Annotated in this window: 105 protein-coding genes, 3 tRNA genes and 2 pseudogenes (2 of these 110 cut by a window edge); 54 read left to right on the plus strand and 56 right to left on the minus strand. The window is 65.3% G+C overall.

What is annotated here, in order from left to right; genetic code table 11:
• Positions 1 to 1,013: the 3' portion of a phosphate acyltransferase gene (locus ACP97_RS04510; protein WP_049996651.1), read on the plus strand. It extends 58 nt beyond the left edge of the window; the window shows 1,013 of its 1,071 coding nt (coding positions 59-1,071); the start codon falls outside the window, past its left edge; it ends in the stop codon at positions 1,011 to 1,013.
• Between the two features lie 314 nt (positions 1,014 to 1,327).
• On the opposite strand, the gene ACP97_RS04515 is transcribed toward ACP97_RS04510, so the two are convergent.
• Positions 1,328 to 2,254, minus strand: coding sequence for a sulfide-dependent adenosine diphosphate thiazole synthase (locus ACP97_RS04515; protein ID WP_049996652.1), 927 nt, complete (start codon positions 2,252 to 2,254; stop codon positions 1,328 to 1,330).
• A 253-nt stretch (positions 2,255 to 2,507) separates the two neighbouring features.
• Between ACP97_RS04515 and ACP97_RS04520 the strand changes: the two genes are divergently transcribed.
• The 4 genes from ACP97_RS04520 to ACP97_RS04535 all read left to right on the plus strand — a co-directional run bounded on the left by ACP97_RS04520 (position 2,508) and on the right by ACP97_RS04535 (position 7,278).
• Positions 2,508 to 4,037, plus strand: a complete 1,530-nt coding sequence (locus tag ACP97_RS04520) for an amidase (RefSeq protein WP_049996653.1) — start codon at positions 2,508 to 2,510, stop codon at positions 4,035 to 4,037.
• A 280-nt stretch (positions 4,038 to 4,317) separates the two neighbouring features.
• On the plus strand, positions 4,318 to 5,358 hold the full coding sequence (locus ACP97_RS04525; protein ID WP_049996967.1) for an NAD(P)-dependent alcohol dehydrogenase: 1,041 nt from the start codon (positions 4,318 to 4,320) through the stop codon (positions 5,356 to 5,358).
• 314 nt (positions 5,359 to 5,672) lie between these two features.
• Positions 5,673 to 6,836 (plus strand): MFS transporter, encoded by a 1,164-nt coding sequence (locus ACP97_RS04530; protein ID WP_049996654.1) that lies wholly within the window; start codon positions 5,673 to 5,675, stop codon positions 6,834 to 6,836.
• A gap of 91 nt (positions 6,837 to 6,927) precedes the next feature.
• On the plus strand, positions 6,928 to 7,278 hold the full coding sequence (locus ACP97_RS04535) for a hypothetical protein (protein ID WP_049996655.1): 351 nt from the start codon (positions 6,928 to 6,930) through the stop codon (positions 7,276 to 7,278).
• Between the two features lie 48 nt (positions 7,279 to 7,326).
• Here ACP97_RS04535 and ACP97_RS04540 read toward each other — a convergent pair whose 3' ends face one another.
• Positions 7,327 to 7,740 carry a universal stress protein gene (locus ACP97_RS04540; RefSeq protein ID WP_049996656.1) on the minus strand — a complete coding sequence of 138 codons (414 nt, stop codon included), beginning with the start codon at positions 7,738 to 7,740 and terminating at the stop codon, positions 7,327 to 7,329.
• Positions 7,741 to 8,190: 450 nt separating this feature from the next.
• Between ACP97_RS04540 and ACP97_RS04545 the strand changes: the two genes are divergently transcribed.
• Positions 8,191 to 9,516 carry an aminotransferase family protein gene (locus ACP97_RS04545; protein WP_049996657.1) on the plus strand — a complete coding sequence of 442 codons (1,326 nt, stop codon included), beginning with the start codon at positions 8,191 to 8,193 and terminating at the stop codon, positions 9,514 to 9,516.
• Positions 9,517 to 9,519: 3 nt separating this feature from the next.
• On the opposite strand, the gene ACP97_RS04550 is transcribed toward ACP97_RS04545, so the two are convergent.
• Positions 9,520 to 10,011 (minus strand): Lrp/AsnC family transcriptional regulator, encoded by a 492-nt coding sequence (locus tag ACP97_RS04550; protein ID WP_049996658.1) that lies wholly within the window; start codon positions 10,009 to 10,011, stop codon positions 9,520 to 9,522.
• A 130-nt stretch (positions 10,012 to 10,141) separates the two neighbouring features.
• Positions 10,142 to 11,149, minus strand: coding sequence for an ornithine cyclodeaminase family protein (locus tag ACP97_RS04555; RefSeq protein ID WP_049996659.1), 1,008 nt, complete (start codon positions 11,147 to 11,149; stop codon positions 10,142 to 10,144).
• 326 nt (positions 11,150 to 11,475) lie between these two features.
• Here ACP97_RS04555 and ACP97_RS04560 point away from each other — a divergent pair, with 326 nt between their 5' ends.
• The 3 genes from ACP97_RS04560 (at position 11,476) to ACP97_RS04570 (ending at position 14,719) form a co-directional block, all read left to right on the plus strand.
• A complete protein-coding gene (locus ACP97_RS04560) occupies positions 11,476 to 12,885 on the plus strand; it encodes an APC family permease (RefSeq protein ID WP_049996660.1) in 1,410 nt (469 codons plus the stop codon).
• Between the two features lie 73 nt (positions 12,886 to 12,958).
• Complete coding sequence (locus ACP97_RS04565; RefSeq protein ID WP_049996661.1) at positions 12,959 to 13,873, plus strand: acetamidase/formamidase family protein; 915 nt, start codon at positions 12,959 to 12,961, stop codon at positions 13,871 to 13,873.
• Between the two features lie 33 nt (positions 13,874 to 13,906).
• A complete protein-coding gene (locus tag ACP97_RS04570) occupies positions 13,907 to 14,719 on the plus strand; it encodes a hypothetical protein (RefSeq protein WP_237561095.1) in 813 nt (270 codons plus the stop codon).
• 56 nt (positions 14,720 to 14,775) lie between these two features.
• Here ACP97_RS04570 and hutH read toward each other — a convergent pair whose 3' ends face one another.
• The 4 genes from hutH to hutU are packed head-to-tail and all read right to left on the minus strand — an operon-like array spanning position 14,776 to position 20,235.
• Positions 14,776 to 16,356 carry a histidine ammonia-lyase gene (gene hutH, locus ACP97_RS04575; RefSeq protein ID WP_049996662.1) on the minus strand — a complete coding sequence of 527 codons (1,581 nt, stop codon included), beginning with the start codon at positions 16,354 to 16,356 and terminating at the stop codon, positions 14,776 to 14,778.
• On the minus strand, positions 16,353 to 17,585 hold the full coding sequence (gene hutI, locus ACP97_RS04580; protein ID WP_049996663.1) for an imidazolonepropionase: 1,233 nt from the start codon (positions 17,583 to 17,585) through the stop codon (positions 16,353 to 16,355). Before hutI ends, hutH begins: the two co-directional genes overlap by 4 nt.
• Entirely contained in the window at positions 17,582 to 18,502 is a 921-nt protein-coding gene (hutG, locus tag ACP97_RS04585) for a formimidoylglutamase (RefSeq protein ID WP_049996664.1), read from the minus strand. Before hutG ends, hutI begins: the two co-directional genes overlap by 4 nt.
• Positions 18,499 to 20,235 (minus strand): urocanate hydratase, encoded by a 1,737-nt coding sequence (gene hutU / locus ACP97_RS04590; protein ID WP_049996665.1) that lies wholly within the window; start codon positions 20,233 to 20,235, stop codon positions 18,499 to 18,501. Before hutU ends, hutG begins: the two co-directional genes overlap by 4 nt.
• Positions 20,236 to 20,627: 392 nt before the next feature.
• Here hutU and arcD point away from each other — a divergent pair, with 392 nt between their 5' ends.
• Positions 20,628 to 22,100: an arginine/ornithine antiporter ArcD gene (arcD, locus tag ACP97_RS04595; protein WP_049996666.1), complete on the plus strand. Its 1,473-nt coding sequence runs from the start codon at positions 20,628 to 20,630 to the stop codon at positions 22,098 to 22,100.
• 85 nt (positions 22,101 to 22,185) lie between these two features.
• Here arcD and ACP97_RS04600 read toward each other — a convergent pair whose 3' ends face one another.
• Positions 22,186 to 22,890, minus strand: coding sequence for an SDR family oxidoreductase (locus ACP97_RS04600; RefSeq protein WP_049996667.1), 705 nt, complete (start codon positions 22,888 to 22,890; stop codon positions 22,186 to 22,188).
• Between the two features lie 162 nt (positions 22,891 to 23,052).
• On the opposite strand from ACP97_RS04600, the gene ACP97_RS04605 reads away from it, so the two are divergent.
• Entirely contained in the window at positions 23,053 to 23,706 is a 654-nt protein-coding gene (locus ACP97_RS04605; protein ID WP_049996668.1) for a helix-turn-helix domain-containing protein, read from the plus strand.
• On the opposite strand, the gene ACP97_RS04610 is transcribed toward ACP97_RS04605, so the two are convergent.
• Positions 23,703 to 25,133 (minus strand): YjiH family protein, encoded by a 1,431-nt coding sequence (locus ACP97_RS04610; RefSeq protein WP_049996669.1) that lies wholly within the window; start codon positions 25,131 to 25,133, stop codon positions 23,703 to 23,705. The genes ACP97_RS04605 and ACP97_RS04610 overlap by 4 nt on opposite strands.
• Positions 25,134 to 25,336: 203 nt before the next feature.
• Here ACP97_RS04610 and ACP97_RS04615 point away from each other — a divergent pair, with 203 nt between their 5' ends.
• From ACP97_RS04615 to ACP97_RS04625, 3 genes are all read left to right on the plus strand, one after another.
• Positions 25,337 to 25,942 carry a metal-dependent hydrolase gene (locus ACP97_RS04615; RefSeq protein WP_202593560.1) on the plus strand — a complete coding sequence of 202 codons (606 nt, stop codon included), beginning with the start codon at positions 25,337 to 25,339 and terminating at the stop codon, positions 25,940 to 25,942.
• Positions 25,943 to 26,009: 67 nt separating this feature from the next.
• Positions 26,010 to 26,879, plus strand: a complete 870-nt coding sequence (locus ACP97_RS04620) for a universal stress protein (RefSeq protein WP_049996670.1) — start codon at positions 26,010 to 26,012, stop codon at positions 26,877 to 26,879.
• Between the two features lie 267 nt (positions 26,880 to 27,146).
• Entirely contained in the window at positions 27,147 to 28,115 is a 969-nt protein-coding gene (locus tag ACP97_RS04625; RefSeq protein WP_049996671.1) for a DMT family transporter, read from the plus strand.
• Between the two features lie 35 nt (positions 28,116 to 28,150).
• On the opposite strand, the gene ACP97_RS04630 is transcribed toward ACP97_RS04625, so the two are convergent.
• The 3 genes from ACP97_RS04630 to ACP97_RS04640 form a co-directional block, all read right to left on the minus strand.
• Complete coding sequence (locus tag ACP97_RS04630; protein WP_049996970.1) at positions 28,151 to 29,611, minus strand: MDR family MFS transporter; 1,461 nt, start codon at positions 29,609 to 29,611, stop codon at positions 28,151 to 28,153.
• 155 nt (positions 29,612 to 29,766) lie between these two features.
• Positions 29,767 to 30,501, minus strand: coding sequence for a methyltransferase (locus ACP97_RS04635; protein WP_049996672.1), 735 nt, complete (start codon positions 30,499 to 30,501; stop codon positions 29,767 to 29,769).
• On the minus strand, positions 30,498 to 30,902 hold the full coding sequence (locus ACP97_RS04640; protein ID WP_049996673.1) for a nascent polypeptide-associated complex protein: 405 nt from the start codon (positions 30,900 to 30,902) through the stop codon (positions 30,498 to 30,500). Before ACP97_RS04640 ends, ACP97_RS04635 begins: the two co-directional genes overlap by 4 nt.
• A gap of 98 nt (positions 30,903 to 31,000) precedes the next feature.
• Here ACP97_RS04640 and ACP97_RS04645 point away from each other — a divergent pair, with 98 nt between their 5' ends.
• Complete coding sequence (locus ACP97_RS04645; protein WP_049996674.1) at positions 31,001 to 31,300, plus strand: transcriptional regulator; 300 nt, start codon at positions 31,001 to 31,003, stop codon at positions 31,298 to 31,300.
• Here ACP97_RS04645 and ACP97_RS04650 read toward each other — a convergent pair.
• The 5 genes from ACP97_RS04650 to ACP97_RS04670 are packed head-to-tail and all read right to left on the minus strand — an operon-like array spanning position 31,284 to position 35,050.
• On the minus strand, positions 31,284 to 32,081 hold the full coding sequence (locus tag ACP97_RS04650; RefSeq protein ID WP_049996675.1) for a helix-turn-helix transcriptional regulator: 798 nt from the start codon (positions 32,079 to 32,081) through the stop codon (positions 31,284 to 31,286). The genes ACP97_RS04645 and ACP97_RS04650 overlap by 17 nt on opposite strands.
• Before the next feature lie 48 nt (positions 32,082 to 32,129).
• Positions 32,130 to 33,017, minus strand: a complete 888-nt coding sequence (locus tag ACP97_RS04655) for an SDR family oxidoreductase (protein WP_049996676.1) — start codon at positions 33,015 to 33,017, stop codon at positions 32,130 to 32,132.
• Complete coding sequence (locus tag ACP97_RS20325) at positions 33,014 to 33,889, minus strand: DUF5791 family protein (RefSeq protein ID WP_202593561.1); 876 nt, start codon at positions 33,887 to 33,889, stop codon at positions 33,014 to 33,016. The genes ACP97_RS04655 and ACP97_RS20325 overlap by 4 nt, the downstream gene beginning before the upstream one ends.
• Positions 33,890 to 33,931: 42 nt before the next feature.
• Complete coding sequence (locus ACP97_RS04665) at positions 33,932 to 34,276, minus strand: helix-turn-helix transcriptional regulator (RefSeq protein WP_049996677.1); 345 nt, start codon at positions 34,274 to 34,276, stop codon at positions 33,932 to 33,934.
• A gap of 24 nt (positions 34,277 to 34,300) precedes the next feature.
• The gene (locus ACP97_RS04670; RefSeq protein ID WP_049996678.1) at positions 34,301 to 35,050 is read right to left on the minus strand and encodes an NRDE family protein; all 750 of its coding nucleotides are present in this window, start codon (positions 35,048 to 35,050) and stop codon (positions 34,301 to 34,303) included.
• Positions 35,051 to 35,371: 321 nt separating this feature from the next.
• On the opposite strand from ACP97_RS04670, the gene ACP97_RS04675 reads away from it, so the two are divergent.
• Positions 35,372 to 36,346 (plus strand): NAD-dependent epimerase/dehydratase family protein, encoded by a 975-nt coding sequence (locus ACP97_RS04675; RefSeq protein ID WP_049996679.1) that lies wholly within the window; start codon positions 35,372 to 35,374, stop codon positions 36,344 to 36,346.
• Between the two features lie 45 nt (positions 36,347 to 36,391).
• The gene (locus ACP97_RS04680; RefSeq protein ID WP_049996680.1) at positions 36,392 to 37,459 is read left to right on the plus strand and encodes an NAD(P)-dependent glycerol-1-phosphate dehydrogenase; all 1,068 of its coding nucleotides are present in this window, start codon (positions 36,392 to 36,394) and stop codon (positions 37,457 to 37,459) included.
• A gap of 19 nt (positions 37,460 to 37,478) precedes the next feature.
• Here the strand turns inward: ACP97_RS04680 and ACP97_RS04685 are convergent, their stop codons facing one another.
• Complete coding sequence (locus ACP97_RS04685) at positions 37,479 to 39,434, minus strand: AMP-dependent synthetase/ligase (RefSeq protein ID WP_049996681.1); 1,956 nt, start codon at positions 39,432 to 39,434, stop codon at positions 37,479 to 37,481.
• Positions 39,435 to 39,831: 397 nt separating this feature from the next.
• Between ACP97_RS04685 and ACP97_RS04690 the strand changes: the two genes are divergently transcribed.
• Positions 39,832 to 40,419 (plus strand): 2Fe-2S iron-sulfur cluster-binding protein, encoded by a 588-nt coding sequence (locus ACP97_RS04690; protein ID WP_049996682.1) that lies wholly within the window; start codon positions 39,832 to 39,834, stop codon positions 40,417 to 40,419.
• A gap of 43 nt (positions 40,420 to 40,462) precedes the next feature.
• Positions 40,463 to 40,535 (plus strand) — tRNA-Arg (locus ACP97_RS04695).
• Between the two features lie 234 nt (positions 40,536 to 40,769).
• Here ACP97_RS04695 and ACP97_RS04700 read toward each other — a convergent pair.
• On the minus strand, positions 40,770 to 41,969 hold the full coding sequence (locus tag ACP97_RS04700) for a hypothetical protein (protein WP_049996683.1): 1,200 nt from the start codon (positions 41,967 to 41,969) through the stop codon (positions 40,770 to 40,772).
• A gap of 182 nt (positions 41,970 to 42,151) precedes the next feature.
• Here ACP97_RS04700 and ACP97_RS04705 point away from each other — a divergent pair, with 182 nt between their 5' ends.
• The 3 genes from ACP97_RS04705 to ACP97_RS04715 all read left to right on the plus strand — a co-directional run bounded on the left by ACP97_RS04705 (position 42,152) and on the right by ACP97_RS04715 (position 45,139).
• Positions 42,152 to 43,315 carry an enolase C-terminal domain-like protein gene (locus ACP97_RS04705; protein WP_049996684.1) on the plus strand — a complete coding sequence of 388 codons (1,164 nt, stop codon included), beginning with the start codon at positions 42,152 to 42,154 and terminating at the stop codon, positions 43,313 to 43,315.
• A 129-nt stretch (positions 43,316 to 43,444) separates the two neighbouring features.
• A complete protein-coding gene (locus ACP97_RS04710; RefSeq protein ID WP_049996685.1) occupies positions 43,445 to 44,305 on the plus strand; it encodes an MBL fold metallo-hydrolase in 861 nt (286 codons plus the stop codon).
• A 42-nt stretch (positions 44,306 to 44,347) separates the two neighbouring features.
• Positions 44,348 to 45,139, plus strand: coding sequence for an SDR family NAD(P)-dependent oxidoreductase (locus ACP97_RS04715; protein ID WP_049996686.1), 792 nt, complete (start codon positions 44,348 to 44,350; stop codon positions 45,137 to 45,139).
• Positions 45,140 to 45,248: 109 nt separating this feature from the next.
• On the opposite strand, the gene ACP97_RS04720 is transcribed toward ACP97_RS04715, so the two are convergent.
• The 3 genes from ACP97_RS04720 to ACP97_RS04730 all read right to left on the minus strand — a co-directional run bounded on the left by ACP97_RS04720 (position 45,249) and on the right by ACP97_RS04730 (position 47,812).
• Positions 45,249 to 45,443, minus strand: coding sequence for a cold-shock protein (locus ACP97_RS04720; protein WP_004052044.1), 195 nt, complete (start codon positions 45,441 to 45,443; stop codon positions 45,249 to 45,251).
• A 275-nt stretch (positions 45,444 to 45,718) separates the two neighbouring features.
• A tRNA-Glu gene (locus ACP97_RS04725) sits at positions 45,719 to 45,793 on the minus strand.
• A 51-nt stretch (positions 45,794 to 45,844) separates the two neighbouring features.
• Positions 45,845 to 47,812: a 3-hydroxyacyl-CoA dehydrogenase/enoyl-CoA hydratase family protein gene (locus ACP97_RS04730; protein WP_049996687.1), complete on the minus strand. Its 1,968-nt coding sequence runs from the start codon at positions 47,810 to 47,812 to the stop codon at positions 45,845 to 45,847.
• A 166-nt stretch (positions 47,813 to 47,978) separates the two neighbouring features.
• Between ACP97_RS04730 and ACP97_RS04735 the strand changes: the two are divergent.
• A pseudogene (locus tag ACP97_RS04735) lies at positions 47,979 to 49,134 on the plus strand (acyl-CoA dehydrogenase family protein).
• A gap of 302 nt (positions 49,135 to 49,436) precedes the next feature.
• Here the strand turns inward: ACP97_RS04735 and ACP97_RS04740 are convergent.
• From ACP97_RS04740 to ACP97_RS04750, 4 genes are all read right to left on the minus strand, one after another.
• Positions 49,437 to 50,759 carry an aminotransferase class III-fold pyridoxal phosphate-dependent enzyme gene (locus ACP97_RS04740; protein WP_049996688.1) on the minus strand — a complete coding sequence of 441 codons (1,323 nt, stop codon included), beginning with the start codon at positions 50,757 to 50,759 and terminating at the stop codon, positions 49,437 to 49,439.
• Between the two features lie 55 nt (positions 50,760 to 50,814).
• Positions 50,815 to 51,090 (minus strand): PadR family transcriptional regulator, encoded by a 276-nt coding sequence (locus ACP97_RS04745; protein ID WP_049996689.1) that lies wholly within the window; start codon positions 51,088 to 51,090, stop codon positions 50,815 to 50,817.
• A gap of 320 nt (positions 51,091 to 51,410) precedes the next feature.
• Positions 51,411 to 51,557, minus strand: coding sequence for a hypothetical protein (locus tag ACP97_RS20330; RefSeq protein ID WP_202593562.1), 147 nt, complete (start codon positions 51,555 to 51,557; stop codon positions 51,411 to 51,413).
• A 44-nt stretch (positions 51,558 to 51,601) separates the two neighbouring features.
• Positions 51,602 to 52,522 (minus strand): DUF1028 domain-containing protein, encoded by a 921-nt coding sequence (locus ACP97_RS04750; protein WP_049996690.1) that lies wholly within the window; start codon positions 52,520 to 52,522, stop codon positions 51,602 to 51,604.
• Positions 52,523 to 52,799: 277 nt separating this feature from the next.
• On the opposite strand from ACP97_RS04750, the gene ACP97_RS04755 reads away from it, so the two are divergent.
• On the plus strand, positions 52,800 to 54,197 hold the full coding sequence (locus ACP97_RS04755) for a hypothetical protein (RefSeq protein WP_049996691.1): 1,398 nt from the start codon (positions 52,800 to 52,802) through the stop codon (positions 54,195 to 54,197).
• Here ACP97_RS04755 and ACP97_RS04760 read toward each other — a convergent pair.
• Positions 54,185 to 54,697 (minus strand): DUF7528 family protein, encoded by a 513-nt coding sequence (locus ACP97_RS04760; RefSeq protein WP_237561096.1) that lies wholly within the window; start codon positions 54,695 to 54,697, stop codon positions 54,185 to 54,187. The two genes, ACP97_RS04755 and ACP97_RS04760, sit on opposite strands and share 13 nt — an antisense overlap.
• Positions 54,698 to 54,788: 91 nt before the next feature.
• Here ACP97_RS04760 and ACP97_RS04765 point away from each other — a divergent pair, with 91 nt between their 5' ends.
• Positions 54,789 to 55,496 (plus strand): DUF7117 family protein, encoded by a 708-nt coding sequence (locus ACP97_RS04765; RefSeq protein WP_049996692.1) that lies wholly within the window; start codon positions 54,789 to 54,791, stop codon positions 55,494 to 55,496.
• Between the two features lie 76 nt (positions 55,497 to 55,572).
• Complete coding sequence (locus tag ACP97_RS04770; RefSeq protein WP_049996693.1) at positions 55,573 to 56,529, plus strand: TIGR03557 family F420-dependent LLM class oxidoreductase; 957 nt, start codon at positions 55,573 to 55,575, stop codon at positions 56,527 to 56,529.
• Positions 56,530 to 56,553: 24 nt separating this feature from the next.
• Here the strand turns inward: ACP97_RS04770 and ACP97_RS04775 are convergent, their stop codons facing one another.
• Positions 56,554 to 57,063: an NUDIX hydrolase gene (locus ACP97_RS04775; RefSeq protein ID WP_237561097.1), complete on the minus strand. Its 510-nt coding sequence runs from the start codon at positions 57,061 to 57,063 to the stop codon at positions 56,554 to 56,556.
• The gene (locus tag ACP97_RS04780) at positions 57,060 to 57,953 is read right to left on the minus strand and encodes a bifunctional methylenetetrahydrofolate dehydrogenase/methenyltetrahydrofolate cyclohydrolase (protein WP_049996695.1); all 894 of its coding nucleotides are present in this window, start codon (positions 57,951 to 57,953) and stop codon (positions 57,060 to 57,062) included. Before ACP97_RS04780 ends, ACP97_RS04775 begins: the two co-directional genes overlap by 4 nt.
• Positions 57,954 to 58,081: 128 nt before the next feature.
• Here ACP97_RS04780 and ACP97_RS04785 point away from each other — a divergent pair, with 128 nt between their 5' ends.
• Positions 58,082 to 58,855, plus strand: coding sequence for an SDR family NAD(P)-dependent oxidoreductase (locus ACP97_RS04785; protein WP_394297697.1), 774 nt, complete (start codon positions 58,082 to 58,084; stop codon positions 58,853 to 58,855).
• A 2-nt stretch (positions 58,856 to 58,857) separates the two neighbouring features.
• Here ACP97_RS04785 and ACP97_RS04790 read toward each other — a convergent pair whose 3' ends face one another.
• The 3 genes from ACP97_RS04790 to glyA form a co-directional block, all read right to left on the minus strand.
• Positions 58,858 to 60,438, minus strand: a complete 1,581-nt coding sequence (locus ACP97_RS04790) for a TrkH family potassium uptake protein (protein ID WP_049996696.1) — start codon at positions 60,436 to 60,438, stop codon at positions 58,858 to 58,860.
• On the minus strand, positions 60,439 to 61,146 hold the full coding sequence (locus tag ACP97_RS04795) for a potassium channel family protein (protein ID WP_049996697.1): 708 nt from the start codon (positions 61,144 to 61,146) through the stop codon (positions 60,439 to 60,441).
• A 71-nt stretch (positions 61,147 to 61,217) separates the two neighbouring features.
• Positions 61,218 to 62,462, minus strand: coding sequence for a serine hydroxymethyltransferase (glyA, locus tag ACP97_RS04800; RefSeq protein ID WP_049996698.1), 1,245 nt, complete (start codon positions 62,460 to 62,462; stop codon positions 61,218 to 61,220).
• Between the two features lie 111 nt (positions 62,463 to 62,573).
• Between glyA and ACP97_RS04805 the strand changes: the two genes are divergently transcribed.
• Entirely contained in the window at positions 62,574 to 64,271 is a 1,698-nt protein-coding gene (locus tag ACP97_RS04805) for a YcaO-like family protein (protein ID WP_049996699.1), read from the plus strand.
• A gap of 341 nt (positions 64,272 to 64,612) precedes the next feature.
• Here ACP97_RS04805 and ACP97_RS04810 read toward each other — a convergent pair whose 3' ends face one another.
• Positions 64,613 to 65,755: a DUF63 family protein gene (locus ACP97_RS04810; protein WP_049996700.1), complete on the minus strand. Its 1,143-nt coding sequence runs from the start codon at positions 65,753 to 65,755 to the stop codon at positions 64,613 to 64,615.
• A gap of 62 nt (positions 65,756 to 65,817) precedes the next feature.
• On the opposite strand from ACP97_RS04810, the gene ACP97_RS04815 reads away from it, so the two are divergent.
• Complete coding sequence (locus ACP97_RS04815; RefSeq protein ID WP_237561098.1) at positions 65,818 to 66,132, plus strand: hypothetical protein; 315 nt, start codon at positions 65,818 to 65,820, stop codon at positions 66,130 to 66,132.
• Between the two features lie 79 nt (positions 66,133 to 66,211).
• Here the strand turns inward: ACP97_RS04815 and ACP97_RS04820 are convergent.
• Positions 66,212 to 66,295: transfer RNA gene (locus tag ACP97_RS04820), tRNA-Leu, on the minus strand.
• Between the two features lie 85 nt (positions 66,296 to 66,380).
• On the opposite strand from ACP97_RS04820, the gene ACP97_RS04825 reads away from it, so the two are divergent.
• On the plus strand, positions 66,381 to 66,860 hold the full coding sequence (locus tag ACP97_RS04825; RefSeq protein ID WP_049996702.1) for a DUF309 domain-containing protein: 480 nt from the start codon (positions 66,381 to 66,383) through the stop codon (positions 66,858 to 66,860).
• A 56-nt stretch (positions 66,861 to 66,916) separates the two neighbouring features.
• On the plus strand, positions 66,917 to 67,747 hold the full coding sequence (locus ACP97_RS04830) for a M14 family metallopeptidase (RefSeq protein ID WP_049996703.1): 831 nt from the start codon (positions 66,917 to 66,919) through the stop codon (positions 67,745 to 67,747).
• Positions 67,748 to 67,756: 9 nt separating this feature from the next.
• Here the strand turns inward: ACP97_RS04830 and ACP97_RS04835 are convergent, their stop codons facing one another.
• Positions 67,757 to 68,206 carry a UPF0179 family protein gene (locus ACP97_RS04835; protein WP_049996704.1) on the minus strand — a complete coding sequence of 150 codons (450 nt, stop codon included), beginning with the start codon at positions 68,204 to 68,206 and terminating at the stop codon, positions 67,757 to 67,759.
• Between the two features lie 38 nt (positions 68,207 to 68,244).
• Entirely contained in the window at positions 68,245 to 68,631 is a 387-nt protein-coding gene (locus tag ACP97_RS04840) for a DUF5820 family protein (protein WP_049996705.1), read from the minus strand.
• A 256-nt stretch (positions 68,632 to 68,887) separates the two neighbouring features.
• Here ACP97_RS04840 and ACP97_RS04845 point away from each other — a divergent pair, with 256 nt between their 5' ends.
• The 5 genes from ACP97_RS04845 (at position 68,888) to ACP97_RS04865 (ending at position 77,272) form a co-directional block, all read left to right on the plus strand.
• Positions 68,888 to 70,960, plus strand: coding sequence for a PrkA family serine protein kinase (locus ACP97_RS04845; protein WP_049996706.1), 2,073 nt, complete (start codon positions 68,888 to 68,890; stop codon positions 70,958 to 70,960).
• Complete coding sequence (locus ACP97_RS04850) at positions 70,957 to 73,251, plus strand: PrkA family serine protein kinase (protein ID WP_049996707.1); 2,295 nt, start codon at positions 70,957 to 70,959, stop codon at positions 73,249 to 73,251. Before ACP97_RS04845 ends, ACP97_RS04850 begins: the two co-directional genes overlap by 4 nt.
• Positions 73,242 to 74,552, plus strand: a complete 1,311-nt coding sequence (locus ACP97_RS04855) for a YeaH/YhbH family protein (protein ID WP_049996708.1) — start codon at positions 73,242 to 73,244, stop codon at positions 74,550 to 74,552. The genes ACP97_RS04850 and ACP97_RS04855 overlap by 10 nt, the downstream gene beginning before the upstream one ends.
• Positions 74,545 to 76,536, plus strand: coding sequence for a SpoVR family protein (locus tag ACP97_RS04860; protein ID WP_049996709.1), 1,992 nt, complete (start codon positions 74,545 to 74,547; stop codon positions 76,534 to 76,536). Before ACP97_RS04855 ends, ACP97_RS04860 begins: the two co-directional genes overlap by 8 nt.
• Positions 76,537 to 76,624: 88 nt before the next feature.
• Positions 76,625 to 77,272 carry a helix-turn-helix domain-containing protein gene (locus tag ACP97_RS04865; RefSeq protein ID WP_049996710.1) on the plus strand — a complete coding sequence of 216 codons (648 nt, stop codon included), beginning with the start codon at positions 76,625 to 76,627 and terminating at the stop codon, positions 77,270 to 77,272.
• Positions 77,273 to 77,304: 32 nt separating this feature from the next.
• On the opposite strand, the gene ACP97_RS04870 is transcribed toward ACP97_RS04865, so the two are convergent.
• Entirely contained in the window at positions 77,305 to 78,903 is a 1,599-nt protein-coding gene (locus ACP97_RS04870; protein WP_049996711.1) for a long-chain-fatty-acid--CoA ligase, read from the minus strand.
• 414 nt (positions 78,904 to 79,317) lie between these two features.
• A complete protein-coding gene (locus ACP97_RS04875; RefSeq protein ID WP_049996712.1) occupies positions 79,318 to 81,939 on the minus strand; it encodes a valine--tRNA ligase in 2,622 nt (873 codons plus the stop codon).
• A gap of 198 nt (positions 81,940 to 82,137) precedes the next feature.
• On the opposite strand from ACP97_RS04875, the gene ACP97_RS04880 reads away from it, so the two are divergent.
• Together ACP97_RS04880 and gnd are read left to right on the plus strand one after the other, a co-directional pair.
• Positions 82,138 to 82,422, plus strand: coding sequence for a hypothetical protein (locus ACP97_RS04880; RefSeq protein ID WP_049996713.1), 285 nt, complete (start codon positions 82,138 to 82,140; stop codon positions 82,420 to 82,422).
• Between the two features lie 42 nt (positions 82,423 to 82,464).
• Entirely contained in the window at positions 82,465 to 83,361 is an 897-nt protein-coding gene (gene gnd / locus ACP97_RS04885) for a phosphogluconate dehydrogenase (NAD(+)-dependent, decarboxylating) (RefSeq protein WP_049996714.1), read from the plus strand.
• 166 nt (positions 83,362 to 83,527) lie between these two features.
• On the opposite strand, the gene ACP97_RS04890 is transcribed toward gnd, so the two are convergent.
• Positions 83,528 to 84,895, minus strand: a complete 1,368-nt coding sequence (locus ACP97_RS04890) for an NAD(P)/FAD-dependent oxidoreductase (RefSeq protein WP_049996715.1) — start codon at positions 84,893 to 84,895, stop codon at positions 83,528 to 83,530.
• A gap of 84 nt (positions 84,896 to 84,979) precedes the next feature.
• Here ACP97_RS04890 and ACP97_RS04895 point away from each other — a divergent pair, with 84 nt between their 5' ends.
• From ACP97_RS04895 to ACP97_RS04910, 4 genes are read left to right on the plus strand one after another with little or no spacing between them, the layout of a single operon-like run.
• Positions 84,980 to 85,294 carry an MTH1187 family thiamine-binding protein gene (locus tag ACP97_RS04895; RefSeq protein ID WP_049996716.1) on the plus strand — a complete coding sequence of 105 codons (315 nt, stop codon included), beginning with the start codon at positions 84,980 to 84,982 and terminating at the stop codon, positions 85,292 to 85,294.
• Positions 85,295 to 85,334: 40 nt separating this feature from the next.
• Entirely contained in the window at positions 85,335 to 86,267 is a 933-nt protein-coding gene (mch, locus tag ACP97_RS04900; protein ID WP_049996717.1) for a methenyltetrahydromethanopterin cyclohydrolase, read from the plus strand.
• Positions 86,264 to 86,743, plus strand: a complete 480-nt coding sequence (locus ACP97_RS04905) for a hypothetical protein (protein WP_049996718.1) — start codon at positions 86,264 to 86,266, stop codon at positions 86,741 to 86,743. Before mch ends, ACP97_RS04905 begins: the two co-directional genes overlap by 4 nt.
• A 30-nt stretch (positions 86,744 to 86,773) precedes the next feature.
• Positions 86,774 to 87,448, plus strand: coding sequence for an HAD family hydrolase (locus ACP97_RS04910; protein WP_049996719.1), 675 nt, complete (start codon positions 86,774 to 86,776; stop codon positions 87,446 to 87,448).
• Positions 87,449 to 87,641: 193 nt separating this feature from the next.
• On the opposite strand, the gene ACP97_RS04915 is transcribed toward ACP97_RS04910, so the two are convergent.
• The 3 genes from ACP97_RS04915 to ACP97_RS04925 form a co-directional block, all read right to left on the minus strand.
• A complete protein-coding gene (locus ACP97_RS04915; protein WP_049996720.1) occupies positions 87,642 to 88,982 on the minus strand; it encodes a TIGR00341 family protein in 1,341 nt (446 codons plus the stop codon).
• 226 nt (positions 88,983 to 89,208) lie between these two features.
• A complete protein-coding gene (locus ACP97_RS04920; protein WP_049996721.1) occupies positions 89,209 to 90,807 on the minus strand; it encodes a GTPBP1 family GTP-binding protein in 1,599 nt (532 codons plus the stop codon).
• 106 nt (positions 90,808 to 90,913) lie between these two features.
• On the minus strand, positions 90,914 to 91,402 hold the full coding sequence (locus ACP97_RS04925) for a J domain-containing protein (RefSeq protein WP_049996722.1): 489 nt from the start codon (positions 91,400 to 91,402) through the stop codon (positions 90,914 to 90,916).
• A gap of 72 nt (positions 91,403 to 91,474) precedes the next feature.
• Here ACP97_RS04925 and ACP97_RS04930 point away from each other — a divergent pair, with 72 nt between their 5' ends.
• Complete coding sequence (locus tag ACP97_RS04930) at positions 91,475 to 91,675, plus strand: hypothetical protein (protein WP_049996723.1); 201 nt, start codon at positions 91,475 to 91,477, stop codon at positions 91,673 to 91,675.
• A 1-nt stretch (position 91,676) separates the two neighbouring features.
• Here ACP97_RS04930 and pyrF read toward each other — a convergent pair whose 3' ends face one another.
• A complete protein-coding gene (gene pyrF, locus ACP97_RS04935) occupies positions 91,677 to 92,465 on the minus strand; it encodes an orotidine-5'-phosphate decarboxylase (RefSeq protein WP_049996724.1) in 789 nt (262 codons plus the stop codon).
• 80 nt (positions 92,466 to 92,545) lie between these two features.
• Between pyrF and ACP97_RS04940 the strand changes: the two genes are divergently transcribed.
• Positions 92,546 to 93,190, plus strand: coding sequence for an HAD family hydrolase (locus ACP97_RS04940; RefSeq protein ID WP_049996974.1), 645 nt, complete (start codon positions 92,546 to 92,548; stop codon positions 93,188 to 93,190).
• 5 nt (positions 93,191 to 93,195) lie between these two features.
• Here ACP97_RS04940 and ACP97_RS04945 read toward each other — a convergent pair whose 3' ends face one another.
• Positions 93,196 to 93,642, minus strand: coding sequence for a DUF2240 family protein (locus ACP97_RS04945; protein WP_049996725.1), 447 nt, complete (start codon positions 93,640 to 93,642; stop codon positions 93,196 to 93,198).
• A gap of 82 nt (positions 93,643 to 93,724) precedes the next feature.
• On the opposite strand from ACP97_RS04945, the gene ACP97_RS04950 reads away from it, so the two are divergent.
• Positions 93,725 to 94,096, plus strand: coding sequence for a 30S ribosomal protein S8e (locus tag ACP97_RS04950; RefSeq protein ID WP_049996726.1), 372 nt, complete (start codon positions 93,725 to 93,727; stop codon positions 94,094 to 94,096).
• A gap of 38 nt (positions 94,097 to 94,134) precedes the next feature.
• On the opposite strand, the gene ACP97_RS04955 is transcribed toward ACP97_RS04950, so the two are convergent.
• Complete coding sequence (locus ACP97_RS04955) at positions 94,135 to 95,196, minus strand: zinc-dependent alcohol dehydrogenase family protein (protein ID WP_049996727.1); 1,062 nt, start codon at positions 95,194 to 95,196, stop codon at positions 94,135 to 94,137.
• A gap of 143 nt (positions 95,197 to 95,339) precedes the next feature.
• On the opposite strand from ACP97_RS04955, the gene ACP97_RS04960 reads away from it, so the two are divergent.
• From ACP97_RS04960 to ACP97_RS04970, 3 genes are read left to right on the plus strand one after another with little or no spacing between them, the layout of a single operon-like run.
• A complete protein-coding gene (locus tag ACP97_RS04960) occupies positions 95,340 to 96,476 on the plus strand; it encodes an acyl-CoA dehydrogenase family protein (protein WP_049996728.1) in 1,137 nt (378 codons plus the stop codon).
• Positions 96,473 to 97,312, plus strand: coding sequence for an alpha/beta fold hydrolase (locus ACP97_RS04965; protein WP_049996729.1), 840 nt, complete (start codon positions 96,473 to 96,475; stop codon positions 97,310 to 97,312). Before ACP97_RS04960 ends, ACP97_RS04965 begins: the two co-directional genes overlap by 4 nt.
• Positions 97,313 to 97,315: 3 nt before the next feature.
• Entirely contained in the window at positions 97,316 to 97,840 is a 525-nt protein-coding gene (locus tag ACP97_RS04970; RefSeq protein WP_049996730.1) for an AsnC family transcriptional regulator, read from the plus strand.
• Here ACP97_RS04970 and ACP97_RS04975 read toward each other — a convergent pair whose 3' ends face one another.
• The 7 genes and pseudogenes from ACP97_RS04975 to ACP97_RS05005 all read right to left on the minus strand — a co-directional run bounded on the left by ACP97_RS04975 (position 97,841) and on the right by ACP97_RS05005 (position 104,915).
• Positions 97,841 to 98,263, minus strand: a complete 423-nt coding sequence (locus ACP97_RS04975) for a universal stress protein (protein ID WP_049996731.1) — start codon at positions 98,261 to 98,263, stop codon at positions 97,841 to 97,843.
• Positions 98,264 to 98,404: 141 nt separating this feature from the next.
• Entirely contained in the window at positions 98,405 to 98,845 is a 441-nt protein-coding gene (locus ACP97_RS04980; protein ID WP_049996732.1) for a MaoC/PaaZ C-terminal domain-containing protein, read from the minus strand.
• Positions 98,842 to 99,294, minus strand: a complete 453-nt coding sequence (locus ACP97_RS04985) for a PaaI family thioesterase (protein ID WP_049996733.1) — start codon at positions 99,292 to 99,294, stop codon at positions 98,842 to 98,844. Before ACP97_RS04985 ends, ACP97_RS04980 begins: the two co-directional genes overlap by 4 nt.
• Positions 99,295 to 99,308: 14 nt before the next feature.
• A pseudogene (locus ACP97_RS04990) lies at positions 99,309 to 100,487 on the minus strand (3-hydroxyacyl-CoA dehydrogenase); the annotation flags it as partial.
• Between the two features lie 72 nt (positions 100,488 to 100,559).
• Positions 100,560 to 102,122 carry a long-chain-fatty-acid--CoA ligase gene (locus ACP97_RS04995; protein ID WP_049996735.1) on the minus strand — a complete coding sequence of 521 codons (1,563 nt, stop codon included), beginning with the start codon at positions 102,120 to 102,122 and terminating at the stop codon, positions 100,560 to 100,562.
• Positions 102,123 to 102,167: 45 nt separating this feature from the next.
• Positions 102,168 to 103,784, minus strand: coding sequence for a long-chain fatty acid--CoA ligase (locus ACP97_RS05000; protein ID WP_394297698.1), 1,617 nt, complete (start codon positions 103,782 to 103,784; stop codon positions 102,168 to 102,170).
• 63 nt (positions 103,785 to 103,847) lie between these two features.
• Positions 103,848 to 104,915, minus strand: a complete 1,068-nt coding sequence (locus tag ACP97_RS05005) for a phosphotransferase family protein (RefSeq protein ID WP_049996737.1) — start codon at positions 104,913 to 104,915, stop codon at positions 103,848 to 103,850.
• 241 nt (positions 104,916 to 105,156) lie between these two features.
• Here ACP97_RS05005 and ACP97_RS05010 point away from each other — a divergent pair, with 241 nt between their 5' ends.
• Genes ACP97_RS05010 through ACP97_RS05020 form a run of 3 tightly spaced genes read left to right on the plus strand, consistent with a single transcriptional unit; the run spans position 105,157 to position 107,617 of the window.
• Positions 105,157 to 106,368, plus strand: a complete 1,212-nt coding sequence (locus ACP97_RS05010; protein WP_049996738.1) for an acyl-CoA dehydrogenase family protein — start codon at positions 105,157 to 105,159, stop codon at positions 106,366 to 106,368.
• Between the two features lie 37 nt (positions 106,369 to 106,405).
• A complete protein-coding gene (locus tag ACP97_RS05015) occupies positions 106,406 to 107,188 on the plus strand; it encodes an SIR2 family NAD-dependent protein deacylase (protein WP_049996739.1) in 783 nt (260 codons plus the stop codon).
• Positions 107,189 to 107,218: 30 nt separating this feature from the next.
• Complete coding sequence (locus tag ACP97_RS05020; RefSeq protein WP_049996740.1) at positions 107,219 to 107,617, plus strand: cupin domain-containing protein; 399 nt, start codon at positions 107,219 to 107,221, stop codon at positions 107,615 to 107,617.
• A gap of 14 nt (positions 107,618 to 107,631) precedes the next feature.
• On the opposite strand, the gene ACP97_RS05025 is transcribed toward ACP97_RS05020, so the two are convergent.
• Both ACP97_RS05025 and ACP97_RS05030 read right to left on the minus strand, forming a co-directional pair.
• Entirely contained in the window at positions 107,632 to 108,096 is a 465-nt protein-coding gene (locus ACP97_RS05025; protein ID WP_049996741.1) for an HVO_2922 family protein, read from the minus strand.
• Between the two features lie 47 nt (positions 108,097 to 108,143).
• Positions 108,144 to 108,389, minus strand: a complete 246-nt coding sequence (locus tag ACP97_RS05030) for a glutaredoxin family protein (RefSeq protein WP_049996742.1) — start codon at positions 108,387 to 108,389, stop codon at positions 108,144 to 108,146.
• Between the two features lie 72 nt (positions 108,390 to 108,461).
• Here ACP97_RS05030 and ACP97_RS05035 point away from each other — a divergent pair, with 72 nt between their 5' ends.
• From ACP97_RS05035 to ACP97_RS05045, 3 genes are read left to right on the plus strand one after another with little or no spacing between them, the layout of a single operon-like run.
• On the plus strand, positions 108,462 to 108,938 hold the full coding sequence (locus tag ACP97_RS05035) for a peroxiredoxin family protein (protein ID WP_049996743.1): 477 nt from the start codon (positions 108,462 to 108,464) through the stop codon (positions 108,936 to 108,938).
• Between the two features lie 47 nt (positions 108,939 to 108,985).
• On the plus strand, positions 108,986 to 109,963 hold the full coding sequence (locus ACP97_RS05040; protein WP_049996744.1) for a BtrH N-terminal domain-containing protein: 978 nt from the start codon (positions 108,986 to 108,988) through the stop codon (positions 109,961 to 109,963).
• Positions 109,964 to 110,006: 43 nt separating this feature from the next.
• On the plus strand, positions 110,007 to 111,179 hold the full coding sequence (locus tag ACP97_RS05045; RefSeq protein WP_049996745.1) for a CaiB/BaiF CoA transferase family protein: 1,173 nt from the start codon (positions 110,007 to 110,009) through the stop codon (positions 111,177 to 111,179).
• On the opposite strand, the gene ACP97_RS05050 is transcribed toward ACP97_RS05045, so the two are convergent.
• Positions 111,180 to 111,867: the 3' portion of an alpha-hydroxy-acid oxidizing protein gene (locus ACP97_RS05050; protein WP_049996746.1), read on the minus strand. It continues 515 nt past the right edge of the window; only the last 688 of its 1,203 coding nucleotides appear in the window; the start codon falls outside the window, past its right edge; its stop codon occupies positions 111,180 to 111,182.

Raw genomic sequence — 111,867 nt, forward strand, 5'->3', positions numbered from 1 at the left:
TGCCCGAAGCCCACGACACCCGAATCCTCGAAGCGGCCGTCGGGGCCGCACGCGACGGTATCGCACGGCCCGTTCTGCCGGGTCCCGACGCCGAAACCGAGCGGCTGTGTGCCGAACACGACCTCCCGATGGAGGCGCTCACGTTCGTCGAGCGCCCGGCCGAGGAGAGGATGGAGGGGTACGCCACCGAATACGCCGCGCTACGCGATATACCTGTCTCGGCCGCCAAACGCGTGCTCGACGACGACCTGATTCTGGGGGCGTGGCTCGCGCGCACCGGCGAGGCCGAGGGGATGGTCGCGGGCGCGACCCACCCGACTGCCGAGGTGGTCGCGGCGGCCAACGGTATCGTGGGACTCGATCCGCTAGTCGACACCGCGTCGAGTTACTTCCTGATGGAGTTCGACGATTCGACCATCGGCGAGAACGGCACACTGCTCTACGCCGACTGTGGGGTGAACATCGACCCCGACGACGAACAGCTCGCGGATATCGCGCTTGCGACCGCCACGACCGCCGCGAAGCTTCTCGATTGGGAGCCACGGGTCGCTATGCTCTCGTTTTCGACGAAGGGTAGTGCGAGCCACGAGACCGTCGACGAAGTCCGGCGGGCGACCGAACTCGCCCGCGAACGGATGGACGGGTTGCGTATCGACGGCGAACTACAGAGCGACGCGGCGCTCGTGCCGAGCATCGCCGAGCGCAAGAACGGGACCGGGTTGGTCGAGGGCGACGCGAACGTGCTTGTCTTTCCGGACCTGAACGCCGGCAACATCGCCTACAAACTCACCGAACGCCTCGCCGGCGCGACGGCGCTCGGTCCCGTGTTGCAGGGGTACGCCCGACCGTTGAGCGACCTCTCGCGCGGCGCGAGTACCAGCGACATCTACGACATCGTCACGATCACCGCCGCCCACGCCGCCGTGACCGCGGACCCTCCCGACGGGACGGTCCTCGAACGGGGACTGCTGGCGCGGCGCGAGCAGGAACCCCCACGACCAGAACAACCATGACCGAAACGACGACACGGATGGACGACGAGACGCGCACGAACGACCGACGGATTCCCTTACCGCGACGCTGAGAGCCGGCAACACCTCTCGATGCATCCGGGTCGTAAGACCCTCGATTACGCCGAACGGCAGGCGTCGTAGAGATGCTTGTCGATCTCACAGCCAGTCGATAGACAGTGAACAGTTGCTCATCGGTGATTGCTTCGTTCCGGCCATTTCTCGTACTGTCCGTCAGATCCGGTTCATCGACCACCCTCGAAAACTCAGTGGTGGTCGAATGGGCCGGGCCGACGAGTGACGGTCTGCCGACCGTATCAGTCGTCGGCCGGCGCGGGTGAGTTCATGTCGACGGGTTCGGCGTCGACACCGAGTTCGTCGATGGCGGCCTGGGCGGCGCGCTTGCCCGAGAGCAACATTGCCCCGAAGGTCGGTCCCATCCGGGGGAGACCGTAAGTCGTCGCGGTCGCCATCCCCGTGACGATCAGGCCAGGGTGGGCGACGCCCGTGTTCTCGACGACCGCGTCCTCGCTCCGGCCGACCCACATCGAGTCGTGACCCGGCGAGTCGTGACCCGGAGCGCCGTACTGAGCGTCCTCGGTCTGATCCATGCCGGTCGCGTCGGCGGCGTCGGCGATGCCGGGCGCGTCGAGCACGCCCCGCTCGTCGAGTTTCGAGACGGCCATCGCCTCGTGACCGGTCGCGTCGATGACGAGGTCGGACTCGACGGCGACGGGGTCGACACACGTGATCTCGCGCGGGAGCGCGTGGACGGGTGTCCAGTTCATTACGATGCCGCCGACACGATGGTCCTCGCGCACCACAATGTCGGTAAACTCCGTCATGTTCTGCATCTTCGCACCGGCGTCGCAGGCGGCCTTGATGAGGCCCGACGCCGCCTCGGGACCGTTGGCGACGTAGAGGCCCTCGCTGTCCTGTGAGCGCTTGTAGTCGACGTCGAGTTCGTCGAGCACCGACTGGGCGGGGTCGCGCACGGTGATCTTGTTCATCAGGAAGCCGCCGAGCCAGAACCCGCCACCGAGATAGTTGTTCTTCTCGACGACCATCGCCTTCACGCCACGCTCGCCGAGTTCCTTGGCGGCCATCAGCCCCGAGGGGCCGCCGCCGACGATGATCACGTCGGACTCGGTGTAGTCCATGAACTCCTCGGTCCACTCCTCGCCGATCGCTCGCGTCACCTGTGCTTCGCCGACATCGCTGAACTGCTCGAACTGTTCCGTCATGCAACCCAGTGTTACTACTGACGAATAATATATCTTTCCATCACAGTCACCTGCTCGTGGCTGGACTGAAATCTCGGCCGATGAACTCGCCATCGCGGCCCTCAGTGTAGGAGTCTCATACGAACTTTCGGACGAGCGCCGGCATCGTCGGAGCGATCGAGGGAATCGATTTCGACACCAGAAGTCGATCCTCTTCCGACCGAACAGCGCCGGAGGGGTTTATGTGATTAGAGATATATACTTTCGTCGGCCGATGTCCGAGACACCACCAAACGTACGACCGCCGACGCCCGAGGAGATCCGCGAAAAAGCAGCACAGCACTACATCGATCTCTCCGACGACGAAGTCGAAGACTTCGAGACTGCCATCGTGGATACGCTCGAAGGCTACGAGCGGATGGACGAACTGACAGTACCGACGCCCGAACGCGAATACACGACCCGTGATCCGGGCTACGAACCCGGCCCGGAGGAGGACCCGCTGAACGCCTTCGTGAGGAAGTGTGCGGTCGCGGGTTCCGATTCCGGGCCCCTGTCCGGCTACGAGGTCGGACTGAAGGACAGCATCGCGCTCGCAGGCATCGAGATGACTGTCGGGTCGAAGCTGTTCGAGGGATACGTCCCCACAACGGACGCCACCCTCGTGACGAGGCTGCTCGACGCCGGGGCGTCGATCACTGGCAAGTTGAACATGGAAGACATGGCGTTTTCGGGAAGCGGCGAACTCTCCGCCACTGGGCCGGTGTTGAACCCGACCGACCGAGACCACATTGCGGGCGGTTCGTCGAGTGGGTCGATTGCTGCGGTCGTGAACGGCGACGTCGATGTCGCTATCGGTACCGACCAGGGTGGTTCGATCCGTATTCCCGCCGCGTGGAGCGGCGGCGTCGGGCACAAGCCGACACACACCCTCGTTCCATACACGGGAATCATTGGCCTGGGCCACTCGTTCGATCACGTCGGGCCGATGGCCACGAACGTCGAGGACTGTGCGAGGGTTCTCGACGTCATCGCTGGAAAGGACCCCGACGACCCACGGCAGGGACACGTTCCCACGGAGGAGTACGCTGACGCGCTATCGGAGGACCCGAGTGACCTGACGATCGGGATTCTCGAGGAAGGTTTCGGACACGAGGCGAGCGAAGCGGGTGTCGACGAGACGGTTCGGGAGGCCTTGAGTGATCTTGAGGCAGCAGGAGCGGAGACGACGGAAATCTCGATTCCCATGCATCTCGACGGGCTGGCGATCTGGAACGGGATCGTGATGGAAGAGACGACGGCGCTCGTTCGGGACGAGGGTGTCGGAAAGTACGACAAGGGACACTACGACACTCAACTCGCGGACGCGTTCGGCAAGGCCCGTCGAGCACAAGCGGACGATTACCTGACGACGGTGAAACTGACGCTGATACTCGGGCAGTATCTGTCCGACGAGTACAGAAGCCACTACTACACGAAGGCGAAGAACTTGGCCAGAGAACTCGGCCGACGGTACGACGAGGCGCTATCGACTGTCGACGTCTTGGCGATGCCGACGACGCCACAGACGGCACACGAACAACAGGATACACTCACCCGACTGGAAGTCATCGACCGGGCGCTCAACATGCTATCGAACACGGCACCGTCCGATGCCACCGGTCATCCCGCCATATCGGTTCCGGCAGGCGAGTCCAACGGTCTCCCCGTCGGCTTGATGTTTGTCGGCAGCCAGTTCGACGACCGAACGGTTCTCCGTGCTGGCTACACCTACGAGCAGTCCGTTGGCTGGACTCTCGGGTGACGTAACTCTCGATTCGACGATGGGGAAACTGCGTTCTCGATATCGTTTCTTGATGATTTTGGTGGTATCGAGTGTCCCGTGACGAGTTCCGAGCGACAGTATCACAGATGGCTCCCTGCCCGATCGGGGTTGTGCCCGTAAGCCGGGCACGGTGTTGAATCCGGTCGAGTTTTTCGAGTGTGATTGGATCCATCTCCGCGGTGGCGAACACCCGACCCCCATGCTGGCGAACCGGGTCACCAACAGTCTTTACTCTACGCGAGAGAGTATCAGTCACACGATGCAAGCCGCCAGACTCCACGACTACACCGACGAAATGGACGATGCACTGTCGATCGACACGATCGAGCGTCCGGAGGCCGATACCGCCGATGGCGTCGTGGTCGAGGTCGAGGGTGCGGGCTGGTGTCAGACCGACAATCACGTCATCGAGGGAATGTGGGAGCAGTACATGCCACAGGACCTTCCGATGACGCTCGGCCACGAGAACGCCGGCACGGTGGTCGAGGTCGGCGAGGGAGTCTCGACCGTGTCGGAGGGAGATTCGGTGATCTGTCACACCGTGATGACCTGTGGCACGTGCCGGCCCTGCCGGCTCGGCAACGATATGCACTGCGAGAACATCGGGTTCCCCGGACTGTCGACCGACGGCGGGTTCGCCGAGTACCTCCGTACCAACGACCGAGCCGTCATCCCGTTGCCTGGCGACGTGGATACCGTCGACATCGCACCCCACGCCGACGCGGGCATCACGGCCTACCACGCGGTGAAACTCGCAGTACGGGAGCTGAATCCGGGTGACCACGCCGTGGTGATCGGCATCGGTGGGTTGGGTCATATCGGTCTGCAATGTCTCGACGCGATGAGTGCTGCCACGATCACCGCCGTCGACGTGAAGGACTCCGCACGCTCGCTCGCCGACGACCTCGGTGCCCACCACACCCTCGATCCGACCGCGGATGACATCCCCGCGGAAGTCGACGCGCTCACCGACGGCACGGGGGCCCATGCAATCCTCGACTTCGTCGGATCGGACGAGACGACCGGTCTCGCGCCCGATATCGTGGCGGGCGGTGGCGACCACTACGTCGTGGGCTACGGTGGCCACGTCCACCAGCCCTCGCAGGCGCTCGTCAACGGTGACTTCAGCTATACGGGCACCCTCGTCGGCAATTATACCGAACTGCAAGAACTCGTCGCACTGGTCGAACGCGGCGACGTGGACCTCCGAACGTCGCGTCGGGGCTTGGACGAGATCAACGACGTCGCTGCCGAACTCGAACGTAACGAGATCGAGGGGCGGGCGGTCATCACTCCGTAAAACACCGTCCATACCACCTCAAAACGCCCTGACGAAGGTGGTTACTATGGCAATCGGCCATCTCATAGCGACCGAGTGCCCTGGTTCGGGCCGGCATCCGAATCACGTCTCCGACATGGTTGGTCTCGTGGAGCATGTAGTTCGATCAACGCCTGCCGACCGCCGAACGGAGACAGTCTTAATACATCGGACCGTCGAGACCCGTTCAGGAACCGCGAGCGACGTTCGTGGTGGTTCTGTCGTCCTCTCATGATTCGGTCGCCTCTCTCCAGTCGAACGGTAGTCGGGGTCGCATGAACAGACGATGGTCTCTCGTGGCCGGGGGCTGGTTGCTTGCCGCCGTCCTGAACGCCTACATCATCGTCCCCGCGAGTTTCTTTTCGATCATCTCCGAGCAACTGGCGATCAGCTCGACGGCCGCAAGCTGGATCGTGAGTGTGATGTTCGGCGTGGGCGTGATCGCAAGCGTCCCCGCGGGTATCGCGCTGGATCGACTCGACAATCGTCGTGCCATTCTCATCGCTGCGGGCGTGTTGGTGGTCTCTGGAGTGGGAAGCTGGTACGCCGCCAGAACGGGTTCGTACGGGTTGCTGCTTGCGGCACGGGCGCTCGGTGGATGCACGTTCCCGGTCATCTGGACGGGGAGTATGAACCTCATCGGCCGAACCTTCGACGCGGCGACCCACGCGACCGCGATCGGCGTGTTCACCACGAGCGCCCCTGCCGGGTTCGCCATCGGACAGCTCTCGGGGTCGTTGCTCGCCTCTCAGTGGGGCTGGACAGTCCCGTTCGGTGTCTTCGCCCTCCCTGCGGGCCTCGCTGGTGGCCTCTTCTGGATCGGGAGCCGACACACTCCCAGTCGGAGTGTCGAAAGCTCCCCACCACAGATCGCCGATTTCCGGCACGTTCTGACGAATCACCACGTCCAGTCGGTCGCCGTGATGGGATTTCTGGCGTACTCGGTGTACGTGTTCTTCAATTCGTGGATGCCGACCTACCTCACCGACCAGTTGGGGCTGTCGGTGGCTGCGAGCGGGGTGTTGGTCGCTGCCTTTCCCGCGATGGGAGTTCTCTCGCGGAGCGGAAGCGGGTTCATCTCCGATTGGTTTCTGACCCAGCGCCGGCAGCCGCTGGTGACGGTCGCGTTCGGGGTTGCGTTCCCGTTGGTCGCCGTGATCGCCGTCTCGAAAGTCATCGCGTTGCTGGTCGCCTGTCTGGTGCTGGCCGGGTTGTTCGTCCAGTTGGGGATCGGTATCCTCTACACGTACGTCCAGGAACTGGTCGATCCGACCGTGGGTGCAACGGCACTGGCGGCACTCACGATGATGTGCTCGTTGGGTTCGTTTACTGCACCGCTCGTCACGGGGTTTCTCATCGAGCAGACGGAGGGCTACGGAGCCGCGTTCGGCTATGCGCTGTTGATCGTGGGCGTGGGAGCCGTGCTCGCCTACCGTGGCCCGGAGCCCAATAGCTCCTGATCAGCTGAATTGCAGGACGCTGGTCCAGACCGTCCGGTGCTTGCGAGTGAGCGCCCAGCAGTTTACTTCGAGAAGCAACGAGCGTCGGGCGATGATCGGACTCTCGCTGGGGAAGAAGGCGGTCAAATACGGGTACAAACGTGCTGGAATCCCCGGTGCAATCGCCACCGGGAGTGCAACAGCAGTCGGCTACCTGGTGGTCAAGCGGGCGCTCGAATCACGCACGGGCGAACGGAACGTCGACGCGGCGATCGATACGGACCGGATCAAATCGGCCGTCGATGAGGGCGGGGTACGTGCCGTCACCGACCGGGAGACACTCGAATCGGCCGTCGACGAAGACCAGCTCGACTCAGCTGTCGACATCGGAAACGTTCAGTCGGAAGCCGAGAACGAAGCTGCCGACAGGGAACGAGATTCGGACGACAACCCCACCGGATAGGCCGTCCGGTTGTCTCACACCGAGTCGATCGCGGAGCGGCGGGAACGGTCACATGACGCTCACTACGGGCTGGTCGGCGTTCAACAGCACCGACTGTGTGACGCTGCCGAAGACCGCCTTCCCGGTCGGGGAGCGTTTGCGCTTGCCGACGACGATGTATCGAGCGTCGTGTTCGTTCGCATGGCCGATTATTTCGCCGCTCGCCTTGCCGATGAGACCGACGGCCGTCGCGTCGATCTCGGCGGCCGCCGTCGCCGCGATCTCCCGTGCGGCCTCCTCGCCGTCGTCGGCTTCCCGTGCGGTAGCCGTTTCGGCGACGGTGTCCTGTCTCACCTTTTTCGCCTCCATGCGACTGATCGCGTGCACGACGTGGACGTCCTCATCGAAGGCGTCCGCAAGCGCTTCTGCCTCCCGAACGACGCGCCCGCTTCGTTCCGATTCACTTACTGCAGCGACGATCATTACCAGCGCAATCGTTCCCCGAGAAGGTTATAAATTTCGAATCTCGTGATACCCACCTACCAAACTGTCGGCGAATGCTGTGTCATGGGCCAACGGCTGTCCACTCTGTTCGTTGTCGATGTCGGTTCGTCATTGCTCCATAGCAGAACGTCCGACTCAACCATCACGACGTCTCACGTGTTCGGTCGTATTTCGGGTGCTGCTCGCCGAGATACCGTGGCTCATCGACGAGATAGTCGACAGTCATCAACCACAGGTTCGATCGGATGTATACGTTCCAACCGTGTCCCTCCCATTTGGAGGATCAATACCTGATCTTCACCCGGTCTATTGTTTTCTACTACCCATACTCAGCAATAGCTTGTTCATATATACCATCAAAATTCGAAAATCGAATCAGAAGTACAAATAAACCAGTATCTATAAATGCCTCACGGTCGAAGGGTGGCTATGGCGCAGCGCGAACAGATCAGCGCAGGCAAAAGCGGCGTACTCGCTCACTTCGGTCACATGGGCGAAGAACCAATGACGATAACCGACGGCGATGGCGCGTACGTGCGCGATCGGGACGACGAGGAATACCTCGACTTCACCTCTCAGTTATATTGTGTAAACGCGGGGCACGGCAACGACGCCATCGTCGAGGCGATGAACGAACAGCTCGACCGGGTTCAATACGTGTCATCGGCGAAGAACAACGACGCGCGCACCCAGCTCGCCGACGATCTGGCCGAGGTCGCCCCACAGCCGCTCACCGACGTGTTCTTCTCGATTTCGGGCAGCGAGGCGAACGAGGCGGCGATACAGATCGCCCGCGAGTTTCAGGATGCTTCCACAGTACTGACCCGCTGGCGGTCCTATCACGGTGGCACGTACGCGACCGCGGGCATCACGGGCGATCCCGCGATTCGCCTCCCGGTCGAGTCGCACGCCTCGACCAGCGGAAACGTGAAGTTCCTGCCGCCGTTCGGGGGTGCCGACGCCGCCTTCAACGCCGACTCGCCCGAGGACCTCACCGAGAAATCCCTCGACCACCTCGAATACGTCATCCGCAACCAGGGACCGGACTCGATCGCGGCGCTCGTCACCGAGATCGTCGGCGGGTCGAGCGGCGCGTTCACCGCGCCACCGGGCTATTTCGAGGGCGTCCGCGAACTCTGTGACGAGTACGACATCCTGCTCGTCGCCGACGAAGTCATCACCGGGTTCGGGCGCTGTGGCGAGTGGTTCGGCAGCCACACCGAGGACCTCGAACCCGACATGATAACGTTCGCCAAGGGTGTGACGAGCGCGTACGCGCCGCTCGCGGGTGTCTTGATGCGGTCGGAACTCGGTGATTCGCTTCGGGACGACGCGATGGACATCGGCCAGACGTTCGCCGGCAACCCGGTCGCCTGTGCGGCCGGCAGTGCCGCCCTCGAAGAGTACGACGACCACCTCATCGACAACGTCCGCGACCTCTCGCCCGCGCTCGAAGAGCAGATTAGGGGTCTCGCAGACCACGACGTGGTCTGTGACGTCCGTGGTCGCGGGTTTCACTGGGCCGTCGAGTTCGCCGACCCGGAGACCGGCGAACCGGTGTTCGACCCGCGCGTCGAGGACGGCTACAATCCGGTCGCGGATATCGTCGCCCGTACGCGCGAGAAAGGTGTTCTCATCGGTGGCGGTCGCCCGCTGATTCAGATCATGCTCTCGCCGCCCTTCTGCATCGACGAAGCGGACATCGAGAAAGCCGTCGGGGCGCTCGACGAGTCCATCGAGGAGGTCTTCGAATAACCGTCACTCGTCGGTGGCGGCGATCGATTTGAGGGTGTCGAATTCGAAGTTCTTGAGCAGCCGTGGTTCGTTCTTGATGGTCGAGATGACGAATATCGAGCGGGTGCGCATCACCTCGTCGATGGACTCGAACTGTGCGATGAGATCCTCGACCATGCCCTGATGGCCCAGTCGGGCGATGACGACGAAGTCGGTCTCGCCCATCGTGAAGTAGACTTGGTCGGCCCCTTCGATCTCCGAGAGTTTCTCGCCGACGCGCTCGTGATACTCCTCGTCGTACTCGGCGATGACCTCCGCGATGATGGTGACGCCGAGCCCGACTTTCTCGTAGTTGATGTCGTAGAGATCGTTCTCGATGACGCCCTCCTCGCGGAGGTTGTTCAGGCGGTAGTAGATGGTGGATTTCGGAATGCCCGTCTCCTCGTGGATACGATCCGGACTGCCCGTGCCGAGGTTCGCAATCGCCGAGAGGATTTTGATGTCACGTTCGTCCATACTTGAATGCAGTTGCTCCATAGTCGATACGCGCACTTAATCCCCTCTATTGCGTACAGAAACGGCGACACCGTCGCTTCGCCGAACCGTTTGCGAACTCGCCTTGAAAACTGTACCGGGCGGTCGTTCGCTACGTACCGACGAGGTCGAAGGCGTAGCCGGCACCCTGCTCCTCGGCGGTTTCGTAGATCAGGCGTGCAGTAGCGACGTCCTGAATCGCCAATCCTGTGGAATCGAAGATCGTGAGTTCGTCGGTCGGCGCGTCGCGCGTTCCGCTGACGACCTCGCTCAGGTCGGCGTGGACGTCCGTTCTGGCGAGGCGACCCTCGGCGACGGCGACGTTGATCTCGCCGCTGTGTGAACACTGCTCCCAGTCGTCGACGACCACGGCGGCGTCCTCGATGATATGTGGGTCGAGTTCCTGTTTGCCCTCCGCGTCGGCGCCCATCGCGTTGATGTGCGTTCCCTCGTCGAGCCATTCGCGCTTCAAAATCGGCTCCGTTGAGGGGGTAGTGGTCGAAATCACGTCACAACCCGCGACCTCCCTCGGACTGCCCGCGACCACCTCGTCGGCACGGCCGGTCTCTTTCTCACAGAGATCCGCGACCGCCCGCTCATCCAGATCGGTGACGACGACGCGATCGAGATCGACGGCGCTCGAAATCGCCTCCAACTGTGCGCGCGCCTGCTCGCCCGCCCCGAGCAGCCCCAGGCTGCTCGCGTCCGGGGGAGCGAGATGGCGGCTGGCGACGCCGCCGACCGCACCGGTCCGGTAACGGGTGAGTTTCGTCCCGTCCATGATGGCGAGCGGATAGGCCGTCTCCGGATCCGAGTAGATGACGACCCCCATCACCGTCGGCAGGCCGTATTTCTCGGGATTGTCCGGATGGACGTTCACCCACTTGAGACCGGCCGCGCCGTCGACGTACGCCGGCATCGCCCGGAAGTCGCCGTTCTCTTCGGGGAGGTCGACGTAGGTCTTCGGCGGCATCACCGCGTCGCCGGATTCGTAGGCGACGAAGGCCTCCTCGATGGCGTCGATGACCCCACCCATCTCGACGCACTCGTCGAGTTCGTCGCGGTCTATCATCAGTGTTCCCCGCTCGGTCGCGTCCTCTTCGGTCGTGAGTGTACTCATACGCACTTATCCAACTATTCGGGAATATCTTAAATCTTTCTGTCCTAAATACAGTACTTCTGATTCTCAATTCCGAATTCTTCCCCAATAGTCACTCGATTTCATAGACGGCGGCTCACGTTCCCAGCGGCGCGCATCGGCCGTGGAGCACGCTGGTCGATTCAGCCCGCAAGCATACGGTTCATGAATGTTCGGCGACGATTCGCGGCGGCGGCATCGGTCGATTGCGATGAAGTTCGTACATATCCGATAGTAGCCGTTGCTATTACATTCAATTCCAATATCAGCCCAAAAGTTTGAAGTATTCGCGAGTGTTTGTCGGTAGCATGCCGGAAGATGCCACGGACGGCTCGCTGGAACGGGTTCTCTCACGGTGGCAACTGTTCGCCATCGGGTTCGGCGCGATCGTCGGTTGGGGCTGGATCATCCAGATGGGCTACTGGATCGACGAAGCGGGTCCCTATGGAGCGATGGCCGCCTTCGCCATCGGCGGGGTTCTAGTACTACTCGTCGCGCTCATCTACGGCGAACTCGTCTCGGCGATGCCCTTTGCCGGCGGCGAACACGTCTACACCCATCGGGCGTTCGGCCCGGTGGTCTCCTTTATCTGTAGCTGGTCGCTGCTACTCGGCTACATGGGCGTCGTCGGTTTCCAGTCCATCGCCATCGGCATCGGCTTTTCCTATCTGATTCCGGGCTTCGATGTCCTGAAACTCTGGACGTTCGCGGGCCAGACGGTCTACGGCTCGTGGGTCGCCATCGGTTTCCTCGGCATCGCCGCCATCACATACATGAACTACCGTGGCGTGGAGGTCACCGCCCAGATTCAACTCATCCTCGCAACGATAATCGGCATCTCGGGCATCGCGTTGGTTACGGGGTCGCTCACGGTCGGCCCGTCGGTGTCGAACGCGGCCTTCGGCGGCGCGGCGGTGGTCGGTGTCACCACGGTCGCCATCCAAGTCCCGATGCTGTTCGTCGGTTTCGACGTGATTCCACAGGCCGCCGAGGAGGCGGACATGTCCTCGCGGTCGCTCGCGCTGGTACTGCTCGCCGTCGTCGCCACGGTTGGATTGTTCTACATCGTGAGCATCTGGGCGGCCGGGCAGGCCGTACCCGCGGGCGTGCTCGGCGACAGCCTCGTACCGGCCGCGACGGCGATGAGCGCGGTATTCAGTAGTACGGTCGCGGGCAAACTGATGACGGTCGTCGGTATCGGTGCGTTGCTCACCAGCTGGAGCGCGTTCGTCATCGGCGCGAGCCGCGTCGTCTTTGCGATGGCCGATTCGGGTCTTCTCCCCGAATCGCTCGCCACGGTCCACCCCGAGTACAACACGCCCTCGCACGCGATCGTCCTCATCGGTGTGCTCTCGATGGCCGCGCCGTGGTTCGGTGGGAACTTCGTCAGCTCAATCATCAACGCCGGCTCGCTCGGCATCGTTCTCGCGTGGTTCACCGTTGCGCTGTCGTTCGTAGCGCTTCGGTACAAGGAGCCCGAGATGGAACGACCGTTCAAACTCCCCGGCGGCTACGCGTTCGGCATCGCCGCGATGGCCGTAACGGTGTTTTTCATCGCACTCTACATGCCCGGTGCGCCCTCGGCGTTGCTCTGGCCCCGCGAATGGATGATCGTTCTCACATGGGTCGTCCTCGGCGCGGTACTGTTTACCCTCTCCCGACGAACGACGACCGAGACGACCATCGAGGACACCGGCCAACCCGCTTCGGAACGATAGCGCGCGTCGCGACCAAGCGACCACTCGTGTCGGGGAACGATTTTTGTCCCCCGTCGCCGAACTGTAGATCGAAATGACACGAACGACTGTTTCGCACGCGGACGGACACATCTACGAGTTCACGCCGGGCCTCGAAGCAGCGTACACCGCCGCGGACGGCGAATCGCTGACCGTCGAAACCGTCGACAGCCTCGACGGCGCGATTCAGGAAAACGCCGCACGGCTGGAGACCATCCCGGACGAGGTCAACGCCGCGACCGGCCCCGTCGCGGTCGCAGGGGCCACTCCGGGCGACGTTCTGCGCGTCGACATCGAAGACGTCCGTGTCAACGAGCAGCGGGGCCGCGTCGTGACCGTCCCGCGGTTCGGTCTCCTGCAGGACGACCCCGACATCGAGCATCCGTCGACGTACATTACGCCGGTCGACGGCGACACCATCGAGTTCGAGGGCGTCTCGGTGCCGATCCGGCCGGTCATCGGTACCATCGGCGTCGCGCCGGCCGCCGACTCGTACACGACGCTCACTTCCCACGACCACGGCGGCAACCTCGACACGACCGACATGACCGCCGGGACGACCGCGTACTTCCCGGTCTTCCAAGAAGGAGCGATGCTCGCGATGGGCGACTCGAAGGCCGCGATGGCCGACGGCGAGATGTGCGGTACCGGTGTCGAGATCGGTACCGATATCGACGTCACCGTCGAGGTGGTCTCGGAGCCAGCCGTTTCGCTCGAACGACCGATGGTCGAGACCGAGACGGCGTGGAAGACCGTCGCGAGCGCCGAGACGATGGAGGTGGCGGCCAAACTCGCCAACCGGGACGCGATAGCGCTGCTCGAAGACGAGTACGGCTGGGACGCGACGAAAGCATACATGTTCTCCAGTCTCGTCGGCGGATTGGAGATCAGCCAGGTCGTCGACCCGCTCGTCACGGTGCGAAACGCCATCCCGAAGCCGTATCTCGACGATCCGTTCGGTGTCGCGTAGCGTCCGTGCTCGCGGCCCCGAACCGCTAGGGTGATGAACGCCACGCGCGACGGTCGCCACACAGCACTGAACATCGCTATGCAAGAGCAGCAAGCCGAACGTCGGGATGGTCGGTCGTGGTGGCGAGTCGGTTGCGTCAGCGTCGTCGCCCTGTGTCTCCTGGCCGCGGGTCTCGCGGCGGCCAGCGGTGGTCCAGCAGCGAGTATCGATGCGTCCGCACAGCAACAGGTCCAGCAGTCGACGCCGAATACCGTGACCATCCGGAGCACGGGCGAGGAGCGCGTCTTCTATTCGGTTTCGGTGAACGGCAGCATCGAGCCGGGATCGGGAGCCGACCTCACGGGCGCGGAACAGCCGGATTCGGTCAATGGCACCACGGCCTCCGGGTCGACCGCTCAGGGCGGCGTCGACAACTTCACGTTTCGCGGGCGGATCACCGCGCTGAACGTCTCCGGCGGGCCAGTGGAGGTCTCGGTCAACGGGAGACAGGTCGACCCGGCGACGTTCCCACAGTCCACAACTGCTGCCTCGTCGACAGCGACCCCGACGCGGACGCCGACATCCACGCCGACGCAAACGCGGACGCCGACGGCCACGGCAACGCGGACACCGACGGCAACGCGAACGCCGACCCCGACGCCCGCATCACCCTCGACGACCACGGCCGCCCCGTCCGCGACGCCGACGGCATCGCCGACCCCGTCCGAAACGACGAACACGACCACACAGCCCCAGGAGGGCGAGAGTGGCGGCGTTCTCGGGTCGATCAGTCTGTTCACCGTTGTCGGCACGCTGTTGCTCGTCGTGTTCGCGATCCTGGCGCTGGTCGCTCGCTACAACGACTGAACGCTACCGGAGCCGGATCCATCGATCGAGTTTGAAAAACCGGGTGTACGCTCGCACTACGTGATCGGGTCGTCACACGCGTGACCGACGACCTCGTCGAGCCGGCCGGTGGCCACCAACTCCGCTGCGACCTCGATATCGCGGTGGAGCGGCCGGTCGGCGTCGAGCGGCGGCACGTGTTCGCGGATCGCGTCGTAGGCCGCGTCGGTGCCCGTTCCAGGAGCAAGCGCGTCGTCGACGAACTCCATCGCCTGCGCGCCACAGAGCAGTTCGATGCCCACCACCGTCAGCGCGTTCTCGACGGCGGTGCGGGCGTTGAGCGCGCTCTGGGTGCTCATGCTCACGTGATCCTCCTGGCCGCCGCTCACGGGCGTGCTGTCCGTCGATGGCGCTCCCAGCGACCGGTTTTCGTTGACGAGCGCGGCGGCGCTGTACTGGACGATCATGTAGCCAGAGCTCACGCCGCTCTCGGGCGTGAGAAAGGGCGGGAGATGCTCTTCCTGGAGGTTCGGGTTGAGCAGTCGGTCGACACGGCGTTCGGCGATGGCGGCGAGGTCCGTGAGCACGTTCGTGGCGTAATCCAGCCGGAGCGCGAGCGGCGCGCCGTGGAAGTTGCCGCCCGAGAGCACACCCACCGATTCGGTACCGCTCGCGCGGTCGTCGACGGCGCTGCCGGGGAAGACGAGCGGGTTGTCGGTCGCGCTGTTGAGTTCGACCTCGACCGCCTCGCGCAGGTGGGCGATTGCGTCGCGCGCCGCGCCGTGGACCTGGGGGAGACAGCGGATCGAGTAGGCGTCCTGGACGCGGTCGCAGTTGCGGTGGGATTCGACGATCTCCGAATCGGCGGTGAGGGCTCGCACGTTGCGCGCGCTCGCGGCCTGTCCCGCGTGTGGGCGCACGTCCTGGATCGCCGGATCGCAGGCGGCGGTCGTCCCCATCGAGACCTCCGTGGTGAGTGCGCCCGCCACATCAGCACCGCGGAGCGCACGCTCGGCATCGACGACACAGAGCGCGGCCAGCCCCACCGTGAGCTGCGTGCCGTTGATGAGCGCCAGCCCCTCTTTCGCCCCGAGCGAGAGCGGTTCGAGACCGGCCCGTGCGAGCGCCGCCTCGCCGTCGAGGCGCTCGCCGTCCACTTCGGCAGTTCCCTCGCCGAGCAACACGAGCGCCTGGTGGGCTAGCGGCGCGAGATCGCCGCTCGCGCCGAGGCTGCCGCGGGATTTGACGACCGGCTGTACACCCCGATTGAGCATCGTCAGGAGATGGTCGACGACGACCTCGCGGATGCCCGAATAGCCCTTCACGAGCGCGTTGATCCTGGTGAGCAGCATCGTGCGCACCTCCGCGCGTTCGAGTTCGCGGCCCACGCCCGAGGCGTGACTCCGAATCAGGTTGGTCTGGAGCCGTTCGCGCTCGCTCTCGGGAACCCGTTCGGTCACGAGCTGGCCGAACCCCGTGTTCAGCCCGTAAACCGTCTCGTTGCTGTCGAGGACGTCCTCGACGCGCGCCCTGGATTCCCGGACGTCCTCGCGCGCGGAATCGGCGATGACCACCTCCCTGTCATCGCGGGCGACCGCGGCGACGTCCTCCGGCGTGAGCGATTCGCCGTCGAGGACGACGGGTTCGTGCTCGCTCATCGCTGCCCTCCGTGGACGGGTTCGCCGTCCTTGAGCACCGTTTCGACGGTGTTCACGCCGAAATTGTAGGGGACCTGGACGTGCGACGGCCCGTCGACGATCGCCACGTCGGCGGGCATCCCCTCACGGAGCGTGCCCACCTCGCCCGCACGATCGAGCGCGCGTGCGCCGCCGTGCGTGCCGGCGACGAGCGCCTCGGCGGGCGTCATCCCCATCCCGACACAGGCGAGTGCGATCGCGAATCCCATGCTCTGGGAGTGACAGTTCGGGTTGAAATCGGTGGCGACGGCAACCGATCTGCCCTCGTCGAGAAACGCCCGCGCATCCGCGTAGTCCGCGCCGAGCGAGAACGCAGTACCAGGAAGGAGCACTGGCGTGACGCCAGCCTCGGCGAGCGCAGCGCGGTCCTCGGCGTTCGCGTGGAGGAGGTGGTCGGCGCTCGCCGCGCCCACCTCGGCCGCGAGCTGCGCGCCGCCGAGTCGGACGAACTCCTCGGCGTGGACCTTCGGCGTGAGTCCGTGGTCCATTCCGGCGTCGAGCACCCGTCTGGACTGTTCGGCAGAGAAAACGTCCTCCTCGCAGAAGACGTCGCAGAACTCGGCAATGTCCTGGTCGGCGACCGCGGGGAGCTGGTCGTCGATCACCCGGTCGGTGTATGACTCGGCATCACTCTCCTCGGGCACGGCGTGGGCACCCATGAACGTCGGCACGACGTCGATCGGATGCTGCTCGTCGGCGTGCCGAATCACGTCGAGCATCCGCAGTTCGGTCTCCGTGTCGAGCCCGTAGCCGGATTTGATCTCGACGGTCGTGGTGCCGTGGGCACACATCGTATCGAGATGGGGGAGCAGGTTCGCGAGGAGTTCGTCGTCGCTCGCCTCGCGGACGGCGCTCACGGTTCTGAGGATGCCCCCACCCTCGGCGAGGATGTCCTGGTACCGCTCGCCACCGAGTTTCGCCGCGAACTCGTCGGAGCGATCGCCCGCGAACAGACCGTGCGTATGAGCATCGACGAATCCAGGAATTACGCTTTGCCCACTCGCATCGATCGCGTGCGTGGCGTTCTCCGTGGGATACTCGTCGGTGATCTCATCGCTTGGGCCGACTGCGGCCACGCGGCCGTCGGTGACGGCGATGGCGGCGTTCTCGTATCGTTCGAGCGGTGCGTCCGTTCCCGGTCCGGCGACGATCTCGTTCGCGTCGTGGATTACTGTCGTGAGTTCAGTCATGATCGATCTCCGTCGTACGCACTGAGAAAGTGAGCGATCGCTCGCGCGCCCGCGGCGGCGGTCAGGTTTCCAGAATCGAGCGACGGCGCACACTCGACGACCTCGAAGCCTGCCACGCGATCGTCGGCCGCGACGATTCGAAGCATGCGGAACAGTTCGCGCGTCGTGAGTCCACCAGGAGTGGGTGCGCTCACGCCCGGTGCAGCCGTCGCGTCGAGCACGTCGAGGTCCACGCTGACGTAGACCGTATCGACCTCAGCCATCGCATCGAGCGCGCGCTCGGCAGCGCTCTCGACATCCTCGCCGACCGCCTCGCTCGTGACGATCTCGCCGCCCTGGTAATCGACGTAGTCGGCATACGCCGTCGAGGTCTCGAAGTGGCGCGCGCCGACGCAGGCGTAGGCGTCGAGCCCTGCCTCGTGGAGTTGTCGGTACGGTGTCCCGCTGGTTGGCTCGCCGCGAACTTCGCGGCAGTCGAGGTGCGCGTCGAAGTTGACGATGCCGAGCGACCCGGTGAAAAGTGGGGCAGCGTTCGGATATGTGAGCGAGTTGTCGCCGCCGAGGAAGATCGGCAGCGTGTCGCTCGTGTGGATCTCGCGAGTCGTCTCGCGGGCCGATTCCTGGACCGCACCGACGTCGCCATCCGAAACCTCGACGTCACCGAGATCGCCGATCGATTTGACGGGTCCCGCACCGAAGCGATGGGTCTTGATCCCGGCGAGCGCCTCGCGGAGCGCTCCGGGACCCTCGCGTGCGCCACGTCGGCCGATCACTGCACCGTCGTACGGTTCGCCGATCAGAACAGCGTCGAACGCATCGGCCTCGTCGAGGGTCGTCGGTTCGACGACATCGCCGAACTGCTCGTCGTTCGGGTCGTCGGAGGGACCGTTCCAGACCGGTGGCTCGCGCAGGCTCATCGTCGGTCCCGCATCGGCACGGGTACGTCGGACTGGTTGGCCTCGTCGAGTGCGTCCTCGTAGCCCGCGTCGGCGTGGCGGATCACACCCATTCCTGGATCGGTCGTGAACACACGCTCGGCCTTCTCGGCGGCGAGCTCCGAGCCGTCGAGCACGACGTGGTTGTTCGTGTGGAGCGCGTTGCCGATGCCGACGCCGCCGCCGTCGTGGACGCTTACGATGTCCGCGCCCGCCGCGCAGTTCAGCAGCGCGTTGAGGATGGGCCAGTCGGCGACCGCGTCGGTGCCGTCTTTCATGGCCTCGGTCTCGCGGTGCGGGCTGGCGACGCTACCCGCGTCGAGGTGGTCACGGGTGACGACGATCGGCGCGCTGATCTCGCCGTCGGCGACCAACTCGTTGATGCGAAGCGCAAAGCGTGCGCGCTCGGTGAGTCCTTCGTCAGCGGTCTCGTATCCGAGCCAACAAACCCGCGAGGGGAGCCCCTGAAACGATACTCGTTCGTGGGCGAGCTCGATCCAGCGGGTGAGCGAGTCGTTTTCGGGGAACAGTTCAGTAACTGCCTCGTCTGTACGGTGGATGTCGGCAGGATCGCCCGACAGCGCCGCCCAGCGGAACGGCCCGCGACCGCGGCAGAACATCGGGCGGATATATGCGGGAACGAATCCAGGGAAGTCGAACCCATCCTCGCGCCCGCGGTGGTCCTCGACCTGCCCGCGGAGGTTGTTGCCGTACTCGAAAGCGACCGCGCCCTTCTCTTGGAGGTCGAGGATGGCGTCGACGTGGCGCTCCATCGTGTCGAGACTCTCCTGGATGTAGCGCTCGGAGTCCGACTCCCGGAGGTCATCAGCCTCTGCAACCGAATATCCGCTCGGGTAGTACCCCTCCAGTTCGTCGTGGGCGCTCGTCTGATCGGTCACGATGTCGGGAACGAACTCGCGCTCGGCCATCGCCTCGAGCATGTCCGCGACGTTCATCTCGACGGCAACGCTGTACGGCTCGCCCGCTGCGGCCGCCTCGGTGGCAGCGTCGAGCGCCTCGTCGAGGGTTTCGGCGCGCTCCATCAGATAGTCGGTCTCCAGCCGGCGTTCGATCCGGTGGGCATCCACCTCGGCGACGATACACACGCCCTTGTTCATCGTGACCGCGAGCGGCTGTGCACCGCTCATCCCGCCGAGTCCACCGGTAGCGACGATCTTCCCTTCGAGATCGTCGTCGTATTCCTGGCGGCCGAGTTCGGCAAGCGTCTCGTAGGTTCCCTGCAGGATTCCCTGCGTGCCGATGTACGCCCACGAGCCGGCGGTCATCTGGCCGTACATGATCTTCCCCTCGGCTTCGAGTTCGTGGAAGTGCTTCCAGCTGTCCCATTTGCCCACCAGATTCGAGTTGGCGATCAGTACCCGGGGCGCGCGCTCGTGGGTCGGGAACCGACCGACGGGCTTGCCCGACTGCACGAGTAAGGTTTCCTCGTCACCCAGCTCGCGCAACTCGTCGAGGATTGCGTCGTAGGCGTCCCAGTTTCGGGCCGCTCTTCCTGTCCCGCCATAGACCACGAGATCTTCGGGTTTTTCGGCTACCTCGGGGTCGAGGTTGTTGTTCAACATTCGGAGGGCGGCCTCCTGACGCCAGCCCTCGCACTCGATGTCGGTGCCCGTCGGCGCACCCCGATACTCGCGCCACTGCGCCGACGGCTCGCCGATGCCGGTGTCGGCCGATGCGGGTTCTTGCTCGCTCATCGTTCTGTCTATGTCAACGAGCCACGAGACGATTGCCCCTCCAAGTGGCGGACATTTTATAACGGGTCTCGAAGTTGAGGTTACATTTCCAGGAGACGACAAACCGGCGATGTGAGAGGTCGGGGTGGTGGGCATATGAATACCACTCCACTTGGCAGTATGCCATCCTTGATCACTCTGTGAGAACGGAGTGCTATGCGAACGACTGCCGAACGACGAGCGCGTGCACTGACTTATCGGCCCGACGCGAAACGATGGCTGCCGTCGGTTGCGGAGTCGGCAGCGACCGTAAGATCGGCCTACCGCATCGCCGGCAGCGATTCTCCCGGCTGGCGACGACGCGGGCGAAGTGGGAAGTCATTTAGTGAGACCACCGCGGACGAACGACACGAATGGTAGCGTTCGAACCGCGACTGTTCGCGGACATCGCGCCCGACGAACGGCCGTCGCTCGTCGAATCGCTCGTCCCGGTCGCGGCGATGATACTCTTTCTCAGCGTCGGTATCGTGGCGCTCGGTCTCGACCCGCAGTTCCCGCTCGTCTGGGGCATCGCCTTCACCGGACTGTTCGTCCACTATCGGCTCGGGTTCTCGTGGGCGGAGCTGTACGACGGCATCACCGACAGCATCCTGATGGGAATGCGAGTCATCCTCATCATGTTCGTCGTCTACGCGCTCGTCTCGACGTGGATCGAGGCCGGGACCATCCCCGGACTGATGTACTACGGGCTTGATCTGCTCACACCGGCGATATTCCTGCCGCTGACCGCCGTGCTCGCCGCCATCGTCTCCTTTTCGGTCGGCTCGTCCTGGACCACCGCGGGCACGCTCGGCGTCGCCTTCATCGGTATCGGCTCCGGGCTCGGCATCCCCGCCCCGATGACCGCCGGGGCCATCCTCTCTGGGGCGTACACCGGTGACAAGCAGTCGCCGCTGTCCGACACGACGAACCTCGCGGCCGGCGTGACCAACACCGGTCTCTACGAGCACATCAACGCGATGCGCGCCGGGACGTTCGTGGCGTTCGGTCTCTCGGTCGTGCTCTATATCGTCCTCGGGCTGAGCGCCTCCGGGGCCATCCCGGCCGGGCGCGTCGCGGCGATTCAGGGGGCCATCGAGGGTTCCTATACCGTGACGCCGCTCGTTTTCGCCCCGTTGATCGTCACCTTCGGTCTCGCCATCTACGGGATCCCGGCACTCCCCACCCTCGGGACGGGCGTCTTCGCGGGTGCGCTCACCTCGGTGGTCGTCCAAGGAACTGGATTCGCCGCCGCGTGGTCGACCGCCCAGTCCGGCACGGCTCCCGAGACCGGGATGCAACTCGTCGATGGGTTGCTCGAAAGCGGCGGGCTGCTCGGCGGCGCGTGGATCGTCACGATCGCCCTCGCCGCGCTCGCGCTCGGGGGCATCCTCGAACGAACGGGGATCCTCGCCGTGCTCGCCCACCACCTCGGTCGGCTGAGTCGCGGTGTGGCGAGCCTCACCGGCGTGACGGCGGTCTCAGCCGTGGCGATGAACATGCTCGCCGCCGAGCAGTACATCAGCATCGTCGTCCCGGGGATGACCCTCAGAAATCTCTACCGCGAACAGGGCCTGAAGAGCAAGAACCTCTCTCGCGCCGTCGAGGCCGCCGGAACGACGACGGCCGCGCTCATCCCGTGGGGCAGCGGCGGGCTGTTCATGGCCGGCACCCTCGGCGTCTCGACGCTCTCGTACGCTCCCTACTACTTCTTCGGCTTCCTCTCGCCGCTCGTCCTCCTGCTGATGGGCGTCACCGGCTGGCAGATCGCCTACGAGGACCCGGAGCAAGCCGGCGACGGTGCCACGACGAACGCGGAGAGCACAGCCCCCGCCGGCGAGGATTGAAGATTGGTGAGCGGTCTCGGGTCTGACCGAACACCGTCGCGACGAATCACGGACGGGTTCCACCGCTCGCCCGCCGAGCGGGCGGCTATACCGATGCCGTGAGACCACCGTCGACGCGGACGTTCTGTCCGGTGACGTAGCTCGCGGCGGGCGAAACGAGATACGCGACCGTGTCGGCTATCTCGGCGGTCTCGGCAGGTCGCCCCATCGGAATCCGTTCTCTCGTCTCTTCGTCGATTTCGTAGCTATCGACGAAGCCGGGCAGTACGGCGTTCATCCGGATTCCGTCCGCCGCGTTCCGGTCGGCGTAGAGTTTGGTGAAGCTCCCGAGTCCGGCCCGGAGCACCGACGAAACGGGGAACGTGCTCGACGGCTCGAACGCCGAAAACGTGGAGACGTTCACGATGGTTCCACCACCCTGCTCGCGCATGATGGGCGTCACGAGCCGCGCCATGCGGACGGCGTTCAACAGCACGAGGTCCAGCCCCTCGTGCCACTCCTCGTCGGTGATGTCGAGGAGGTCGCCGGAGGCGGGATGACCCGTGTTGTTCACCACGGCGTCGATGCGACCGTAGCGCTCGTGAGTCGTCTCGACGAGCGCCGCCAGATCGTCGGGGTCCGTCACGGAGCCTTCGAACCCGTCCCCGCCGAGGTCGTTCGCCACTTCGACGGCGCTGCCCGACCGCGACAGCAAGACCGGCGTGTATCCGTCCTCGTTCAGTCGTCGCGCGCATGCCTCGCCGATGCCGCTTCCCGCAGCCGTCACCACGGCGGTTTTCTCGTCGACCATGCGTGAAGTGAAACGACCAGTGGCAATATACTGCCGGTCGAGTCGATTTCCGTCACTCTTCACTTCCTTCACCCTTCCCCACCCCTCGCCCCCTCGTCTCCTCGTCCCCTCCCCCTCTCCACGCGGTGGGACGTTTATGTGCACGTGGTCGCTTTTCGACGCATGCACGAGGCGACCTTCCGCATCGAGGGCGACGGAGCCTACGCTGCAGCGACCGCCGGCACGAACGCCCGCGTCGAACTGTGGTGTAACGATCACTGCGACCTCCTCTACGTCGCGGGCGGCGCGACCGAGGCGATACTCGCCCACGTCCGCGAGGCGGTCGGTGTACAGGAGCGTCTCCAGCGACCCGAGGAGCTGGTCGTCGTCACGGCCGACTGCCTGAAACGCCACGAGGGGAACCTCATCGAGACGTATCTCGCGCGCCACGACTGTCTGCTCCTCCCGCCGTTGCGCTACGCCGACGGCGCGAAATCCTGTCGCGTGCTCGCGCTCGACCCGACGAACCTCACGGCATGCTACCGTGACCTCCTCGACGATGGGTTCTCGGTCTCGGTCGAGCGCACGCGCGAGATCGAGACGGTGACCCACGACGCGCCGTTGCTCACCCTCGACGGCGTGCTCCCCGACCTCTCAGCGCGCCAGCGTGAGACGCTCACGACCGCCCACGAGCGCGGCTACTACGAGATCCCGCGGCGGACGACCACCGCCGAGATAGCCGCCGCGATCGGCGTGGAACGGCGCACCGCCGAGGAGCATCTCCGACGGGCGGAGAACAAACTCGTGGCGGCGATGCTGGAGTACGTGCGTGCTTAGAGCACACCGAGCGCGTTCACGAGGTGGGTCATCCCGGCGATGAGCGGCACGAGGATGACGGTCCGCATAGCGAACAGTAGAACGAGGTCACGAAAGCGCACTGGAACGTCGCTGAACATGTCCATCGTCATCGGGCCGACACTAGAGAAGAATATCAGTTGAGAGACCGCGAGCACGGCGATGAAAAACCGTGCCATCGGTGCGCTTCCCTCGGCCAGCAGGACGGGAACGTACATCTCGGTGATGCCGACGATGGTCGCCGGCGCGACGGTCTCGGCGTTCGGCAGCCCGAGGAGATCGATGACAGGCACGAGCGGCGCGCCGAGGACATCAAATGTGGGTGTGTACGCAGACAGCAACACCGCCGCGAGGCCGACCGCGAGGATAGTACCGAGAATGAGACTCGTGAGCCGCAGTCCGTCGACGAACCCACGCCACGCAGCCTCCGCGAACGTTTCGCCCTTCTTCGCCTTTCCGACCGCTTCACTCAGCGCGAACCGAAGGTATTCGCCGGGAGACCCCGCGAAAGGTATCTCGGGGTCGGGTTCAGCGACGTATTCTCGGGGGATGGTGCTTATCGGCGGCACCCGGACGAGGATCACGGCACAGACCACGACACAGACGAAGTACGCGAGGAAGATGATCGGAAAGAGCGCGAGCATGTCGAGTGTGGCGGCGACCACGCCGACGAACCCGATGCTCACCGTCGAAAAGCACGTCGAAATGATGAACACCTCCCGCTTGTTGTAGCCGCCGCGGTCGAAGACGTTCCGAGTGACGTAGAGTCCCACTGAATACGAGCCGACCCACGAGGCGAGGCTGTCGAGCGCGGCACGACCCGGAAGCTTGAACAGCGGGTTCATGACCGGCCGGGCGAGCGTGCCGACGAACTCTAACCCACCGAGTTCGACGAAGATCGTAATGAAGATCGCGCCAATCGGAATGATAACCCCGACGCTGTAGATCAGCGTCCCCCACATGAATCCACCCGTCGAAGGAGTATGGAGCCATCCCGGACCAAGCTTGAAGAACATGACAGGCGCGAGCACCGCTCCAAGCACCCGCAGCGCCCAGAATGCGGCCGAACTCTCGAAGGCGGACAGATCGGTACCGAGAGAAACGATTTCTCGACTATCGAATTCGGCGACGGTCGTCAGCGCGCCACCAGCGACGATGATTGCCATCGCGTACAGCCCCACGGCGTCGGGGAAAGTTTCTGTGAGAATGCTGACAACGATGTCGAACGGGACGGTTATCTCGCCCTGCCACGGCACCGGAACGAGGAAGAAGATTGCGCCGATGGCGAATGCGACGGCGAACTTCGCTATCGGTCCGGTCTCGAACTCGTTGAGGTCGATTTCGTCGATGGCGCGAGCCGACGGTGTGCTATCGACGGACCACGTTTGCTCCTGTGATTCGGTACTCATGTGCACAGAGACGTAGCCGAACCGTCTGAATATGTGCCCACCACATGCGGTAGCTTTTATATATTGGTGAGCAGGCCGTAGGTATCACTAAACATCCAATCGTCGTGATGATTGGTCGATTGCTGTCGGTTCGATTTTCGGTATGGGACGCCTCCGCCCTCGGGACGGCATCGTTTTGACCGACGACTGCCTACGGGCAGACGATGATGGCGACGACACACGCGCTGGCCGGTGTGGCGGTCGCCGCGTTCGTCGCGCTCGTGGCTCCCGAGCAGGCGGGTGTGGCGCTTCCGGCGGCGTTCGTCGGCGGATTGTTTCCCGATCTCGACCTCTACGCCGGCCACCGAAAGACGCTGCACTTCCCGATCTATTACTGGCCGCTCGCACTCGCCGCCGGCGTGCTCGCGGTGATTGCGACCGGCCCGGCGACCGTGGGACTCGCCTGCTTCCTCCTCGCGGCGGCGCTGCACTCGACGATGGACGTCTTGGGCGGCGGTCTCGAACTCCGCCCGTGGGAGGCGACCTCCGAGCGGGCGGTGTACAACCACTTCGCGGGTCGCTGGCACCGCCCGCGACGGTGGGTGCGCTACGACGGCGCGCCCGAGGACGCCCTGCTCGGACTGGTGTTGGCCGTGCCGGCGCTTCTCGTCGCGGGTACCGCGATGCGCTGGCTGGTCGGCGGGACGCTCTGTCTGTCGGTCGGCTACGTACTCGTCCGCCGGTGGGTGCCCGTGCTCACCGAGCGCCTCGTCGGGTTCGTCCCCGCCGGACTGGTCGAACACGTCCCCGAGCGGTTCGTCGACGGTTGACTGCGAGCACACTCGACCGTCCCGCCACCGTTTTTACCGATTGCCGCCGAAACGCGAGTCGAACGTCATGTACGACACCATCCTCGTCCCGACCGACGGCAGCACCGGAGCCGAGGCGGCCGCACAGCACGCGCTGGCGCTCGCGGACGCCTTCGACGGTCGCGTACGCTTTCTGAGCGTCGTCGGCGAGTCGAACAGCAGCGGTCTCGATTCGTTGACGGGCCGCAAAGAGGTGCTCGACGAGGAGGCGACCGACGCGCTCGAAACGCTCGAAGCGCTCGCGGCCGAGACGGACGTTCCCTTCGAGACGGCGCTCGAACACGGTGTCGTCCACGAGACCATCCTCGACGACGCCGCCGAACACGGCGTCGACCTCGTTGCGATGGGGACTCACGGCCGGACGGGTCTCCAGCGGGTGCTCATCGGCAGCGTGACCGAACGCGTCGGCCGGACGAGCGACGTCCCCGTGTTCACGACACGGCGCGAACCGGACGGGGACGCCTCCTACGGTGACGTGTTGATTCCCACTGATGGGAGCGACGCCGCAAGCGCCGCCGTCGAGCACGGACTGGCCATCGCCGAGCGCTACGGTGGGACCGTCCACGCCCTGTCGGTCGTCGACCTGAGTTCGCTCGCCGGCTCCTACGACGTCGGTCCCGGCATCTCGACGGTGCTCGATGCGTGGGCCGACGACTGCGAGCGCGCCGTCGGGGCCGTGGCCGAGGCGGCCGAAACCCGTGACGTCGACGTTGTTACCGATGTCGTGCAGGGCACGCCCTACCGCGCCATCACCGACTACGTCGAGGAGGAGGGCATCGACCTCGTCACGATGGGGACCCACGGCCGCACGGGTATCGAGCGGTACCTCGTCGGCAGCGTGACCGAGCGCGTCGTCAGAACCAGCACCGTACCGGTCCTCACCGCACGGAACGACTGATACGGCACGTATGTCCGTCCGAACACGGATGCGGATTTCACTGTAGCCATCGCCCGAACGCACAGCGACGCCGACGCCGGCGGAACGGGATGAATGTTTTGGATTGGATACCGAGAATTGTCGCTATCGTTCACGAACGAACGGACCAACAGCAATATAATGGCGCAATCACCTAGCTATCGACGAGATGATTGCATTCGATTCGATAGCAGGTGGTGTGGTTCTTCGACCGCGTTCTGGCGACCGTTCGACCGAGCGACGGTGTCGATGAGTCAGCGGCTGCTCGCCGCCGCGTTCGTCGCGCTCGGTACGCTCTGGGGGAGCTCGTTCGTCGCCATCGATCTCGGACTGCCCTACTTCCCGCCGCTACAGTTCGCCGGACTCCGATTCCTCATCGCCGGCGTGGTGATCCTCGGCTACGCGTGGTGGACGACGCCGCGCTGGCGGCCACGGGGACGCAACGAATGGGCACTCGCGGGCGTCGCGGGAGCCCTGCTCATCGGGGGCCATCACGCCTTCCTCTATCTCGGCCAGCAGTATCTGAGCGGTGCCGTCGCGGCCATCGTCGTCAGCCTCGGCCCGGTCCTGACGGCACTGTTCGCTGTCGCTATCCTCGATGCACACCTCTCGACGATGGACGGACTCGGGTTCGCGTTCGGTCTCCTCGGGGTGATGTTGGTCGCCCAACCCGGCATCGCCGAGGGGAGCACGCTACCTCTCGGTGACCGGCTGGCGGCGCTCGATCCCGGCGCGCTGCTGGCCGGCGACATGACGGGCATCGCGCTGGTCTTCCTCGCGGCCGCGGCGTTCGCGCTCGGCGGCGTGCTGACGCGCACCATCGAGACCACGCTGCCGATGCGCACGGTGCAGGCGTGGGCGATGCTCATCGGGGCGGCGCTGCTCATGCTCACCGGCGGCCTGCGCGGCGAGTCGCTCGCGGCGATCCGGTGGACGCCGACGGCGGGGCTGTCGCTCGTCTATCTCGGTCTCATCACGGGTGCCGGAGCCTTTCTCATCTACTTCACGCTGCTCGACCGCCTCGGGCCGGCACAGGTCAACCTCATCGGCTACCTCGAACCCGCGGCCGCGACGGTGCTGTCGTGGCTCGTCCTCGGCCAGCTCATCGACTCGCTGACGGCGCTCGGGTTCGCCGCCATCGTCGCCGGCTTCGTCTGTATCCAGCGGCGCTCGCTCGTCACCCTCCTCACGCGACGATCGTCGCCCGCAGCCGACTGAACACACTCTTTGACTCGTCGAGCAGTACCGATCGGTCAGTCGGTGGCTGTCGCCGCCGACCCGGACTCCCGCTCGCTGCTCGATTCGGGGATGGCGAGGACGACCCCGAGCGTGACGAGCGCGATGACCGCCGAGATGACGAACGCGGCCGTGAGTCCGTCGGCGAGGGCGGCGGCCGCCCCGGCCGGTGCGTCGGCCGCGAACAGCACGCGCTGGAGGTCGCCGAGCGTCGAGACGCCGGGCACGCTCGCCAGTTGCTCCCGGACGAGCGCGTTCATCGTGAACCCGAGCATCGACACGCCCATCGCGCCGCCGAGCTGGCGGAAGAACTGCTGGGTGGAGGTCGCAAGCCCCATCCGCTCGGTGCCGAGGTGGTTCTGGATCGCCGTGAGCAGCGGCGGCGTCACCGTCCCCATGCCGACACCCATGAAGAAGGTGACGACGACGATGACCGCGAGCGATGTCGCCGGCGTCCAGAACGCCGCGGCGGCGAAGCTCACGACGATGAACGCCGTGCCGACGATCGAGAGCCGGCGCTCGCCGACGCGCTCGATCGCGCGCCCCGAGAGGAGACTCATCCCCGACCAGCCGACCGAGATGGGGACGACCGCGATGGCGGAGCTGTTCGCTCCTCCATGAATGCTCTGGACGAACAGCGGGATGTACGTCAGCCCGGCGAAGACCACGAAACTCGTGAGGAAGCCGGCGGTGATGGTCGCCACGAAGACCCGGTCACCGAACAGCGAGGGCGGGATGAGCGGCTCGCTCGCCCGGCGCTCGGCCACGTAGAACCCGACGAGCGCGAGGAGTCCGACCGCGACCGCGAGCGCCCCCGTGACGGGCTGGCGCTGGAGCAACTGGAGCCCGAACAGCACCGCACCGACGCCGACGGCGATGGCGAGCGCGCCCGCGTAGTCGATGTGGCCCTCGGCCGCGCCCGTGGACTCGTCGAGCGTCGTCGCGATGAACGCGACCGCGATGATTCCCACGGGAACGTTCACGTAGAAGACCCAGCGCCAGCCGAGCGTCGAGACGATGGCGTAGCCGAGCGGTGGCCCGAGCACGCTCGCGACGCCCCAGACCGAGCCGCCCAGCCCGATGGCCCAGCCGCGCCGCTCGGGCGGGTAGATGACCCCAAGGATGGTGTACGGTAGCGCGAGCATCGCCCCGCCGCCGATACCCTGCACCGCACGGAAGGCGACGAGTTCGGCCATGCTCCCGGCCGCGCCCGACAGCGCGCTGCCGGCGACGAACGCGAACACGCCGACGTAGAAGAGCTTCTTCCGGCCGTAGGCGTCGGCCAGCCGGCCGAACAGCGGCATCGTCACCGCCGTAAAGAGCATGTACGCGGTGAACACCCACGGGTAGAGTTCGAGACCGCCGAGCGCGGCGACGACCGTCGGCATCGCGGTCGTCACGACGGTCCCGTCGACCGCGGCGAGGAAGATGCCGACCAACACGCCGACGGTCACGAACCGCCGCTCGCGCTCGTTCACCGACGCCACCCCGCACCGCACCGTCCCCGCCGACGGTCCGTCGCTCGATGCATGCCCGACGCTATTCGACGTGGCCGCTTATACTGTCGGTCAGCCGTATCGCTGCCCGGTCGAAACATAGAGCAGATTGGGCCACACCGCCGCGCAACCACCGCCTAGTTGCGCGCGAAAACCAGATAGCCGGTGTGACCGACGCCGGCGGTCGAGGGGCGCGTCCCGCGCTCGTCGAAGTCCATCTCGCGCTGGATGGTCTCGTAGGTCTCGCAGTCCATCCCCACCGCAGCGAGCGTCTCGACGACCTCGCGTGCACTCTCGACGAACGGCGAGTAGACCGCGACGAATCCACCGGGAACCAGCAGGTCGGGCGCGTGCTCGACCACCGCCGGCGCGTCCGCGGTGTCGAGCGTGAGCAGGTCGAGTTCCTCGAACGTCTCGATGTCGTCGAGCACGTCCCCCGCTCTGACCTCGACGCTACCGCCGGCCGCGTCCGTGTCGACGCCAGCGAGGGCCATGTTCTCGCGGGCGACCGCCGCGAAGTCGCGGTTCTGTTCGTACGTCACGACCGACGCGCCCGCACGCCCGAGCGCGGCGGCGAGCACACCGGTTCCGGTGCCGGCGTCGAGCACCCGGTCGCCCGCTGCAACGCCGGTGTGGCCCATCACGAGACCGACATCACGAGGAAGCATCGGCGCGCCGGTGCGCTCGAAGTGGTGAAAGAGATCCGGGCCGCGAAGCTCTCGGACCTCGAAGGCGGTCCCGAGATGGGTTTCGAGGGTGTCGCCCGACGCCACGTCGTCGGGCACGTCGAGCACGCCGAGGTCGGTTTCGAGTCTCGCACCCGGCTCGCGGAGATACTCGCGGCCCTCGCCGACGAGCAGAAAGGCCGTCACTCCAGGCGCGAGACCGCGGCCGCGAGGTCGCCGTCCTCGGCTTCGAGTGCCTCGCGGGCGGTCTCCTCGGTTGCACCCGTGCGCTGGGCGACGATTTCGACATCGGAATCGGGAATCGCGTCCCCACCGCTCGCACCGCCCGCACCCGCCTCGTTCTCGTCACCCTCGCCGAGCGGAATCGTTTCCTCGCTCGCCGCGCGCGTCTCGGGTTCGCCCGTGATGGTGTAGGTCGCCTCTCCTTGGGCGTCCATCCGCTGGACCTCGGCATCGTCGAAAACGAGTTCTTCGTCGGCGGTGCGGATGATTATCTCCTCGGCATCGATCTCCTCGATGTCGATACCCATCTGTTTCATCATCTGTTGCATCTTGCGCGGGTTCAGACCGCCGCCTCCTCCGAACATACCTGCGGGTGGACAGCCAGCGCCTTGTGGCTTCCGACCCACGCCGGGTACGCGATTGCGGGGCAAACGGTTTTGCGCTACCGGCTCGCAGACGCTTCATGCGCCGAGCGGACGCCGACGCGACGACACGCCAGCGCATCGCCGACCACCTTCGCGAACAGCCGGCCGCCGCGAGCACCCTCGCGACCGAGTTCACCATCACGACTGCGACGGCCCTCGATCACGTCGAGCACGTCGCCCGGTCGCTCGATGGCACCGACGAGGAGCTGCTGGTCGCCCCGCCGGAGTGTCGTGACTGCGGATTCAACGAGTTCGACGACCGCATCAATCGTCCCTCGCGCTGTCCCGACTGCAAGAGCGAGGCGATCGAAGAGCCGCGGTTCACCGTCGAGGGGTAGCCTCGGGCACGGTGTCGATGCGCTCGGCCGCCGCCCAACGGTCCTCGTAGACGTCGTTCGCCCATCCCACGAGCGCCTCGTTCGTGCTGTCGAGACAGCCGTGTAGCGTCCCCTGTTCGTCGTACGTACTAACCAGCGCGCGGTCGTCGAGCACCAGGAGTCCGAACGATATTCCCTCCGGCGAGAGGTAGAGTTCGAAGTTCTCGAAGTCGTGGGCGGCCGCGAACGCATCGGGATAGGCCGTCCGTGAGGTGTCGAGGACCGACTCGTCGATGACCAGCCCCATCGCCGCGCCGGTCGTCAGGAGTTCGTGGGCAGCCTCGTTGATGACGGGACTGACGACCGGCGTAATGCCGCGAAACGTCCCCGTGTCGCTCGCCACGAACACATCCGTGATGTGATGCATCGCTGCGTGCGGGTTCGCGGGCGTGTTCGTAATCAGCCGTGCGTCGTCGAGCGTCGCCACCGGCAGCGTTGCACCGACCTCGCCGAGGCGCTGGAGGAACGATCCCCACTCGTCGACGCGCTCGATGGCCGTTTCGAGCGCCTCGTACTGCTCGAACACGAGTCGTCCGCCGACCGTCAGCCGGTACGCGCCGCCCTCGCTGTGGACCCACCCGCGCTCTTCGAGACCGTCGAGCGCTCGGTGGACCGTCGAGCGCGACAGTCCACAGGCGTCGACGAGTTCGCACTGGCGGCGCGGCCGTTCGCGGAGGGTATCGAGGATCCGGACGCGATTCGCCGAACCGGCGAGAAACGCGACGTGTTCCCAGGACCCCATTCGTTTTCCGATTATACTGCACGGAAAAGAATCTTCCGCCGAATCGGCTCAGTCGCCGCGACGTTCGTCGATGGCCGCCCGGTAGCCCTCGCGGTAGGTCGGATACGTGAACTCGTAACCCAACCCCCGAAGTTTGGCGTTCGAACAGCGTTTCGACGTCTCGATGCGTCGCCGCGCCGGCTCCGAGAGGTCGCCCTCCGCGAGCCGTTCGGCGATGGTTCGCTTTTCGGGACGTGACCGCTCGCATTCGTCGGCCAGCCAGTCGGAGAGTTCCCATTTGTCGACCGGTTCGTCGTCCACCGCGAGCACGGCCTCCCCGCGCCCGTGGTCGCCGTCGAGCAGGAAGCGAATCGTGCCGGCGGCGTCCGCGCGGTGGACCATGTTGAGATAGCCTTCTGTTACAGGCCCGTCGAGGTAGCGGTCGAGCCGGTAGCGCCTCGGCCCGTACAGCCCCGCGAAGCGCACGACCGTGCCGTCGATGCCGTATTCCCCCGTTTCCTCCAGCGCGATTCGCTCGGCCTCGGCCAACACCTCGGTCTTCTCGGTCGTCGGTTCGATCGGTGTCTCCTCGTCGACCCACCCGCCGTCGTGGTCGCCGTAGACGCCCGTCGAGGAGGTGTAGACGAGTCGGTCGGGCGACTCGTCGCGCGCGCCGAACTGCTCGACGACGGTTTCGAGACCGTCGACGTAGATGTCGCGTGCGGCGTCGGCCCCGCGACCGCCGGAACTCGCTGCGAAAATCACGGAATCGACGTCCGGGATGGCCGCGAGTTCCTCACGACTGGTGAGGTCGGCCGCGACGGCGTCGAAGCCGGCGCGCTCGATTTTCGCACAGCCCTCGGCGGAGCGGCGCACGCCGACGACTTCGTGGTCGGGCGCGAGCTGGCGACCGAGTGCGAGACCGATGTAGCCACAGCCGACGATGGCGACGCTCATGGCTTCCGGTGTTCGATGTGGCCGTGAAGCAGCGCGAGTTCGTCGAGGCCCATCGGGAGTCGCCCCTCGATCTTCTGCTGGATTTCGCGCGCTTCGAGCGCCCCATCGATGCCCGACTCGACCGCCTCGACGTCGAGCACGGCGGTCGTCATCCCCATCAGGAGGTGGTCGCGGGTCTCCATGACGATGACGTCGGCGTCGGGTTCGTCCGGGTTGAGCGCGAGAATCGCGGCGGCGTCGTCGAGCATGAGGGGTGGCGAATCGCCGTTCGCGAGCGCTTCGACGTTCTCGACGCCCGTCTCCTCCCGGACCCTCTCGACGCCGTGGCTCTCGACGACCGCACGGAGTCGTTCGTCGTAGCGCGCGCGCAACTCGTCGGGCGCGAGGTTGCCCGCCTCGTCGATGTCGTGGAGCATGGGTTCGGTAGCTACCGCCGACGTAAGTGCATTGAGTTCACATCCGGCGGCGAACGCTCCGTACCCGTTTCGAGTGAGCGCTTCAGCCAGTCCCGTCACGGTAGCGAGTTTACCCACCCGTCCGCCGCGGGCGAGCGCTGCGCGGGCGGCCCCGAGCGGCTCCCGATACGCCCGTCGCGCCAGCGCCCAGTCGTACTCACCCACGAGCGTGGTGAATCGGGCCGCGGCCACGAGGATACCGACGGTTCCCTTCTTCAGACGGTGCTCGCCACCTTCTCGATAGGTTTCGATTCCGGTGATGGAGCCGTCGAGCGCCGCGATGGCGGTCGCCAGACAGGCCCGGTTCGTCACGATCCGGCCGCGCCTGGCGCAGTCGGTCGCGTCGATGCGAAGACGACTGCCCTCGACGTGTGGCTCGCAGCCACAGTACGTGCCTACTCGATTCGTCGGCCCCACGTCGCCGACTGGTCGCGGCTTCGGGTTTGAATCCTTGGACGACTACTGGTAGGCCAACTGCATGATCCACTGCGAGAAGGCGTCGCTTTCGGGTTCGACGTCCTCCTCGCCGACCAGCGGCGAGAGGTTGTTGCCGGCCATCAAGAGTGAAAAGTCGAGATCGCGCGCCGCCGGCGCGATGTAGTAGGTGTTGTGGCCCTCGTAGACGGTGTCCTCGCGCTCGACGAGCCCGCGCTCTTCGAGGCGCTCGGCGATGCGACTGCCCGTGCGCGAGTCCACGTCGAGTTCCTTCCAGAAGTCGCTCTGGTGGATTCCTCCTGTCGAGCGGACGAGTTCGAGAGCGGCGCGCTCGTCTTCGGAGAGGTCGGCTTCGGCGGTCGTGCTCATACCCGAGCCACGCCGCCGGACGGGTTAAATCCGGCGTTCGACCGGTTCGAACGGCGTCCGACAGGGTGGTCCATCCGCGAAGTCGTATGTTCCAGTTCCATTGCCATCGATACTGACGAGCGACGACGAGCGTGTGCCGAAGCCGAACTCCTCGTGGTGGACACAGACCCCGTACTCGTGATCGCCGAGAACCTCTGCCGCGCGGTCGAGCCACTCGTCGCTCCCCTCACCCGGTTCCGGCTGGAGTGCTTCGCGCACCGCTCTTCCATTGGCGGCCTGTCGCTCGCCGCGCTCGGGCCACGATTCCGGAATATCGACGTCGCCGATTGCGCCGGTGTTCATCACGACGTGGACGCCGGGGTCGAGGTTGCGAACCCGTAACTGTCCATCCCATTCGAGGAGAATCGCCGCCCGCTCGTCGGCCACCACGAGGTTGAACCCCTCGTACTCGTCCGCCTCGACCGCGCGCTCTACGTGACGAGCCGCCACCTCCGCCGACTCGGCTTCGAGCGCGTCCCTGACGAGCAGTCCGCGCGAGCGCTCGCCCGCCAGTTCCCGGTCGGTCCAGCGGTTCGTGACCGCGGCGAAGAGTCCGAATTCGTTGTAGCCGATCCACGTGCCGCCGGCCTCGGCGTCGCTCGGGGCGATGATTTCCGGGTGTTCCGAGAGCAGTCCCGGCGGGTTCGATTCGCGCTCCAGGGATTCGTCCCGGTTGGCCGCGACCGCTACTGGACGATCCGGAAAAACCTGCCACGCGAGCACGAGAGTGCACATGATTCGAGGGAGGGGACGCGGAGCCTAAACGCCGTGGGTTGGGGGCGGTGCCGTGGCGATCCGGTAATCGGGCGGAGCGGTCGGGTGTGGTGGCGCGGCGGCGCGCGAGGGATGACTGGGCCGAGCGCAGCGAGGCGAAGGAATCAGCTGGGGCCCGTGGGCGGTGCGGTAGCGGGAAGTCAGGTATCGTACCGCGAACGAGCGTAGCGAGTGAGCGGCTCTTTTTAGACCAGGTTTTTGCGAGGAGCGGTGCGCTTCGCGCACCCGACGAGGAAAAAAGTGGTCCAGACGACTTTTCTCCCGGTGGCGAGTCTCCGAAGTATGGACGCACTCGTCATCGGCGGGACACGGTTCATCGGCCGCCACACCGTCGCCGAGCTGCTCGCCCACGACTACGCGGTCACGGTGTTCAACCGGGGCAACCACGGCAACCCCTTCGAGAACGATGTCGAGCACATCGAGGGCGATCGAACCGATCGGGAGGACCTCGCACGCGCCGCCGAGCGCAACCCCGACGTCATCATCGACTGCGTGGCTTACCATCCTGAGGAGGTCCGGACGGCCATCGAGCTGTTCGACGGGAGCCGCTACGTCGTGATTTCGAGCGGTGCGGCCTACGGAGCCGAAGAAATCCCGAAACGTGAGAGCGAGACTGCTCTCCACGAGTGTACCGCCGAGCAGGCGACCGACGATTCGTGGGAAACCTACGGACCCAGAAAGGCGGAAATCGACCGGGTAGTGAGCGACGCTGCCGCCGATGGCGCTGCGGCGACGAGCGTGCGCCCGCCGGTGGTCTACGGCCCGCACGACTACACCGAGCGCTTCGATTACTGGCTCGACAGGGTTCGCAATCACGACCGCGTGGTGGTGCCCGGCGACGGCGACTGTCTGCGCCACCTCGTCTTCGTCGAGGACGTCGCCCGTGCGCTCCGGGTCGTGGCCGAGGAGGGTAGTTCGGGAGCAGCGTACAACGTCGGCGACCGTCGGCTGCCGATTCTCTCGGAATGGGTCGAACTCGTGGCCGACGCGCTCGACACCGAGGTGGAAATCGTGACCGCCAACGAGCGCGAACTCGCCGTCGCCGACCTCGAACCCGACGATTTCCCGCTGTATCGCTCGTACCCACACGTGCTCGACACGAACCGACTCTCGGCACTCGGCTGGGAGGCGACGCCGATCGAGGACGCACTCGCGCACACAGTCGAGGACCACCGCGCGAGCGAGCGCACCGGCCGCGAGAACGGTCCCGACCGCGGGGCCGAAGAGCGCGTGCTCGCGGTGCTCGACACGCTCTGAGAGCGGAGGGCAAACGGTTTGCCCTCCGGGTTGCGAAAGGGAGCCATGTTCGACAAGACCACGTGGATTCGCCTGCCGCGCAACGTCGTGGTCGGTCATGGCGTACTCTCTCGAACCACCGACGCCATCGCCGAACTCCATTTGGCCGGTCGCCCGCTCGTCGTGACCAGCCCTACGGCCCGCGAGGTCGCCGGCGAGCGCGTCGTCGCGGATTTCGCCGACGAGGGCACCGAACCGGCGACGGTCGTCGTCGAGCAGGCGAGTTTCGGAGCCGTCGAGCGCGTCATCGAGACCGCCCGCGAGGCGGCAGCGGGCTTTTTAGTTGGGGTGGGCGGCGGCAAACCCATCGACATCGCCAAGATGGCCAGCGACACGCTCGACGTGGGTTTCGTCTCGGTTCCCACCGCGGCGAGCCACGACGGCATCGTTTCCGGGCGCGGGTCGGTCCCCGAGGGCGATTCGCGCCACTCGGTTGCCGCCGAACCTCCCTTGGCTGTGGTCGCCGATACCGAAATCATCGCCGACGCACCGTGGGAACTCACGACCGCCGGCTGTGCGGACATCATCTCGAACTACACCGCAGTACGTGACTGGCAACTCGCCCACCGACTCCAGAACGTGGAATACTCGGAGTACGCGGGCGCGCTCAGCCAAATGACCGCCGAGATGCTCGTCGACAACGCCGACTCCATCAAACGAGGATTGGAGGAGTCGGCGTGGGTCGTCGTCAAGGCACTCGTCTCCTCGGGGGTGGCGATGTCCATCGCCGGCTCCTCGCGGCCGGCCAGCGGGGCCGAACACCTTTTTTCCCACCAACTCGACCGCATCGCGCCCGGCGCTGCGCTGCACGGCCATCAGGTGGGTGTGGGATCGATCCTGACCGAATACCTCCACAGCGGCGCGGCGGGCAGATGGACGAACATCCGCGACGCGCTCGCCCAACTCGGCGCGCCGACGACCGCCGCCGGACTCGGCCTCGACGACGAATCCATCGTCGAGGCGCTCACGAGCGCCCACGCGATCCGTGACCGCTACACCATCCTCGGCAACGGGATGAACGAGAGCGCCGCCCGCGAGGTCGCCACGGCGACCGGCGTCATCGAGCAGGCCTAGTGGTGTCCCTTCGAGAGCGCTAATCGTCGGCCGCCGCTTGCTTCGTGGCGTAGATGCGGTCTATCTGATCGGCGAAGCGAGTTCTGATGTTGCGGCGCTTTTTCTTCAGTGACGGCGTGAGCAGGTCGTTTTCGGGCGTCCACTCGGTCGGAACGAGTTCGAAGCGCTTGATGCGCTCGTGGGGTTCCACCTCGTCGTTGACGTTCTCGACGTGCGCTTCGACCCACGCGCGGGCGTGCTCGTCGCGGCAGACCGCCGCGCGGTCGCTCGGCAGTTCGACGTTCTTCCGGGCGGCCCACGCGCGCAGTTTCTCGAAGTTCGGGACCAGCAGGGCGCTCACGAACTTCTCGTCGTCGCCGAGCACCATCGCCTGCACGACCCGTTCGGAGGTGGCGAAGGCGCTCTCGATGGGACCGGGCGCGACGTTCCTGCCCGTGGTGAGCACCAGCAACTGCTTCAGCCGCTCGTGATAGACGAGATAGCCATCCGAATCGCGCTCGACGATGTCGCCGGTCCGTAGCCAGCCCGATTCGAAAGCGTCGTCGGTTTCCTCGGGATTGTTCCAGTACCCCGCCGTAACGTTCGGGCCGCGAACGAGGAGTTCGCCGACATCGCCGCTGTTGCGCTGTTCGACGGGGAGAACTGTGGCATCGAGTTTCGTCTCGACGCCGGTGAGCGGCGGTCCCAACGTCCCCGGTTTCGGTGCCTCGGGCGGGTTGACCGAGACGACGGGTGCGGCCTCGGTGAGTCCGTAGCCCTCGTAGATGGGAAGGTCCATCCCGTCGAATAGTCTGGCGAGTTCCGGCGAGAGGCTGCCACCGCCGCTGATGAAAAAGTCGATGTTGCCGCCCATCGCCTCCCTGAGCGTGCTGTAGACCAGTCGATCGGCGAGCGCGCGCTCGACGCGCAGCGTTCGGCCCGGGTTTTCCCGTTGGCTGCTGCGCTTTGCCGCCCCGACCGCCCGTTCGAAGATACGGCGTTTGATGGCCGAGTCGGCGTCCTCGCGCATCGAATCGAAGATGCGTTCGTAGATGCGCGGAACGCTGATGGCCGTGGTCGGCTGGGTCGTTTGAATATCGTCGGCCACCGTGTCGGCGCTCTCGGCGTAGGCGACGGTCGCGCCGCTCGCGAAGAGGAAGAAGTGCCCCGCGAGGCGCTCGAAGACGTGTGCGAGCGGCAGGAACGAAAGCGCGACCGTCTCGCGGCCGACGGAGGGGAGGTCGGGCGATTTGTCGGGCCGGTCGCCGAAGCGCTTTCTGAGTTGGTTGATGTTCGCCCGGAAGTTGCGGTGGGTCATCTCGACACCTTTCGGCTTGCCCGTCGTTCCCGAAGTGTAGATGAGACTCGCCAGGTCGTCGGGTGTTCGCTCGCTCAACCAGCCCTCGTAGGCCGCGCGGTCGAAGGCGCGCTCACCGCGCTCGTAGATGTCGGCAAGCGTGAAAACATCGTCGCGGTCGGTCGGAACGTCGTCCAGCACGACGACGAATTCGAGGTCGAGCGCGTCCTCGACGTCGAGCACGCGCTCCAGTCGGTCGCGGCTGTCGACGATCACGCCTTTGGCTCCGGGGTCGGCGAGGAGATACTCGACCTGTCGCGGCGAAGACTCCTTATAAACGGTGGTGACGACCGCACCCGCCGCCAACAGGGCGAAATCGGTCTGTGCCCACTCCATGCGCGACGCCGAGAAGATGCCTACTCGGTCGTCGCTCTCGACGCCGAGGTCGCGGAAGCCAGCCGCGAGCGAGCGGACGATCGACTGGAACTCTTCGTAGGTGAGCGTGACGTACTCGCCGTGGTCGGCCTCCCTGACGACGCTGCCGGCGAGCGCGCGCTCGTGGACGCCGCCCTTGTACCGTTGGGCGGGCCGGTCGGCGTTGCGGGTCGCGCTCCGCTCGAACAGCCGTGGGATGGTGTCGGTACCGATTACCTCGTCGGTGTGGTCGCGCTCGGCCGCGCGCCAATCCCCGTCGGTCATGCTTGCCGATATCACGCGGGGACCATAGGTATTGGCCCGGGTTTGTGTGGTGCGGTTTGGGTTGCGGTGGCGGCCGCGGTGCGGTGGCGGTGTGGTTGCGGCGGCCGCGTGGGGCTGCGGTGCCGCGGCGGTTCCTGGCGGATGAAGGGTAAGGCACGATCGGAGGGAGTGCCGAGGGCTTCTGCGGTGCCGTGTGGGGCGGTTGCTGTGGCGGAGAGCAGCCGTGTCCGCGCGAACGAAGTGAGCGCGGTTCGCCGCTCGCGCGGTTTGCGAGCGGAAGTTTTTGGCCCAGATTTTTACAAGGGGTTGAGCGCGCCGTAGGCGCGCGATTCCTCGCAGTAAAAAGGTGGGTGCTTGGAATCAATAGGTAGTTAAACCGGCCTTCCATACGCCGGACATGGTCGAGGTATTCGGGCTGTCGATAGGCGTCCTGTTGGTGGTGATGATGGTGGTGTTGCACTTCTCATCGGGCACCGAACGGTCCATCCCCGACGACGTCTCCCAGTCGGTCCTCGAACGGCGTGCCGAGAGCGTTCCGGAGACGAACTTCCCCGAGCCGATGAACCGGTCGATCGGCGGTGGGGCGGCCCCGGCCGGCGCAGTCGGTGGCGGCGAGGGCGGAGCCGAGGGCGAACTCGCCGAGGGTGAGGCGAGCGAGGGCTCGGCAAGCCCGGCCGACATCCCCGACGACGAGGCGGAGGTCTTCGAGATCGAATACGAGAAGGAGGGCGAGACGCTCGAAGTGCCCGAAAACCAGACGCTGCTCGAAGCCGGCGAGGAGCAGGGTTGGGACCTGCCCTACGCCTGCCGTGCGGGCCAGTGTCTGTCCTGTGGCGGCCACGTCGCCGACGGTCCGTCCGAGGACTACCTCACTCACGACGGTCAGGAGATGCTCAGTGAGGACGAACTCGGCGACGGCTACACGCTGACCTGTGTTGCCTACCCGACCGCCGACCTGACGCTCGAAACGAACGAGACACCCTGACTTTCACAACGCCTAAATCACCGACCTTCCTGTTCCGCTCTGTGGGCGCGTAGCTCAGTGGATAGAGTTCTTGGTTCCGGACCAAGACGTCGCGGGTTCAAATCCCGTCGCGCCCGTGAGCGAGAAAACGAAACATCTCTTCTATCGTCTCGAATCGGTCGACTTCCGGAGACTGTACGAGCGGTGAATCCGAGCGCACAATATTCGGGAGTGAACCGTAGCGACATCTCGATCGTTGACCGAACAGTTCAGGAAACGGCCGTGGGGCCTCACGTCAGTTGAGGATGAGGGCCGTCTGACTGCGATGGTTGTGTTCACTCGTGCTTGGAAATCCTGTGCAGTGACGCGCGCTACGCCGGAGCGGGAGTGTGTTCGGGGTTGGTTGCGGCCGGGCGTTCGGCGGCCCGGACGAGCAGTCCGGTGAGGACGGCCACGCTGGCGACGAAAAACAGCGAGCCGATCGACGAGGAGGGATCGCCAAAGAGGAGATAGATCGGCGCACCGGCCGACGGTCCGAGCGTGACGACGGCGATCTGTGAGAGCGCCGGCCCACAGCAACAGCACGCCTGTGGGGCGGCGATGCCGGCGATGCCCGCGCCGGTCTGCGAGGTGCCGCCGCTCGATTGATACGCAAACAGCGCCGCGTTCAGCCCGATGAGCGTGCCGAACAGGGTGACGAGGAGCACCGTCCCGACCGAGATCACCCCGCCGATCGGAACCGCCGGATACCAGAACTCGACGGCCGGCCACATCACCAGCGGGTCGGCCACCGGCAGCACGGCGACGATCTGTTCCGACAGCGACACGCCGGTGCCGTCGTCGGGAATCAGATAGAGCATGCCCGACGAGAACGCGAAGAAGAGCACCGAGAGCGCGCCGACGGCGACCCCGAACCGGCGGGCCGTCCGGTCGGCGAGCAGCCGTCGAATCAGGCCACCGGCGTCCCGGTAGAGGACGTAGCCGAGCGCGACGACGAGACCGAGCACGACGAGATAGCCCAGCGAGTTCGTCTCGGTGTAGATGCCGAGCGCCGAAAGACCGGGATAGGCGACCCACGTCCCGAGGAGTACGCCGAGACCGGCGAAACGGGGCCGTCGAGACCAACGGAACTGGCCGACGAGCACGCTTGCGAGCATGATGCCCACGCCGACGAGCAGCATCAGCGGGGCGTGGATCGCCCGTGGGACGATCGGCTGAGCGGACAGCCACTCGTACGGCGAGAGCTGGACGATCCAGATCGCGCCGAACACTCCCATCGCGAGCCCGACGACGGTCCCGTGGAGGCGATAGCGCGTTGCCGCCGGCCGCAAGCGGTGCAGATACTGGCTGGCGACGACGATCCCGAGACCGGCGATGAGCGCGACGAGTCCGAACCACTGTTCGAGTTCGAAGCCGTTGACGGAGACCGAGCCACCGTGGGCGGAGGCGACCGGCATGGAGCCGAGACCGGCGACGAGGAAGACGGCCGTGAGCGCGGTGTGCCCGAGACGCCGGCCCCTAAAGTTGTCGTCCGGCCGATTCGCGGCGGTGCGGTCCGTACTGGACGTCATTGTTCGGGGGTTGTATCGGGCGTCATATACTCCCACCGGTTCGGTGGATGGCCTCGAACGGACACGGTGGACACGATGGACTCACGTGACGAACGGCATGGCGTCGAAATCACGAGGTGTCGATGACGAAATCACAGCCGTATCAGCCGGACTTTTCTATCGTCGCCGTGTACCGAGCCACCATGCCGCCGGAAATCACGCGCATCGAGACGACGGAGTTCAGCTACACCCTTTCGGATGTCGGCTCGGACCCGGGATTCAACCTCGTCTACGACCCTGGAGAAACCACCGAGCGCCGACTGTTCAGCATTCGTGTCCACACTGACGGTGACCTCACCGGCGAGTTCGTCGGCGGCAACTCGCCGGCCTTTGCCCAGTTCCACGAGGTCGCCGACTATCTCATCGGGAAGAACCCGCTCCGTCGTGAGCGCCACTGGTCCGAAATGAAGCGTGCTCTCCGGAAATACGACCGCATGGGGATCGGACCGGTGGACATCGCCCTCTGGGATCTCGCGGGCAAACACTACGGCGCGTCCATCGCCGAACTGCTCGGCCAGTATCGCGAGCGCCTGCCCGCCTACGCCTCGACCTACCACGCCGACGATAACGGAGGATTGGACTCGCCGGAAGCCTACGCCGACTTCGCCGAGGAGTGCCAAGAGATGGGGTACGGCGGGTTCAAGATCCACGGCTGGGGTGGCAGCGACGCCCGACGTGACATCGACCGCGAGATCGAGACCGTCCGCGCGGTTGGCCAGCGCGTGCCCGGGATGGATCTGATGATCGATCCGGCCTGCGAGTACGAGACGTTCGCCGACGCGCTGAAGGTCGGCCGTGCGTGCGACGAACAGGAATTCCTCTGGTACGAGGACCCCTTTCGTGATGGGGGTATCTCCCAGCACGCCCACCGGAAGCTCCGCCAGCAACTCGACACGCCGATCCTCCAGACCGAGCACGTCCGCGGGCTCGAGTCGCACACCGACTTCGTCGACCGCGAGGCGACCGACTTCGTGCGGGCCGATCCCGAGTACGACGCGGGTATCACTGGCGCGATGAAGATCGCTCACATGGCCGAAGGCCACGGTCTCGACGTCGAGATCCACTCGCCGGGCCCAGCCCAGCGCCACTGCATGGCCGGGATGCGAAACGCGAACTACTACGAGATGGCGCTCGTCCATCCCGACTGTCAGAACACCGCCCCGCCGATCTACGAGGAGTACGAGGACCAGCTCGACTCGATCGACAGCGAGGGGACCGTCGCCGTTCCCGACGGTCCTGGACTCGGCATCGAGTACGACTGGGAGTTCATCGACGAGCACAAGACAGGCGGACGGACCTACGAATAGGTCGAAACCGGGCGAGCAGTCGTGTTTTGGAGTCCGATAACAACGGCGGATCGTGGATTATGGATGGCGCAGGCGATCGACGAGAGTCGGCCGGCAGTATATTAGCATCGAGGGCGAAGCCTGCGCGGTATGGTACACTCGACGTGGGGCGACTGGTTCGTACAGGACGAGATCGAGGCTGCCGATCCGGACGGACTCGCGGTCTGGTATCTCGGTTGTAATGGCTATGTCCTCCGCACCGCGGAGACGACGATGTATCTCGATCCGTATCTCGGCGACGGATCGCCGCCCCGAACCATCAGAATGATCCCCGTGCCGATGGACCCCGCCGATGCCACCCTCTGCGACGCCGTCCTCGTCACCCACGAGCACATCGATCACATGCATCCGCCCTCCCACCGCGCGCTCGTCGAGGACTGTGGCGGCGACCTCTACGCGCCCGCGGCCTCCCACGACGCGCCGAACTACGATGGCGACGTCGAGGCTCCGCCGGCCGAGACCGTCGCGCCTGGTGACGACTTCACTGTCGGCAACCTCTCGATCCACGTCCGCGGCGCGAACGACCCCGATGCCGAGGAGCCCGTGACCTACGTCGTCGAACACGAGTCGGGCACCTTCTTCGCAGCGGGTGACTCCCGGCCGGCCGACGAGTTTTCTGACATCGCCACCGAGTTCGACATCGACCTCGGCGTGCTCGCCTACGGCACCGTCGGCAACATCTTCCACACGGAGGACAATCCCTCGGAGACCTACCCGACCGACTGGTACAACGACGGCGAGCAGGTCGTCGAGGCGGCGAACCAGCTCGACCTCGACCGACTCATGCCCGTTCACTGGGACATGTGGAAGGGCGTCGGTTCCGATCCGAAGATCGTCCACGAGCACGCGGCCTCCTACGAGCATCCGCGGGTCGTCGAGATCGTCTCCATCGGCGACCGTGTGGACGTCGGCGAACCGGGCGTCGTGCAGCTGCAGGACCGCCGCGAGTAGCGCCGGCAGCGGATTTAAGAGGTCGACGTGCGAGCAGGAGCCATGGGAACGGCGAACTTCGATTACAGCGACGAGACCGTGATCGTCACCGGCGGCAGCGCGGGCATCGGGCGCGCCATCGCGCTCGGGTTCGGGCGCGCGGGCGCGACGGTGATCGTCGCCGACGTGCGCGAGGAGCCGAAGATGGAGGGCGAGGACGTGCCGACCCACCAGCTGATTTCTGAGTCGGGCAGCACCGGCGAGTACGTCGAAACCGACGTCTCGGACCCTGACGAACTCGAATCGGTCGTCGAGGCCGCCCGCGACTTTGGAGGTGTCGACGTGATGGTGAACAACGCCGGCGTCCAGCACTCAGAACCGTTCCTCGACGTCGAGCAGGAGGACTTCGACCGCCTGCACCACACCAACATTCGAGGGGTGTTCTTCGGGACGCAGGCCGCCGCGCGCGACATGATCGACCGCGACGAGCCGGGGAGCATCGTCAACACCGCCTCGATCTCCTCATGGGTCGCCCAGCACGGTCAGGTCCAGTACGACTCGACGAAGGGTGCCATCAAGATGATTACCAAGGGGACGGCGCTCGAACTCGCCGAGCACGGTATCCGGGTGAACGCCATCGGACCGGGACAGATCGCTACCGAGTTCACCGAGGGCTGGTCCGAGGAAGCCCAAGAAGCCGCCGGCGACGAGGGCGGGTTCATCAAACCCGTGCCGCTGGGTCGGGCCGGCCATCCCGACGACAACGCCGGCGCGGCCATGTTCCTCGCCAGCGAGAACGCCTCGTACATCACCGGTCAGCTCCTGTTCGTCGACGGCGGCTGGACGGCGATCTGACGCCTTCGAGTTCTCAGTTCAGTGTTTCGCGCGTCGTGGATGGCCGTTGCTCGGTTGCGAGTTTTTGTATAAAAACCGATAGTTCGTCGTTCGTGTCCGCTGAGCGGCGTTACTGTCGGGTAACGTTGGTCGCTCGCGGTCCTTTGTCAGCCTGTTCGATGTCGAATTCGACTTCGGTGTCCTCTTCGAGGTCCGGGCCGCCGATGTCCTCCATGTGGAAGAAAACGTCCTCCTCGGAGTCCTCAGTGTCGATAAAGCCGTAACCGCCCGTGTCGTTGAAGAAGTCGACCGTACCTGTTGCCATTGCAAGCAAATCCAGTGCCCATCCGGGGATAAGGGTTGCGCGAGTGGCGCTATCACGGACCCAGAGAGCGTCTGCCGCGACTGCTGTAGAGGTTATTGAGTGATAGTTCGCTCTCGAAACACGCTTGCAGCAGCTATTCGGTACGATCTGTTCGGAAACTGCTCGGTCGGGGATTCGGACTCGTCCGGACGTGCTCGCTGTCGCTGCGCGCGACCGGTCTGCTCGAATCCACCTCCCTGTGCGTGGTTTTCTCGCTACGCTCGCTCGAAAATCCATGCTCGGTCGGGGATTCGAACCCCGGTCATCGGCTCGAAAGGCCGAAATGATTGGCCGGACTACACCAACCGAGCTATCGCGTTTTTCCGTTCCCGATACCGACTGTTAAGCATTCCGTTCCGCGCTCACTTACCCTCGAATTCGGGGTCGGAATCGCCCATGAACGCCGTGACGCCCTCCATCAGGTCCTCGGTGTTGAGCAGGTGCCCGAAGGCCTGCGATTCGATTTCGAGACCGGCCTCAGTGTCCTCCCAGCCGCGGAGCATCGCGCGCTTGGTGAGTTTCTGGGCGATGGGCGGCCCGCCGGCGAGGTCGGCAGCCAGTTCGTGAGCGCTGTCCTCAAACTCGCCGTTCTCGACGACTTCGGTGAGGAAGCCGTACTCGGCGATCTCGGCGGCGTCGTAGCGGTCGGCGGTGAGGATGATCTCCTTCGCACGGCCCTCGCCGACGATGTGCTGAAGGCGCTGGGTACCGCCCCAGCCCGGAAGCAGCCCCAGATTCAGTTCGGGCTGGCCGAACGACGAGCGCTCGGAGGCGACGCGCAGATCGGCACACATCGCCAGTTCCATCCCGCCGCCGAGGCAGTAGCCGTCGATACCCGCGACGACCGGCATCGAACACTCTTCGAGTTTGCCGAAGGTCTCCTTGCCTTTCTGCGAGAGGTCGATGCCATCGAGCGGGTCGGCGCTCGCCGCCATCGACTGGACGTCTGCCCCCGCCGAGAAGGCGTCGTCGCCAGCGCCGACGATCAGCACCGCACGCACGGCATCGTCGTCTTCGAGAACGTCGATGGCCCTGTCGAGTTCGTCGAGAATTCCCTCGTTGATGGTGTTCATCCGGTGGGGTCGATCGATAACGATTCTGCCCACCATGTCGCCCGGATGCTCGATACGGATGCTCTCGAACTCCATCCCGTCCTCGTCCTCGCGCTGCTCGTAGAACCCCTCGCCGGCGCGCTCTTCGAGGTAGTCGGCGGGTTCGTAGCGCGCCGCACCGGTCTCCTCGTGGAGTTCGTCGAGGGTCTCGTGGAGCGAGTCGAGACCCGCGCCATCCGCCAGTTTCGCTGGCCCTTCGGGGAAACCAGCGCCGAGCATGACCGCCTCGTCGATGTCGCCTGCGGGCGCGACGTCGTTGCCGACGAGTTTGGCGACCTCGTTGGCCATCACGGCCAGCAGTCGTGATTCGATCCCCTCACTGCCGGCGTCGGTTGGGATGTCCGCGCCATCGCCGTTCTCGTAGTCGTAGAATCCTTTCCCGGTTTTCTTACCCAGTTCTTCGCTTTCGACCTTCGATTCGAGCAGCGGACACGGCTCGTAGGCATCGCCCAAGGTCTCGTGCATGTATTCGAGCACGTGATAGCCGACGTCGATACCCACCTGATCGGCGAGTTCGAAACTCCCCATCGGCAGCCCCATGTCGAACTTGGTGGTGCTGTCGACCTCGCCCATCGTCGCCACGTCATCCTCGACGAGCCACGCCGCCTCGTTCATCAACGGGACGAGCACTCTGTTGACGATGAAGCCCGGGCTGTCCTTACGCACGCGGACAGGGGTCTTGCCGAACTCCTCGGCGAGCGCCTCGACGGTGTCGAGCGTCTCGTCGGCGGTGTGTTCGCCCGAGATGACCTCGACCAGTTGCATTCTGACGGGTGGATTGAAGAAGTGCATCCCGCAGAACTGACCGGGCCGTTCGGTGACCTCCGCGAGATCCGTGATCGACAGCGAGGAGGTGTTCGTCGCGAAGAGGGCGTCCTCGGGCGCGTACTGCTCGACCTCGCCGTAGACGTCCTGTTTGATGTCCATCTTCTCGGGCACGACCTCGATGATGAAGTCGGTTCCTGATACTGTGTCTTCGAGGTCGACCAGCGGCGTCACGCGGTCGAGGGCCGCCTCGGCCTCCTCCTCGCTCAACTGGCCCTTCTCTTCGAGCTTGCCGACGCTCCATTCGAGCTGGTCGTAGCCGTTTTCAACTAACTCCTCGTTGATGTCGCGCAGGCGGACCTCGTAGCCCGCGAGCGCGGCAACTTCGGCGATGCCGTGGCCCATGTTCCCGGCTCCGAGCACCGCGATAGTCTCGATATCCTCGACGTTCATGATTCATCGTTAAAACTCACCGGCGGGCTTTCAACGTTTCTGTCTCCACAGCATTGCCCTCGAACTCTCTCGATCGTGCTCGGATCGTCCGCCGTCTTCGAAAACTCAAAACGAGTTTACTCTTGGTTACGAAACTATTTGCCGCAGGGCTGTATAACGGTCGATTATGGACTACGAGCTGTCCGACGAGCAAAAACAGATCCGCGACGAGGTGCGCCGCTTCGCCGAAAACGAGATCGCGCCCATCGCGGGCGAGTACGACAGGGAGGAGAAGTACCCCCACGACCTCATCGAGACCGCCGGCGAGATGGGCATGCTCGGCGCAACCATTCCCGCCGAGTACGGCGGCGCGGGCTACTCCACGCTGGAGACGGCCATCATCTCCGAGGAACTCTTTGCGGTCGACCCCGGAATCGGTCTCTGCGTGGCGTCCACCGGCTTCGGGGCTGAGGCCATCATCGCGGCGGGCACCGACGAGCAAAAGGAGGAGTTCCTCCCCCCCAATAGCGAGCGGCGACGCCATCATGGGCGCGGCCATCTCCGAACCCGACACCGGCTCGGACGTCTCGTCGGTCTCGACTCGCGCGGAGAAAGACGGCGACGAGTGGGTCATCAACGGCAACAAGATGTGGATCACCAACGGCTCCGTGGGCGATTTCTTCGTCGTGCTCTGCAAGACCGACCCCGACGCCGACGGCCGCTACAACGGCTTCTCGCAGATCATCGTCGAATCGGATCGGGATGGATTCACCGCCGAGAAGATCACGGGCAAACTCGGCATTCGTGCCTCCGACACCGCCGAACTCCTCCTTGACGACGTGCGCGTGCCCGAGGAGAACCTCGTCGGCACGCAGGGCGCGGGCTTCCTCCAGCAGATGCAGTTCTTCGACGCGACCCGCACGGGAGTAGCCGCCCAAGGCGTCGGCATCGCCAAGGGCGCGCTCGAACGTGCGCTCGACTACGCCAAAGAGCGCGAGCAATTTGGACGGCCCATCGGCGACTTCCAGGCCATCCAGCACAAACTCGCCGAGATGCAGACCGAAATCGAAGCCGCCCGCCAGCTCACCTACAAGTCGGCGTGGAGCGTCGATAACAAGGAAGAACAGCTCACGACGCTCGCCTCGATGGCCAAAGAGTACGCCTCGCGCATCGCCGTCGAAGTTGCCGACGAGGCCGTCCAGATCCACGGCGGCGCAGGCTACGTCGACGACTTCGACGTCGAACGGTTCTACCGCGACGCCAAGATCACCCAGATCTACGAGGGTACCACCGAGATCCAGAAGAACGTCATCGCCCGCGAGATGCTCGGCAAAGGCTTCTGAACGTACCTTTTTACTTCGTCGGGTGCGCTCGCTCCCTACGGTCGCTCGCCCACCGCTCCTCGCAAAAATCTACGCTAAAAACACCTGCTCACTCGCTTCGCTCGTTCGCAGTGAACCGCGCTCGCTACGCTCGCGCGGACACACCACCAACTCTCCACAACCCCGCACAGCACCGCAGAAGCCCTCGCTCACTTCGTTCGCTCGCCCTTCATCCACCAAGGCCCCGCCCCGCAACCGCAAACCGCAGCGCCGACCACACCGCGCCGCCGGCCGCACAGCGGCCGCAGCGCCACCGCGACCGCTCACTCGATGGCGTCGAGCAGCATGCTCGCACCGAGGTCGATCTCGCGCTCGGTGACGTCGAGCGGCGGGAGGATTCGAATCGTCTTCTGTCCGCAGGCGAGCGTGAGCAGCCCGCTCTCGAAGGCGTTTTCGAGGACCGCATCGCGGGTCTCTGGGGTATCGAACTCGACGGCGAGCATCAGCCCTTTCCCGCGCACGTCGACGACCGGTTCGGGGGCGTCGTCGCGCAAGTGCTCTTTGAACTGGCGACCGCGCGCGACGGCGTTGTCCATCAGGTCGTACTCCTCGATGGCGTCGATGGTGAGCGCACCCTGCATCGAGGCGATGACGTCGCCCGCGCCCCACGTCGAGGAGATGCGGCCCTTCTCCTCGGGGAAGACGTCCGAGCGCGAAATCGTCGCGCCCACCCGCAGGCCCTTCGCGGCGGTAATCACATCCGGCTCGATTGGGTAGTGATCGGCCCCCCACCACTCGCCCGTGCGCCCCATTCCGGCCTGGATCTCGTCGGCGACTAACGTGATGTCGTGTTCGGCGCAGACGTCCGCGACCTCCTCCATGAACGCATCGCTCGGGAACCGATAGCCGCCCTCGCCCTGAATCGGCTCCATAATGAGGTAGGCGACCTCCTCGGGCGCGACCGATCCCTCCTCTCCCAGCATCCGCCGAAGCTGTGATCCCTCACCGGTGAAGAAGCCACACGAACAGCTCCCGGCGTCACAGGTTCGCTCGCTGCAGAAGGGCACGTCGTGAATCCCGGAAATCTCGGGAAAGTCACGCCGGTAGACCGATTTCGAGCGATTCAATGAGAGTGCGCCGAGCGTGCGACCGTGGAAAGCTCCCTGGAAGGTGATGCCGTAGGAGCCGCCGCCGTCATAGCAGATCTTGATGGCATTCTCGACCGCTTCAGCACCCGAATTCGAGAGGAAGACCCGATCCATGTCGTATTCGCTGGTCAGGTCCGTGAGCCGCTCCATCAGCCCCGCCGGCCCCGGGAAGTCGGGGTTTTCGGGCGAGCCGGGTCCCACGTAGAAGTCGTGGCCGGCGGTCTTCAGCGGGTCCACGAGGTCGAAGGCGGCCATCGGCTCGGTGATCTTCGGGTTGTTGTAGCCCAGTGGCGCGGCCCCGACGTGACATGTGAAATCGAGGAGCGTGTTGCCGTCGGCATCGGTACAGAACGGTCCCTCCGCGGGTGCGGTCGGGTCCCAGACGAAATCGTAGACGTAGGTGCTCGGCGCGGCGACGGCCTGCTGGCGCTCGACCCACTCGCTGGCGCGCGCTCCCGGTAGCTCGCCGACGCGAGGCTCGGCGGTATCCCGATCCATGCACGAAGCCGACGGTCCGGCCTATTAACTAATTCGTTCCGGTTCGTGCAATATTTCAGACGTCGACGTATTGCGACTCCCACTCGCGGCGAGCGTCGATCTCGCGCTGACCTCGGCGGGTGATCTTGTAGTAGTTCGTCCGTCTGTCGATCTGACCTTTCTCGACCAGCCCCTTGTCGACGAGCGTGTCGAGGTTCGGATACAGCCGTCCGTGATGGATTTCGGTCTCGTAGTACTCCTCGAGCTCGTCCTTTATCGCCAAGCCGTGTGGCTCTTCTTTGCCCGCGATGGCGTACAGCAGGTCGCGCTGAAATCCTGTCAAGTCGTACATCGTACTCCGATACTGGTAAGTGAATGATTCGTATAAGGATGTCGGAACTGTCGCAAACACGAGAGAGTGTCGTCGGGTGAAAACCGCGACTGAAGTCGTTTCGGCGGTTCGGTACATGACAGTCGCCGACCATCGAAGCACAGCGAGGAACTCACAACTGGCGCTGGCGAGTCGTGTTCGAAAGGAAAGCGCCCGCACGGGAGAAAAGCCCGCGTCGGGCGCTCGCCGCCCTGAATTGGTCCCCGCTGACGCTTCGGCCCTCCAAGCGAAGCGTCACTCATACACTATGGATAGCCGCACTTAACGCTATCGGCCGGCGGTCACATGTGCTCCTCTTCGAGCGCCCACCCGAGTGCGCGCCGGTAGTAGGTAAACATCTGTCTGACGCCCTCGTGGTTCATCTCCTCGTCCTCCAATTCGTCGATCAGGAACTCGTACTGCTCGCGGATTTCCTCTTCGTCACGCATACCCATCCATCGGGGCGAGCGCTGAAAAGCGTGACCCGGCCGGCTTACGCGCGCTCGCGGCCGGAAATTCCGTGCCAGATGGCGTTCACGAGTCGTGTTTCACCCGTTCCTTCCGCGTCGTCCCACCCACGGACGAGCGCGTCCTCCAACACGTCGATAGCGTGGTTCTCGAAGTTGTTCGCACCCCGAAAGTCCGACAGCGATGCGCGCTCGTCCTCGCCGAACTCGCTCGTCGTTCCCTCGTGAAATCCAGCCTTGCCGAGCGCGGCCGTGACTTCCTCGGCGGTTTCGCCGTCGAGTGCCCGAACTTCGTCGGGCGGTTCGCGTTCGAGCAGGGTCACGTCGTAGATACGGAAGACCCGTTCGAGTTCGTCGATCGGGTGGTCGTGGTCGTCGACGCGGACGTCTATCCAGCGGTCGTTGGCCCCGTCGTAGCCACCCTCCGGCTTGACGACGTAGAGCGCCGCCGACTGCTCGCCGCGGGCGTCGCCGCCGGCCTCGTTGCCCGCATGAAGCGCGGCGATGAGTTTCTCCGGGAGCCCACCCGCCGTCGATTCGTAGGTGTCGGCCATCGCCGAAAGCGTCTCCGGGTTTTCGAGGATGTTGCCCTGCACAGTGTAGTTCTCGCCCTGGATGTCGCCGGCGAACTCGAAGCAATCGTCGCCGGTGAACGCCGCGACCGATCCATCCCGCCCGACGACCCCGACCTGGCGCTCCGCTGACTGGTCGTCAGCATCGGTAAGTTCCTTGACGACCTCCTCGGCCGAGTGGCCCTCACGGAGCAGGTCCAACCCGTCAGGTCCGTAAGCGACGTTCGCAAAGCTCTGGGTGGCGATTGCGCCCGCGTCGGCGCTGGCGAAGGGGACCACCGAACCGACGCTAACGAACTTCGACTGGACGGCGATGCCGACCGCGTCCCGTTCTGGGTCGCGCGCGACGATGGAGAACGTGCTCGGGCGTGGCATACCGCGAATGGTGTTCCCGCCCGGAAAAACGTTCCTCGCCGTATGCCGAGATTGGTTGGGTGCGGTCTGCGCGCGGGAGCGCCACAGGCGCGACTCGCGCGAGGGATGAGCGAGGAGCGAAGCGACGAGCGAATCGGCTGGGGAGGTATGTGGGCGGTGCGGTTCTCGTTTGTGATGCGCAAGTACGAGTCGCGCTGTCCGTGAAACAGTTCTTGAATGAACGCACACGAATCGCCAGACGAAAGCGATTAACCGGCTCCACGCACACCGAAACCCGATGGCCGGTGGCTTCGACGACGAACGGGACGTGCTGCCGTTTTCGCTCCGCGAACTCCTCGCTATCGGCTGGGTGACGGCCACGACAGTGGTATTTCTGAACGTCTTCCTCAAATACGTCAACGGTCAACTGCTGGGGAACGCCCGCGGCGTCCCCGAATACTGGCCGGTCAGCATCTTCGTCTTCCGACTCGACCGCCTGCGCCCCGAATGGGCGATTCCCGCCCTCCTCACCGCCGTCGTCGCCTTCGCGCTCACGATGGCGTATCTCCGCCGCGACGGCGACGGCGTCGCCCCAGTCATCGTGGCCGGTGTCGTCCTGTTGGTGCTCTCGAACCTCCTGCATGGGTTCACCCACGGGTTCGTCGTGCCGCTGGCCACCCGCGAAGGATACTATCAGCTCGCGCCGAGGATCGTGGATCCGCTTGCGTTCATCCGAACCTACGAGGCGAACCAGCTCTCCTACGTCGTCCACGCGAAGACCCACCCACCGGGTGCGGTGCTCACCTTCACGCTGCTCGACTGGCTGTTCGGCTCGCGTGCGCCCATCGCGGCCGCCATCGCCTTCTTCTCGCTGCCGACCTCGGCGTATCTGCTCTACCGGCTGCTCGGGACGTACTACTCGCGGAGAGTCTCCCAATACACCACGCTGCTGTTCGTGCTGTTGCCCGCCATTCAAATATACTATCTCGCCTCCATCGACGCCATCATCACGACGCTGATGCTCGCCACGGTCTACCTGTTCACCCGTGAGTCGCGCCGGGCGACCCTCGCCGCGTTCGTCCCGCTGCTCGTGGTTTCCTTCCAACTGTTCCTGTTCGTCTTTCTCCTTCCCATTCTTGCCGGCGTCGCGTTCTTCCGCCGGGAGAAACTCGCCCCGCTCTCCGCGATGGTGCTCGGACTCGTCGGTTTCTACCTATTTGTCGACGTGGCGCTCGGCTACAACTACATCAACGGCTTCCTCATCGCCTCGAACCAGCAGAACCCTGGCGGGTTCATGCTGTTTGCCGAACCGGCACGGTACGTCCTCACCCGGTTCGAGGACGTCGCCGAACTCGCGCTGTTTTTCACACCCTTCCTGTGCCTGCTCGCGGCTCGCGGACTGGGCGCGCTTTGGCGCGATGTGGGTGGACGACGCCTTCTCGAAGACCGACGCGAGCGCGAACCGTTCGTGCTGGCCGCGTGCGCGCTCGTCGCGTTCGCCGCGCTGCTCATGGCGGGCGTCTATCACACCGGCGAGACCGCCCGCGGCGCGATGTTCATGTACCCCTTCCTGCTGCTGCCGGTCGCCGCCGCGATCCGTCGCATCGATTCGTCGTGGCGCGGCGAGTGGCTGCTGGCGGCAGCGGTGTTCGGCCAGACGCTCGTGTTGCAACTCGTCGGTGGCTATCTCTGGTGATCCTTCGCGGCAGTCAACGGTTGGCGCGCGACGAGCGCACAGGGAAAGTCGGGATGTTCGACGAGATGGCGCACCACGAGGTGTCGCCGACTTCCAGTGAGACCCGACTGCTCGACGTCGGCGGCGGTGAATTTCTCAGGTAGTGATTCGTACAGTTCCCACAGTTCAGCAAAACGCTCGAAGACCTTGCGGTGGCCGGCCGAATCGGCGCCTCGACGCGCGACGGCGTACGAACCGTCAGAACGGTGCGTGCCGATGGTGTGGACGAATTCACGGCGCTCGGTGAGCGTTTCGCCGAGCGCGCGTCGCAGCGAGGCAGCCTCTCGCTTGTTCAACTCGTGGGAGCGCCCACCGAGCGAGACGACGACTGCGTCGCTTTCGACACGGACCGATACTTCATCGCCGGAGAATTTCCCGATCAGGAGCGTGGGGACTCCGTGACATACGTCCTGATGTATCGTTCGTCCCTCAAAATCCTGTCGGTGAGTGGGCCGCTCCATCGGTATCTTGCTTCGAACATACTCGAATGCATCTCTCCACCGGGCACGGAACGATGACCTCGTTTTTGAGGTCGGCGGCCCTACCGCAGCCATGCGCATCCGTGGCGAACGCGAGTGCAAGGACTGCGGCACGCGGTGGTCGTACTACGAGACGGGAACGCCGAGCTGTCCGGACTGTGGCAGCCTGCGCAGCGTCGGCGTCGGCGAGCGCACCCAGCACACCGCGGGCACGGCGGCGCTCGACCTCTCGCCGGCGCGCAACCATCTCGGTGACGGAGAGGGGGGGCTGCGCGCCGCGGCCGAGCGCGCCGCCGAGGACTGCCAGGCGTTCGCTCGCCAGCACGGCTTCATCCATTCGGGCGACCTCGCGCCGCTCGACAACGTCTATGTGGGAGCGCTCGAACTTCGCTCGGTCGCCGACGAACTCGCGCGCGCGATGCGGACGAGCGACGCCGAAGAGAGGTACTTTCTCGCGCTGCTCGGCGGCGTCGACGACGGCGAACGCCCCGCGCCGGCGGAGGTTCCGGAATCACTCCGAGCGGCCCGTGGACTGGCCGCGGCGAAGGCCGTCGAGGAGTACCGCAGCGACGCGAGCGCGTATCTCGACGACCATCCCGACAGCGAGGCGCGGGCGGCGTTCGGCACGCTTTCCGAACACCGAAAGCGCATCGAGGCACTCGACGGCGACGTCTCGCCCGCGACCGCCGACCGACTCGTCCGCGTCGCGCGCGAACTGGGGACCTATCTCCGCGATGGTGACGAGAACGCGCTCGTGACCGCCCGCGACCGCCTCTCGTGACTCGGCTGATTCGGCTCAGATCGACCCGGCACATGTCGGCAGGGTAGTTTAGACACGCCACCGCGAAGCGGGGACGATGACCGATATCGGCTACACGCTCTCGACCGAGGAGTTCGGCCCGAACGAACTCGTCTCGCAGGCCAAGCGCGCCGAGGAGGCGGGCTTCGACTTCCTGTCGAGTTCCGACCACTACCACCCGTGGGTGAGCGCGCAGGGTGAGGCTCCGTTCGTCTGGAGCGTGCTCGGCGGCGTCGCCGAGGCCACCGACGACATCGACGTCGGCGTGGGGGTCAACTGTCCCATCATGCGCATCCATCCCGCCGTGGTGGCCCACGCGACCGCCACGGCTGGCGCGATGCTCGACGGGCGCTTTTTCTTCGGCGTCGGCACCGGCGAGCGCCTGAACGAACACGTACTGGGAGACCACTGGCCACCCCACGCCGTCCGCCTCGACATGCTCGAAGAGGCGATCGAGGTCATCCGCAAGCTCTGGGCGGGCGGCCAGACGAGCCACTACGGCGAGCACTACACCGTCGAGAACGCCCGCCTGTTCACCCTACCCGATGAACTCCCACCAATCGTGGTCTCGGCGTTCGGCGAGCGCACCGCGAACGCCGCAGGCGAACTCGGCGACGGGTTCTGGACGGTCGGCCCGCGGGGCAACCTCCTCGACGAATACGAGAGCGCGGGTGGCTCCAGCCCGGCGTACTGCCAGCTCCACGCCTGCCACGCAGACAGCGAACAGGAGGCCGTCGAAACCGTTCACGAGGTGTGGCCGAACTCCGGGCTACCGGGCGAACTCGGCTCACAGCTTCCCACGCCAACCCACTTCGAGCAGGCCACCCAGATGGTCACGAAGGAGGACATCCGCGAGGGGTCGATAATCACCCAACCGGACCCCGACGAGCACATCGACAGCATCCAGCAGGCCATCGACGCCGGCTACGACCACGTCTACACCCACCAGATCGGCGACGACCAGGGGGCGCTCATCGACCTCTACGAGAACGAAATCCTGCCGAGCTTCGAGTGAAACCCGCCTCTCCCTCCCCCCCCTCTACTGCGCGTCCCGGTCGAGCAAGCGGGCGTACAGGTCGCGGTCGTAGGCGTTCTCGGGAAGCGACCCGTGCCACGCGACGTCGTCGATGGGTTCGTCCGCCAGACCGGGGTCGGCGGCGACGTCAGTGCGTTCGGGAGTTGCGTCGAAGGCCGCGAAACGAAAGACGAACGATTCCCGTCCATCGGTGAACGTCTGTTCGGCGATGGCTGCAAGCCCGTCGATACGCACGTCGATACCGGTCTCCTCGCGGACTTCGCGGGCAGCGCCGGCCGCAGGCGTCTCGCTCGCTTCGAGCATCCCACCGGGGAGGAGCCATTGGTCGCCTTGCTGGACGAGCAACACCCGTTCGTCGGCGATGGCAAGCGCACCGACGCCCCAGCCACGACCCGCGCGGGCGCGCACCGATTCGAGCGCCGCGGAATCCACTTCGAACGTGTTCTTGGCCCACAGCACGTTTTCATACCGGGAAGCAAGCATCTCGGGAGCAGGGTCCACGGCTCGACTCACGGCAGTTCGACGTCGATTCCTTCCTGCTGGCTCGCGGCCTTCACGGTATTGTAGAGGAGCATTGCGCGCGTCATCGGGCCAACACCGCCCGGCACGGGCGTGATGGCGCTCGCCTTCTCCTTCGCCGAGTCGAACTCGACGTCGCCAACTAATTCGTATCCCTTCTCGGTGTCGGCATCGACACGATTGACACCGACGTCGATGACCGTCGTGTCCGCCGAGAGCATCGATCCGTCGACCAGTTCGGGTGCACCGACCGCCGCAACCACGATGTCCGCGCGCCGGGTCTTCTCGGCGAGATTTCGAGTTCGAGAGTGACAGACCGTGACGGTGGCGTTGCCACCCGATGATTTCTGCATGAGGAGGTTGGCGAGCGGTTTGCCGACGATGCGCGAGCGCCCGACGATGGTGACGTCCTTGCCCGCGGGATCGACGTCGGCCGCGGCGAGGAGTTTCTGGACGCCGTGAGGCGTGCAGGGCTTGAATCGAGCGTCGCCCGCGACGAGTCGGCCGACGTTCTCGGGATGAAAGCCGTCGACGTCCTTTCCTGGATCGATGCGCCGGATGACCTCCCGATAGTCGATCTGGTCGGGCACCGGGTCCTGGACGAGATAACCGTGAACACTCGAATCGTCGTTGAGGTCCGCGATGGTGTCGTACAGTTCCTCTGGCGCGGCGTCGCCGTCGAGTTCGACGTGGACGCCGTTCATCCCCACCTCCTCGCAGTCGCGCTGTTTCATCGAGACGTAGGTCTCGCTCGCGGGGTCGTCGCCCACTAAAACTGTTGCGAGTCCGGGCGTGACGCCAGCGTCTTCGAGCGTGTCGATACACTCTTCGAGGTCGGTCCGAATTCCGTCGGCGACGGCGTCTCCGTCGATGACGTTCGTCATATCGGACCGCTGGCCGCCGCACTAATCAACACTCGGGTCGAGTGGTTCGGACGCCTAACCCGCCCCCGGCGCGGCCGTGGGTTCACGAAACGAAACGGTGATGTATACTGAATACTTGTTCAGTATCGATGGCAGACAGTACCAGTTTGAGTGGATTCGAGGACGTAGTCGCGATCGTGACCGGCGCGAGTTCGGGCATCGGCCGTGCGTCGGCCGAGCGGTTCGCCCGCGAGGGCGCGAGCGTGGTCGTCGCCGACGTCGACCGCGAGGGCGGTGAGGAGACCGTCGAGCGCATCGAAAACGACGGCGGCGAGGCGACGTTCGTCGACGTCGACGTCTCCGACGAGTCGTCGGTCGAGGCGATGGTCGCAGAGACCGTCGATAGGTATGGGGGTCTCGACGTCGCCCACAACAACGCCGGCATCAGCCCGTCGTACGTGCCGACGGCCGACGTCTCGGTCGAGGATTGGCAGCAGGTCATCGACGTCAACCTCACGGGTGTCTGGCAGTGTCTCAAGGCCGAACTCCCCGCGATGGTCGAGAGCGGCGGCGGTGCGATCGTCAACACCGCCTCGATCGGCGGGCTCGTCGCCAGCGGCAGCGCACCCTACACCGGCAGCAAACACGGCGTCGTCGGACTCACGAAGACTGCTGCGGTCGAATACGGTGGCCAGGGCGTTCGCGTCAACGCCGTCTGCCCGGGCGTCGTCGAGACACCGATGCAACGGCGCGCGAGCGGTGACTCGACCGAGGCCGTCGACGCCGTCATCGACGCGCAGGCACTCGATTGGATGGCCGATCCCGCGGAGATCGCCAACGCCGCCACGTGGCTCTGTTCCGAGGAAGCCTCGTTCGTGACGGGCCACCCCCTCGCGGTCGACGGCGGACTGGTCGCCCAGTAGCCTCACGGATCGAGGCCGTAGAGCATCGACCGGGCGAACACGAGCACCGGGATGATTTCGAGCCGTCCGATCCACATGTTGACGACGAGCATGCCCTCCGCGAGCGGCGACATCGCCGGGCCGGTGATGCCGGTCGAGAGCCCGACGTTGCCCTGTGCGCTCGCCACCTCGAACAGCGCGTCGGCGTAGCCAAAGGTCGGGCCGGCGATGTCGGTGAGCACGAGGCTGCCCGCGACGAGCACGATGAGCCAGAGCAGGCTCACGATGGCCGCCTCGCTGAACTCGCGTTCCATCCCCTCCCTGTCGAGCCGGCGGTCACCGATGCGGGCGGTCACGACCGCGCTCGCGGGGAGGAACACCCGCGAGAACTGCCAGCGGATGCCGCGGGCGATGGTGTAGCCACGGATGATCTTGATGCCTCCTACTGTGGAGCCGGCCGCCCCGCCGAGCACCATCGCACCCGAGACGACGAGCTTTCCGCCCGCACTCCAGCGCCCGATGGGCGAGGACTGAAAGCCCGTGCAGGTGAGCGCGCTGACGAACTGGAAAGCCGAGTCGCGCAGCGAGAGCGCCGGCGCGAAGGTCCGAAGGTTCTGGAGAGTCAGCACGACGATGCCGACGCCGAACAGGACGAACAGCCAGCGCGTCTGGAGGTCCCGAAACAGTGCGTGGAGGTCGCGGTCTTTGAGGACGGCGTAGTGGATCGGAAACGCGATGGCACCGAGTGTCATGATGGGCAAGAGAACGGTCTCGATCAGCGGCGAGTCGTAGGTCGCGATCGAGTTGTCCGTCACGGAGAACCCGCCGGTCGAGAGGGCGGTCATCGCGTGATTGAGCGCCTGCCACGCCGCCTCGGAGATCGAAAGCGATTCGCTCACGAGCAGCGCGCCGAAGAGGACGAGCACGGCGACAGCGGTGTAGCTGAGAAATATCTTCCACACCGTCCGCACCGTGGAGACGATGCTCGGATGGATGCGCTCCTCGCGGGCCTCGCTGCGATAGAGCGTGTAGCTGCCGCTGCCGGGCCGCGAGAGGATCGACACCGTGAGCACGATGACGCCGACGCCGCCGACCCACTGCATGAGCGAGCGCCACCACAGCAGCGCACGCGGCAGCGACGGCTCGTGGACGGCCATCGTCAGCCCGCTGCCGGTCCAGCCCGACATCGACTCGAAGACGGCGTGCAGCGGGTTGGTGAAATACTGGAGGCTCGACGCGGCGTAGTTCGCCCCCTCGGGGACGTAGGCCGCCGCGGCGGCCGGCGAGAGCAGGTGTGCCGAGAGGAAGAAGGGCAGCGCGCCGAACAGCGCCGTGAGCAGCCAGCCGGCGGCGGCGATGACCATCCCGTGTTTGGTCTGTGGGGCGGGCGCGGCGGCGAAGGCCCGTCTGGCGGTCCCGCCGACCGCGAGCGTCGCCAGCGCCGCGAGGAAGAACGCGAACGCGACGGTGTACTCGCCGAACACGAGCCCGACCAGCGCGGAGCCACCCATGAGTGCCGACTCCATCGAGAGCAGCGACCCGATGTCGCGGGCGATGGTCGCGAGATCGGTGGGAACGCTGGCGACGGTGAGGGCACGGCGCATCTAGCGCCGCTCGTGCCTCCGTCTGAACACGCCGCTGTGGTCCTCGCGGTGGCCGAACGCGTCGGTCACGTCGGGCGTCGCCCCCTCGGCGGAGTACACCACGAGGAGGTCGCCCACCTCGATGCGCGTATCGCCGCTAGGGGTGATCGGCGCTTCGTTCTCGCGCTCGACGGCGATGATGAGCGTCTCGTCCGGCATCAATCCCCGTTCGTTGGCCGACGAGAGCGTCCGTCCGGCGATGGGTGACTGCTCGCCGACGGTGACCTCGAAGACCTCCGCCTGCTCGCCGATACGCATGAAATCGACGATGGACGGTCGCTTGACGGCTCGATAGAGGTGTTCGGCGATGAGTCGCTGCGGGTTCTCCATCCCGCTGACGCCGATCTGTCGGAAGACGCTCTGGTGTTCCGGGTCGTGGACGACCGACACGATCTCCGGGACGTCGAGTTCCTGGGCGAGCAGACAGACCATGATGTTGGTGGCGTCCCGGTCGGTCGTCGAGATGAGCGCGTCCGCACGGTCGGCACCGGCGTCTTCGAGCGTGTTCTTGATCGTGGCGTCGTCGTTGAGCACGAGACAGTCGTGGTCGGCCGCCGCCTCCGCGCGCACCTCGTCGCGTTCGATGACGACCACTTCGTTGCCGCCCGCGGTGGCGATCTCGATGAGCGGTGTGCCGATGTCGCCCGCGCCGACGATGACGACGTACATCTCAGATACCTCTCGATTCGGTCGGGAATGCGAGAGTGCTCACGCCGTGAAAGTGGAGGACGACCACGATCTCAGTACAGCGGATGGCGATCGGTGAGCGCCTCAACCTTGGCCGACACGTCCTCGCGCACGCCCTCGTCGTCGGGTGCATCGACGACGCGCGCGATGCAGTCGGCGACCTCCCGGCAGTCCTCGGCGTCGAAGCCGCGGGTGGTGAGCGCGGGCGTCCCGGCCCGGATGCCGCTGGCGACGAACGGACTGCGGGTCTCGCCGGGCACGGTATTGGCGTTCAGGACGATCCCAGTCTCCTCCAGGGCCTCCTCGACTTCCTTGCCCGTGGTGTCGGGGTGGGAATCCCGCAAGTCACAGAGCACAAGATGGGTGTCAGTGCCCCCGGAAACGAGCGAGAGACCGTGCTCTTGCATGCGCTCGCCGAGCGCTGCGGCGTTCTCGACGACCTGCTTCGCGTAGTCGTCGAACGCGGGGTCGAGCGCCTCGCCGAATCCCACGGCCTTGCCCGCGATGTTGTGCATCAGCGGCCCGCCCTGCATCCCGGGAATGATGGCCGAGTCGATGTCGTCGCCGAACTCCTCGCGGGCCATCACGATGCCGCCGCGGCCCGCGCGGATGGTCTTGTGCGTGCTGCCGGTGACGAAATCCACCGTGCCGACGGGCGAGGGATGGATACCGGCGGCCACGAGACCCGTGATGTGAGCGATGTCCGCAAGGTGGTAGGCGTCAGCGGCGTCGGCGACCGTCTGAAAGCGCTCCCAGTCGACTTCTCGGGGGTAGGCCGAAAAGCCCGAGACGAGCATGTCGGGGTCGAACTCGCGGGCCTGTGCCTCGATCTCCTCGAAATCGAAGCGACCGGTCTCGGGGTCGATCTCGTAGTGTTCGACGTTGTAGATCTTGCCAGCGAAGTTCAGCGGATGGCCGTGCGAGAGGTGACCCCCATGAGAGAGGTCGAGCGAGAGGATCTTGTCGCCCGGTTCGAGCGCGGCGAGATACACGGCCATGTTCGCCTGCGAGCCGGCGTGGGGCTGGACGTTGACGTACTCGGCTCCCCACAGCTCCTTCGCGCGGTCGATGGCCAGCTGCTCGACCTCGTCGGCGTACTCACAGCCCCCATAATAGCGCGAGCCGGGGTAGCCCTCGGCGTACTTGTTGGTGAGCGCGCTGCTCTGGGCTTCCATCACCGCCTCGCTGACGTGGTTTTCGCTGGCTATCATCGATAGCGTCCCGCGCTGGCGCTCGACTTCCCCCACCAGTGCGTCGGCGACGTCGGGGTCGCTCTCCCTGACGTGTTCGTACTCCATACCCGGCTTCCCGGTCCCATCGCCAATACAGTATCGGTACGCCAGCACTCGCCACGGGAGCGACCGGGCCGCAACCACCGGGACTTTCCTCGCCGGGTGCGTGGCTCGGCCATGAACGTCGGCATCGTCGGCTCCGGCCCGGCCGTCGAAGGCGTGCGAGCGGCGCTCGACGAGAGCGAAACGCGACGAATCGACCCCGAAGCCATCCCCGAAACGGATCTCGCGGTCGTGGTGGATGTCGCAGGAGCGGCGGTCTTCGAGCGGGCAAACGCGCTCGCCCGCGAGAGCGCGACACCGTGGCTCGCGGTCGAACTCGGCGGCGTCGGCGGCCGCGCGGTCTGTGAGGCGGCCATCACCGGTTTCGGTCCCGAGACGGCCTGCTACGACTGTCTGTGTGCGCGTGTCGCGGCGAACGCCGACAGGGCCGAGAACGAGCCGAACACCGACCCCGCGACTGCACGGCTGGCCGGTGCGCGCGCCGGCTACGAGATCAGCCGACTGGTCGCGGGCGAGCGATCCGTCGTGATGGGTGGCGTCGTCGAACTGCCACACGCCGAGCGGCGGCTCCTCCCGGTGCCGAGCTGCGAGTGTGGGGGCAAGCGCGACCGAGAACTGCGCTACGAGTACGTCGACCGCGGCCTCGACGACGCGCTCGGACGGGCCGAGGCGGCTCTCGACGGGCGAATCGGCATCGTCAACGAAGTGGGCGAAGTCAACTCCTTTCCCGCGCCGTACTACCTCGCGCGGGTGGGCGACACGTCGAAGTTCAGCGACGCGATCGCGGCGAGCGAGGCCGCGGGCGTCGCCACCGACTGGGATCGCGCGTTCATGAAGGCGCTCGGCGAGGCGCTCGAACGCTACAGCGCCGGCGTCTATCGCACCGAGGCGTTCGAGCACGGCACGCCGGCGGACGTCGAGGGGATCGTCCCGCCGTCGTCGTTCGTGCTGCCGGAAAGTACGGAGGCGGATCCAGGACCGATTTCGTGGGTTCCCGGCGAGAACCTCGCGACCGGCGAATCGGTCCGACTGCCGGCGGAGTTCGTCCAGTTCCCGCCGCCGGCCCATCGCCACGGTCCCTCGATAACCACGGGGCTGGGGCTGGGAAGTTCGGGCGTCGAAGCGCTGTGGTCAGGCCTCACTGAGGTCGTCGAACGCGACGCGGCGATGCTCTCGTGGTATTCGACGTTCGAGCCGCTCGGGCTGGCGGTCGACGACGAGGGGTTCGAGACGCTCGCCCGGCGCGCGCGGTCCGAGGGATTGACCGTGACGCCCGTGTTGCTCACACAGGACGTCGATATGCCCGTCGTGGCGGTCGCCGTCGAGCGCGACGAGTGGCCCCGGTTCGCGGTCGGTTCGGCGGCGGGGTTCGATCCCGACGAGGCCGCGCGGTCGGCGCTTGCGGAGGCGCTCCAGAGCTGGATGGAGTTGCGCGCGATGGGCCCCGACGGAGCCGCCGAGGCCGAGGGTGAAATCGGTCGCTACGCCGATGCGCCCGGCGTGGCGGCGGACTTTTTCGCCGTCGATACCCATGTTCCGGCCGCAAGCGTCGGGCCGGAGACGGTGCCGACGGGCCAGGACGCGCTCGATGTGCTGATCGATCGGGTAGCCGAGGCACGACTCGATGTCTACGGTGCGCGACTCACGCCGCGAGACGTCGAGTCGATCGGCTTCGAGGCCGTGCGCGTGCTCGTGCCCGATGCACAGCCGCTGTTCACCGACGAGGCCTTCTTCGGCGAGCGCGCCAGCAAGGTGCCGGACGCGCTCGGGTTTGAGCCGCGACTCGACCGCGAGTTTCATCCCTATCCCTGAATTGGCCGGCGGTTGCGGTGCGGTGGCGGCAGCGGTGCGGTTGCTGTGCGGTCCTGGAGGATGAAGGGCGAACGAGCGAACGGAGTGAGCGAGTGAGGGCTTCGGCAGTGCTGTGCGGTCTGCGGTTGTGATGCTGTGCTGGTGGAGTGTCCGCGCGAGCGCAGCGAGGTTCGACCGGAGGGAGAACCTCGGAAAGCGAACGGTGAACGAAGTGAACCGTGAGCAGTGAGCGCGGTTCACCGCTCGCGCGGTTTGCGAGCGGGTGTTTTTGGTCCAGATTTTTGCGAGGGGTTGAGCGCGCCGGGCGCGCGCGATTCCCCGAAGTAAAAAGGTGGGGTTTCCTAGATACCGAAGGTCGCCCGAAGCATGTCCCGGGTCCCGGGACCCAGTCCGACGACGAGCACCGCGAGCATCAGGAGGTAGGAGTAGCGCGGGCTCTCCTCGAAGATCTGCTCGTCGAACAGCCAGATAACGCCGACCGCGAGAACGAGCTTCACGAGCAAAAAGGGCCACGAGTCGCCGATGACGTCGATGATCGACGGGGGAAATATCGCCGTGGTGGCACCGACGATGATGGCGTTGATGGGGTGTTTCGCGCTGTACTGGAAGGGGAGCCCGATGGCCTGCGCCCAGTCCGAGGCCAGTACGTTCGCCACGCCGTCGACGGCCTGCGCCCAGAGGATTGCCAGCCCGATGAACCCAGTGCCGGTGTTGAGTGCCGGCGCGAGCCGATCAATCGCGTAGTAGATGCCGGCGGCGAGCCCCGAGGCGATGGCGAGCGTGATCACGAGCATCTGCGGGTAGAAGGCGACGAACTCGGTCGAGTAGGAAAGAAAGGCGAGATAGGCAAGCGTCGCCGCGAGCGCGAGCGTGCCCATCGCCGCGAGCGGCGGTTCGAACTCGGAGACGACGTCCCGACGGGCGAGCCACAGACTGAGGAGGATGGCCGCGAGCGTGACGACGAACACCGTGAGATAGATGATGGGACTGATGATGAGCGCGTTCGCGGGGTAGGAGATGGCGGCGGTCGCGTCGGCGGGCACGGCGTCGTTGGCGTCTTCGACCACTCGAAGCGCGCCGCCGAAGAGGGTGAACGGGATCAGTGCGAAGAAGAGTCGCCTGTCCGTGCCGATACCCAGTCGTCGAACGAGAAGTAGGACACCGGCGAGCATGAACAGCAAGACGATGGCGTAGCCGGCTTCGGAGACGAGCGTGTAGCCCGGTTCGGCGACGGTGAACCCTTGTGCTGCGGCCGCGCGGCAGGTCTCGCTCTCGGCGAAGCGCCGGACCACACCATCGGCCCGGACTGCACAGGCGGCGTTGTGGGCGTCGGCGTCGATCGGTCCCCAGAAATATCGCCAGATGAAGCCGGTGTAGACCGCTCGCGGGAAGGCGAGCGCTGCGGCGATGATGGCGACGGTGCCCGCGACGGCGGCCGCGAGCCACGTCCGTGCAGGGTCGGTCCAGTCCGCTATCGCAGCCATGTTCGGGTGGGTACACGCCCGCGGTTTCACGGTTCCGATTGTGCGCCCATACCCGTCGATGGATGACTTTACGCCCTCGCCAGCCCTCCCTCGGATCGATGAACGCGCTCGCAAAGCGTATCTACAACATCGCGCCCGATTCCATCCGCGTGACCTTCGCCGACGATTCGACGGCGACCTTCGAGATGCAAAGCGCCGAGTTCTTTCAGGACGATTTCCAGGGAATCGCCACGCCGCTCGACGACGACGACCGCGAACACCGCATCGTGACCGTCGGTCCCGATCCCGGACAGGTCGTCGTCGGCCGCGAACGCGAGGGCGGTGGCTTCGAGGAGGTCGGCGAGATCGTCGCAGTCGAGGCTGTCGACGATTCGTAGACAGTAATTGCGAGGGCAAGACGCTCCATCTTGCCTGCACTTTTCGTGCCAGCGGGCGCGCGTGCCGGCTGGCACGCAGTGCGAGGGACAGGATTTGAACCCGTGGACCTCTACAGGAGCGGAGCTTGAATCCGCCGCCGTTTCCAGACTTGGCTACCCTCGCACGCAATCGTCTCTGGATGTGGCTGGCGCTAAAGCGTTGCGGACCGCGGCGCAAGCGTTAGGCGTCCACTCGCCGGAGGGAGAGTATGGACGACCACACCCGCGACCCCTCCGTGGAGCCACCACGGGGGAATCCGACGGGCTGGCGCGACGATGACCAGTGGGAGCACGCCACCCTCCGTCGAGCGGTCGTCCACGGCGTGCGCCTCTACAACGCGGGCGAATTTCACGATTCGCACGACTGTTTCGAGGACGAGTGGTACAACTACGGCCGCGGAACCACCGAGTCGCGGTTCCTCCACGGGATGGTGCAGGTCGCGGCGGGCGCGCACAAACACTTCGATTTTGGCGACGATGCGGGCGTGCGCTCGCTGTTCACCACGGCGCTCGACTACTTCGCGGGCGTGCCGAACGATTTCTATGGAACCGACCTGCTCGACGTTCGCACCGTCCTGACGAACGCGCTCGACGAGCCGAGTGTCCTAGAGGGCTGGACGATACGTCTCGACGGCGAATCGCCCGAAGCACGCCCGGCGGACGTCGCGTACGCGGCGGCGCTCGAATGACTCCTCTCGTTCGAGTATCGCGGCACTCAAAAAGGCGGGGTGAGTAGAACAGGTAGATGCGAATCGAGCAGTTGGGCGACGGCGAGCCGGAAATCGCTGTCGTCGGTGGGATTCACGGCGACGAGCCGTGTGGCGTGCGCGCGGTCGAACAGCTCATCGAGCGAGAGCCGGACGTCGACAGACCGGTGAAGTGTATCGTCGCCAACGAGGAGGCGCTCGAACGCGACGTGCGTTACGTCGACGCCGACCTCAACCGGGTGTTCCCGGGCGATCCCGACAGCGACGCCCACGAGGAGCGCCTCGCCGCTTCCCTACTTGCGGAACTCAAGGGCTGTACGACCCTCTCGATGCACTCGACGCAGTCCTACACGGGCACCTTCGCCGTGCTCGCCGACGAGACGCTAACGCTCGCACGCTCGGTCTGTCCGTACCTCACGCTCGATGCGGCCGTCGACGCGAGCGCGTTCACCGAGGGTCGCCTCATCGAGCACGCACCCGTCATCGAGGTCGAGTGCGGGTATCAGGGTTCGGAAGGGGCCACCGAGAACGCCAGCACCATCGCCAGGGAATTCCTCGCGGCGCTCGGCGCGCTGCCGGGCGGCGAGCCACACAGCGAGGGCGTTCCGCTGTATCGTCTCACCCACCTGATTCCGAAGAGTAGGGCCGAAGCCTACGACGTGCCGGCGACGAACTTCGAGCGCGTCGCCGCGGGCGAGACCTACGCGACCGTCGACGGCGAGGCACTCGTCGCCGACGAGCCGTTCTATCCCGTCCTCATGTCGCCGTACGGCTACGAAGACGAGTTCGGCTACAGCGCGGAACCCGCCGGACGGCTCGGCGGAACGAACGCCGGCGACGAGCGCGACCGCTCGGGATACCCCGGCTAGGTGAGGGAATCACTCCTCGGCCGCTGCGAACTCCACCAGCGACAGTTCGCGGTCGAGGTGGCAGTAGTCGTGTGGTGGGTCGCCGATGACCTCCCGAATCCGGTACTCGGTGTCGAACTCCGCACCCGCCGGCTCGCAGTATTCGTGGCTCGGACAGCCGGTGTGCGGACACGGCCCTTCTAGGCTGGCTTTGCTCCCCGCGTAGGCGCTCTTCGGCGAGACGTTTGCCATCACGGGTGCGGGTTCGACCTCGACGGCGCGCACCCCGGTGTCGTGGACGCCGCATTCGAGGGTCTGGGCGTTCTCGCGCACGTCCGTAACGCGGTATTTCGTGCCCTCGGAGAGGTTGAGACACTGCTCGCGGTAGGGACAGCCCTCACAGGCGCTGGCCTCGCCCTCGTAGGTGAATTCGGTGCCGACCTCCGCGAGGCGCGTGCCGATGAGCGTGACCTGTGACATGGTGGGAGATAGGCGCGAGCGTGAATAAAAACCACGTCTCACCCACCGGTGAGTTCGTCGAGCTTCGCGAAGTAGTCCTCGCGGGGCACCTGATACAGCGCCCGATAGTCCACCGCACCGTCGGCGAAGCGTTCGGCGAGGGTTACGGTGCCCGCGATGGCTGCCTCCCGAGAGTCGAAGCGCTCGGCGTCACGATCGACTTCGGGTTCCAAAAACAGTGTGACGTACCACGGGTCGGAGGGGGCGGGGTCGCGTTCGCTGCCGGGACGGCGCGAGCGCCGACCGTGGGTCAGATAGATGGTCGGCAGGCAGGCTGCGGGGAACTCGTGGCTGTCGAAGACGTCGGGTCGATAGACGAGGATACACCGGTCGCCGCCCTCGTTCCAGACGGTCCACGAATCGGGCAGGTCCTCGAACTCGCTCATAGACGTGCTCGGTGGCGGGCGCTCAAGTCCTCGGCGGTCAGGTGAGGCGACGAGCGGAGTATGGTCGAAGTAGGGACAACAGTTATAGGTGTGAATCCTCTTTCATCTACTAGTATTGGTGGGTTGCGCTACCACGGTATGCCGCCACGAAGCGCTCTCCAGTGTGACCCCCGATATCGACCGTGCCGCCCGATCGAACGGACGACCACCCACGGCGACCCCGACCGGCGCGGCGGGTCCCGTGAGAGATACAACAATGTCAGGCGATACCAACACGCTCGAAGCGCTCAGCGAGGAGTACCGTGCATCGATCCCGACCGACCTCCGCACGGCCCGGCCGTTCCAGTGGTATCTGGACGAACTCCGCGCCGAGCCGGCCATCGCCCGCAACGCCCACCAGCGCGTCGCGGACATGTTCGACTTCTACGGCTCCGAGTACGACGACGAAACCGGCGTGGTCGAGTACCACCTCGCCACCGAGGACCCCCTCGGCGAGGGCGAGAACACCTTTTATGGGAGAGAGATCCACGAAGCCATCCACGAGTTCGTCAACAAGGCCAAATCCGGTGCGCGCGGACTGGGTCCCGAACGCCGCATCAAACTTCTCTTGGGGCCTGTGGGGTCGGGCAAATCGGATTTCGACAGACAGGTGCGAAAATACTTCGAAGACTACACGATGCGCGAGGAGGGGCGGATGTACACCTTCCGCTGGACGAATCTCGGCGACGTGATCGCCGACCAGGACCCCGCCGACGACACCGTGCGCAGCCCGATGAATCAGGATCCCCTGGTTCTGCTGCCGCTCGACCAGCGCAAACGGATCGTCGAGGAGTTGAACGAGCGCCTCGACGCGCCCTACACCATCCAGAACGAGCAGTCGCTCGACCCCGCCAGCGAGTTCTACATGGATTCGCTGCTTGGCTACTACGACGACGACCTCCAGCAAGTCGTCGAGAATCACATCGAAATCATTCGTCTGACCGCCGACGAGAACAAGCGACAGACCATCGAGACCTTCGAGCCGAAGGACAAGAAGAACCAAGACGAAACCGAGTTGACGGGTGACGTCAACTACTCTAAAATCGCTATCTACGGGGAGAGCGACCCACGAGCCTTCGATTACTCGGGAGCCTTTTGTAACGCCAATCGAGGCATCTTCTCGGGCGAGGAGCTGCTAAAGCTCCAGCGGGAATTTTTGTACGATTTCCTGCACGCCACCCAAGAGATGACCATCAAACCGAAGAGCAACCCGCGGATGGACATCGACCAAGTGATCGTCGGCCGGACGAACATGCCCGAGTACAAGGAGAAAAAGGGCGACGAGAAGATGGAAGCGTTCAACGACCGGACCAAGCGCATCGACTTTCCCTACGTCCTCCAGTACGACGAGGAGGCGAACATCTACCGGAAGATGCTCGCGAACGCCGACGTGCCCGACATCCACGTCGAACCGCATACCCTCGAGATGGCCGGCCTCTTTGGGGTACTAACCCGCATCGAGGAACCCGACTCCGGTACTGTCGATCTGCTCCAGAAGGCCAAAGCCTACAACGGCGAGATCGACGAGGCCGAGGACGTCGACGTCAAAAAGCTGCGCGAAGAGGCGACCGAGACCGCCGAAATCGGCGAGGGGATGGAGGGCGTTTCGCCGCGGTTCATCGGCGACGAGATCGCCGAGGCGATCATGGACTCGATGCACCGGGAACGGGGATTCCTCTCGGCGCTGACGACGTTCAACCATCTGGAGGGGAACCTCGAAAACCACGGCTCGATCGCCGAGGACCTCTTCGACACCTACTACCGGTATCTCGAACTCGTGCGCGAGGAGTACCGCGAGCGCGCCATCGAGGACGTCCGCCACGCGCTCGCCTACGACCTCGACGAGATCCAGCGCCAGGGCGAGAAGTACATGGACCACGTGATGGCGTACATCGACGACGACACTGTCGAGGACGAACTCACCGGGCGCGAACAGGGTCCCGACGAGACCTTCCTTCGCTCTGTGGAGGAGAAACTCGACGTACCCGAGGACCGGAAGGATGACTTCCGTCAGGAGGTCTCGAACTGGGTGTCGCGGCGCGCGCGCGAGGGCGACACGTTCAACCCACAGGACAACGACCGACTGCGCCGGGCCTTGGAGCGCAAGCTCTGGGAGGACAAGAAACACAACATCAACTTCTCGGCGCTCGTGTCGTCGGGCGAGATGGACGACGAGGAGCGCAGCGCGTGGATCGACGCACTGCGCGAACAGGGCTACTCCCGGGGCGGGGCCAAGGAGGTGCTCGAATTCGCCGGTGCGGAGGTCGCAAAGGCAGAGATGGAAGAATGAGCGAACATACCGGCGAATCGGGCGAGGAGTACGTCACGGCGGCCGATCGCGCACTGCGGGCGACCTACGAGGACCCGATGAGCCTCGCCGAGTACGTCGACGCGGCGCTCACGGAGCCACGAATCGCCGCTCACGCCTCGAAGTATCTCGTCGCGGCCATCGAGGCCGCCGGAACGAGAAGCGTGATCGAGGAGGGCGAGGAGACCGAGCGCTATCGCTTCTTCGACGACCCGCACAACGACGGCGAGCACGCGATCCTCGGCAACACCGAGGTCCTGAACGCCTTCGTCGACGACCTGCGCTCGATCGCCGCCCAGCGTGGGAAAGACGAGAAGATCATCTGGCTCGCCGGTCCCACGGCAACTGGTAAGTCCGAACTCAAGCGCTGTCTCATCAACGGGCTACGCGAGTTCTCGAAGACCGACGCCGGCCGGCGCTATACGGTGGAGTGGAACGTCGCGGGCGTCGGCGAGGCTCCCGGGCTGACCTACGGCGGCGAGTACCGCGACGACGAGGACGACTGGTACGCGAGTCCGGTCCAGTCCCATCCCCTCACGGTGTTCCCGCCGGAGGTGCGCGCCGACATCGTCGATGCGCTCAACGCGCGCAGCGACGATCACGTCCCAATCACCGTCGAGGGACGTCTCGACCCGTTCTGTCGGGAAGCGTACGACTACCTCGAAGAGCGCTATCGCCGTGAGGGCGTTCGGGACCTGTTCTCGGCGGTGACGGACCGGCGACACCTCCGAGTGAAGAACTACGTGGTGGACGTCGGACAGGGCATCGGCGTGTTGCATTCGGAGGACGACGGCTCGCCCAAAGAGCGCCTCGTCGGTTCGTGGATGGCCGGGATGGTGCGCGAACTCGACTCCCGGGGCAGAAAGAACCCGCAGGCCTTTTCGTACGATGGCGTGCTCTCGCAGGGTAACGGACTCCTGACGATCGTCGAGGACGCCGCCCAGCACGCGGACCTCCTCCGGAAACTGCTCAACGTCCCCGACGAGGGGTCGGTGAAGCTGGACAAGGGCATCGGAATGGACCTCGACACCCAACTGGTGATCATCTCGAACCCCGACCTCGAAGCGCAACTGAACCAGCACGCCGAACGCGACGGCCGCGATCCGCTGAAGGCGCTCAAACGTCGCCTCGATAGGCGGGAGTTCGACTATCTGACGAACGTCTCGCTCGAAGCCGAGTTGATCCGGCGCGAACTCACCAACGAGACCACGGTCTGGCGCGCAGAGAGCTACGAGGAGCTAGAGGGGACGATCGCCGAGCCGATCACGATGACGGTCGGCAGCGGTCGCGACGTCACGGACATCGAACTCGCGCCGCACGCGGTCGGGACGGCGGCGCTCTACAGCGTCGTCACGCGGCTCGACGATACCGACCTCCCGACGGGCATGGACCTCGTGGACAAGGCGCTGCTGTTCGATCAGGGCTACCTCCAGCACGGCGACGAACGCACCGAGCGCGAGGCATACGACTTCGATGGGGAGGGTGCCGACGGCGAGAGCGGGATTCCCGTCACCTACACTCGTGACGTCATCGCCGACCTCCTCTATGCCGACCGCGAGCGCCACCACCCCGACCTCCCCGTCGAGGACGTCGTCATGCCACAGGACGTGTTGAACGCGATGGCGGCCGGGCTGGCCGAGGCCCCCGTCTTCTCGACGGGCGAGCGCGGCGAGTTCGAGAGCCGCGTCGTACAGGTGAAAAACCAGCTGTTCGAGCGCCAGCGCGCGGACGTGCTCGAAGCCATGCTCCATGACAAGCGCGTCGACGAGGCGACCGTCGCCGAGTACGTCGAGCACGTCTACGCGTGGGCGACGGACGAGAACGTCGAGAACGACCGCGGCGAGCGCGAAGAGCCGGACCCACTGGTGATGAAGGTCTTCGAGACCGAACATCTCGGACGGTTCGGTCCCGAGAGCTACGACGGCAACCAGCCCTCGCCGGCGGTCAGACAGTTCCGCACGGAGAAGATCATCACCGCCCTGAATCGGCACGCGTGGCACAGCCGCGACGACGAATTTCGTGCGAGTGACGTCGCGCTGACTGAGATCCCCGTCGTCGACACAGTGTTAGGAAGCTACGACTGGGACGACGTCCGGCGGGCCTACGAGGACTTCGACCCGCGCCAGTGGGAGGACCCGCCGAGCGGAACGGAGACGGCGCGACTCAAGGAACAAACTATCGCGAAGATGGTCGAACTGTTCGAGTACAGCGAGGCTTCTGCCGAACTGACCAGCCGGCACGTCATGGGACAGGTGAGCTACCGATGGGACTGAGGGAGGACCTCGAACGCTACCGCGAGGTCGGCGAGGAGCGCCGCGAGGACCTCGCGGAGTTCATTCAATATGGGGACCTCGGCGGCAGCCGCCCCGATTCGGTGCGCGTCCCCATCAAGATCGTCGACCTGCCGGGCTTCGAGTACGACAAGCGCGACCAGGGTGGCGTCGGGCAGGGTGACGGCGATACACCCGAACCGGGCCAGCAGGTGGGTCAGCCCCAGCCCGGCGACGACGAGGGCGAGGCCGGCGAGGAGGGCGGCGAGCACGAATACTACGAGATGAATCCCGAAGAATTCGCTCAGGAACTCGACAAGCGGCTGGGGCTCGACCTCGAACCCAAAGGCAAGCAAGTAATCGAGGAGATCGAGGGCGATTACACCGACGTCAGTCGGACGGGCCCCAATAGCACGCTCGATTTCGAGCGGATGTTCAAGGAGGGTCTCAAGCGCAAACTGGCGATGGACTTCGACCGCGAGTACGTCCGCGAGGCGCTCAGGGTCGATGGAATGGGCCCCGAGTCGGTCTTCGAGTGGGCACGCGGCAAACACCTCCCGGTCTCGCGGGCGTGGCTCGACGACGAGTACGCGAAACTCGCGCCCGGCGAGCGCACGCACTGGCCGTCCATCGAGGCGATGGAGGCGAACGTCGAGGAGACCGATACCGTCGCCCGCATCCGCAAGGAGGGCATCGACCACGTGCCCTTCCGTCGCGAGGACGAGCGCTATCGCTACCCCGAGATCGTCGAGGAGCGCGAGAAAAACGTGGTCGTCGTGAACATCCGCGACGTCTCGGGGTCGATGCGCGAACAGAAGCGCGAACTCGTCGAGCGGACGTTCACGCCGCTCGATTGGTACTTGACTGGGAAGTACGACCACGCGGAGTTCGTCTATATCGCCCACGACGCCGAGGCGTGGCGCGTCGAGCGCGAGGAGTTCTTCGGCATCCGCTCCGGCGGGGGGACCAAGATTTCGAGCGCGTACGACCTCGCGGCGGCAATCTTGGACGAGGAGTACCCGTGGAACGACTGGAACAGGTACGTCTTCGCCGCGGGTGACTCCGAGAATTCGAGCAATGACACCGAAGAGAACGTGATCCCGCTGATGGAGGGAATCCCCGCGAATCTCCACGCCTACGTCGAGACCCAGCCGTCGGGCAACGCCATCAACGCGACTCACGCCGAGGAGATCGAACGCCACTTCCACGAGACGGAGAACGTCGCCGTCGCCTACGTCAACGGGCCGGGCGACGTCGTAGGTGCCATCGAGACCATCCTGAACACCGAGGACGACAATGAGTGACCGCATCACCGCACGGCGAGTGGCCGACAGCCTCGAAGAGCCAGTGAGCGAGGCCGCGAACCTCGCCCGGAAACTGGGACTCGAACCCTACCGGGTGAACTACTGGATCGTCGATTACGACGAGATGAACGAACTCATCGCCTACGATGGCTTTCAAACTCGCTATCCACATTGGCGCTGGGGGATGAAGTACGACCGCCAGCAAAAACAGAACCAGTTTCTGGGGGGCAAGGCCTTCGAAATCGTCAACAACGACGACCCGGCCCACGCCTTCCTCCAGGAGTCGAACTCCCTGGCGGATCAGAAGGCCGTCATCACTCACGTCGAGGCCCACGCCGACTTCTTCGCGCACAACCAGTGGTTCGGGCTGTTCTCGGGCGGCGGGACGCCGAACGCCGCCGCAATGCTCGCCCGCCACGCCGACACCATCTCAGAGTTCATGCGCGACCCGGACATCGAGCGCGAGGCCGTCGAGCGCTGGATCGACACCATCCAATGTCTCGATACCAACATCGACCGTCATCGGGCCTTTGCGAGCGCGAGCGCCGAGAAAAGCGAGGACATCGAACTCGACGACATCGCCGATCGGCTCGCGGACCTCGACCTCGGGGCCGACGTGGTGAGCGAGGTCTTCGACGAGGAATGGCTCGAATCGCAGCGCGAGGAGGACGTGTCGGGGACGATTCCCGAAGAACCCGAACCCGACTTGCTCGCCTTCTTCTACCGCCACGGGATGGCCTACGACGACGAGAGCGGGAAGGCCGTCGAGATGGAGGAGTGGCAGCGCACGATTTTGGAACTCCTCCGGCGGGAGGCCTACTACTTCGCCGCCCAGCGGATGACGAAAGTGATGAACGAGGGCTGGGCGGCCTACTGGGAGTCGATGATGATGGGCGAGGAGAATTTTGCGGGTACTGACGAGTTTCTGAGCTACGCCGACCATCAGGCTCGCGTGCTCGCCTCCCCAGGGTTAAATCCCTACAAACTCGGCAAGGAACTCTGGGAGTACATCGAAAACTCGGTGAATCGCCGCGAGGTCTGCGAACGACTCCTCAGGGTGGAGGGCATCACGTGGCGCAACTTCCACGACGTGGTCGATTTCGAGACGGTAGCGGCGGCGCTCGCACCCGATTCGACGGTCGACCGGATTTCGAGCGAGCGGCTGGCAGCGCTCGACGCCGACGACCCACGAATCGACAGTGAGGGACTCGCGGCGGCGAAAGAGGGTGCGATCGACGTCGAGCGATACCCGTGGAAGCTGCTCACCTACGAAGGGATGGCCGAACGCCACTACTCGCTCGCCAAACCCCAGAATCGGGGCTTCCTCCGGCGCACGAGTCGGGAGGAACTCGAACGGATTTCGAGGTATCTGTTCGACGGTTCGCGCTATGGCGACATCGACGAGGCGCTCGCCGACGTCGAGTACGCCGCGGGCTGGGATCGCCTGTTCGAGATTCGGGAGAGTCACAACGACGTGACTTTCTTGGACGAGTTCCTCACACAGGAGTTCGTCGACGACAACGACTACTTCACCTACGAGTACACCCAAGCCACCGGCGACTACCGGGCGACCTCGACGGACTACGAGGACGTCAAGAAAAAACTACTCCTGCAGTTCACGAACTTCGGCAAACCGACTATCACTGTGCACGACGGCAACTACAACAACCGCAACGAACTGTTGTTGGCCCACCATTACAATGGCGTGATGCTCGACGTCGAGCAGGCGAGACAGACCCTAAAGAGGGTGTTCGCCCTCTGGGGGCGGCCGGTGAACCTCAAGACGATCGTGAAGGAACTCGGCGAGCACGACCTCGAAGTCGCAAAGCGCCGCGAGCGCGAACCCGACCCCGACGAACGCGGGAAACTCATCCGCTACGACGGCAACGAGTTCACCGTCGAGGACCTCCCGTGGAGCGACGTCGAGAGTATCGCCGCCACGGACGTCGATTACGACACGAAACCCGACGAGTGGCTCGCGTGAGGGTTCGGAAGCCGTCCCCGAATCTGCACCATCCGAAAAGGCTATCGGCCGAACCCGTATCGTCAACCGTGATGATGGGGCGAGCGCCATGAGGTACTTCGAGTTCACCATCAAACCCGACGACGGGGCGATGCACCCCGTCGACAAGGTGATTCTGGAGACACCGGGCGTGACGCGCGAGGCGCTCGTCCACGTCAACGCGCTCGCCAACGGCACGGGCGTGATGCTCTATCGCCTCCGCGGCGACCCCGAGGTACTCACCGAGCGCCTCGACGGCCATCCCCAGTTGCTCTCGTGTTCGTCGATCGCCGTCGAGGGCGGAACCTTTCACTTCTACGTCCACGTCGAGCCGGGCCAGCCCGCCGGCCGACTGATGTCGGTCGCCCAGAAGTACGCCCTGATGATCGTCCCGCCGCTGCCGTTCGTCGCGGGCGGGCTACGCATCACGATCGTCGGTACTCACGAGATGCTCCAGCAGGCGCTCGAAGAGCTACCCGAGGAGACGCACATTTCCGTCGAACAGGTCGGCGAGTACTCGCCGGACGACAGAAACGTGCTCTCGCTGCTGACCGACCGCCAGCTCGAGGTGTTCGAGATGGCCGTCGAACACGGCTACTACGAAATCCCGCGGCGGGCGACCCACGAGGACATCGCCGACGAACTCGGCTGTGCACCGAGCACGGTCGACGAACACCTCCGCAAGGCCGAATCGCGGATCCTCACGTCGCTCGTCTGAGAGACCGCGAACGCCGATTCGCACTACCCGATTCAGCCCTGTCCGACCAGTCGTTCTTCCTCCTCCCAGTACTCCTCGCGGAGTTCGTACTTCTGGACCTTGCCGGTCGCCGTCTCGGGAAGGTCGTCGACGAACTCGACCGTCTTCGGGACTTTGTAGCGCGCGAGATGCTCGCCGGCGAACTCGCGGACGGCCTCGCCCGTGAGGTCGGCGTCGGGTTTCGCCACCACGAGCGCCGTCACTGCCTCGCCCCACTCGTCGCTCGGAGTGGGGATCACGGCCGCCTTGGCGATGTCTGGGTGGTCGTAGAGGACGTCCTCGACGGCGATCGACGAGACGTTCTCGCCGCCGGAGATGATGATGTCCTTTTCTCTATCTTGAATCGCCACCATCCCGTCCTCGTCCATCGTCGCGAGGTCGCCGGTGTGGAAGTAGCCCGGCAGTCTGGCGTTGAACGCCTCCTCGGTCGCCTCGGGCTTGTTGAGATACCGATCCATCACCTGATTGCCCTTGACGACGATCTCGCCCAGCGTCGAGCCGTCGCGGGGGACGTCGGTGCCGTCCTCGTCCACGACCCGAACGTCGGTGGCGAGCACCTCGCTGCCCTGTTTCACCTTCAGATCGCGCCCGTGCTCGGCGAGTCGGCGCGGCGAGTTCGAGGAAGTGATCAGCGGCGCGGTCTCGGTCAGTCCGTAGAGATGGATGATCCGCCAGCCGATGTCGTCTTCAATACTGGAGAGGGTGGCCGTCGCGGGCGCGCTGCCGGCGGTGGCGATGCGCACGTCGCGCTCGCCGGTCGTCACGACGTCGGGATTCTCGTCGTAGTGGGCGATGAGCCGGTTTAGAACTGTTGGAGCGCCACACATGTAGGAGACGTCGTGTTCGCGCACCCGTTCGAGGGTTCCTTCGGCGTCGAACGTGCGCTGGCAGACGTGGGTCGCGCCCGTCCCGGTGATGGCGTAGGTGTGACCCCAGCCGTTGCAGTGGAACATCGGTAGCGTCCAGAGGTAGGTGTCGTCGTCGCGGATCTCCTTGTGATGATTCAACACGAGCGCGTGCCAGTGTTCGGTCCGGTGTGTGCGAACGACGCCCTTCGGGTCGCCGGTCGTTCCCGAGGTGTAGTTGATCGAGGCGTCGTCCTCTTCGGCAATCTCGGGCCGCTCGGGCGACTCGGTCGGCTGGGCGGCGAGCCAGTCCTCGTAATCCTCCCAGTCCCCGTCGATGTCGTCGGCCTGATAGCCGACGAACGACTCGGCCGGTACGGAATCGCGGACCGCCTCGACGTTTGCGGCGTACTCGTAGTCGGCGATGACGATATCGGCGTCGCAGTCGTTCAGGATGTACTCGAAGTCGTCGGGCACCAGCAGGTAGTTCATCGGGACGAACACGGCCCCGATCTGGTTCGTTCCGTACAGCGTTTCGAGGAAGTAGTGCGTGTTCGGCGAGAGCAGCGCCACCCGATCGCCCTGCTCGACACCCATCTCCCGGAGGGCATGCGAGACCTGATTGACGCGCTCTGCGAACTCGCCGTAGGTGTATTCGGTGCCGTCGTGGGCGATGACCCCGGTGACATCCGAATAGAGATCGACCGCCCGATCGAGGAAATCCGTGGTTCGCATTTCGACCTTCATGATCTATCGAATCACTTCGTGGGCGGCGACTAAGCCTTTTCGCCCACCTTTTTACTTCGGGGTGGTTCGAAAATCGCGGGGCGATTTTCGTCATCACGGAACGGCTTCGCCGTTCCGTACGACATCACGCGCCTGCGGCGCGCTCAACCCTCTGCTCACGGGCGGTGAAGCCGCCCGTTCGCACGGTACGAGGGACCTCCGGTCCCTCGCTACTCGCAAAAATCTGGTCCAAAAACTCCCGCTCGCAAACCGCGCGAGCGGCGAACCGCGCTCACTTCGTTCGCACGGACAGAATGACCTCCCGCCACCGCACAGCACCGTAGAACCCCTCACTCGCTCACTGCGTTCGCTCGTTCGCCCTTCATCCACCAGAAACCGCACCGCCGACCGCTGGCCGCCTCGACAGCAGCCAATTCAGGGGAAGACGAGCACCGTCGCGCCATCGACGTCGAGCACCTCGACGGTCTCGCCGGCCGCACGCTGCTCGTGACGGATTTCGACCGCGTCACCGCCGAGCACGACGACCTCTCCGTTGGTGTCGAGTTCGATTTCACCCTGTCCGCGCTTCTGTGCGGCGATGTCGGCGGGGTCGGCGCTTTCGAGTGCGCCGACGACAGCACCGGCCTGCTCGCGGAACTCAGGCCCGATCGTGCTGTGGTCCGGGTCGACGTCCACCGGGACCATCTCGATGTCTGGCTCGCCCGCTTCGATCTCGATCGGGGCGTTGACCGTCGCGCGCAGGTCGCCGGTGTCGAACTCCTCAGTACCGTCGTCGGGATAGATCTCGACGCGATCGAGGTCGGCGTTGAGCGCCATCCCGGCCTCCGACTTCCACGCCCGGACCGCGCTCGCTACCGCCGCGATGCGCTCGCCACGAGCCTCCCGGCTCTCGTCCTCGGCATCGAGTTCGGGCCACCCGGCCGCGTGAACGCTTCCCGAGGTTCCGGGCAGGTGGCGATAGGTCTCCTCGGCGAGGAACGGCGAGAAGGGTGCGAGCATGCGGATCGACGCCGACAAAACTGTGGAGAGCGTTTGCCGGGCCGCGGCTTGCTCTTCGGGACTCCCCTCGTAGAGCCGCCCCTTGATCAGTTCGAGGTAGTCGTCGGCGAGATCGTGCCAGACGAACTCTCGAACCGTCCTGAGCGCTCGATCGAACCGATGCTCGTCCATGTCGGCGGCCACGTCGTCGGCGATGCGCGCACAGTTCGAGCGGATCCAGCGGTCGGTGTCGGTGTATGCGGGTTCCGTTCCGTCGGCATCGTCGAGGTGGTCGCTCGCGAAGCGCGTGATGTTCCAGAGCTTCGTGAGGAACCGCGAGGCGCTCGTCACCTCCTTGTGCTGGAACTGGATGTCCGAGCCGGGCTGGCCGCCGAGTGCGATCGCCTGCCGGAAGGCATCGGCTGACTGCTCCTCGACGACGTCGATCGGCGCGACCGAGTTGTCCTTCGACTTGCTCATCTTGTTGCCATCGGTCCCCAGGACCATCCCGTTGATCAGCGCCTCCTCCCACGGCTTCTCGTCTTCGAGCGCCGCCGTTCGGAGGATCGTGTAGAACGCCCACGTCCGGATGATGTCGTGGCCCTGCTCGCGGAGCTGGACCGGCTCGAAGGGTTCGTCGGGCCAGCCAGCCGCGTGGAGCGCCGAGATCGACGAGTCCATCCAGGTGTCCATCACGTCGGTCTCGCCGGTCCACTCGCTCGCGCCACACTCCGGACAGTCGATGGCGGGGTCGTCCTCGGTCGGCTCCACGGGTAGCTCGTCGGGGGTGGCGACGTGCCAGTGGCCGCAGTCGTCGCACGACCACGCCGGGATCGGGGTGGCGAACACGCGCTGGCGCGAGATCACCCAGTCCCAGTCCATCCCCTCGGTCCACTCCTCCAGCCGGCCGTACATGTGCTCGGGGATCCACTCGATCTCGCGGGCCTTCGAGAGGATCTCCTCCTGGTCGACGCGGACGAACCACTGCTCCTTCGAGAGGATCTCGATGGGTGTGTCACACCGCCAGCACGCCCCCACCGACTGCTCGATCGGCTCCTCACCCTCGAGATAACCCTCTTTCTGGAGTGCAGTGGTGATCTCCGCCTTCGCCTCGTCGAGGTCGAGTCCGCCGAACTCCGGGACGCTCTCGTCGAGGCGGCCGTCCTCGGTCACTACAGGTCGCAGATCGAGGTCGTACTCGGCCCACCAATCGACGTCCTGCTTGTCGCCGAAGGTGCAGATCATCACCGCCCCCGTTCCGAACTCGCCGTCGACGGCCTCGTCGGCGATCAGTTCGACCTCCTGCTCGAAGAGTGGCACCTCGAAACTGTCGCCGATGCGGTCGGCGTAGCGCTCGTCGTCGGGATCGACCGCCATGCCGACGCAGGCCGCGAGCAGTTCCGGTCGCGTGGTAGCGATTTCGATGTCGTCGTTTTCGATACCAGGAAATCGAACGGTCGCGAGCGTCCCCTGGCTATCGACGTTCTCGACTTCGGCGTCGGCGATGGCCGTCTCGCAGCGCGGACACCAGTTGACGGGGTGCTCGTCGCGGTGGACGTAGCCCTTGTCGGCCATCTCGACGAACGAACGCTGGGTCTTCGCCCAGTAGTCGGGGTCCATCGTCCGGAACTCCTGTTCCCAGTCCTGAGAGAAGCCCAGACGCTGCATCGTCTCCTTCATCGCGTCGATCTGGCCCTCGGTGTGCTCGATGCAGAGCTCCCGGAACTCCTCACGCGAGACGTCCGTCCGCCGGATGCCTTGGTTCTCCTCGACCTTCACCTCGGTGGGGAGCCCGTGGCAGTCCCAGCCCTGTGGGAAGGAGACGTTCTCGCCCCGCAGGCGGTGATACCGGGCGGCGAAGTCCATGTAACACCAGCCGAGCGCGTTCCCGATGTGGAAATCTCCCGTGGGATACGGCGGCGGCGTGTCGATGACGTACTGCGTGTCACTATCGCTGGTTTCGTCGTCATCGTAGCGGTACAGCTCGGAATCGGCCCACTCCTCGCGCCACTTGGCCTCGAGGGTGGTTGGGTCGTAGCTCTCGGATAGCTCTGTCATGGTGAGAATGCCTGCGGCCGGTCAAGTAACGGTGTCGAAACGACGAGTCGATCAGCGACGTACTACCGCTGCCATCGCGTCCATAACCCATGCACGCGAGTCGGTCGGATAAACGTTCGCGTTCCTTGGACCTCACCGAGGCCGCGACCATCTCGCCGGAACCGTCAACGACATGTTTGTCAAACGCTATCAATAGTTATGAATTTACTCTTTCGCGTGCTGGTCGGCGCGTTCGTCTGTGTCGCGCCGTCGCTGCTGTTCTTGGGGCTCTGGCACGGCCTTCAGCGCATGCAGGACGGCGAGTTCGTCGAACGGGTCGCGGGCCATCACGGAACGACCGTCGAGGACCTGTTGCCGACCACCCGGAGAAGCCACGAACTCGATTCCGCCGAACGGCGCAGGCTGCAGCGCATGGCCGTCGAGGGCGACGCTGCACTCGGATTCGACGACTCGTTCGCGCCGGACGACGAACCGCCCGGATAGCGGAACCACAACCCCTACCTGCGCGCCCGCGGAGGGAGGGGTATGCAACTGGGCGTCGTCGGACTCGGACGGATGGGGCGGATCGTCGCCGGGCGCGCACTCGATGCCGGTCACGAGGTGGTCGCCTTCGACACGGACGAGCAAGCGGTCGCGGCCGCCGCCGAGGTCGGTGCCGAACCGGCCGACTCCGTGCCGGAGCTCGCCGAAAAACTCGGCGAGCACAAGCGGATCTGGCTGATGGTGCCCGCCGGCGACGCCATCGATGCCGTGCTCGCCGATCTCGAACCCCACCTCGACGGCGACGATGTCGTGGTCGACGGCGGCAACTCTCACTTCGAGGCGTCTGTCCGTCGGGCCGAATCGACTCCGGCGGCGTATCTCGACTGCGGGACCTCGGGTGGACCGGCGGGCGCGGAGGTCGGTTTCTCGCTGATGATCGGCGGGCCCGAGTGGGCCTATGGGGAACTCTCGCCGGTGTTCGACGCCGTAGCGACTGGACCAGCAGGCCACGACAGGATGGGTCCCGCAGGGTCGGGCCACTACGTGAAGATGATCCACAACGGCGTCGAGTACGCGCTGATGGCGGCCTACGGTGAGGGGTTCGAACTACTTCACAATGGTCGATACGATCTCGACCTCGAATCGGTCGCGCGCACGTGGAACAACGGAGCGGTGATCCGCTCGTGGCTGCTCGAACTCTGCGAGGAGGCCTTCGCCGAGGAGGGCACCGACCTGGATACCGTCGCCGACCACGTCGCGGGCGGTTCGACGGGGACGTGGACCGTCCAGGAAGCGCTCTCCCAAGAGATTCCCGTCCCGCTCATCTACACCGCGCTCGCCGAACGGTTCGGATCCCGCTCGAACGGCCGCTTCGCCCGCCGGCTCGCCAACCGCCTGCGCTACGGCTTCGGTCGTCACGAGGTCGCCCGCGAGGAATAAACGCAACACAGCAGCACCGCCGAAGCCCTCAACCACTCACTGCGTTCGTGGTTTCGCCCTTCATCCTCCAGGAGAGCACGGCTCTCCTGAGCCTGCGGTCGCGAAGCGATCGCAGACGCCAGGAAACCGCGACCGCCACCGCAGCCGTCCGCTGCCGCAGCCGCCTTCAGTCACGCCGGCCGCCGTCACCGACGGCCGTGGCCGCTTGGCGCTGTTCGAGTTCGTCTTTTTCAGCGATGCGGTCGGCACAGGCGAAGCCGGCGCGGATCCCGCCGTTCAGGCTTCGTTCGGGGTACTGGGCGCGACTCGCCATTCCAGCGTAGTAGACCCCGTCGGCGACATCGTCAGCGAGATCGTAGGGGATCACCATGTCGAGATAGCCGCGCTCGTAGACCGGCGCAGTGCGGGGGTTTCTGGCCGTTTCGATCCAGTTGACGCTGCTGCGATCGAAGTCGGGAAAGAAACTCTCGATGCCCGCGAGCCAGGTCGCCTCGACGGCTTCGTCGCTCATCCGCCATACCTCTTCTTCGGGATCCTGAACGTAGCTCACCGCGTAGAGCAGGTGTTCGCCGCCGTAGCGCGTCGCGGGCACGAAGCTCGTGTGTTCGATGAGCGCGCCGAAAGGGGCCTCGTCGGCGATGTTGAGCCAGTAGGTGTCCATCAGCGACTCGGAGAGCGAGATCACCGAGCAGACCGTGCCCTGGAAGTCGATTTCACAGGAATAGCCCGTGAGGTCCTCCAGCACGTTGGGCATCGCCGCGACGACGACCTCGTCGACCGCGTGGGTTTCGGTTCCCGCGTCGGTCGTGACCGTGAGTGATTCGACCTCGCCACCAGTCGTATCGAGGTCCGTGACGCGCGCACCGGTTTGAATGTTCTCGCGGTCGACCGCGGCGACGAGCGCGTCGATGAGTCGATGAAAGCCGCCGTCGAAGTAGCCCAAAATCTCGCCCCGGAGGAGGTCGCGTTCGCCGCGGAACTTGATGCGTCCGAGCAGCCACGCCGCGCTCACGTCGTCTTTTCGCGAGCCGAACTTCGCTTCGAGCAGGGGTTCGAAGAACTTCTCGTAGACGCCGCGCGTGGTGTGGTCAAGGACGAACTGCTTGATCGGGACGTCTTCGAAATCTCGAAGGTCCTCGTAGCTGTCGAACTTCGGCACGCCGCCGCGCACATCGATGTCGAGGGTCAACATTCCGAGGCGGAACGTATCGTAGAGACTCAGATGCGGATAGGCGAGGATCTGCCACGGCGTGTCCATCGGATGAAGGGTGCCATCGACGTAGTAGCCATTTTTGCCGACGCGCCATTCGAGCGCGTCGCCGAGACCCAGCTCCTCGGCGAGTTCGACGATCGTCTCCTCTGATTTCGAGAGGTGGTGATAGAACTTCTCGATGCGATCGCCCGCTGTTTCGTAGGTCGCGGCGAGACCACCGATGTCCTCGCTGGCCTCGAAAATCCTGACTTCGTGGCCCTCCTGCTGAAGGCGATAGGCCGCGGCGAGTCCCGCGATGCCGCCGCCGACGATGCCGATCATGGCGCAAATTTCCGGCCGAGGCGAATGTAGCTTGTGTTCGTCGGCGGCCCACAGCGTTAGGTGGGTGGCTCCCCTCGATCCACCATGACCGTCGTTGCACTGCTCAGTGTTGCGCCCGTACGGGAAGGGAGCATGGCCGGCGAGGTCGCCAAAGCCGTCGGCGCGCTCGACGAGTTCGACGTGCGCTACGAGACGAACCCGATGGGCACGGTAATCGAGGCCGACGAACCGAGCGAACTCTTTGGCGCTGCACAGGCCGCCCACGAGGCCGTCGACGGCGACCGGGTGAGCACCGTTCTGAAAATCGACGACAAGCGCGCGAGCGACGATGCGGCGGACGAGAAAGTCACCGCCGTCGAGGACGAACTCGGCCGGGAAGCGAGCAGCAATCACGAGTGACGAACCGACGGACCGTTTACCGACCGCACGAATCACAGCCATGGACAGTCTCAATCGGATGGCGCTCGAACTGATCGAGGAGGCCATCGACTTCACCGACGAACTCGCGATCGACGTCCGGGAACTCGACAACGGAGCCACGGTGCTCGATTTCGGGCATCGCGTGCCGGGCGGCGTCGAGGCGGGCCTGCTGCTGGCCGAAATCCAGACCGCGGGGCTCGCGACCGTCCAGACGCGGATGGATACGGTCGCCGACGCCCCCATCCCCCAGGTGGAACTCACGACCGACCGCCCGGCGCTCGCGCTGCTCTGCTCGCAGACGGCCGACTGGGAGATTCAAAGGGAGGAGTTCGAGGGACTGGGCGGCGGCCCTGCGCGGGCGCTGGCCGCCGAGATGGAGATCTTCTCGCGGGTGGGCTACGCCGACGAGTTCGACTTCGGCGTGCTGGCCGTTGAGGCCGACGAGTCACCCACCGAAGCGGCCGCCGCCGAGATCGCCGACCGGGCCGGTATCGAGCCGAATTCACTATTCCTGCCGACGACACCGACCGCGAGCCTCGCGGGCAGCCTCACCGTCGCCGCGCGGGCGGGCGAACTCGCGGCCGTGCGACTGACCGATCTGGGCTACGACCCGCTCGACATCCGCTCTGTGAGCGCGAGCGCACCGCTCGCCCCGGTGGGCGAGAGCGAGGCGAGTGCGCTGGGCCGGACGAACGACGCGCTCGCCTACGGCGGACGGGTCCACATGACCGTCGCCGAGGAGTTCGATCGTTTCGACGAGCTACCGTCGACCGCGACCGACGAGTACGGCACGCCCTTCGAGCAGATCTTCGAAAGCGTCGGCTGGTCGCTCACGGACCTTCCCAGCGAACTCTTCGCGCCGGCCCAGCTCACCGTCGACGTCGTGGGCGGGTCGACGCACGTCCTCGGCGAGACGAACGAGGGACTGCTCGCCGACTCGTTCGACCTGTGAAGCTCAAAGCCGTTCCCGAACCCCGAGGGATAGAATTTCTCGACGAGGCCCAGCGCGCACTGCCGCTGGTTCCCGGGAGCGAAAACGACTGCTGTGCGCGCCTGCTCGACCGAACGGACCTCGCCGCGCGCGACGACGCCCGTGAGTGGATCACGTTCCTCCGGGCGCTCGGCCTCGCTGCGGAGACCGATTCGGGCTACCGGCGACTGCGGCGCGACCCCAATCGAGAGGAACTCGCGACGGCGTTTCGTGAGGGTGTCTTCGGGGCCGACACGCTGCTCGATGGTCTCCCGGATGACGAACCGCTTGACGAAACGGAAGCCTTCGAAGGATTTCGGAGCCACATACCGAACTGGGAGCGCCATCGGCGGCCAGACTGGGAGGATCACTGGCGCGAGCGCGTCCGGCGACTGCTCGGCTGGTTAGTGCTGTTCGATCTCGCCGAGCGGGTCGATGACGGATACCGTGTCGTCTGACTTTTGGTCCCGTAGCACCTTCATCGCTTAATGACAGATTCAGTCGAGACAGTGTTGTTCGACATCGACGACACGCTCTGTGAGTACCGCCGATCGGGCGACGAACTGCTCGCGCTCGCGTTCGAAGGGCACGGCGTGGAACCGTTTTTCACCATCGAGGACTACTACGCCCGCTACGCCGAGTTCGCCGAAACCACCGACTCCATCGACGACCTCCGCACGGAGTGTTTCGCCGCCATCGCCGACGGGCAGGGCCGCGACCCGAACCTCGGTCGCGCGCTCGCAAATGCCTACACCGCCGAGCGCGACCACCGGAACGTCCGCGCGCTGCCCGGTGCGCGTGAGGCGGTCGCGGCGCTCTCTGACGACCATCGGGTGGGCGTGGTGACGAACGGCCCACCGGAGATGCAATCGCAAAAGCTCGCCGCACTCGGTCTCGACGACGCTTTCGAGACCGTGATCCACGCGGGCTACGACGCCCCCGCAAAGCCCGACCCCGCACCGTTCTACCGGGCGCTGGACGTGCTCGGCGGGCGACCGGAATCAGCCGTCCACATCGGCAACTCGCTTTCCTCCGATGTCGCCGGCGCGCAGGCGGCCGGTCTCAAAAGTGTGTGGCTCGACGACGGCTCAACGCCGGACCCGGTACCCGACCATACTTTGAAAACGATGGAGGAGTTGGCGACACCGCCGTGGCGAAGCTGAGGGATCGGGAATAGCGTTCTAAGTTGTGTATCTCTCTTCCGGCGACCGTCAGAAGCACCTGACGAGAGACAGGGCGTATATCGGTCACCGACACCGGGTATAACTCGATGCATACATCGAATCTACCCATTCGAACCACTCCGCCACCGATGGTCCCAGCAACCATCCGACGACCGTATCAGGTCACGTGATTCTACAACGATCCCTGAGATTCACCTAATCCACCGCGGTACGGGTTCGTCGACTCCCCTTCCGAGACCTGTTCTTCGATGAAGCCAACGCGGACCACGACCCCTCGGCCCAACTGCCCAGTGAGGCGATCATCGAGTTGTTGTGCGAGGTTAGACGGTACTGTTCGGTCGCGTGGGGTTCCGACCAGAACGCTGACTTCCGGTTCGTTGCCGAGGAGTATGTCGACTGGTTCGTAATCGACGGTCGTTTTGACCAACTCGACGTCTTCGAAGTCCGCTTGGGTGAACTGTTGGTGGAGTTCCTCCTTCGTCTGCTGTTCGAACGATTGCGTCTGGAAGGTCGTCCAGGTGACGGCACCGAGGACGATAGAGAGGACCGCGATTCCGATGGCGATGACGACGATACGGGAGACCACGGATGCTTTGACGCCCTCGAACTTGCCGGCGTCGAGGGGCTTGAACCCGGACAGGTAAAACAGAATGAGCGCAGAGAGGTTGATGGCGAGCAGGTTCACGAGAACGAGCACGGCGGCGGCGATGGCGACGCCCGGAAGTCCGAAAGCGAGACCGAGACCCGACGTCGCTGCCGGCGGGATGAGTGCCACGGCGATAGCTACGCCCACGAGTGCCGACCCAGCCCCTCGCATGATGCTGATAGCCCCCGCGAGACCGGACCCGAGGGCGAGAAAGAGCGAGAGGAAGTTCGGACTCGTCCGTTCGGCGACCTGCGGAATCGTCCGGATGTCGAGATCGGGGGCGATGAGGATGGTCTGTTGCAGCAACCAGCCCATGACCGCGGCGGTAGCGATGGCAGCGAGCAGTCCGGTCACCTGAAGCGCAACACCGCGGGAAGTCATCCGTTGGTCGTCGAGAATCGTCCCGACACTCGCCGAGATGGCTGGTCCCATCAACGGTGCAACGACCATCGCGCCGATGATGGTGGCGGCCGAGTCGAGCAACAGTCCCGTGGTCGCGATGATCGTGCTCAAGAGGAGAAACGCGAAGAAGGTGGAGTTCGCTGGCGCGAGATCCTGCGCACGTGCGTACAGTTCCTCGCGCGAGATGCGGAGTCCGGGGAACCGCTCGACCAGTGCGGAGAGACGCTGTGAGACGACGGTTTCGGTCGGTAAGACGATGGTATACGAGTCGCCTTCTATTCCCGCATCCGTCAGTGTCTCGAGTATCGGTTCGACGCCGCTCGGCGGAACGGGGAACTGGACCATCGCCTCGAAGTCACCCCGCCCGATTTCGTCGAACACCGCGTAGTCGATTCCCTGTGTGTCCAACGTCGCAAGGACGCCTTCTTTCTGACCCTCCGGAATCAGTACCTGTACGAGACGCATATGTGGCTCAGGAGATATGACACGATAAACTAGATGGGTGAAATCGACGGACTCAGTGGCTCCTCGGGAGATATCGGACGCCGCAGGGAGTAAGCGACGAACAGCGCGACGATAGCGACGAGCGTTCTTGCTAATAGAACAGCTCTGCAACACGCCGGTTTCAGTGGTTTCGATGAGCAGGAAGCTCGTGACGTCGGCGCAACGACGATTTCACTGGTTTCGGTAGCTATCCCGTGGGTGTCACGCTCGTTACGGTGCCGACACCTTTGGACCGGCCCTCGCGGAAGACGAACCGCTGACCCTCCTCGACGAGATAGGGTCGGAACTTGAATCGGACTCTCGTCTTTCCGGTGTCGCCCGGCAGCAACTGGCCGCCCTCGGGGTGGAAGGCGGCAGCCTCGCTCACGGTTTCGAGGTGGACGACCGGTTCGTAGCCGTCGTCGATTCTGGTGGGATGATTGAGCACCATCACCTCGGCGTCGAACTCCCTGACTGGTGTGGGGTTGGCCTCCCGCGGCAGGAGCACCATCCCGCGCTCCAGATCGGCCTCCCGAACGCCTTTCAGCGCGATGCCCACGATGCGCCCGGCTTTCGCGCGGTCGACGCGGTGGTAGTGCATCTCGATCGATCGCGCTTCGACCTCGTGGAAGGTGCCATCGCGGAACGGGCCGAGGAGGAGTTCGTCGCCCGCTTCGACGGTTCCGGAGCGAATAGTACCGGAGGCGACCGCGCCGACGCCGGTGACCTTGTAGCTGCGGTCGACATACATCGAGAACTCGCCCTGCTCGGTGCTGGTCTTCGGCAGGCGCTCGAACAGTTCGTCGAGGGCGTCCAACCCACGCATCGTGACCGCGCTCGTGCGCAAAATCGGCACCACGGTGTCGCCGATCTCGTCGATGGCCGCCTCGACGCCGTGGCGGTCGATGCGAAGCGGCGTCTTGCCGACGTCCCGCAGGAGGCGCTCGACCTCGCTTTCGACCTCCGCGACGCGCTCGTCGTCGACCATGTCGGTCTTGGTGATGGCGACGACCGTCGGGAGGTCAGTGGCGAGCAGCACGCCGAGATGTTCGCGGGTGGTCTTGGTGGGACCGTCGTCGGCGGCCACAGTGAGGAGTCCGTAGTCGAGTTTCTGGCCGACCAGTCCGCGAATCGTGGTGCGCAGCCACGGCTCGTGGCCCACCGTATCGACGAACGAGACCAGCCTGTCGGCCTCCTCGACGACCTCCGCGCGGTCGGCCTTTCGATTGGGGTTGTGCGTGCGCACCGGTTCGCCGTCCCGAAAGCCATAGACGGCGTACGAAAGGTCAGCCGAGAGACCGCGCTCGATCTCGTGGGGCTGGACGTCCAGAAAGCTCCGCGTGCCGCCGTTGCCGTCGTCGGGCTGGCCGGTGACGAGCGACCCGACGAGCGTGCTCTTGCCGTGGTCGACGTGGCCGGCGGTGCCGACGACGATGTGGCCGTCGTCTTCCAACATCGCGCCCTCCCCGATGGTGGCGACGCCGACGAGGCCCTCCTCGATGCCCCACGTGTCGACCGCCTCGATGTGGGCGTCGGCCTCCTCGCACAGCAAGGAAAGGACGTCCATCGACTCGGAGAACTCGTCGGGAGAGATGCCCGCGAGCCCCCCATCATCGGTGACGCCGACGACGTAGGTGGCTTCGCCGTCGCCCGAGAGCACTCGGTGGCGGAGTTGGGCCGCGAGACTCTCTAATCTACCGTCGGCGAGATGGAGGTCTTCGGTGAGCCGTTCTTTGAACTCGACGCTGCCGCCCTCGCGCTCGCCCGCCGCGAGCGCCCGTTCGAGGACGGCCCGGTCAGCGACCATGCCGAGTGGTGGCGTGCCGTGCGCAAAAACTTTCTCTCCCCGGCATACCGCACGGTTTTCGAGTGTTCGTCGACTCCAACGATGCCGGATTTCGCCGACTCGACACTCACTCCGAGAGGCGCTCGTAGGCCTCGTTCACCCGCTTGAACCGCCGTTCGGAGCCGTCTTCGGTGTCGGGATGGACCTCCTTCACCTTCTCGCGGTAGGCCCGTCTGATGGCGGACTCGTCGGCGTCGGGGTCGAGACCGAGCGTTCGGTAGGCATCCCGTGCCGATGGGCCGGTCGTCCGTCGCGCACCGCGGCGCTGTCGTGTGTCCCGAAAACCGCCACCGCCCCGCGGGCCGGTCCAGTCCTCGCGCGGTCCCGCGCCGAACCCGCCGCGCTCGGTCGTGGTTCGCCGTCCGGCGCGGGCTTCTCGCCTGACGCGCTCGCGGAGCCGCCCGCTCGCGTGATACCAGAGCACGTAGGTCACGACACCGAAAGGAAGCGCGACGGCGAGCGCCACCGGACTGTGGACGAATCCGAGCACGGCGAGCACGACTGTCAGCCCGGCGAACACCGACGCGAGCGCGATGACGAGCTGCGACCGGGGCACGGTCGTCGTTACGAGTCGAGCAGCCTAAACCCCTCGCCACACCTTGAAGTCCCTGCACGGCGAACGGCCACCATGAGCGTCTCCGAACTGTGTCAGATCTGTGAGAGCCGTCCGGCCGACCGCACCTGCGAGCGTTGCGGCCGAACGGTCTGCTCGCAACACTACGACGACTCGTTCAGCCTCTGTCTGGACTGTTCGGACGGCTCCGGCTCCAGCCCCGACGAGCCGACGGATCCGGGCCGAGAGGACACGGGCGAGAACGTACGGTTTTAGCTCACCGATACTCGTTCAATCGCCGCTTGAGTCGCTTCGCCGCCTCGCCGGCCGCCCCGGCGAACGACTCGCCCTCACCGGCGAAGATGATTCCCCGCGAGGAGTTCACCAGCCCGACGCCACTCGCGAGTCCGTGCTCGATGGCCGCCTCGGCGTCGCCGCCCTGCGCGCCCACGCCGGGCACGAGAAACGGGAGATCGGGGGCGCGCTCGCGCACTTCCTCCAGTTCTTCGGGAGCCGTGGCCCCGACGACCAACCCGATATTTCCGTACTCGTTCCACTCGCGGGCGAGGTCGGCGACGCGCTCGTAGACCGTCTCTCCCGAGGCGAGCGCGGCGTTCTGAAGATCGACTCCTCCGGGGTTGGAGGTGCGACAGAGGACGAAAATCCCCTTCTCGTCCCGCGAGAGGAACGGTTCGAGCGCGTCGCGGCCGAGATAGGGGTTCACCGTGATGGCGTCCGCCGTGTCCAAGAGGGTCGCGTACTGGCGCGCGGTGTTGCCGATGTCGGCGCGTTTGGCGTCGAGCAGGACAGGTATGTTCTTGCCGTGGGCGTAGGCGATGGTCTCTTCGAGCGCGCGCCAGCCGTCCGCATCCTCGTAGAAGGCGGCGTTCGGCTTGTAGCAGGCGGCGTGCTCGTGGGTCGCGTCGATGATTCGGCGGTTGAACGCCCAGCGCGGCAGGTCGTGTTCGCGGAGGTGGTCGGGCAGTCGGTCGGGGTCGGGGTCGAGTCCCACCGAGAGCACGCTGTCGGCGGTGTCGATACGCTCGGCGAGGCGCTCGAAGAACATGCCTCACTCTGTCGACGGTCGCCAAAGGGCGTTCGGGTTCGTCTCGCCACACTCATACCGGCGGAGTGCTTATCGATACCATGCCCGTCTCGGCGGTCGCGTTCGACCTCGATTACACGCTCTGCGTTCCCGAGCGCGATCGCCAGACGCTGCTCGACGAGGCGACGGCGGCGGTCGGTGCGCCCCGGCTCTCGCGCGAGACGTATCTCGACGCCCATCGACGAAACCTCACGAACGAGACGCGCGAAGCCATCTTCACGGACCTGCTCGACGACGAGGGCGTCTCGCCCGCGGCGCTCGCCGACGCCTACCGCGATACTATCAGCGACGCACTCGTGCCGGTCGAGGGGGTCGAGGCGCTCGTCACGGACCTCCGCGAATCCTATCGGATAGGACTGCTCACCGACGGCCCGGTGCGCGCCCAGCGGGCGAAACTCGACGCGCTCGGGTGGACGGAGCTGTTCGACGCGGTCGTGGTCACCGGTACGCTCGACGCCGGCAAGCCCGACGAGCGCGCGTTTCGCGCGGTCATCGAGGAACTCTCGACGGCGGCCGAGGAGACCGTCTACGTCGGCGACCATCCGGACATCGACATCGCGGGCGCACACGCCGCCGGTCTGCGGACGATTCAGGTCACCGACGACGAGCCGATCGCCGAAGCCGACGGGGCGGTCGAACGGAACGCGCTCACGGCGCACCTCCCGAACCTCATCGAGTCCCTCTAGTCCCTTTAGTCGCCGAGTTCGGCGAGCGCGCGCTCTGCGGCCTCGCTCACGTCGACGTCCCGCCGGCGGGCGTAGAGGACTGCGGCGGCCTCGATGGTAACGGCAAGAGACTGCTGGAGTTCGTTGATGTCGGCGACTGCCTCGCGCTTGTCGACGCCGTCGGCGACGAGCGCGTCGAGGACCTGTTCGAACGCCGAGCGCCGGCGCAGGAGTTCCTCGTCGGGGACGAACCCCTCGGGAATCGTCACGTCCGCAGGGTCGAACGTGGGGGTGAGTGTGTTCTCGGTGCGTTCGAGGAACCCCTCGCCGACGGCGACGTCGGCCAGCCGGGTCGCCTGCTCGGGCGAGAACCAATCCCTATCGAGCGAGAGCGCGACGACGAACTCGCTTTCGGCCAGTTCACCCTCGCCACGACCCTGAAAGGGGGCGGCGACGGCGCTGCGAAGGCTCACGACGGAGGAGCGGGCGGCGGCGTGCTAAATCCGTCGATGGGCTATCGAGCGATTCAAGTAGCGCGCTCGCCCGCGTTTGGATATGAAAGACCAGGGACGCGCGCTCAAAAAGCGGACCGGCGGGCGACGCCGACGAACGACCAAGAAACGCAAACACCAGCTCGGCCGCGAACCGACCGAGACCCGCGTCGGCGACACGGTGTTGAAGACCGTCGACACGCGCGGCAACACGCGGACGGTCCGTGCGATCTCGATCGACCACGCGAGCGTCGCCGTCGACGGCGAGACACGGAGTGCGGAGATCGAGGGCGTCGCCGAGAACCCCGCGAACCCGAACTACGTCCGCCGGAACATCATCACCAAGGGCGCACTCATCGAGACCAGCGAGGGCACGGCCAGAGTGACCTCCCGACCCGGACAGGACGGACAGGTCAACGCCGTTCTCGAAGAGTAGCGAACTGAACACGCGGATAAAACGGTTCTGCAGTCGGTTCAGAAGCTATCGATGACCGGGATCCCCATCGTCTCGAAGTCGTTCATCGCCGCCAGTTTCTCCGAGACGTCGTCGAGCGGGACGGTCTCGGAGACCACCGCGCTCGGGTCGAGTGTGCCGTCGGCGACCATCCGGAAGATCTCGTCGTAGTTGGTGGGGGCCATCCCGAGCGAGCCGATGAACTCGATCTCGCCCATCACCATCGCGTCCGTCGGTAGCGAGACCATCCCCTGTTCGTCCTGCGTCGAGAGACCGACCTGGATGTGCTGGCCGCGAGTCCCGAGGCTCAGCACCGAGTTTCGGCAGGTGGTCTCGATGCCGAGTGCGTCCATCGAGACCGCCGCGCCGCCGTCCGCGATGGCTTTCACTTCGCCGGGCGTGTCCTCGACGTCGCTCGCGTTGACCGTCGCGCTCGCGCCGAGTTCTTTCGCTTTCTCCAACTTTTCGTCCTGCAAGTCGACGGCGATGACGTTGCCGCCGAGCGCGCTGGCGATGTGCACAGCGGAAAGTCCGACGCCGCCACAGCCGTGGATCGCCACCCAGTCGCCACCGCTGACGTCGGCGCGGTGGGCGAGCGCGTGAAACGAGGTCATGAACCGACATCCCAAGCCGGCCATGTCGACCGACGAGACGCCGTCCGGTAGCGGAACGGTGTTGTGGTCGGCGGCCGGGACGTGGAGCTGTTCGGCGAACGCGCCGGGCACGGATTCGACGAAGCCGAGCGGCCGGATGTTCTCACAGGTGTTGCCGTGGCCGGTGCGACACTGCTTGCAGGTCCCGTCGCCGAGGTTGAACGGGACCGTGACCTGCTGGCCCTCGCTCAGATGTTCGACCTCGTCGCCGACCGCTACAACTGTGCCCGCCGGCTCGTGACCGAGGATCTGGCCCTGCTGGGGCTGGATGCCGAGCCAGTCCCAGTCGCCCTGCCAGCCGTGCCAGTCGCTCCGACAGATGCCACAGGCTTCCATTTCGACCACCGCACCCGTCGGATCGGGATCGGGTGCGTCCACGTCCTGGATGTCGAGCGGTTCGCCGTGTTCTTCGAGGACTGCTGCTCGCATAGCCCATGTCCCGTCACGCGCCACCGTGATAGTTGTTCCGTGTGAACATGTCACGTATCTCGAAGTCGCCCGTGGGCCGACTTCACTTTCCGTCGTTCACCATCGGCAGGAAGATACTTTTCGCTGGAAACCGATGGCCACCTATGGCGTTCCAGCTATCGGGAGAACACGAGGCCATCCGCAAGGCCGTCCGCGAGTTCGCCGAGGACGAAATCAAACCCGTCGCGCGCGAGCACGACGAGTCGGGCGAGTACCCCGAAACACTCAGGCGCGAGGCCGCCGAGTACGACTTCGTCGCGCCGAACATCCCTGAGGCCTATGGAGGGGCGGGCATGGACGCGCTCGCGTCGTCGCTCGTGACCGAGGAACTCTGGCGTGCCGACCCCGGCATCGGCAGCGCGGTCGGCTCGGCGGGCTTCGGCAGCAACATGCTCATCGCCTACGGCGACGAGTGGATGAAAGAGGAGTGGCTGCCGGAAATCGCCGCGGGCGAGGCGGTCTCGGCGAGCGCCATCTCCGAACCCGCCCACGGCTCGAACGTGGCGGGTATCGAGACCCGCGCGGAGCGGGACGGTGACGAGTACGTCCTCGATGGCAACAAGATGTGGATCACCAATGGAACCGTGGCCGACATCGCCATCGTGATGGCCAAGACCGACCCCGGCGCTGGCCATCGGGGCATCACGGCGTTTCTCGTGCCGACCGACACGGATGGATTCACGGCCGAGAAAATCGACAACAAGCTCGGGATTCGTGCCTCCGATCTCGCGGAATTACGCATCGACGACGTCAGAGTACCCGAGGAAAACGTCGTCGGCGAGGTCGACGAAGGGTTCTACCAGTTGATGAACTTCTTCGCCGCCGGGCGAGCGAGCGTCGCCGCCCAAGCGGTGGGGGCCGCACAGGGTGCGCTCGACGCCGCCCGCGAGTACGCCGGCGAGCGCGAGCAGTTCGACCAGCCCATCAGCGAGTTCCAGGCTATCCGGCACAAACTCGCCGAGATGGCGACCAATACCGACGCCGCCCGCTCGCTGGCCTATCGAGCGGCGAGCGCGGTCGAAGACGATGCGGACGACGCGGTGCGGCTGGCGAGCATGGCGAAACTCTTTGCGAGCGAGCACGCCGTCGACGTCGCCGACGAAGCCATCCAGGTCTTCGGGGGTGCGGGCTACGTCACCGACCATCCCGCAGAACGGTACTACCGCGACGCGCGCATCACGAAGATCTACGAGGGCACGAGCGAGATCCAGAAGAACATCATCGCCGACCGGTTGCTATGAACCACGAGGAATGGGCCGCCGAACAGGAGGAAACGACCGTCACCGTCGACGGCCACGAGCTATCGGTGGCCTACCGCGACGACGGCGAGGCCGAGGACGAACCCCCGGTCGTCTTCCTGCACGGGATTCCAACGTGGTCGTTCCTCTGGCGCGACGTCGTCCCGCCGATCGCCGAGGACCGTCGAATCATCGCGCCCGACCTCGTGGGCTTTGGCAACTCCACCATGCACGACGGGTTCGATAGGTCCATTCGGGCACAGGAGGCGATGCTCGACGACCTCCTCTCGCAGTTGGGCATCGAGCGCGTCTCGCTCGTGAGCCACGACATCGGCGGTGGAGTGGCACTTCGCTACGCTGCCCACAACCCCGATAGGGTCGAAAAGCTCGTCTGCTCGAACGCGGTCTGTTACGATTCGTGGCCCGTCGATTTCATCATGGATTTCGCGCTGCCCGAAATCACGGAGACGCCTATCGACGACCTCGAAGAGCAGGTGAGCTCGGCGTTCAGACTCGGGGCTTACGGTGACCCCGACGAGGAGTTCGTCGAGGGGCTGACCGCGCCGTGGCTCACCGAAGAGGGGCGAACATCGCTCTCTCGGTGTGCAGTGGCGACCAACACGAATCACACGACCGAACTCGATTACGGGGCGATTGCGGCCGACGTATGCTGTCTGTGGGGTGCCGAGGATGCGTTCCAGCCAATCGAGTACGCCGAGCGCCTCGCCGAGGAGACCGGTGGCGAGGTGGTCGCGCTCGACGAGGCCTACCACTGGGTGATGGCCGACCGCACCGAGCGGTACATCGAGGAGCTTAGGAACTTCCTCGCAGAGGAGTGAGCCATGAGCGACGCACCCGAATGGGAGTTCACCGAGCGTGACGTGGTGATCTTGCGCGAACTCGCTGGCGATCCGCAGGTCTCCTCGCGCCAGCTCACCGACATCCTCGCCGAGAAGTACGACATCGACGTCTCGCACGTCACCGTGAGCGAGTCGATTCGACGGATGCGCGAGGAGGGTGTCTTCCGCGAAGCGGTCATCCCCAACGAGGACTTCTTCATCTTCGGACTGTTCGAGTTCAAGTTCAACGCCGAACACTTCGCCGCGGAGTGGCGCGCGGCGATGGAGTACATCCGCGACTCGCCAAACACCCTGTTCTATTTCCTCTCCGATGGGGAGTACCAGTGGAAGACGGTGATGATGTTTCCCACGCGCGAGGCCGAATCGCGCTGGATCCACGAGTTCTACAAGGAACACGGCAGCGTGGTCTCGAACATCCGCAACTCCGTCGTGACGAACGTCCTCAAATTTGGTACTGACCCCGAACTGCTCGAAAGCCTGAACGAGGGGCCACGAACTAGGGAGTGACTACCCGATAATCGTCACCGGGATCGAGACTTTGCGCGCGACCTCCTCGGCGACGCTGCCGAGCAGGAGGCGTCTGGTGCCCGAGCGGCCGTGGCTGCCGATGACGATGTGGTCGATATCGTTGTCGTCGGCGTACTGGGTGACGACGTCGCTCGGCACACCGCTCTCGGCCGCGGTCGTTATCTCGACGCCGGACTCCTCGGCCATCGCCCGTGCGCTCGACTGGACCTCCTCGCTCTTCTCGCGCGCTTCCTGCTGCCAGCGCTCGCCGAGGGTGTTGCCGGGCGCGCCGTAGCCCCAGTCGGCGGGGTCGATGGCGTGGATGACCGTGAGGTCGTCCTCCGAATGTTCGACGAGTGCGTATTCGAGCGCTTCGCGTGCCTGCTCGGAGTCGTCGAACGGCACCAGAACCCGTTTGCTCATGGTCGCTCTTTCGCGGGGTCGCCAAAGAATCTACTGCCGGCTACACTGTCGGATGGAACTGTTTCAGCAGCCATCGTCACAAAAATAGACCGAGAATCGGACCAACCGCGGCAATGACGCATGGAGTTCCGTCCGACAGTATCAGCGCACCAGCGAGAGCAGCTCACAGGAGAGAACCGTCTCGCCGTCCTGATTCACCACTTCCGCACCGTATCTGACCGTTCCGTTCGCCCGCGGGTGGTCGCGTTCGACCGTTTCGAGCACCTCGGTTTCGACGTGGATGGTGTCGCCAATGAAGGTCGGCGCGGTGAACCTGAGTTCGTCCACGCCGTAGAACGCGATGACGGCGTCGCGCTCGTCCGGGGTTCGAGATTGCCAGAGCAGTCCCGTCATCGCCGAGAACACGAACGCACCGTGAACGATGCGCTCGCCATATTCGGTACCTTCCATCCGCACCTCGTCGGTATGGTGATGGTTGAAATCGCCGCTCACGCCGGCGAAGTTCGTCACGTCGGCTTCGGTTACCGTCCGTCGTGCCGTGGTCGAGGTCTCGCCCGCCTCGACCGATTCGAAGGTGCTCATTGTCCCTCCCGGAAGAGCCGATAGCTGGTGCGGCCGACCGCCACAGGTTTTTCCTCGCCGTCCGGCGCGACGCTCGATACGGTCGCGTCGGTGACACCCATCGACTCGCCCGCGCGGACGACTTCTGCTTCGACAGTCAGATCGTCGGTCGCGGGACGGAGATAGGAGACGTTCAGGTCGGTGGTCGTGAGCGCCGCACCCTTGGGGTCCTCGAACGTCGACCGGAGCGCGAAGCCGCTCGCCGAGTCGACGAGCGTGGCCGCGACACCCCCATGCACGTTCGCCTCGCCGCCCGGCACGAGGTTGGTGAACTTCTCGTCGTAGGGTACGCGGAGCACGACCCGCCCGTGCTCGATGGCTTCGATTTCGAGACCGAGCCACGCGAACAGTCCGTGTTCGTCGACGATCGCTTCGAGTCGGCTCCGCTCGGCGGTCGAAAGCTCCGTCATCGGCTCTCGACCGGTTCGCCGTCCCCGTACTCGTGGAAGCCGGCCCCGCTCTCGACACCGGTGTGGCCCGCCTCGACCAGTTCGACGAGGTAGTCGGCGGGTTCGAACCGCTCCTCGCCGGTTTCCTCCCGAAGGGATTCGAGCTTTTCGAGTACGGTATCGAGACCGATCTCGTCCCCTCGCCGGCAGGTTCCTTCGGGAAAACCGGTGCCGAGGCGCATGCCGGTGTCGATGGCTTCGGCGGTCGCCACGTCCTCGCCGACGAGTTTCGCGGCCTCGTTGACCATACACGCCTCCACGCGGAGGGTGTCGAACTCCTCGCCGTCGCCCTCCTCGTAGTCCGCACCGTCGCCCTCCTCGTAGTCGTAGTAGCCTTTCCCCGTTTTTCGGCCCAGTTCGCCGGCCTCGACCTTCTCCTCGATGAGCGGCGGGTTCTCGATACCGGCCTCCTCGCGCACCGAGTGGCCGATGTCGATACCCGTCAGATCGCCGAGTTCGAACGGTCCCATCGGGTAGCCCCGCCGGTGGACCATCGCGGCGTCGACCTCCCGAACCGTGGCCTCGCCCGCTGAAACCATCCACGCGGGTTCGACCATGAACGGCCAGAGGACGCTGTTGACGACGAACCCGTTGACGTCCTTCCTGACGTAGATGGGCGTCTTGCCGACGGACTCGACGAACCCGTAGGCCGCTTCGGCGGTGTCGTCCGCGGTTCGTTCGCCGTAGATAACCTCCACGAGGTCCATCTTGACCGGTGGATTGAAGTAGTGCGTCCCGACCACCTGTTCTTCCCTGTCGGTAGCGCTCGCGATCTCGGTGATCGACAGCGAGGAGGTGTTCGAGGCGAGGATGGCGTCGTCGGGCGCGAGGTCGTCGAGGTCCGAATAGATCTCCTTCTTGAGGTCCATCCGCTCGGGCGCGGCCTCGATGACAAGGTCGACATCGCCGACCGCTTCGTCGAGGTCGGTCGTGATGTCGATGTGCGCGAGCACGTCGTCGGCATCGTCGACGTGCCCGCCCTCGGCGAGTTTATCGAGGCTCCACTCGATGTTCTCGTAGCCCGACTCGACGAACTCGTCTTTGACGTCGCGCATCGTCACGTCGTAGCCCGCGAGCGCGACGACTTCGGTGATGCCGTGGCCCATGTTGCCCGCGCCGAGCACCGCCACTCGTTCGATGTCGTCTGCCTCCATACCCGAATCGCGCCCGGCGCGGGTTTAACTCCACCGGGGCGTGGCGCTTCGGTGGCCGTTTCGACGAATTCGTTATCCTTCCGCGCGCTCGGCCGACTCCTCGTCGCGGAGTTCGAACTTCTTGACCTTGCCGCTCGGCGTCTTCGGCAGCGATTCGACTGGGTAGTACGCCCGCGGGCGCTTGAAGTCCGCGAGGTCGTCGCTTTCGAGACAGTGGGTGTCGAGGTCCGATTCGGAAACATCGCCGACGACGTAGGCGACCACGCGCTCGCCCCACTCGTCGTCTGGCTCGCCGACGACCGCGGCCTCCTCGACGTCAGAGTGCGAAAAGAGGACGTTCTCGACCTCGGTGGGGTAGACGTTCTCACCACCCGAGATTATCATGTCGTCGGTCCGATCGACGACGTACAGGAATTCATCGGAATCGCGGTAGCCGAGGTCCCCGGTGTAGTACCAGGTTTTCCCATCCGCCTCCCGGAGTGATTCGGTCGTGGCGTCAGGCTGATTCCAGTATTCGCGCATCGTACACGGGCCCGCAAAGAGGATTTCCCCGATGTCGCCCTGCGTCACCTCGTCGTCGGGGTCGCTTTCGGGTTCGACGATACGGAGGTCGTGGTTGAGCGCCGGCACGCCCGCCGACCCCTGTTTGGAGAGCTGCTCGTCAGGATGTTGAAACGCTCCGCAGGGACCGATTTCCGTCATGCCGTAGGCCTGCAGGTAGTCCTCACAGAGCTGTTCCATACACGAATCGAGTACCTGCTTCGGCATCGGGGCCGCCCCGTAGAACCCCATCCGTAGCGACGACACGTCCATTCCGAGCTGTTCCTGTGTTTTCGCCAGCGCGTTCCACGCCGTCGGCGCGGCGAACAACTGCGTGACGTCGTGTTCCTCGATGGCTTCGAGCACTCCCTCGGGGTCGAACTCGTGATGGATGACGGTCGTCGCGCCGATCTGCACCCGCGGAAAGAGGTTCACGTGGAGTTCCGCACAGTGATACAGCGGCAGACATGAGAGACCCACATCCGTTTTCGAGAGGTCGCTCTCGGCGAGACAGATGAGCGAGTGCTCGACCATATCGCGGTGCTCGTGGACGACACCCTTCGGCCGGCCCGTCGTCCCCGAGGTGTACATCAGCGTGTAGATGTCGTTCTCGTCGACTTCGACGGCGGGCCGCTCTCCGCTCCCCGACTCCACCAACCCCCAGAAATCGCGGGCGTATTCGGGGGTGTCCTCGTCGATGAAGACGTACTCCGGAACGTCGAGGTCGTTTCGAGCGGTCTCGACGGCCTCGCGGGTTGCTTCCTCGAAGAGCACGACTTCCGACCCAGCATCGTCGACGATAAACTCGATCTCGCCCGCCGGGAGCCGGAAGTTCAGGGGATTGAACGCCGCGCCGAGTCTCGCACACGCGAAGACCGTGAGCACGATTTCGGTGCCGTTGTAGAGCACAGTCGAAACGCGGTCACCCTTCTCCACACCGAGTCCGGCGAGTGCGTTCGCCAGCCGATTCACCTGCGCGTCGAACTCGGCGTAGGTCAACCGCTGACCGCGTCGTGGATAGACGAGCGCGTCGCGGTCGGGATACTTCTTGGCAGTGAGTTCGAGCGTCTCGCCGAGTGTGGGATGCATACGCATAGCCCGTGTCAGCGCGACTTATCGTTTCGGGTGATCACGCTCGTCTCACGGTTCGGCGTCGAGCACCACGTCCTCGGCTCGTTCGCGCAGCGCCATCTTGTCGAACTTCCCGGTCGAGGTGCGCGGGATTCCGTCGACGAACTCGAAAGCATCTGGAAGCCACCAGTCGGGAAAGCGCTCGCCGAGATGCTCGCGGAGTTCGTCGGCGCTCGCCTCACCTGTACCGAAGACGACGAACGCCAGCGGTCGCTCCTGGTATTTCTCGTGGGCAACACCTACTACTGTTGCCTCCGCGACGGCGTCGTGGGCCATCAGTTCGTTTTCGAGTTCCACACTCGATATCCACTCGCCGCCCGACTTGATGACGTCCTTCGTCCGGTCGACGATATCGACGTAGCCCTGTCCATCGCAGGTGGCGATGTCCCCCGTTCGCAACCACCCGTCCTCGGTGAACGACGTGCGGTTCGCTGCCGGGCGGTTGTGATAGGAATCGGCGACCCACGGCGCGCGCACCTGCAACTCGCCCATCGTCTCGCCGTCGGCGGGTACTTCCTCACCATCCTCGTCGACGATGCGCGTCCGGAAGCCGGGGACGGGCAGCCCGGCCGTCGCGCGGTAGGCGTACCGTTCCTCGGGGTCGCGCTCGGTCAATTCCTTGCGGAGCGTGCTCATCGTTCCGAGGGGGCTGGTCTCGGTCATGCCCCAGCCCTGGATGATGGGTGCGTCGTAGTCCTCGTCGTAGCGGCGGATCAGCGATTCGGGCGGCGCGGATCCGCCCACAGTCAATCTGTCGATATTGGAAATGTCCACGTCGGGGTTCTCATCGAGATATTCCGCCATCTCCAGCCAGATGGTCGGGACGGCGGCCGACATCGTCACGCCCTCGTCGTCGATGAGTTCGGCGACGGAACCGGGGTCGGTGTGCACGCCGGGAAGGACCTGCTTCGCGCCGACGAACGTCGCGGCGTAGGGAACCCCCCAGCCGTTGGCGTGGAACATCGGAACGACTGGAAGAACGGTGTCGCGCTGACTGATGCCGTTCGTGTCGGTGTGGCCGGACATCAGACTGTGGAGGTAGACCCCGCGATGGGAGTAGGTGACGCCCTTCGGTTTGCCGGTGGTCCCGGAGGTGTAACACATCCCGCACTCGTCGTCCTCCTCGATATCGGGCCAGTCGTACTCCGTTGGATGGCCATCGATGAACGCCTCGTAGGACGTAGCCGGCGAGAGCGAGGTGTCGGGTACGTCGTCTGCGAGAACGACATACTGCTCGACGGTTTCGAAGGCTTCGGCATTGTCCTCAACTTTTTCGAGAAACGCCGGGTCGACGAACACGACGCGGTCTGCGGCGTCGTTGACGATGTACTGGAAGTGCTCGTCGGGCAGGCGCATGTTGCACATGTGGATCGACCGCCCGGAACACGGCGGCGCGAAGTACAGTTCGAGGTGGCGATAGTGGTTGAGCGCCACCGTCGCCACCCGGTCGCCCGATTCCAGTCCCAGTTCGTCGAGCGCGTGCGCCAACTGACAGGTCCGCTCGTAGGCGTCGTGGTACGTGTAGCGATGGATCTCCCCATCGGATTGCTTGGTGACGATTTCGCGGTCGGGAAAGAGGTCCACCGCGCGGGCCAGCAGTTCGTCGAGGGTGAGTTGAACGTCCATCATGGCCGTGCGCTGTGATGGCAGTCAATCATGATATGCTTTCTCCCACCACAACTGCCGTCCTTAGAGCGGCTCCTCGCCTTCGATGATGCGCACCGCGCGGTCGGCGAGTTCGGGAACCCCTGACTCCATCTTCGGGTAGAGCGGGTCGTCGGCGTTCCCTTCGAGGTAGCGCCGGAAGAACATCTCGCCCAGCCCCGCGAGTTTGTACACGGCGAGTGCACGATAGAAACGGTCGTTTTCGTACTCGATTCCCGTCCGCTCTTCGTAGCGTGCGACCAGATCCTGTCGAGTGGGATAGCCCTCACCGGTCATGAACGTCGCGTTGAGGGAGTCGGTGGCCTGGGGTGGCTCGGGATCGCCCGCGTCCCACCAGTACGAGAGCATCCAGCCGAGGTCCACGAGCGGGTTGCCGAGGGTACTCAGTTCCCAGTCGAAGACAGCGACGATTTCGGGCGGCGTTCCCGGCCCGTACATCACGTTGTCGAGCTTGTAATCGCCCTGCACGAGCGTGTGCGCCGGCGCGTCGGGTACGTTCTCGGTCAGCCACTCCATCACGTCGTAGAGTTCGGGCACTTCGCGTTCCTCGGTCGTGACGTCGAACGCCCACGTCAGTTGCTCCGACCAGCGCTCGACCTGCCGTGCGGTGAATCCTTCCGGGTGGCCGAACTCGCCGAGTCCCACGTCCTCGTACTCGACCGCATGGATCTCACAGAGACCGTCGACGAGTTCCTCACCGATGCGCTGTCGGTGTTCGGACGCGGCGAAGCGCTCGGGTTCGCTCTCGCGCAGGACGTCGCCTGCGACGCGCTCCATCACGTAGAAATCACACCCTAAAACCGAGTGGTCTTCACAGGCCAGTACGGTGGGCGGAACCCTCACATCGGTATCCTGCAAGGCGTCCATCACGCGATACTCCCGGAGCACGTCGTGGGCGGTGTCGGCCACCTCGCCCGGTGGCGGGCGGCGAACCACGAGGTCACGGTCGCCCCACTCGACGAACAGCGTCTCGTTCGAGTGACCTTCCTGATGGTGGTGCATCTCGTACTCCGCGACCGGACCGACCTCCCGCTCGAAGTAGTCCGCGAGCGACTCCTCGTCGACGATGCGCGCGAAATACTCGTCGCTCATCGGTGCTCCCGAACGGTCCGCGATGATTGCGTTACCATTGGTAGATCGGTTGTATGCCCGGGTACGAATAACTGCTGGATAGTTCCAAATAAGACGATAGTTTCGGCGGTGATTTCGGCTTCTGTGGCCACGAGCACCCGATGCCGGTGGCGTGGCGGCGATGGGGCGCGTTTCGCGCCCGCGCGGTCGAGCGACGCCATCGGCCCTATCGTTTTACAATGTAGTGTCGAGAAGGATGTGCATGGAGTACAACGACTCGGCGACCGCGCGGGAACTGCGAGAGCGTGCCCACGCGTTCATGGAGGAGATCGTGTTGCCCGAGGAGCGCGCCCACGCGGCCGGTAGCATCGCTCACGATACCATCGACGACCTGCGCGAGCAGGCCCGCGAGTACGACGTCTATGCGCCCCAGATTTCCGAAGAGCACGGGGGAATGGGCATCGCGCTCCGGGACGTGTTGCCGCTGTTCGAGGAGGCAGGCCGGAGCCTGCTGGGCGCACCCGCGATGCGCGTCGATGCCCCCGACGAAGGGAACATGCACACGCTCGAACTCGTCGGTACCGACTCCCAAAAGACAGAGTGGCTCGACCCGTTGGTGGCTGGCGACATCAACTCCGGCTTTGCGATGACCGAACCCGCTCCCGGCGGGGGGTCGGACCCAAAGATGCTGCGGACGACCGCTGAAAAGGAAGGGGACGAATGGGTCATCGACGGTCACAAGTGGTGGACCACGCAGGGCAGCGCGGCCGACGTCCTGCTCGTGATGGCCCGCACCGACGAGGAGGCCCACCCCTACGCCGGCTGTTCGATAATTTTGGTGCCAACCGACGCGGCGGGCGTCGAGATCGTCCGCGACATCCCCCATCTCGGTCAGGATCTCATGCCCGAGAGCCACGCCGAAATCCGGTTCGATGGGGTTCGCGTGCCCGAGGAGAACCTCTTGGGGGAGGAAAACGAGGGCTTCACCGTCGCCCAGCAGCGCCTCGGTCCCGCCAGACTCACTCACTGCATGCGCTTTTCAGGGATGGCCGACCGCGCGCTCGACGTGGCGAAAGCCTACATGAGTGAACGAGAAGCGTTCGGCTCGTCGCTCGCCGACAAACAGGCCCAGCGCTTCGCCATCGCGGAGGCCGAAACCCGCCTGCACGCCGCGCGGACGATGGTCAGGGACGCCGCCGCAAAACTCGACGCCGGCGGGGAGGCCAGAGTCGAAGTCTCGATGAGCAAGGTCTTCGCCGCGAACGTCGCCCAGGAGACCATCGACCTCGCCATCCAGTGCTGTGGCGGGGCCGGTATCAGTCGAGATCTGCCTCTGGCCGACTTCTACGACGCGGTGCGTGCCTTCCGCATCGTCGACGGGGCCGACGAGGTCCACAAGCGAACCATCGCGCGTGACGCCTTCGAGGACGTAAATCCCGAAGAAATCGAGGCGGTTCCGCGGTTCGGGGAGTAGGCCGAGGAGTTTTGCACGCGCGTTGCTATCGGTTGGCATGGACGAACACGAGGAGATTCGACTCGCTGCCGACGCCATCCGCGACGCCGACAGCGTGGTGGCGCTGACCGGCGCGGGCGTCAGCACCGCCTCGGGCATCCCCGATTTCCGTGGCGAGGACGGTCTCTGGGAGACCCACGTCCCATCGGATTTCCACATCGCGCGCTTCGAGCGCGCCCCGGGAGAGTTCTGGCGCGACCGTCTCGACCTTCGAGACTGTCTCCACGCGGCGGACCCCGAACCGAACGCCGCCCACGAGGCGCTCGCAACCCTCGAATCGATGGGTAAACTCGACGCGCTCGTCACCCAGAACATCGACGGGTTGCATCACGCCGCCGGCTCCGAGGATATCGTCGAGATTCACGGCTCGGGCGAGCGCGTCGTCTGTCGCGACTGCGGGCGGCGCATTTCGGCAGAGCCGGTCCGTGAGCGTGTCCGGAACGGCGACTGCCCGCCGCGCTGTGAGTGCAATGGGCTTCTCAAACCCGACGTCGTCCTCTTCGGCGAGCAACTCCCCGACCACGCGCTGCTGCGCTCGCACGCGCTCGCCGAGAAGAGTGATGTGTTTCTCGTCGCTGGCTCCTCGCTCGCCGTCGAACCGGTCGCCTCGCTGCCCCACACCGCCGCCGACACCGGTGCGACGACCATCATCGTGAATCTGGAGCACACGCCGCTTTCCGAGCGCGCCGCCTACGACTTCCGGATGGACGTGACCGACGCGCTCCCGCGACTGGTGCGGGCGGTCGAGTCGACCTCTTCGCCCGCGTCGAACCGGGCATAGACTTTTGCGCCGGCCCCTCGTTTCGCCGTCATGGACCACGGAATCGTTCAGACGGACGACGTGCGCGTGACGGACCTCTCGGACGTCGAGGAGATCCCGCCGGACCTCGACATCCGCTCGATAGACGAGGCGCTCGGCACCGACGAGATGAACGTCAAGCTCTGGTATTTCGACCCCGGCGAGGAGATCCAGTACCACGCCCACGCAGAACAGGAGGAACTCTACTACGTCCTCGAAGGCGAGTTCTCGGTCAAGATCGGTCCCTCCGGCGAGGAGGAATATCACGAAATCGGCCCCGGAACGTTCTACGCCGCCGGACCCGAGACCGGTCACGGCCACCGATACACCGGCGACGACCAGGGCATCGTCCTCGCCATCGGCGCGCCGGCAGTCGAGGATCCCGGACTCGACCCACACGACCTCGACTGATTCGTACTATCCCGCTACTTCGAGACGACCTCTGCTTCGGGTGCGTTCTTCATTACGCTCCGCATCCCCTTCAGCGCGTTCTGTTTCGTGGTGTAGCCCTCGCCGCTGGTGGCGATGATGTTGCCGTTCCGGTGGACGAGTCGCCAGCGCCACTCGCTCGCCCTGTCCCGGAAGATCTCGAACCGTCCGAGACTCCGCACCTCGACCGGCGGTTCGTCGGCCACCGTACTCTCGACGGTCGGCGACTCCTCACTCTCGTCCCATTCGAGTTCCAGTTCGAGGCTCAACTCGTCGCCCTCGCGCTCGACTTCGATCTCGAACGTCGGGGAGTTCGGCGGGTCGATCGCTATCGAGCGCGCCCCGTCTTCGAGCGTCACCGGGCCGTCGCTTTCGAGCGCCGTCGCCAGCGACCGGAGGACGGCGGCGATGTCCGCGCGGCTTCGTCGGCGCTCACTTTCGAACAGGGTCTCGTCTGCCATACCGCTCCTTCGTTCGGCAAGACGATAAACGAGGCGTCGGAAGCGCCTCAGGCGGGTACGTACGAACGGTCGAGATGCTCGACGATGCGTTCGGACTCGCTCATCGTGATGCCGCGCTCGTCGTCGATGAGAACTGGGACGTCTCGCTGGCCCGAGACACGTTTTACCTCGTCACGTTTGGAGTGCAGTCCCTCGACCCAGATGCTCTCGAAATCGAGGTCCAGTTCGTCGAGGCGGTCGACGACGTACTCACAGTGGGGGCAGCCTTCGAGCCGATAGAGGGTGAGTCCCATACCTGAACCCGGGCGGCCACGGGCAAAAACCCTCGCCGACGGGGTTTTGTGTCCGTCAATCCAGCATGAGGTATGCCACCGAACGAGGGCGAGCACGCGCCCGATTTCGAGGCGCTGCTCTGTGACGGCGAGACCTTCCGCCCCACCCGACTCTCGGACGTACTCGACGGCGGCTGCGTGGTCGTCTTCTACGGGTTCTCGTTCAGCGCCATCGCCGAGAACTGGTGGAAGCGCTACGACCGTGCGGGGTGGGCCGACTTCGACGTCCCAGTAGTGGGCGTGAGCCGTGACGGTCCCTACGCCCAGAACGCCTTTCTCAGATATCTCGACAGCCCGTTTCGGCTGTTCAGCGACGTCGAGGGAACTGCCGCCGAGGCCTACGATTTGCTCATGACGCGCGAGGGGATGGGCGAGACGAAAACCGCCCGCCGTGCCGTCTTCGTCCTCGACGGCGACCGGCGCGTAACTCATCGGTGGCTCGGCGAGGATTGGATTTCGCCCGTGCCGCGCGAGGACATCGAGGCGGCGGTCGCGGAACTGTCCGCGTAGCCCGAGGGAGCCGACACGGCTATGGCGCACACGGGCGAGGAGTCGCCATGACGGTCACCGACTACCCACACCGGCCGGGCGCACACTGTGGGTCGGCCTCGCTGCGCAACCTCTCCGCACACTACGGCTGGGGTTTCGACGAACCGCTCTGTTTCGGTCTCGGGGCGGGCATCGGCTTCGGCTACCACGAGGCGGGACCCGCCAGCCGCACCATCATGGGCCGGACTTCGTGGCTCGAATCGATCTTCTTCGAGACGCTCGCCATCCCGTTCGCGGAGGGCGATGGCGAGGGGTGGGGAACGGCGTGGGAGGCTGTCGAGACGCGACTCGCCGACGGAACTCCGGTCATGCTGTTCGCCGACCTCTACTACCTCGACTACTACGGGACGGACACCCACTTCGGGCCGCATACGCTCGTCTGCGTCGGCAGCGACGGCGAGGAAGTAGTGCTTTCGGACAGCGAGTTCGACGCCATCCAGCGACTCCCGACCGAGCGCCTCCGGCGGGCGTGGGGGTCCGAACACGGGTTCGTCGGGCCGCTGTCGAACCGTTGGCTCGCCGTCGACGGCGAGCAGCCAGCCCCGGACGCGACGGTCGAGAGCGCGGCGCGGCAGGCGATCGGGCGGGCGGCCGACGGCATGCTCGGCGACGACGAGCGCGGTGCGTGGGGCACGCAGGGCGTCGCGGGGATTCGCCGGTTCGCCCGCGAACTGCCCAATTGGGGCGAGTTGGAGGACGCCTCGTGGACCGCACGCTTCGCCTACCAGAACGTCGAGCGGCGCGGTACTGGTGGTGGTGCGTTTCGGCGGCTCTACGCCGACTTTCTCGCCCAACTCGGCTTCCTCGACGATGAGTACACTGAGCGAACGCGAGGAATCGCCGACGATTGGAGCGCGCTTGGCGAGACGCTTCGGGAAGGGAGCGAGACACCGTCCGAGGACGTTTTCGAGCGGGCGGGCGAGCAGGCCGGAGCGATTGCCGACCGCGAGGAAGCGCTGTTCGCCGACCTCCGTGACGAAATCTGAGGCCGACGCGAAGCGTTATGGCTCGACCGCCGGAGGATGGGGTATGCAACTCGACGGCGTTCGCGTGCTCGACCTCACACGCTACCTGCCCGGCCCGTACGCCACCCAACTGCTCGCCGACGCCGGTGCGGAGATCGTCAAAATCGAGGACACATCCACTGGGGACCCGACCCGCTGGATGAGTTTCGAGAGCGACGAGAGCGACGGAACGCTGTTCGAGGCGGTCAACCGCGGCAAGCGAAGCGTCGCGCTCGATCTGAAATCCGCGGCGGGGCGCGAAGCGTTCTTCGACCTCGCACGCGACGCCGACGCGCTCATCGAGGGGTTCAGACCGGGCGTCACCGAGCGCCTCGGCGTCGATTACGATTCGCTCTGCGAGCACACCCCTGACATCGTCTACTGCTCGCTGTCGGGCTACGGCGGGACGGGACCGTACCGCACCCGCGCGGGCCACGACCTGAACTACGCCGCCTTCTCGGGGCTGCTCGACATGACCCGTGCTGACGAGGGTTCGAAACCCCAGATACCGGGCGTTCCGGTCGGCGACATGGCCGGCGGTCTCTTCGCGGCCTTCTCGCTCGTGGGCGCGCTCTGCTCGCGCGAACTCGGCAACACCGGCGGGGAGTACCTCGACGTGGCGATGACCGACGTGTTGATCTCCTTTTCGCAGGCACTCGCGCCCGACGCGCTCGGCAATGAGACGCCACGCCCCGGAGAGACGGCCCTGACTGGCGACTTGCCGTGGTACGGCGTCTACGAGACCGCCGACGGCGAGTACGTCACCATCGCGGCGCTCGAACCGCCATTCTGGCGAGCGTTCTGTGAGACCGTCGGGCGCGAGGACCTCGTCGATATGCACACGATCACGGACGACGCGACCCGCGCGGCGCTACGCGAGGAGTTGATCGAGATATTCGCCGCGAGGACCCGCGAGGAGTGGGAGCAGGTATTCGAAAACAGCGACGCGACCGTCGAACCCGTTCGCACCCTTCCGGAGGCGCTCGATCACCCACAGACCGATTCCCGAGGGTTGGTTGAACGGAATTTGGAGCCGGCGCGCATCGGCTTTCCGGCCCGTTCCTCGAACCACGCCGACCCCGCTTCGGGCGTGCCGGCACACGGTGAACACACAGCGCAGGTACTCCGCGAGGCGGGCTACACGGATGGTGACCTCGACGAACTGCGCGAGACGGGGGCTGCGGCCTTCGGCGAGTAATCAGGGATCGTTCACGCTCGCCGGTCGGCGGTCGAGGAGGACGGTTCTATCGAGGTCGTCGAAGTTCGTGTGGCCGGCGAGCGCGAGTGTCAGATCGAGGTCGGCACGGAAGTTTTCGAGGACGCTTTTGACGCCTGCCTCGCCGTCGAGCGCCAGCCCGTAAGCGTAGGGCCGTCCCAGCAGGACGGCGTCGGCCCCGAGCGCGATGGCTTTCACCGCGTCCGCACCACCGCGAATTCCGCTGTCGAAGAGCACGGGCGTGTCCTCGACGGTGTCGACGATGCCCGGGAGCGCGGTGAGCGCGCCGATTGCTCCGTCCACCTGCCGGCCGCCGTGGTTCGAGACGATGACGCCATCCGCGCCGCACTCGACGGCCCACTCGGCGTCGTCCGGGTGGAGCACACCCTTGACTATCAGCGGGAGATCGGTCTCCCCGCGCAGGTCCGCGAGGTCTTCCCACGTCAAGGACGGGTCGCCGAACACGTCGACGAACTCCATGACGGCCGAGCCCTCGTTCTCTTCGGGCGGGGCGTCGAGGCGCTCGCGGAAGGCCGGGTCGGAGAAGTAGTTCGCCACGCCCTCACCGTCGAGGAAGGGCAGATAGCCCTGTTCGATGTCGCGCTCGCGCCATCCCAAGAGGGGCGTATCGAGCGTGACGACGATTGCGTCGTAGCCGGCGTCCTCGGCG

The organism is Halococcus sediminicola, assembly GCF_000755245.1.
GTDB classification, from domain to species: domain Archaea; phylum Halobacteriota; class Halobacteria; order Halobacteriales; family Halococcaceae; genus Halococcus; species Halococcus sediminicola.

What these genes read in the sequence shown, in the direction of transcription:
- ACP97_RS04845 (WP_049996706.1), top strand. Translation starts at nt 68,888, where the DNA reads ATGTCAGGCGATACCAACACGCTCGAAGCGCTCAGCGAGGAGTACCGT.
- ACP97_RS04785 (WP_394297697.1), top strand. Translation starts at nt 58,082, where the DNA reads ATGGCAGACAGTACCAGTTTGAGTGGATTCGAGGACGTAGTCGCGATC.
- ACP97_RS04980 (WP_049996732.1), bottom strand. Translation starts at nt 98,845, where the DNA reads ATGAGCACCTTCGAATCGGTCGAGGCGGGCGAGACCTCGACCACGGCA.
- ACP97_RS04545 (WP_049996657.1), top strand. Translation starts at nt 8,191, where the DNA reads ATGGCGCAGCGCGAACAGATCAGCGCAGGCAAAAGCGGCGTACTCGCT.
- ACP97_RS04960 (WP_049996728.1), top strand. Translation starts at nt 95,340, where the DNA reads ATGGCGTTCCAGCTATCGGGAGAACACGAGGCCATCCGCAAGGCCGTC.
- ACP97_RS04665 (WP_049996677.1), bottom strand. Translation starts at nt 34,276, where the DNA reads ATGAGCACGACCGCCGAAGCCGACCTCTCCGAAGACGAGCGCGCCGCT.
- ACP97_RS04755 (WP_049996691.1), top strand. Translation starts at nt 52,800, where the DNA reads ATGGCCGGTGGCTTCGACGACGAACGGGACGTGCTGCCGTTTTCGCTC.
- ACP97_RS05025 (WP_049996741.1), bottom strand. Translation starts at nt 108,096, where the DNA reads ATGGCAGACGAGACCCTGTTCGAAAGTGAGCGCCGACGAAGCCGCGCG.
- ACP97_RS04620 (WP_049996670.1), top strand. Translation starts at nt 26,010, where the DNA reads ATGTACGACACCATCCTCGTCCCGACCGACGGCAGCACCGGAGCCGAG.
- ACP97_RS05040 (WP_049996744.1), top strand. Translation starts at nt 108,986, where the DNA reads ATGACGGTCACCGACTACCCACACCGGCCGGGCGCACACTGTGGGTCG.
- ACP97_RS05005 (WP_049996737.1), bottom strand. Translation starts at nt 104,915, where the DNA reads ATGAGCGACGAGTATTTCGCGCGCATCGTCGACGAGGAGTCGCTCGCG.
- ACP97_RS04540 (WP_049996656.1), bottom strand. Translation starts at nt 7,740, where the DNA reads ATGATCGTCGCTGCAGTAAGTGAATCGGAACGAAGCGGGCGCGTCGTT.
- hutU (WP_049996665.1), bottom strand. Translation starts at nt 20,235, where the DNA reads ATGAGCGAGCAAGAACCCGCATCGGCCGACACCGGCATCGGCGAGCCG.
- ACP97_RS04515 (WP_049996652.1), bottom strand. Translation starts at nt 2,254, where the DNA reads ATGACGGAACAGTTCGAGCAGTTCAGCGATGTCGGCGAAGCACAGGTG.
- ACP97_RS04955 (WP_049996727.1), bottom strand. Translation starts at nt 95,196, where the DNA reads ATGCGAGCAGCAGTCCTCGAAGAACACGGCGAACCGCTCGACATCCAG.
- ACP97_RS04570 (WP_237561095.1), top strand. Translation starts at nt 13,907, where the DNA reads ATGAACGCCACGCGCGACGGTCGCCACACAGCACTGAACATCGCTATG.
- ACP97_RS04750 (WP_049996690.1), bottom strand. Translation starts at nt 52,522, where the DNA reads ATGCCACGCCCGAGCACGTTCTCCATCGTCGCGCGCGACCCAGAACGG.
- ACP97_RS04710 (WP_049996685.1), top strand. Translation starts at nt 43,445, where the DNA reads ATGGTACACTCGACGTGGGGCGACTGGTTCGTACAGGACGAGATCGAG.
- pyrF (WP_049996724.1), bottom strand. Translation starts at nt 92,465, where the DNA reads ATGTTCTTCGAGCGCCTCGCCGAGCGTATCGACACCGCCGACAGCGTG.
- hutH (WP_049996662.1), bottom strand. Translation starts at nt 16,356, where the DNA reads ATGAGCGAGCACGAACCCGTCGTCCTCGACGGCGAATCGCTCACGCCG.
- ACP97_RS04790 (WP_049996696.1), bottom strand. Translation starts at nt 60,438, where the DNA reads ATGCGCCGTGCCCTCACCGTCGCCAGCGTTCCCACCGATCTCGCGACC.
- ACP97_RS04690 (WP_049996682.1), top strand. Translation starts at nt 39,832, where the DNA reads ATGGTCGAGGTATTCGGGCTGTCGATAGGCGTCCTGTTGGTGGTGATG.
- ACP97_RS04765 (WP_049996692.1), top strand. Translation starts at nt 54,789, where the DNA reads ATGCGCATCCGTGGCGAACGCGAGTGCAAGGACTGCGGCACGCGGTGG.
- ACP97_RS04745 (WP_049996689.1), bottom strand. Translation starts at nt 51,090, where the DNA reads ATGTACGACTTGACAGGATTTCAGCGCGACCTGCTGTACGCCATCGCG.
- ACP97_RS04950 (WP_049996726.1), top strand. Translation starts at nt 93,725, where the DNA reads ATGAAAGACCAGGGACGCGCGCTCAAAAAGCGGACCGGCGGGCGACGC.
- ACP97_RS04940 (WP_049996974.1), top strand. Translation starts at nt 92,546, where the DNA reads ATGCCCGTCTCGGCGGTCGCGTTCGACCTCGATTACACGCTCTGCGTT.
- ACP97_RS04760 (WP_237561096.1), bottom strand. Translation starts at nt 54,697, where the DNA reads ATGGAGCGGCCCACTCACCGACAGGATTTTGAGGGACGAACGATACAT.
- mch (WP_049996717.1), top strand. Translation starts at nt 85,335, where the DNA reads ATGGACAGTCTCAATCGGATGGCGCTCGAACTGATCGAGGAGGCCATC.
- ACP97_RS04895 (WP_049996716.1), top strand. Translation starts at nt 84,980, where the DNA reads ATGACCGTCGTTGCACTGCTCAGTGTTGCGCCCGTACGGGAAGGGAGC.
- ACP97_RS20330 (WP_202593562.1), bottom strand. Translation starts at nt 51,557, where the DNA reads ATGCGTGACGAAGAGGAAATCCGCGAGCAGTACGAGTTCCTGATCGAC.
- ACP97_RS04565 (WP_049996661.1), top strand. Translation starts at nt 12,959, where the DNA reads ATGACACGAACGACTGTTTCGCACGCGGACGGACACATCTACGAGTTC.
- ACP97_RS04920 (WP_049996721.1), bottom strand. Translation starts at nt 90,807, where the DNA reads ATGGTCGCTGACCGGGCCGTCCTCGAACGGGCGCTCGCGGCGGGCGAG.
- ACP97_RS04705 (WP_049996684.1), top strand. Translation starts at nt 42,152, where the DNA reads ATGCCGCCGGAAATCACGCGCATCGAGACGACGGAGTTCAGCTACACC.
- ACP97_RS04675 (WP_049996679.1), top strand. Translation starts at nt 35,372, where the DNA reads ATGGACGCACTCGTCATCGGCGGGACACGGTTCATCGGCCGCCACACC.
- ACP97_RS04860 (WP_049996709.1), top strand. Translation starts at nt 74,545, where the DNA reads ATGAGTGACCGCATCACCGCACGGCGAGTGGCCGACAGCCTCGAAGAG.
- ACP97_RS04715 (WP_049996686.1), top strand. Translation starts at nt 44,348, where the DNA reads ATGGGAACGGCGAACTTCGATTACAGCGACGAGACCGTGATCGTCACC.
- ACP97_RS05010 (WP_049996738.1), top strand. Translation starts at nt 105,157, where the DNA reads ATGGAGTACAACGACTCGGCGACCGCGCGGGAACTGCGAGAGCGTGCC.
- ACP97_RS04830 (WP_049996703.1), top strand. Translation starts at nt 66,917, where the DNA reads ATGCGAATCGAGCAGTTGGGCGACGGCGAGCCGGAAATCGCTGTCGTC.
- ACP97_RS04995 (WP_049996735.1), bottom strand. Translation starts at nt 102,122, where the DNA reads ATGCGTATGCATCCCACACTCGGCGAGACGCTCGAACTCACTGCCAAG.
- ACP97_RS04650 (WP_049996675.1), bottom strand. Translation starts at nt 32,081, where the DNA reads ATGGGGTCCTGGGAACACGTCGCGTTTCTCGCCGGTTCGGCGAATCGC.
- ACP97_RS04975 (WP_049996731.1), bottom strand. Translation starts at nt 98,263, where the DNA reads ATGAGCAAACGGGTTCTGGTGCCGTTCGACGACTCCGAGCAGGCACGC.
- ACP97_RS04555 (WP_049996659.1), bottom strand. Translation starts at nt 11,149, where the DNA reads ATGAGTACACTCACGACCGAAGAGGACGCGACCGAGCGGGGAACACTG.
- ACP97_RS04605 (WP_049996668.1), top strand. Translation starts at nt 23,053, where the DNA reads ATGCACGAGGCGACCTTCCGCATCGAGGGCGACGGAGCCTACGCTGCA.
- ACP97_RS04625 (WP_049996671.1), top strand. Translation starts at nt 27,147, where the DNA reads ATGAGTCAGCGGCTGCTCGCCGCCGCGTTCGTCGCGCTCGGTACGCTC.
- ACP97_RS04680 (WP_049996680.1), top strand. Translation starts at nt 36,392, where the DNA reads ATGTTCGACAAGACCACGTGGATTCGCCTGCCGCGCAACGTCGTGGTC.
- ACP97_RS04740 (WP_049996688.1), bottom strand. Translation starts at nt 50,759, where the DNA reads ATGGATCGGGATACCGCCGAGCCTCGCGTCGGCGAGCTACCGGGAGCG.
- ACP97_RS04970 (WP_049996730.1), top strand. Translation starts at nt 97,316, where the DNA reads ATGAGCGACGCACCCGAATGGGAGTTCACCGAGCGTGACGTGGTGATC.
- ACP97_RS04770 (WP_049996693.1), top strand. Translation starts at nt 55,573, where the DNA reads ATGACCGATATCGGCTACACGCTCTCGACCGAGGAGTTCGGCCCGAAC.
- ACP97_RS04985 (WP_049996733.1), bottom strand. Translation starts at nt 99,294, where the DNA reads ATGACGGAGCTTTCGACCGCCGAGCGGAGCCGACTCGAAGCGATCGTC.
- ACP97_RS04730 (WP_049996687.1), bottom strand. Translation starts at nt 47,812, where the DNA reads ATGAACGTCGAGGATATCGAGACTATCGCGGTGCTCGGAGCCGGGAAC.
- ACP97_RS05015 (WP_049996739.1), top strand. Translation starts at nt 106,406, where the DNA reads ATGGACGAACACGAGGAGATTCGACTCGCTGCCGACGCCATCCGCGAC.
- ACP97_RS04965 (WP_049996729.1), top strand. Translation starts at nt 96,473, where the DNA reads ATGAACCACGAGGAATGGGCCGCCGAACAGGAGGAAACGACCGTCACC.
- glyA (WP_049996698.1), bottom strand. Translation starts at nt 62,462, where the DNA reads ATGGAGTACGAACACGTCAGGGAGAGCGACCCCGACGTCGCCGACGCA.
- ACP97_RS04865 (WP_049996710.1), top strand. Translation starts at nt 76,625, where the DNA reads ATGAGGTACTTCGAGTTCACCATCAAACCCGACGACGGGGCGATGCAC.
- ACP97_RS04720 (WP_004052044.1), bottom strand. Translation starts at nt 45,443, where the DNA reads ATGGCAACAGGTACGGTCGACTTCTTCAACGACACGGGCGGTTACGGC.
- ACP97_RS04795 (WP_049996697.1), bottom strand. Translation starts at nt 61,146, where the DNA reads ATGTACGTCGTCATCGTCGGCGCGGGCGACATCGGCACACCGCTCATC.
- ACP97_RS05035 (WP_049996743.1), top strand. Translation starts at nt 108,462, where the DNA reads ATGCCACCGAACGAGGGCGAGCACGCGCCCGATTTCGAGGCGCTGCTC.
- ACP97_RS04825 (WP_049996702.1), top strand. Translation starts at nt 66,381, where the DNA reads ATGGACGACCACACCCGCGACCCCTCCGTGGAGCCACCACGGGGGAAT.
- ACP97_RS04560 (WP_049996660.1), top strand. Translation starts at nt 11,476, where the DNA reads ATGCCGGAAGATGCCACGGACGGCTCGCTGGAACGGGTTCTCTCACGG.
- ACP97_RS04685 (WP_049996681.1), bottom strand. Translation starts at nt 39,434, where the DNA reads ATGACCGACGGGGATTGGCGCGCGGCCGAGCGCGACCACACCGACGAG.
- ACP97_RS04930 (WP_049996723.1), top strand. Translation starts at nt 91,475, where the DNA reads ATGAGCGTCTCCGAACTGTGTCAGATCTGTGAGAGCCGTCCGGCCGAC.
- ACP97_RS04535 (WP_049996655.1), top strand. Translation starts at nt 6,928, where the DNA reads ATGATCGGACTCTCGCTGGGGAAGAAGGCGGTCAAATACGGGTACAAA.
- gnd (WP_049996714.1), top strand. Translation starts at nt 82,465, where the DNA reads ATGCAACTGGGCGTCGTCGGACTCGGACGGATGGGGCGGATCGTCGCC.
- ACP97_RS04525 (WP_049996967.1), top strand. Translation starts at nt 4,318, where the DNA reads ATGCAAGCCGCCAGACTCCACGACTACACCGACGAAATGGACGATGCA.
- ACP97_RS04805 (WP_049996699.1), top strand. Translation starts at nt 62,574, where the DNA reads ATGAACGTCGGCATCGTCGGCTCCGGCCCGGCCGTCGAAGGCGTGCGA.
- ACP97_RS04645 (WP_049996674.1), top strand. Translation starts at nt 31,001, where the DNA reads ATGCGCCGAGCGGACGCCGACGCGACGACACGCCAGCGCATCGCCGAC.
- ACP97_RS04700 (WP_049996683.1), bottom strand. Translation starts at nt 41,969, where the DNA reads ATGACGTCCAGTACGGACCGCACCGCCGCGAATCGGCCGGACGACAAC.
- hutI (WP_049996663.1), bottom strand. Translation starts at nt 17,585, where the DNA reads ATGACTGAACTCACGACAGTAATCCACGACGCGAACGAGATCGTCGCC.
- ACP97_RS04815 (WP_237561098.1), top strand. Translation starts at nt 65,818, where the DNA reads ATGACTTTACGCCCTCGCCAGCCCTCCCTCGGATCGATGAACGCGCTC.
- ACP97_RS04670 (WP_049996678.1), bottom strand. Translation starts at nt 35,050, where the DNA reads ATGTGCACTCTCGTGCTCGCGTGGCAGGTTTTTCCGGATCGTCCAGTA.
- ACP97_RS04640 (WP_049996673.1), bottom strand. Translation starts at nt 30,902, where the DNA reads ATGTTCGGAGGAGGCGGCGGTCTGAACCCGCGCAAGATGCAACAGATG.
- ACP97_RS05000 (WP_394297698.1), bottom strand. Translation starts at nt 103,784, where the DNA reads ATGGACGTTCAACTCACCCTCGACGAACTGCTGGCCCGCGCGGTGGAC.
- ACP97_RS04870 (WP_049996711.1), bottom strand. Translation starts at nt 78,903, where the DNA reads ATGAAGGTCGAAATGCGAACCACGGATTTCCTCGATCGGGCGGTCGAT.
- ACP97_RS04810 (WP_049996700.1), bottom strand. Translation starts at nt 65,755, where the DNA reads ATGGCTGCGATAGCGGACTGGACCGACCCTGCACGGACGTGGCTCGCG.
- ACP97_RS05020 (WP_049996740.1), top strand. Translation starts at nt 107,219, where the DNA reads ATGGACCACGGAATCGTTCAGACGGACGACGTGCGCGTGACGGACCTC.
- ACP97_RS04855 (WP_049996708.1), top strand. Translation starts at nt 73,242, where the DNA reads ATGGGACTGAGGGAGGACCTCGAACGCTACCGCGAGGTCGGCGAGGAG.
- ACP97_RS04890 (WP_049996715.1), bottom strand. Translation starts at nt 84,895, where the DNA reads ATGATCGGCATCGTCGGCGGCGGCATCGCGGGACTCGCCGCGGCCTAT.
- ACP97_RS04835 (WP_049996704.1), bottom strand. Translation starts at nt 68,206, where the DNA reads ATGTCACAGGTCACGCTCATCGGCACGCGCCTCGCGGAGGTCGGCACC.
- ACP97_RS04655 (WP_049996676.1), bottom strand. Translation starts at nt 33,017, where the DNA reads ATGAGCGTCGCCATCGTCGGCTGTGGCTACATCGGTCTCGCACTCGGT.
- ACP97_RS04550 (WP_049996658.1), bottom strand. Translation starts at nt 10,011, where the DNA reads ATGGACGAACGTGACATCAAAATCCTCTCGGCGATTGCGAACCTCGGC.
- ACP97_RS04520 (WP_049996653.1), top strand. Translation starts at nt 2,508, where the DNA reads ATGTCCGAGACACCACCAAACGTACGACCGCCGACGCCCGAGGAGATC.
- ACP97_RS04880 (WP_049996713.1), top strand. Translation starts at nt 82,138, where the DNA reads ATGAATTTACTCTTTCGCGTGCTGGTCGGCGCGTTCGTCTGTGTCGCG.
- ACP97_RS04610 (WP_049996669.1), bottom strand. Translation starts at nt 25,133, where the DNA reads ATGAGTACCGAATCACAGGAGCAAACGTGGTCCGTCGATAGCACACCG.
- ACP97_RS04915 (WP_049996720.1), bottom strand. Translation starts at nt 88,982, where the DNA reads ATGCGTCTCGTACAGGTACTGATTCCGGAGGGTCAGAAAGAAGGCGTC.
- arcD (WP_049996666.1), top strand. Translation starts at nt 20,628, where the DNA reads ATGGTAGCGTTCGAACCGCGACTGTTCGCGGACATCGCGCCCGACGAA.
- ACP97_RS04600 (WP_049996667.1), bottom strand. Translation starts at nt 22,890, where the DNA reads ATGGTCGACGAGAAAACCGCCGTGGTGACGGCTGCGGGAAGCGGCATC.
- ACP97_RS04840 (WP_049996705.1), bottom strand. Translation starts at nt 68,631, where the DNA reads ATGAGCGAGTTCGAGGACCTGCCCGATTCGTGGACCGTCTGGAACGAG.
- ACP97_RS04875 (WP_049996712.1), bottom strand. Translation starts at nt 81,939, where the DNA reads ATGACAGAGCTATCCGAGAGCTACGACCCAACCACCCTCGAGGCCAAG.
- ACP97_RS04780 (WP_049996695.1), bottom strand. Translation starts at nt 57,953, where the DNA reads ATGACGAACGTCATCGACGGAGACGCCGTCGCCGACGGAATTCGGACC.
- ACP97_RS04850 (WP_049996707.1), top strand. Translation starts at nt 70,957, where the DNA reads ATGAGCGAACATACCGGCGAATCGGGCGAGGAGTACGTCACGGCGGCC.
- ACP97_RS04615 (WP_202593560.1), top strand. Translation starts at nt 25,337, where the DNA reads ATGATGGCGACGACACACGCGCTGGCCGGTGTGGCGGTCGCCGCGTTC.
- ACP97_RS04910 (WP_049996719.1), top strand. Translation starts at nt 86,774, where the DNA reads ATGACAGATTCAGTCGAGACAGTGTTGTTCGACATCGACGACACGCTC.
- ACP97_RS05030 (WP_049996742.1), bottom strand. Translation starts at nt 108,389, where the DNA reads ATGGGACTCACCCTCTATCGGCTCGAAGGCTGCCCCCACTGTGAGTAC.
- hutG (WP_049996664.1), bottom strand. Translation starts at nt 18,502, where the DNA reads ATGAGCCTGCGCGAGCCACCGGTCTGGAACGGTCCCTCCGACGACCCG.
- ACP97_RS05045 (WP_049996745.1), top strand. Translation starts at nt 110,007, where the DNA reads ATGCAACTCGACGGCGTTCGCGTGCTCGACCTCACACGCTACCTGCCC.